General features: G+C 64.4%; 96 protein-coding genes, 1 tRNA gene, 2 other RNA genes and 5 pseudogenes (2 of these 104 cut by a window edge). 44 read left to right on the top strand and 60 right to left on the bottom strand.

Annotation, left to right across the window (positions count from 1 at the left end):
- On the bottom strand, nucleotides 1–100 hold the 5' end (the start) of the coding sequence (gene surE, locus ACCQ06_RS10120) for a 5'/3'-nucleotidase SurE (RefSeq protein ID WP_316692122.1). Its footprint begins 680 nt before the window's first position; only the first 100 of its 780 coding nucleotides appear in the window; the start codon lies at nucleotides 98–100; the stop codon falls past the left edge of the window.
- 100 nt (nucleotides 101–200) lie between these two features.
- Between surE and ACCQ06_RS10115 the strand changes: the two genes are divergently transcribed.
- The gene (locus ACCQ06_RS10115) at nucleotides 201–740 is read left to right on the top strand and encodes a Smr/MutS family protein (RefSeq protein ID WP_228324868.1); all 540 of its coding nucleotides are present in this window, start codon (nucleotides 201–203) and stop codon (nucleotides 738–740) included.
- Nucleotides 741–1,195: 455 nt separating this feature from the next.
- On the opposite strand, the gene truD is transcribed toward ACCQ06_RS10115, so the two are convergent.
- From truD to ACCQ06_RS10070, 9 genes are all read right to left on the bottom strand, one after another.
- On the bottom strand, nucleotides 1,196–2,299 hold the full coding sequence (gene truD / locus ACCQ06_RS10110; protein ID WP_316692121.1) for a tRNA pseudouridine(13) synthase TruD: 1,104 nt from the start codon (nucleotides 2,297–2,299) through the stop codon (nucleotides 1,196–1,198).
- Nucleotides 2,300–2,546: 247 nt separating this feature from the next.
- The gene (gene ispF / locus ACCQ06_RS10105; RefSeq protein ID WP_104616171.1) at nucleotides 2,547–3,038 is read right to left on the bottom strand and encodes a 2-C-methyl-D-erythritol 2,4-cyclodiphosphate synthase; all 492 of its coding nucleotides are present in this window, start codon (nucleotides 3,036–3,038) and stop codon (nucleotides 2,547–2,549) included.
- A gap of 17 nt (nucleotides 3,039–3,055) precedes the next feature.
- Entirely contained in the window at nucleotides 3,056–3,859 is an 804-nt protein-coding gene (gene ispD / locus ACCQ06_RS10100; protein WP_316692118.1) for a 2-C-methyl-D-erythritol 4-phosphate cytidylyltransferase, read from the bottom strand.
- Entirely contained in the window at nucleotides 3,856–4,221 is a 366-nt protein-coding gene (ftsB, locus tag ACCQ06_RS10095) for a cell division protein FtsB (protein ID WP_104616173.1), read from the bottom strand. The genes ispD and ftsB overlap by 4 nt, the downstream gene beginning before the upstream one ends.
- A 3-nt stretch (nucleotides 4,222–4,224) precedes the next feature.
- Nucleotides 4,225–5,517 (bottom strand): phosphopyruvate hydratase, encoded by a 1,293-nt coding sequence (gene eno / locus ACCQ06_RS10090; protein WP_228324870.1) that lies wholly within the window; start codon nucleotides 5,515–5,517, stop codon nucleotides 4,225–4,227.
- 132 nt (nucleotides 5,518–5,649) lie between these two features.
- Nucleotides 5,650–6,012 (bottom strand): hypothetical protein, encoded by a 363-nt coding sequence (locus ACCQ06_RS10085; protein ID WP_104616175.1) that lies wholly within the window; start codon nucleotides 6,010–6,012, stop codon nucleotides 5,650–5,652.
- A gap of 13 nt (nucleotides 6,013–6,025) precedes the next feature.
- The gene (gene kdsA, locus ACCQ06_RS10080; RefSeq protein ID WP_104616176.1) at nucleotides 6,026–6,856 is read right to left on the bottom strand and encodes a 3-deoxy-8-phosphooctulonate synthase; all 831 of its coding nucleotides are present in this window, start codon (nucleotides 6,854–6,856) and stop codon (nucleotides 6,026–6,028) included.
- 207 nt (nucleotides 6,857–7,063) lie between these two features.
- A complete protein-coding gene (gene pyrG / locus ACCQ06_RS10075; protein ID WP_228324872.1) occupies nucleotides 7,064–8,728 on the bottom strand; it encodes a CTP synthase in 1,665 nt (554 codons plus the stop codon).
- A gap of 174 nt (nucleotides 8,729–8,902) precedes the next feature.
- Nucleotides 8,903–9,145, bottom strand: a complete 243-nt coding sequence (locus ACCQ06_RS10070; protein ID WP_228324873.1) for a hypothetical protein — start codon at nucleotides 9,143–9,145, stop codon at nucleotides 8,903–8,905.
- Nucleotides 9,146–9,309: 164 nt separating this feature from the next.
- Between ACCQ06_RS10070 and parE the strand changes: the two genes are divergently transcribed.
- Nucleotides 9,310–11,199 (top strand): DNA topoisomerase IV subunit B, encoded by a 1,890-nt coding sequence (gene parE / locus ACCQ06_RS10065; RefSeq protein ID WP_104611369.1) that lies wholly within the window; start codon nucleotides 9,310–9,312, stop codon nucleotides 11,197–11,199.
- A gap of 290 nt (nucleotides 11,200–11,489) precedes the next feature.
- Here parE and ACCQ06_RS10060 read toward each other — a convergent pair whose 3' ends face one another.
- A complete protein-coding gene (locus ACCQ06_RS10060) occupies nucleotides 11,490–12,284 on the bottom strand; it encodes a CDP-diacylglycerol diphosphatase (protein ID WP_316692546.1) in 795 nt (264 codons plus the stop codon).
- A gap of 135 nt (nucleotides 12,285–12,419) precedes the next feature.
- On the opposite strand from ACCQ06_RS10060, the gene ACCQ06_RS10055 reads away from it, so the two are divergent.
- Nucleotides 12,420–13,922 carry a S10 family peptidase gene (locus tag ACCQ06_RS10055; RefSeq protein WP_316692112.1) on the top strand — a complete coding sequence of 501 codons (1,503 nt, stop codon included), beginning with the start codon at nucleotides 12,420–12,422 and terminating at the stop codon, nucleotides 13,920–13,922.
- Nucleotides 13,923–13,983: 61 nt separating this feature from the next.
- On the opposite strand, the gene ACCQ06_RS10050 is transcribed toward ACCQ06_RS10055, so the two are convergent.
- The 3 genes from ACCQ06_RS10050 to ACCQ06_RS10040 all read right to left on the bottom strand — a co-directional run bounded on the left by ACCQ06_RS10050 (nucleotide 13,984) and on the right by ACCQ06_RS10040 (nucleotide 16,617).
- Nucleotides 13,984–14,745 carry a YdcF family protein gene (locus ACCQ06_RS10050; protein WP_104616180.1) on the bottom strand — a complete coding sequence of 254 codons (762 nt, stop codon included), beginning with the start codon at nucleotides 14,743–14,745 and terminating at the stop codon, nucleotides 13,984–13,986.
- A 108-nt stretch (nucleotides 14,746–14,853) separates the two neighbouring features.
- Nucleotides 14,854–15,981: an inorganic phosphate transporter gene (locus ACCQ06_RS10045; protein WP_104616181.1), complete on the bottom strand. Its 1,128-nt coding sequence runs from the start codon at nucleotides 15,979–15,981 to the stop codon at nucleotides 14,854–14,856.
- 9 nt (nucleotides 15,982–15,990) lie between these two features.
- Complete coding sequence (locus tag ACCQ06_RS10040) at nucleotides 15,991–16,617, bottom strand: DUF47 domain-containing protein (protein WP_005992439.1); 627 nt, start codon at nucleotides 16,615–16,617, stop codon at nucleotides 15,991–15,993.
- Nucleotides 16,618–16,891: 274 nt separating this feature from the next.
- Here ACCQ06_RS10040 and ACCQ06_RS10035 point away from each other — a divergent pair, with 274 nt between their 5' ends.
- The gene (locus ACCQ06_RS10035; RefSeq protein WP_316692110.1) at nucleotides 16,892–18,232 is read left to right on the top strand and encodes a hemolysin family protein; all 1,341 of its coding nucleotides are present in this window, start codon (nucleotides 16,892–16,894) and stop codon (nucleotides 18,230–18,232) included.
- Nucleotides 18,216–18,887: an exopolysaccharide biosynthesis protein gene (locus ACCQ06_RS10030; RefSeq protein WP_316692108.1), complete on the top strand. Its 672-nt coding sequence runs from the start codon at nucleotides 18,216–18,218 to the stop codon at nucleotides 18,885–18,887. The genes ACCQ06_RS10035 and ACCQ06_RS10030 overlap by 17 nt, the downstream gene beginning before the upstream one ends.
- Before the next feature lie 439 nt (nucleotides 18,888–19,326).
- Here ACCQ06_RS10030 and ACCQ06_RS10025 read toward each other — a convergent pair whose 3' ends face one another.
- From ACCQ06_RS10025 to ACCQ06_RS10015, 3 genes are all read right to left on the bottom strand, one after another.
- Nucleotides 19,327–19,827: a pyridoxamine 5'-phosphate oxidase family protein gene (locus ACCQ06_RS10025; protein ID WP_010363632.1), complete on the bottom strand. Its 501-nt coding sequence runs from the start codon at nucleotides 19,825–19,827 to the stop codon at nucleotides 19,327–19,329.
- A 60-nt stretch (nucleotides 19,828–19,887) separates the two neighbouring features.
- Nucleotides 19,888–20,889 (bottom strand): LLM class flavin-dependent oxidoreductase, encoded by a 1,002-nt coding sequence (locus tag ACCQ06_RS10020; protein WP_316692106.1) that lies wholly within the window; start codon nucleotides 20,887–20,889, stop codon nucleotides 19,888–19,890.
- A 141-nt stretch (nucleotides 20,890–21,030) separates the two neighbouring features.
- A non-coding RNA gene (locus tag ACCQ06_RS10015) (sX9 sRNA) lies at nucleotides 21,031–21,107 on the bottom strand.
- A gap of 198 nt (nucleotides 21,108–21,305) precedes the next feature.
- On the opposite strand from ACCQ06_RS10015, the gene ACCQ06_RS10010 reads away from it, so the two are divergent.
- Nucleotides 21,306–22,709, top strand: a complete 1,404-nt coding sequence (locus ACCQ06_RS10010) for an MFS transporter (RefSeq protein ID WP_316692104.1) — start codon at nucleotides 21,306–21,308, stop codon at nucleotides 22,707–22,709.
- 45 nt (nucleotides 22,710–22,754) lie between these two features.
- On the opposite strand, the gene ACCQ06_RS10005 is transcribed toward ACCQ06_RS10010, so the two are convergent.
- Both ACCQ06_RS10005 and ACCQ06_RS10000 read right to left on the bottom strand, forming a co-directional pair.
- Nucleotides 22,755–24,482 (bottom strand): ATP-binding cassette domain-containing protein, encoded by a 1,728-nt coding sequence (locus ACCQ06_RS10005; RefSeq protein WP_316692103.1) that lies wholly within the window; start codon nucleotides 24,480–24,482, stop codon nucleotides 22,755–22,757.
- A 78-nt stretch (nucleotides 24,483–24,560) separates the two neighbouring features.
- A complete protein-coding gene (locus ACCQ06_RS10000; protein WP_316692102.1) occupies nucleotides 24,561–25,631 on the bottom strand; it encodes a phosphoenolpyruvate carboxykinase (ATP) in 1,071 nt (356 codons plus the stop codon).
- A gap of 156 nt (nucleotides 25,632–25,787) precedes the next feature.
- Between ACCQ06_RS10000 and ACCQ06_RS09995 the strand changes: the two are divergent.
- Together ACCQ06_RS09995 and ACCQ06_RS09990 are read left to right on the top strand one after the other, a co-directional pair.
- Nucleotides 25,788–27,342 (top strand): annotated as a pseudogene (locus tag ACCQ06_RS09995) (B12-binding domain-containing radical SAM protein).
- Nucleotides 27,343–27,503: 161 nt separating this feature from the next.
- Nucleotides 27,504–28,718, top strand: a complete 1,215-nt coding sequence (locus ACCQ06_RS09990) for a nucleotidyltransferase family protein (protein WP_316692100.1) — start codon at nucleotides 27,504–27,506, stop codon at nucleotides 28,716–28,718.
- Nucleotides 28,719–29,082: 364 nt separating this feature from the next.
- Here the strand turns inward: ACCQ06_RS09990 and ACCQ06_RS09985 are convergent, their stop codons facing one another.
- From ACCQ06_RS09985 to ACCQ06_RS09915, 15 genes are all read right to left on the bottom strand, one after another.
- A complete protein-coding gene (locus ACCQ06_RS09985; protein WP_316692098.1) occupies nucleotides 29,083–30,204 on the bottom strand; it encodes a glycosyltransferase family 4 protein in 1,122 nt (373 codons plus the stop codon).
- Nucleotides 30,201–31,331, bottom strand: a complete 1,131-nt coding sequence (locus ACCQ06_RS09980; RefSeq protein ID WP_316692096.1) for a glycosyltransferase family 4 protein — start codon at nucleotides 31,329–31,331, stop codon at nucleotides 30,201–30,203. Before ACCQ06_RS09980 ends, ACCQ06_RS09985 begins: the two co-directional genes overlap by 4 nt.
- Before the next feature lie 127 nt (nucleotides 31,332–31,458).
- Nucleotides 31,459–32,157: a class I SAM-dependent methyltransferase gene (locus ACCQ06_RS09975; RefSeq protein WP_316692094.1), complete on the bottom strand. Its 699-nt coding sequence runs from the start codon at nucleotides 32,155–32,157 to the stop codon at nucleotides 31,459–31,461.
- Complete coding sequence (locus ACCQ06_RS09970) at nucleotides 32,154–33,383, bottom strand: amidohydrolase family protein (RefSeq protein ID WP_228325407.1); 1,230 nt, start codon at nucleotides 33,381–33,383, stop codon at nucleotides 32,154–32,156. Before ACCQ06_RS09970 ends, ACCQ06_RS09975 begins: the two co-directional genes overlap by 4 nt.
- The gene (locus tag ACCQ06_RS09965; protein WP_316692092.1) at nucleotides 33,384–34,226 is read right to left on the bottom strand and encodes a class I SAM-dependent methyltransferase; all 843 of its coding nucleotides are present in this window, start codon (nucleotides 34,224–34,226) and stop codon (nucleotides 33,384–33,386) included.
- A 303-nt stretch (nucleotides 34,227–34,529) separates the two neighbouring features.
- Nucleotides 34,530–34,606, bottom strand: a non-coding RNA gene (locus ACCQ06_RS09960) — sX9 sRNA.
- Between the two features lie 54 nt (nucleotides 34,607–34,660).
- Entirely contained in the window at nucleotides 34,661–35,503 is an 843-nt protein-coding gene (locus ACCQ06_RS09955; RefSeq protein ID WP_104616191.1) for a Wzz/FepE/Etk N-terminal domain-containing protein, read from the bottom strand.
- A 39-nt stretch (nucleotides 35,504–35,542) separates the two neighbouring features.
- Entirely contained in the window at nucleotides 35,543–36,676 is a 1,134-nt protein-coding gene (locus ACCQ06_RS09950; RefSeq protein WP_316692090.1) for a hypothetical protein, read from the bottom strand.
- The gene (locus ACCQ06_RS09945) at nucleotides 36,673–37,623 is read right to left on the bottom strand and encodes a glycosyltransferase (RefSeq protein ID WP_316692089.1); all 951 of its coding nucleotides are present in this window, start codon (nucleotides 37,621–37,623) and stop codon (nucleotides 36,673–36,675) included. Before ACCQ06_RS09945 ends, ACCQ06_RS09950 begins: the two co-directional genes overlap by 4 nt.
- Complete coding sequence (locus ACCQ06_RS09940; protein WP_316692088.1) at nucleotides 37,620–38,873, bottom strand: O-antigen translocase; 1,254 nt, start codon at nucleotides 38,871–38,873, stop codon at nucleotides 37,620–37,622. Before ACCQ06_RS09940 ends, ACCQ06_RS09945 begins: the two co-directional genes overlap by 4 nt.
- Nucleotides 38,870–39,982: a DegT/DnrJ/EryC1/StrS family aminotransferase gene (locus tag ACCQ06_RS09935; RefSeq protein WP_316692545.1), complete on the bottom strand. Its 1,113-nt coding sequence runs from the start codon at nucleotides 39,980–39,982 to the stop codon at nucleotides 38,870–38,872. The genes ACCQ06_RS09940 and ACCQ06_RS09935 overlap by 4 nt, the downstream gene beginning before the upstream one ends.
- Complete coding sequence (locus ACCQ06_RS09930; protein ID WP_104616195.1) at nucleotides 39,982–40,914, bottom strand: GNAT family N-acetyltransferase; 933 nt, start codon at nucleotides 40,912–40,914, stop codon at nucleotides 39,982–39,984. The genes ACCQ06_RS09935 and ACCQ06_RS09930 overlap by 1 nt, the downstream gene beginning before the upstream one ends.
- Nucleotides 40,901–41,854, bottom strand: coding sequence for a glycoside hydrolase family protein (locus ACCQ06_RS09925; protein ID WP_104616196.1), 954 nt, complete (start codon nucleotides 41,852–41,854; stop codon nucleotides 40,901–40,903). The genes ACCQ06_RS09930 and ACCQ06_RS09925 overlap by 14 nt, the downstream gene beginning before the upstream one ends.
- A 4-nt stretch (nucleotides 41,855–41,858) precedes the next feature.
- On the bottom strand, nucleotides 41,859–42,530 hold the full coding sequence (locus ACCQ06_RS09920; protein ID WP_316692086.1) for an acetyltransferase: 672 nt from the start codon (nucleotides 42,528–42,530) through the stop codon (nucleotides 41,859–41,861).
- Nucleotides 42,527–42,964 carry a sugar 3,4-ketoisomerase gene (locus tag ACCQ06_RS09915; protein ID WP_104616198.1) on the bottom strand — a complete coding sequence of 146 codons (438 nt, stop codon included), beginning with the start codon at nucleotides 42,962–42,964 and terminating at the stop codon, nucleotides 42,527–42,529. Before ACCQ06_RS09915 ends, ACCQ06_RS09920 begins: the two co-directional genes overlap by 4 nt.
- Before the next feature lie 301 nt (nucleotides 42,965–43,265).
- On the opposite strand from ACCQ06_RS09915, the gene ACCQ06_RS09910 reads away from it, so the two are divergent.
- From ACCQ06_RS09910 to ACCQ06_RS09845, 14 genes are all read left to right on the top strand, one after another.
- Nucleotides 43,266–43,886, top strand: a complete 621-nt coding sequence (locus ACCQ06_RS09910) for a cytochrome b (protein ID WP_104616221.1) — start codon at nucleotides 43,266–43,268, stop codon at nucleotides 43,884–43,886.
- 71 nt (nucleotides 43,887–43,957) lie between these two features.
- The gene (locus ACCQ06_RS09905; RefSeq protein WP_228325414.1) at nucleotides 43,958–45,304 is read left to right on the top strand and encodes a cytochrome C; all 1,347 of its coding nucleotides are present in this window, start codon (nucleotides 43,958–43,960) and stop codon (nucleotides 45,302–45,304) included.
- Nucleotides 45,305–45,326: 22 nt separating this feature from the next.
- Nucleotides 45,327–45,716: a c-type cytochrome gene (locus ACCQ06_RS09900; RefSeq protein WP_104616200.1), complete on the top strand. Its 390-nt coding sequence runs from the start codon at nucleotides 45,327–45,329 to the stop codon at nucleotides 45,714–45,716.
- A 504-nt stretch (nucleotides 45,717–46,220) separates the two neighbouring features.
- The gene (locus ACCQ06_RS09895) at nucleotides 46,221–46,862 is read left to right on the top strand and encodes a hypothetical protein (RefSeq protein ID WP_228325415.1); all 642 of its coding nucleotides are present in this window, start codon (nucleotides 46,221–46,223) and stop codon (nucleotides 46,860–46,862) included.
- A gap of 51 nt (nucleotides 46,863–46,913) precedes the next feature.
- Nucleotides 46,914–47,507, top strand: a complete 594-nt coding sequence (locus ACCQ06_RS09890; protein WP_211287703.1) for a sigma-70 family RNA polymerase sigma factor — start codon at nucleotides 46,914–46,916, stop codon at nucleotides 47,505–47,507.
- Nucleotides 47,504–48,154, top strand: coding sequence for a zf-HC2 domain-containing protein (locus ACCQ06_RS09885; protein WP_170068650.1), 651 nt, complete (start codon nucleotides 47,504–47,506; stop codon nucleotides 48,152–48,154). The genes ACCQ06_RS09890 and ACCQ06_RS09885 overlap by 4 nt, the downstream gene beginning before the upstream one ends.
- Nucleotides 48,151–49,446, top strand: coding sequence for a S8 family serine peptidase (locus ACCQ06_RS09880; protein ID WP_104616204.1), 1,296 nt, complete (start codon nucleotides 48,151–48,153; stop codon nucleotides 49,444–49,446). Before ACCQ06_RS09885 ends, ACCQ06_RS09880 begins: the two co-directional genes overlap by 4 nt.
- Before the next feature lie 10 nt (nucleotides 49,447–49,456).
- The gene (locus ACCQ06_RS09875) at nucleotides 49,457–50,215 is read left to right on the top strand and encodes a heme ABC transporter permease (protein ID WP_228325416.1); all 759 of its coding nucleotides are present in this window, start codon (nucleotides 49,457–49,459) and stop codon (nucleotides 50,213–50,215) included.
- Nucleotides 50,212–50,418, top strand: a complete 207-nt coding sequence (gene ccmD / locus ACCQ06_RS09870; protein WP_115527573.1) for a heme exporter protein CcmD — start codon at nucleotides 50,212–50,214, stop codon at nucleotides 50,416–50,418. Before ACCQ06_RS09875 ends, ccmD begins: the two co-directional genes overlap by 4 nt.
- Entirely contained in the window at nucleotides 50,415–50,885 is a 471-nt protein-coding gene (ccmE, locus tag ACCQ06_RS09865) for a cytochrome c maturation protein CcmE (protein ID WP_316692078.1), read from the top strand. The genes ccmD and ccmE overlap by 4 nt, the downstream gene beginning before the upstream one ends.
- A 63-nt stretch (nucleotides 50,886–50,948) precedes the next feature.
- Entirely contained in the window at nucleotides 50,949–52,937 is a 1,989-nt protein-coding gene (locus ACCQ06_RS09860) for a heme lyase CcmF/NrfE family subunit (protein ID WP_316692076.1), read from the top strand.
- On the top strand, nucleotides 52,934–53,476 hold the full coding sequence (locus tag ACCQ06_RS09855) for a DsbE family thiol:disulfide interchange protein (protein WP_316692075.1): 543 nt from the start codon (nucleotides 52,934–52,936) through the stop codon (nucleotides 53,474–53,476). Before ACCQ06_RS09860 ends, ACCQ06_RS09855 begins: the two co-directional genes overlap by 4 nt.
- Nucleotides 53,476–53,958, top strand: coding sequence for a cytochrome c-type biogenesis protein (locus ACCQ06_RS09850; RefSeq protein WP_228325424.1), 483 nt, complete (start codon nucleotides 53,476–53,478; stop codon nucleotides 53,956–53,958). The genes ACCQ06_RS09855 and ACCQ06_RS09850 overlap by 1 nt, the downstream gene beginning before the upstream one ends.
- Nucleotides 53,958–54,659, top strand: coding sequence for a tetratricopeptide repeat protein (locus tag ACCQ06_RS09845; protein ID WP_104616211.1), 702 nt, complete (start codon nucleotides 53,958–53,960; stop codon nucleotides 54,657–54,659). The genes ACCQ06_RS09850 and ACCQ06_RS09845 overlap by 1 nt, the downstream gene beginning before the upstream one ends.
- A 220-nt stretch (nucleotides 54,660–54,879) precedes the next feature.
- Here the strand turns inward: ACCQ06_RS09845 and ACCQ06_RS09840 are convergent, their stop codons facing one another.
- Entirely contained in the window at nucleotides 54,880–56,952 is a 2,073-nt protein-coding gene (locus ACCQ06_RS09840; RefSeq protein WP_228325420.1) for a PAS domain-containing hybrid sensor histidine kinase/response regulator family protein, read from the bottom strand.
- Nucleotides 56,939–58,453, bottom strand: coding sequence for an ATPase domain-containing protein (locus ACCQ06_RS09835; RefSeq protein ID WP_104616212.1), 1,515 nt, complete (start codon nucleotides 58,451–58,453; stop codon nucleotides 56,939–56,941). Before ACCQ06_RS09835 ends, ACCQ06_RS09840 begins: the two co-directional genes overlap by 14 nt.
- 290 nt (nucleotides 58,454–58,743) lie before the next feature.
- Between ACCQ06_RS09835 and ACCQ06_RS09830 the strand changes: the two genes are divergently transcribed.
- A complete protein-coding gene (locus ACCQ06_RS09830; RefSeq protein ID WP_316692541.1) occupies nucleotides 58,744–59,088 on the top strand; it encodes a response regulator in 345 nt (114 codons plus the stop codon).
- Between the two features lie 162 nt (nucleotides 59,089–59,250).
- Here the strand turns inward: ACCQ06_RS09830 and ACCQ06_RS09825 are convergent, their stop codons facing one another.
- The 3 genes from ACCQ06_RS09825 to ACCQ06_RS09815 all read right to left on the bottom strand — a co-directional run bounded on the left by ACCQ06_RS09825 (nucleotide 59,251) and on the right by ACCQ06_RS09815 (nucleotide 64,996).
- Nucleotides 59,251–62,106, bottom strand: a complete 2,856-nt coding sequence (locus tag ACCQ06_RS09825; RefSeq protein ID WP_316692072.1) for a hybrid sensor histidine kinase/response regulator — start codon at nucleotides 62,104–62,106, stop codon at nucleotides 59,251–59,253.
- Nucleotides 62,107–62,793: 687 nt separating this feature from the next.
- Nucleotides 62,794–63,717, bottom strand: a complete 924-nt coding sequence (locus ACCQ06_RS09820; RefSeq protein ID WP_316687192.1) for an IS110 family RNA-guided transposase — start codon at nucleotides 63,715–63,717, stop codon at nucleotides 62,794–62,796.
- A gap of 505 nt (nucleotides 63,718–64,222) precedes the next feature.
- Complete coding sequence (locus ACCQ06_RS09815) at nucleotides 64,223–64,996, bottom strand: SDR family NAD(P)-dependent oxidoreductase (RefSeq protein ID WP_316692071.1); 774 nt, start codon at nucleotides 64,994–64,996, stop codon at nucleotides 64,223–64,225.
- Nucleotides 64,997–65,195: 199 nt separating this feature from the next.
- Between ACCQ06_RS09815 and gcvA the strand changes: the two are divergent.
- Nucleotides 65,196–66,125 (top strand): annotated as a pseudogene (gcvA, locus tag ACCQ06_RS09810) (transcriptional regulator GcvA).
- Nucleotides 66,126–66,552: 427 nt separating this feature from the next.
- Nucleotides 66,553–68,664, top strand: a complete 2,112-nt coding sequence (locus tag ACCQ06_RS09805) for a methyl-accepting chemotaxis protein (protein WP_228325578.1) — start codon at nucleotides 66,553–66,555, stop codon at nucleotides 68,662–68,664.
- Between the two features lie 332 nt (nucleotides 68,665–68,996).
- Here the strand turns inward: ACCQ06_RS09805 and ACCQ06_RS09800 are convergent, their stop codons facing one another.
- On the bottom strand, nucleotides 68,997–69,758 hold the full coding sequence (locus tag ACCQ06_RS09800) for a TetR/AcrR family transcriptional regulator (RefSeq protein ID WP_316692070.1): 762 nt from the start codon (nucleotides 69,756–69,758) through the stop codon (nucleotides 68,997–68,999).
- 27 nt (nucleotides 69,759–69,785) lie between these two features.
- Between ACCQ06_RS09800 and ACCQ06_RS09795 the strand changes: the two genes are divergently transcribed.
- Together ACCQ06_RS09795 and ACCQ06_RS09790 are read left to right on the top strand one after the other, a co-directional pair.
- Complete coding sequence (locus ACCQ06_RS09795) at nucleotides 69,786–70,571, top strand: SDR family NAD(P)-dependent oxidoreductase (protein WP_316692069.1); 786 nt, start codon at nucleotides 69,786–69,788, stop codon at nucleotides 70,569–70,571.
- 416 nt (nucleotides 70,572–70,987) lie between these two features.
- Nucleotides 70,988–71,353, top strand: coding sequence for a hypothetical protein (locus ACCQ06_RS09790; protein WP_316692068.1), 366 nt, complete (start codon nucleotides 70,988–70,990; stop codon nucleotides 71,351–71,353).
- A 458-nt stretch (nucleotides 71,354–71,811) separates the two neighbouring features.
- On the opposite strand, the gene ACCQ06_RS09785 is transcribed toward ACCQ06_RS09790, so the two are convergent.
- Nucleotides 71,812–72,914 (bottom strand): IS3 family transposase gene (locus ACCQ06_RS09785; protein ID WP_316688085.1). Its coding sequence is split into 2 segments (ribosomal slippage): nucleotides 71,812–72,656 and nucleotides 72,656–72,914, totalling 1,104 coding nucleotides; the frame shifts between segments, so codons are not numbered across the junction.
- A gap of 120 nt (nucleotides 72,915–73,034) precedes the next feature.
- Here ACCQ06_RS09785 and ACCQ06_RS09780 point away from each other — a divergent pair.
- Nucleotides 73,035–73,379 (top strand): hypothetical protein, encoded by a 345-nt coding sequence (locus tag ACCQ06_RS09780; RefSeq protein WP_316692067.1) that lies wholly within the window; start codon nucleotides 73,035–73,037, stop codon nucleotides 73,377–73,379.
- A pseudogene (locus ACCQ06_RS09775) lies at nucleotides 73,376–73,793 on the top strand (hypothetical protein). Before ACCQ06_RS09780 ends, ACCQ06_RS09775 begins: the two are co-directional and overlap by 4 nt.
- Before the next feature lie 210 nt (nucleotides 73,794–74,003).
- On the opposite strand, the gene xopAE reads toward ACCQ06_RS09775, so the two are convergent.
- Nucleotides 74,004–75,635: a type III secretion system effector XopAE gene (gene xopAE / locus ACCQ06_RS09770; protein WP_228325608.1), complete on the bottom strand. Its 1,632-nt coding sequence runs from the start codon at nucleotides 75,633–75,635 to the stop codon at nucleotides 74,004–74,006.
- 582 nt (nucleotides 75,636–76,217) lie between these two features.
- Between xopAE and ACCQ06_RS09765 the strand changes: the two genes are divergently transcribed.
- Complete coding sequence (locus ACCQ06_RS09765; protein WP_316692066.1) at nucleotides 76,218–76,496, top strand: hypothetical protein; 279 nt, start codon at nucleotides 76,218–76,220, stop codon at nucleotides 76,494–76,496.
- 1,034 nt (nucleotides 76,497–77,530) lie between these two features.
- On the opposite strand, the gene ACCQ06_RS09760 is transcribed toward ACCQ06_RS09765, so the two are convergent.
- From ACCQ06_RS09760 to ACCQ06_RS09740, 5 genes and pseudogenes are all read right to left on the bottom strand, one after another.
- A protein-coding gene (locus ACCQ06_RS09760; RefSeq protein ID WP_316686063.1) for an IS3 family transposase occupies nucleotides 77,531–78,639 on the bottom strand; the annotation gives its coding sequence in 2 pieces (ribosomal slippage) (nucleotides 77,531–78,378 and nucleotides 78,378–78,639; 1,110 coding nt in all).
- Between the two features lie 64 nt (nucleotides 78,640–78,703).
- A pseudogene (locus tag ACCQ06_RS09755) lies at nucleotides 78,704–78,871 on the bottom strand (integrase); the annotation flags it as partial.
- An 83-nt stretch (nucleotides 78,872–78,954) separates the two neighbouring features.
- Nucleotides 78,955–79,345, bottom strand: a pseudogene (locus ACCQ06_RS09750) (DUF6538 domain-containing protein); the annotation flags it as partial.
- 83 nt (nucleotides 79,346–79,428) lie between these two features.
- Nucleotides 79,429–79,518 (bottom strand) — tRNA-Ser (locus ACCQ06_RS09745).
- A gap of 284 nt (nucleotides 79,519–79,802) precedes the next feature.
- On the bottom strand, nucleotides 79,803–80,807 hold the full coding sequence (locus ACCQ06_RS09740; RefSeq protein WP_316692065.1) for a LysR family transcriptional regulator: 1,005 nt from the start codon (nucleotides 80,805–80,807) through the stop codon (nucleotides 79,803–79,805).
- A 115-nt stretch (nucleotides 80,808–80,922) separates the two neighbouring features.
- Here ACCQ06_RS09740 and ACCQ06_RS09735 point away from each other — a divergent pair, with 115 nt between their 5' ends.
- Nucleotides 80,923–81,501, top strand: a complete 579-nt coding sequence (locus tag ACCQ06_RS09735) for an FMN-dependent NADH-azoreductase (protein ID WP_316692064.1) — start codon at nucleotides 80,923–80,925, stop codon at nucleotides 81,499–81,501.
- Between the two features lie 447 nt (nucleotides 81,502–81,948).
- On the opposite strand, the gene serS is transcribed toward ACCQ06_RS09735, so the two are convergent.
- Entirely contained in the window at nucleotides 81,949–83,229 is a 1,281-nt protein-coding gene (serS, locus tag ACCQ06_RS09730; RefSeq protein ID WP_228323417.1) for a serine--tRNA ligase, read from the bottom strand.
- Nucleotides 83,230–83,340: 111 nt separating this feature from the next.
- On the opposite strand from serS, the gene ACCQ06_RS09725 reads away from it, so the two are divergent.
- Both ACCQ06_RS09725 and ACCQ06_RS09720 read left to right on the top strand, forming a co-directional pair.
- On the top strand, nucleotides 83,341–84,006 hold the full coding sequence (locus ACCQ06_RS09725; protein ID WP_316692063.1) for an energy transducer TonB: 666 nt from the start codon (nucleotides 83,341–83,343) through the stop codon (nucleotides 84,004–84,006).
- A gap of 250 nt (nucleotides 84,007–84,256) precedes the next feature.
- Nucleotides 84,257–84,835, top strand: coding sequence for an energy transducer TonB (locus ACCQ06_RS09720; protein ID WP_316692061.1), 579 nt, complete (start codon nucleotides 84,257–84,259; stop codon nucleotides 84,833–84,835).
- On the opposite strand, the gene aroA is transcribed toward ACCQ06_RS09720, so the two are convergent.
- The 3 genes from aroA to serC all read right to left on the bottom strand — a co-directional run bounded on the left by aroA (nucleotide 84,819) and on the right by serC (nucleotide 88,623).
- Nucleotides 84,819–86,135 carry a 3-phosphoshikimate 1-carboxyvinyltransferase gene (gene aroA / locus ACCQ06_RS09715; protein ID WP_316692060.1) on the bottom strand — a complete coding sequence of 439 codons (1,317 nt, stop codon included), beginning with the start codon at nucleotides 86,133–86,135 and terminating at the stop codon, nucleotides 84,819–84,821. The two genes, ACCQ06_RS09720 and aroA, sit on opposite strands and share 17 nt — an antisense overlap.
- Nucleotides 86,136–86,247: 112 nt before the next feature.
- Nucleotides 86,248–87,471: a prephenate dehydratase gene (pheA, locus tag ACCQ06_RS09710; protein ID WP_316692059.1), complete on the bottom strand. Its 1,224-nt coding sequence runs from the start codon at nucleotides 87,469–87,471 to the stop codon at nucleotides 86,248–86,250.
- A 66-nt stretch (nucleotides 87,472–87,537) separates the two neighbouring features.
- Nucleotides 87,538–88,623, bottom strand: a complete 1,086-nt coding sequence (serC, locus tag ACCQ06_RS09705) for a 3-phosphoserine/phosphohydroxythreonine transaminase (RefSeq protein WP_228323421.1) — start codon at nucleotides 88,621–88,623, stop codon at nucleotides 87,538–87,540.
- A 176-nt stretch (nucleotides 88,624–88,799) separates the two neighbouring features.
- On the opposite strand from serC, the gene msrP reads away from it, so the two are divergent.
- Entirely contained in the window at nucleotides 88,800–89,768 is a 969-nt protein-coding gene (gene msrP, locus ACCQ06_RS09700; protein WP_228323422.1) for a protein-methionine-sulfoxide reductase catalytic subunit MsrP, read from the top strand.
- A gap of 154 nt (nucleotides 89,769–89,922) precedes the next feature.
- Nucleotides 89,923–90,579 (top strand): protein-methionine-sulfoxide reductase heme-binding subunit MsrQ, encoded by a 657-nt coding sequence (gene msrQ / locus ACCQ06_RS09695; protein WP_228323423.1) that lies wholly within the window; start codon nucleotides 89,923–89,925, stop codon nucleotides 90,577–90,579.
- On the opposite strand, the gene ACCQ06_RS09690 is transcribed toward msrQ, so the two are convergent.
- Complete coding sequence (locus ACCQ06_RS09690; protein ID WP_104617209.1) at nucleotides 90,521–91,330, bottom strand: FHA domain-containing protein; 810 nt, start codon at nucleotides 91,328–91,330, stop codon at nucleotides 90,521–90,523. The genes msrQ and ACCQ06_RS09690 overlap by 59 nt on opposite strands.
- A 262-nt stretch (nucleotides 91,331–91,592) precedes the next feature.
- Between ACCQ06_RS09690 and ACCQ06_RS09685 the strand changes: the two genes are divergently transcribed.
- From ACCQ06_RS09685 to ACCQ06_RS09675, 3 genes are all read left to right on the top strand, one after another.
- On the top strand, nucleotides 91,593–91,868 hold the full coding sequence (locus ACCQ06_RS09685; RefSeq protein ID WP_055844595.1) for a polyhydroxyalkanoic acid system family protein: 276 nt from the start codon (nucleotides 91,593–91,595) through the stop codon (nucleotides 91,866–91,868).
- A 163-nt stretch (nucleotides 91,869–92,031) separates the two neighbouring features.
- Nucleotides 92,032–92,592, top strand: coding sequence for a phasin family protein (locus tag ACCQ06_RS09680; protein WP_228323424.1), 561 nt, complete (start codon nucleotides 92,032–92,034; stop codon nucleotides 92,590–92,592).
- 494 nt (nucleotides 92,593–93,086) lie between these two features.
- Entirely contained in the window at nucleotides 93,087–94,085 is a 999-nt protein-coding gene (locus tag ACCQ06_RS09675) for a restriction endonuclease (protein WP_104617195.1), read from the top strand.
- Between the two features lie 542 nt (nucleotides 94,086–94,627).
- Here ACCQ06_RS09675 and hutC read toward each other — a convergent pair.
- Both hutC and ACCQ06_RS09665 read right to left on the bottom strand, forming a co-directional pair.
- Nucleotides 94,628–95,365: a histidine utilization transcriptional repressor HutC gene (gene hutC / locus ACCQ06_RS09670; protein WP_170068721.1), complete on the bottom strand. Its 738-nt coding sequence runs from the start codon at nucleotides 95,363–95,365 to the stop codon at nucleotides 94,628–94,630.
- A 42-nt stretch (nucleotides 95,366–95,407) separates the two neighbouring features.
- The gene (locus ACCQ06_RS09665) at nucleotides 95,408–96,778 is read right to left on the bottom strand and encodes a formimidoylglutamate deiminase (RefSeq protein ID WP_316692056.1); all 1,371 of its coding nucleotides are present in this window, start codon (nucleotides 96,776–96,778) and stop codon (nucleotides 95,408–95,410) included.
- A gap of 60 nt (nucleotides 96,779–96,838) precedes the next feature.
- Here ACCQ06_RS09665 and hutI point away from each other — a divergent pair, with 60 nt between their 5' ends.
- The 6 genes from hutI to ACCQ06_RS09635 all read left to right on the top strand — a co-directional run bounded on the left by hutI (nucleotide 96,839) and on the right by ACCQ06_RS09635 (nucleotide 104,966).
- On the top strand, nucleotides 96,839–98,044 hold the full coding sequence (hutI, locus tag ACCQ06_RS09660) for an imidazolonepropionase (protein ID WP_316692054.1): 1,206 nt from the start codon (nucleotides 96,839–96,841) through the stop codon (nucleotides 98,042–98,044).
- A gap of 17 nt (nucleotides 98,045–98,061) precedes the next feature.
- Complete coding sequence (gene hutH / locus ACCQ06_RS09655; protein ID WP_316692052.1) at nucleotides 98,062–99,603, top strand: histidine ammonia-lyase; 1,542 nt, start codon at nucleotides 98,062–98,064, stop codon at nucleotides 99,601–99,603.
- A 172-nt stretch (nucleotides 99,604–99,775) separates the two neighbouring features.
- Nucleotides 99,776–100,633, top strand: coding sequence for an N-formylglutamate deformylase (gene hutG, locus ACCQ06_RS09650; protein ID WP_316692051.1), 858 nt, complete (start codon nucleotides 99,776–99,778; stop codon nucleotides 100,631–100,633).
- Nucleotides 100,634–100,649: 16 nt separating this feature from the next.
- A complete protein-coding gene (hutU, locus tag ACCQ06_RS09645; RefSeq protein WP_228323430.1) occupies nucleotides 100,650–102,317 on the top strand; it encodes a urocanate hydratase in 1,668 nt (555 codons plus the stop codon).
- Nucleotides 102,318–102,807: 490 nt separating this feature from the next.
- Complete coding sequence (locus ACCQ06_RS09640) at nucleotides 102,808–103,911, top strand: acyltransferase family protein (protein WP_228323431.1); 1,104 nt, start codon at nucleotides 102,808–102,810, stop codon at nucleotides 103,909–103,911.
- 314 nt (nucleotides 103,912–104,225) lie between these two features.
- On the top strand, nucleotides 104,226–104,966 hold the full coding sequence (locus tag ACCQ06_RS09635) for a hypothetical protein (protein ID WP_316692048.1): 741 nt from the start codon (nucleotides 104,226–104,228) through the stop codon (nucleotides 104,964–104,966).
- Nucleotides 104,967–105,139: 173 nt separating this feature from the next.
- Here the strand turns inward: ACCQ06_RS09635 and ACCQ06_RS09630 are convergent, their stop codons facing one another.
- The 6 genes from ACCQ06_RS09630 to ligA all read right to left on the bottom strand — a co-directional run.
- Nucleotides 105,140–107,611: a membrane-bound PQQ-dependent dehydrogenase, glucose/quinate/shikimate family gene (locus ACCQ06_RS09630; protein ID WP_316692046.1), complete on the bottom strand. Its 2,472-nt coding sequence runs from the start codon at nucleotides 107,609–107,611 to the stop codon at nucleotides 105,140–105,142.
- A 223-nt stretch (nucleotides 107,612–107,834) separates the two neighbouring features.
- Nucleotides 107,835–110,543: a DNA gyrase subunit A gene (gyrA, locus tag ACCQ06_RS09625; RefSeq protein ID WP_104617187.1), complete on the bottom strand. Its 2,709-nt coding sequence runs from the start codon at nucleotides 110,541–110,543 to the stop codon at nucleotides 107,835–107,837.
- A 210-nt stretch (nucleotides 110,544–110,753) separates the two neighbouring features.
- Complete coding sequence (mtnA, locus tag ACCQ06_RS09620; protein ID WP_316692044.1) at nucleotides 110,754–111,818, bottom strand: S-methyl-5-thioribose-1-phosphate isomerase; 1,065 nt, start codon at nucleotides 111,816–111,818, stop codon at nucleotides 110,754–110,756.
- Nucleotides 111,819–112,380: 562 nt separating this feature from the next.
- Nucleotides 112,381–113,064, bottom strand: coding sequence for a DUF3011 domain-containing protein (locus ACCQ06_RS09615; protein WP_316692042.1), 684 nt, complete (start codon nucleotides 113,062–113,064; stop codon nucleotides 112,381–112,383).
- A 442-nt stretch (nucleotides 113,065–113,506) separates the two neighbouring features.
- Entirely contained in the window at nucleotides 113,507–114,469 is a 963-nt protein-coding gene (gene epmA / locus ACCQ06_RS09610; protein WP_316692040.1) for an EF-P lysine aminoacylase EpmA, read from the bottom strand.
- Nucleotides 114,466–115,343, bottom strand: the 3' portion of a protein-coding gene (gene ligA, locus ACCQ06_RS09605; protein ID WP_316692038.1) for an NAD-dependent DNA ligase LigA. It continues 1,624 nt past the right edge of the window; only the last 878 of its 2,502 coding nucleotides appear in the window; the start codon falls outside the window, past its right edge — the gene reads right to left on this strand; it ends in the stop codon at nucleotides 114,466–114,468. The genes epmA and ligA overlap by 4 nt, the downstream gene beginning before the upstream one ends.

The following is a 115,343-nucleotide window of genomic DNA, read 5'->3' as shown; positions in this document are numbered from 1 at the left end:
CGACCACCATCACTTCATGACCGGCATGCCGCAGCGCCTCGGCCAGGATCTGGATGCCGGGGGCGTCGACACCGTCGTCGTTGCTAACCAGTACGCGCATGAGACTCCTCGGAAAACCCGGCCATGATACCGGATGCGTCCATGCGCTTGGATGCTTGATCTTCGCGTGTGTCTGAGGTTGGACCGGTTACGCTGTACCGATGTCACACCCTGAAGACGAAGACGACAGCGCGCTGTTCCGCGCGGCGATCGGCGCGGTCAAGCCAATCCGCGAAGTGGCGCCGCCGGCCAATGCCAAACCGCGCCCGAAACCCCGCGCGCGCATGGCCGAGCGCGACGAGGCGCAAGCGCACACCGAATTTTCCCGATTGCTACGCGACAGCGCACCGCTGGAAGCCGGCGACACGGCCAGCTATCGCCGCGAGAATCTTCCCACGCGTTTGTTTCAACGCCTCAAGCGCGGGCAGTTTTCGGTGCAGGACGAACTGGATCTGCATGGCGCCACTGCAGCGCAGGCCGAGACGTTGCTGCGGCAGTTCCTGCTGGATGCGCATGCGCACGAACATGGCTGCGTGCGCATCATCCATGGTAAAGGCCTGCAGTCGGACAAGGGCGCACCAGTGCTGAAGAACCTGATGGACCGCCTGCTACGACAGCGCAACGATGTGCTGGCATTTCATTCGGCGCCGCTGACGCAGGGCGGTACCGGTGCGTTACTGGTGTTGTTGGCGCGGCGATAGTGCGGGGATGCGTGGGTAGGTGCTGGTGTGTTTGCTGCCTGACAGGCCGCAGTCGTGTTGAGACGGGTTGTGGCCTATCCGCGTGCAGCCTGACGCTTGCGTTGCGAAACCCATATCCAGTTCCGAACGTTCGCTGCGCGGGAGAGGCTGCTTCGCTTGCAACCGTGCTTGCGTGCGATTGATCAGCGATCGGTCGTGGAGGTCGCGGCCGGGGCCGCTCCTACGAGAGCGGGACTCGCTGTTGTGCGTGCGTCAGCGGACGGCTTGCTTGATCCGCTCAGTCGTCTTCACTCCCGAGTATTCGCTGCGCCGGATAGGCGGCTTCGCTTGTAGCCGCGCTTGCGTGCGGCTGACAAGCGATCGGTCGTGGAGGTCGCGGCCGGGGCCGCTCCTACGAGACGGATGGCTGCGTGGGGTCTGGCATCTGCGACATAGGGCGCTCTGGTTGAGCAAGCTCAATCGTCGGAACGACTGGTTGCCGCTGCACGACCCGCATCGCTGACATCGCCCAGCTCCCACAGCACTGCAGTGGCGTAGCAGCCCGGTGGCAGCGCGAATTCCACCTGCAAGGTCTGCTCGTCCAGCCAGCGATAGTGCAGATCCTGTGGCCGCAGGCGCAGCGCACGGCGCTCCTGTTTCAACTCGGCAGCCTCCAGTCCCTGGCGCAACACCTCCGATTGCGGGTCCGCTAACGCGCCCTGCTCCACCGCGGCGGCCTGAGCGGTGGGACGCAGTTCGCCCACGCCCCACAGCGGACCGCTCGGATGGATGTCGAAGCGTGCCAGCCGCTCGGCCAACACCTCGCTCCACGGCTCGGGGCCGAATACGCTACGCGAGCCATCCAGCATCCACGCTTCGCCATCCAGCGCCGCATCCCAGCTGCCCTGCGACACACGTGCGCTCAGCACGCGATTGAACAGCGACGAGCGCGCCGCAGATAGCAGGATCGAGCGTTGATCGTTGCGCAGACGCCGCTTGGGTGCCGGTACCAGCGTGCCGTCGGCCTCCTGTAGGTAACCGAACATCGCCAACGCAGCTGACACGTTGCCGCCATCGCGCCCGAAGCGCTGTTCGCCAAACCAGTTGGGGATGCCGCGCGCGGCGATTGCCTGCAAGCGTTGCTCGATGGCGGCGCGCTCGCCCTGCACCTGACGCAGCGTCAGCACGAAGCGATTGCCCAGCAGCGCGCCGCGTTGCAGCTTGCGGTTATGCCATGTGCTGTGGACCACCTGCATCTGCGCATCGTCGAGCGTGGCAAGGTCCGGCGCGATGCGCTTGGGCAGGTGCACACTGAAACGTTGCGTGGTCACCGCATGGCGATCCTTCAGCCCTGCATAGCTGACGCCCATCTCCGCGATGCCCGCCCATTTCGCAAGGTATTTAGCGATGTAAGCCGTGTTCTGCCCACGCTTGCGGATGGTGAGCAACAGATGCTCGCCTTCGCCCGAGGGCTCGAACGACGGCAGCTCATCGACCTGAAAATCTTCCGGCGTGCTGCGCATTGCCGCGCTGAGGACCGCTGCGCCATGCGCGCGCGGAAGGGAGGAGGTCTCGCTCATGGTGTGGTTCGCCTTCGCGCCGACGCGTCGTGCGCTATTTGCCGAGCTCTCGGCGCGGAATGTCGTGATGCACGCCGGCGACCCGGCATGCAGAAGTGCAGTTTAGAGCAGCCAACACACCGCTACGCTCACCACCCGGCGGGCGCGACCGGCGCTGGACGCGGCATGTACCGCTCATGCAATCGCGGCTCTGAGCGCGCTGTGCAGGCCTATCTCAAGAGTGCTCGCTAAAGTGTATTCACCGCGCTTAGGGCGCGATCTTGCCCAGCAGCACTGCAGCCTGCGCGGCGATGCCTTCGCCACGACCGGTAAAGCCAAGCTTCTCGCTCGTCGTCGCCTTGACGCTGACCGCATCGAGCTCGATGCCGAGCAGCCCGGCGATGCGTTCGCGCATGGCCAGCGCATGCGGGCCAACCTTGGGCCGCTCGCAGATCACGGTGATGTCGGCATTGCCCACACGCCAGCCGCGCTCGCGCAACAACTGATCGCAATGCTGCAGAAACTGCGCGCTGTCGGCATCCTTCCAGCGTGCGTCGGATGGCGGAAAATGCTGGCCGATATCGCCCAGCGCCAAGGCGCCCAGCATCGCATCGCAGAGCGCGTGCAACACCACGTCGCCGTCGCTGTGCGCGAGTACGCCCTGGCTATGCGCAACACGCACGCCGCCGAGCATCACATGATCGCCATCGCCGAACGCATGTACGTCGTAGCCCTGGCCGATTCGGAAATTGAAGGACATGGAAAACCCGTGGTGACTTAAGAGGCGTCGCTGCCGTGGTCGGCAACGGCGGCAAGCCCGGTATCGCTGTGCGCGGCTGGCGCAATCTCTTCGAAGGGCGCAGCGGCAGGATCGGCATCGACCGCAACGCCGCGGCGGACAAGTTCGAACTCGAAGCGCGCCAGATCCGCCGGCGTGGTGACCTTGAAGTTGTCCTCGGCCCCCTCCACCAGCAACGGACGCAGCCCGAGCCGCTCCATCGCCATCGCCTCGTCGGTGACGTCGACGCCGGCAGCCGACGCGTCGGTAAGGCCACGAATCAGCTGATGCCGCCGAAACAGCTGCGGAGTCAGCGCACGCCATAGGCGCTCGCGTGGCTCGGTGCGATCGATACCGCCGTCGTCGCCGGCACGTTTGAGCGTGTCGCGCACCGGTGCGGCCAGAATCGCGCCGACCGGGTCGCCACGGCCGATTTCCAGCAACCGGTCCAGATCCGCCAATGCCAGATTCGGGCGCGCGGCATCGTGCACTAGCACGAAGTCGTCCGCACGCACGCTCTCGGGCAGGGCCAGCAAGCCGGCCAGCACCGAGGCTGCGCGGGTAGCACCGCCAACGCAGGTCAACACGGGTTTGGACTGCACTGCCGTCCAGCCCGGCCAGTCGGCATCGCCCGGTGCAATCGCCACCAGGATGCCGGCGACCGCCGGATGCGCAGCCAGGGCTGCCAAGGTATAGGCCATCAGCGGTTGGCCCGCTGCTGGCAGATATTGCTTGGGAAGCGCGCCACCAAACCGCGTGCCGCGCCCTGCGGCCGGCACGATCGCCCAGATCGAACCGGTCATGGATGCGGTTCCGTGGTGGGTGCAGGATCGGATGTGGCCGGCGCGGGTGCCGCTTCGGCGGTTGCGGCAGGCAGTGGCGGTGCATCCTCGACCACGCGATAGAACGTCTCGCCCGGTTTGATCATGCCCAGCTCGCTGCGTGCGCGTTCTTCGATTGCTTCCTCGCCGTCCTTCAAATCCTTCACCTCTGCTGCCAACGCCTGGTTGCGTTGGCGCAGACCTTCGTTGTCTTGTGTCTGATGCGCGACCTGGGCTTCCAGCATCATGACTTCACCGGAATTCCCAGGCCCGAACCAGAAGCGGTACTGCAGCCAAGCCAGCAGCACCGCCAGCACCAGCAGTAGCCAGCGCCAGTTGCGCACGGCTTATCGCTTGATCGAAACGAACGCGTCGCGGCCGGCGTAACGCGCGCCGGAACCCAACGCCTGCTCGATGCGCAGCAGTTGGTTGTACTTGGCCACACGGTCGCTGCGGCACAGCGAGCCGGTCTTGATCTGCGTGGCGGTGGTGGCCACGGCGATGTCGGCAATGGTGGTGTCTTCGGTTTCGCCGGAACGGTGCGAGACGATGGACGCGTAGTTGGCTGCATGCGCCATGGCGATCGCTTCCAGCGTTTCGGTCAGCGTGCCGATCTGGTTGACCTTGATCAGGATCGCGTTGGCGGTGCCCGAGTCGATGCCCTGCTTGAAGATCTTCGGGTTGGTGACGAACAGATCGTCGCCCACCAGCTGCACCTTCTTGCCGACGCGGTCGGTCAGCAGCTTCCAGCCGGCCCAATCGTCTTCGGCCAGGCCGTCTTCGATGCTGATGATCGGGTACTGCGCCACCCAGTCGGCCAGGAAGTCGACGAACTGCTCGCTGGTCAGGCGCTTGTTCTCACCGACCAGGTTGTACTTGCCGTTGTCGTAGAACTCACTGGAAGCCACGTCCAGGCCCAGCAGCACGTCTTCGCCGGCGGTGTAGCCAGCCTTGCCGATCGCTTCGAGAATGGTGTCCAGCGCTTCGACGTTGCTGCGGAAGTCCGGCGCAAAGCCGCCTTCATCGCCCACCGCCGTGCTCAGGCCGTGGCCCTTGAGCACCGCCTTGAGCGAATGGAAGATTTCGGTGCCGGCGCGCAGCGCTTCGGAGAACGAGCTGCAACCGACCGGCAGCACCATGAATTCCTGGAAGTCGACGTTGTTGTCGGCATGCGCGCCGCCGTTGATGATGTTCATCATCGGCACCGGCAATTGCACATCGGATTCGGTGATGGTGGACAGGTACTGCCACAGCGGCTGCTTGCGCGAGGCGGCAACCGCATGCGCGGCGGCCAGCGACACACCCAGCAGCGCGTTGGCGCCCAGGCGGCCCTTGTTCTCGGTGCCATCCAGGTCGATCAGGCGACGGTCCAGACCCTGCTGGTCGGCCGCGTCGAAATCCTTGAGCGTCTCGGCAATGGTGCCGTTGACGTTGTCCACCGCGTGGCGCACGCCCTTGCCCATGTAACGGGTCTTGTCGCCGTCGCGCAGCTCCACCGCTTCCTTGGTGCCGGTCGAGGCGCCCGAGGGCACGGCGGCGCGGCCGAACGAGCCGTCTGCCAGCGTGACTTCGGCCTCCAGCGTGGGATTGCCGCGGGAATCGAGGATTTCGCGGGCGAGGATCTTGGCGATAGTGGTCATAGGTCGATCGGTTACCAGTAAGGGGGAAGTACACCGGAAACAAGCTGCCGGATTATCGCTGCACGCCGGTCCATTGCCAAATCGCATGGGGCCGGATGCCTGCCAGACCGGCAAGCCGGCAAGACTGCGCGACTAGGCTTTCAGGGCCAGCAGCGATAAACAAAACAGCAGTAGCAAGAGCAGCAGCAGCGCCAGGCCCATGGCTGCAGCGCCCGGCTGGCGACGCTGCGAAAACGCGACCGGGCTGGCGACAAGACCGCCCAGCGTCACCAGCGCGCCAACCAACAGCGTGACAACCATCGGAATGCGCGTGGCCTGCATTGCATGGCTGCCGTCGCCCGGCATGCCGATGCTGGCGGTCACCAGGAAGGCCATCACGGCCAGACAGGCCCATGCCGCGAGCGACAACCCCAATGCCATCCAGCCCCACGGCCAATGGCGCCAGTGCCAGCGTTGGCGACGCGCTGCCACCAACGCCCAGGGGTCGGAACTCATGCGACGTCGGAACTCATGCGAAGCGCGCGAACCCGTGCTTCTTGGTCACCGCATCCAGTTCCATCAGCGTTTCGAGCAGTTCTTCCATGCGGTCCAGCGGCCAGGCATTGGGGCCATCGGAGAGCGCCTTGGACGGGTCCGGATGGGTTTCGGCGAACAGGCCGGAAATGCCCACCGCCACCGCAGCGCGCGCCAGCACCGGCACGAACTCGCGCTGGCCACCGGAGCTGCTGCCCTGCCCGCCCGGCAACTGCACCGAATGGGTGGCATCGAACACCACCGGGCAGCCGGTGTCGCGCATGACGCTCAGCGAGCGCATGTCGCTGACCAGATTGTTGTAGCCGAACGAGGCGCCACGCTCGCAGACCATGATCTGCTCGTTGCCGGTCGACTTGGCTTTTTCCACCACCGGTTTCATGTCCCACGGCGCCAGGAACTGGCCCTTCTTGATGTTGACCGGCTTGCCGGCGGCGCAGACGTTCTTGATGAAGTCGGTCTGGCGCACCAGAAACGCCGGGGTCTGCAACACGTCGACGACCGCAGCGACTTCGTTCATCGGGGTGTATTCGTGCACGTCGGTCAGCACCGGCACGCCGATCTGCTGTTTCACCGCGTCCAGCACCTTCAGGCCTTCTTCCAGGCCGGGGCCGCGGAAGCTGGTGCCCGAGGTGCGGTTGGCCTTGTCGAAGCTCGACTTGAAGATGAAGTTGACCCCGAGCTTGCCGGTGATCTCCTTGAGCTTGCCGGCGACGTCGAGCTGCAACTGCATCGACTCGATCACGCACGGGCCTGCAATCAGGAACAACGGCTGGTCGAGGCCGACTTCAAAGTCACACAGTTTCATCAGGTCACCTTATCTCGATTGAAGCCTCTCTCCCGTCGGGAGAGAGGCTGGGGTGCGGGTACGTTTGCGAAGCGCTTGCGAAGCCCGATGGTTTGCCCTGGCTGGCGCGTAGCGACGCGTTTGTCATAGCTGGCAACTTCCAGCGCGTTGCGGCGCCCCCTCATCTAGCGCTTGGCGCCACCTTCTCCCGACGGGAGAAGGCACTGCTCACGCACGCGCTTCCTTCAGCAGCTTGCCGCCGGCCTTCTTCTCGCGCGCAGCGCGCACGAAGCCGATGAACAACGGGTGGCCGTCGCGCGGGGTGGACAGGAACTCCGGATGCGCCTGGCAGGCCAGGAACCAGGGGTGTGCATCGCGCGACAGTTCGACCACTTCCACCAGCGTGTCGTCCATCGACTTGCCGGAGATCACCAGGCCGGCATCTTCCAGCTGGGTGCGGTAGCGGTTGTTGAACTCGTAGCGATGGCGATGACGCTCGGCCACCACGTCCTTGCCATACACCTCGCGCGCCAGCGTGCCCGGCTTGAGCCGTTGCTCCTGCAAGCCCAGCCGCATGGTGCCGCCCAGGTCGGATTTTTCGTCGCGCTTTTCGACTTCGCCGGTGGCGGTGCGCCATTCGGTGATCAGGCCGATCACCGGATGCGGCGACTGGCGATCGTTTTCGGTGCTGTTGGCCGCGTCCAGATTGGCCACGTGGCGCGCGTAGTCCACCACCGCGGCCTGCATGCCGTAGCAGATGCCGAAATACGGCACCTTGTGCTCACGCGCGAACTTGGACGTTTGCACCTTGCCTTCGAACCCGCGATCGCCGAAGCCGCCCGGCACCAGGATGCCGTCGATGTCCTGCAAGGCCGCCATATCGCTGCCTTCCAGATCCTGCGCTTCCAGCCACTTCAAGTTGACCTTGGTGCGCTGGCGCAGGCCGCCGTGACGCAACGCTTCGGCCACCGACTTGTAAGCGTCCTGGTGATCGACGTACTTGCCGACCACCGCGATGGTGACTTCATCGAGCGGATGCTTGACCGCATCCACCACCGCCGCCCATTCGGACAGATCGGCTGCGGCGACCTTGTCGCGCAGCTTGAACTGGTCGATGACCAACTCGTCCAGGCCCTGGCGCAGCAATTCCAGCGGCATGCCGTAGAGCACGTCGATGTCCGGGCAGCTGATCACCGCGCGCTCGGAGACGTTGGTGAACAAGGCGATCTTGCGGCGCTCCGAATCCGGCACCGCCTGCTCGGAGCGGCACAGCAGCACGTCCGGCTGGATGCCGATCGAGCGCAGTTCCTTGACCGAGTGCTGGGTCGGCTTGGTCTTCAACTCACCGGCCGCGGCGATGTACGGCACCAGGGTGAGGTGCATGAACATGGCTTTTTCCGCGCCGCGCTCGGTGCGGACCTGGCGAATGGCTTCCAGGAATGGCAGCGATTCGATATCGCCGACGGTGCCGCCGATCTCGATCAGCGCCACATCGAAGCCGGCCGTGGCCTCGTCGATGCAACGGCGGATTTCGTCGGTGATGTGCGGGATCACCTGCACGGTGGCGCCCAGGTAATCGCCGCGCCGCTCCTTGCGGATCACGTTCTCGTAGATCCGGCCGGTGGTGACCGAATTCTTGCGCGACAGCCGCGTGCGCACGTAGCGCTCGTAGTGGCCCAGGTCCAGGTCGGTTTCGGCACCGTCGTCGGTGACGTAGACCTCGCCATGCTGGAACGGGCTCATCGTGCCCGGGTCCACATTGATGTACGGGTCCAGCTTCATCATCGTGACCTTGAGGCCACGCGCTTCCAGAATGGAGGCAAGCGAAGCGGCGGCAATGCCCTTGCCTAGCGAGGACACTACGCCGCCGGTAACAAAAATCAGGGGGGTCATGGGGCTTGAAGCCTCCCGGAAAGCCATAGTTTAGCGGGTGACGGGCGAATGCCCAAGGGTTGTGTGACACGACCAGGTGGTCTCACCCGACAAATGCGCGCACCGGCGCGTAAATGCACAACGCCCCGGCCGAAGCCGGGGCGTCCGTGGAACACGTCACGCTGCGCAGATGCGTCAGCGTGCGGGCTTCTCTTCCTCTTCTTCCTCACGCGGAGCGCTGTCGGCCTTGGGCTTTTGCGCGGCAGCGGCGGCACGGCGCTCGGCCTTGCGCTCGGCGTCGGTCTTGGCCTTGGCATCGTCAGCCTTTTGCGCGCTGGCGCCCTGCCCGGTCTGCTGCGGAGCGGCCTGGGCCAGCGCAGGAAGTGCGACGACCGCGGCCGCACCGAGGGTGAGCATCAGGATGTGCTTGAACTTCATGGCGTCCTCTTTGGCATCGGTGACATCCTCAGGTGGGGACGTTTGGTTCCGAAACCAACGCCAGGGTAGCTAGCGGCACCCGGCCGCGCACTGAACGTGGGTCGCGTGCAAAAAAGCCGCCCAGCCGCCACACTTGCGCGTCGTTTCACGTGCCAGCGAGATGCATGAACACCCGTTATAACGCCGCCGATATTGAAGTGCTGTCGGGCCTGGACCCGGTCAAACGCCGTCCGGGCATGTATACCGACACCGCGCGCCCGAACCATCTGGCGCAGGAAGTGATCGACAACTCCGTCGATGAGGCGTTGGCCGGCCACGCCCGGCAGGTCGAAGTCACCTTGTACAAGGATGGCAGCTGCGAAGTGTCCGACGACGGCCGCGGCATGCCGGTGGACATGCACCCGGAAGAGAAGATTCCCGGTGTCGAGCTGATCCTGACCCGCCTGCACGCCGGCGGCAAGTTCAATAACCGCAACTACACCTTCTCTGGCGGCCTGCACGGCGTGGGCGTGAGCGTGGTCAATGCGCTCTCGACCAAGGTCGAGCTGTTCATCAAGCGCGAAGGCAGCGAGCACCGCATGGAGTTCCGCGACGGCATCGCCGCCTCCAAGCTGGAGGTCGTTGGCACCGTCGGCAAGAAGAACACCGGCACGCGGCTGCGTTTCTGGGCCGACCCGAAGTACTTCGACACGCCCAAGTTCAATGTACGTGCGCTGCGCCATCTGCTGCGCGCCAAGGCGGTGTTGTGCCCCGGCCTGACCGTCAAGCTGCACGACGAAGCGACCGGCGAGCAGGACAGCTGGTACTTCGAAAACGGCTTGCGCGATTATTTGAAGGGCGAGATGGCCGAGCACGAGATGCTGCCGGCCGACCTGTTCGCAGGCAGCCTGAAGAAAGACACCGAGATCGTCGACTGGGCCGCCGCCTGGGTACCCGAAGGCGAGCTGGTGCAGGAAAGCTACGTCAACCTGATCCCGACCGCGCAGCACGGCACCCACGTCAACGGCCTGCGTTCGGGCCTGACCGATGCGCTGCGCGAGTTCTGCGACTTCCGCAATTTGCTGCCGCGCGGCGTCAAGCTGGCACCGGAAGACGTGTGGGACCGGGTCACCTTTGTGCTTAGCCTGAAGATGACCGACCCGCAGTTCTCCGGGCAGACCAAGGAGCGGCTGTCCTCGCGCCAGGCGGCCGGCTTTATCGAAGGCGCCGCGCACGATGCCTTCAGCCTGTATCTCAATCAGAACGTGGACATCGGCGAGAAGATCGCGCAGATCGCCATCGACCGCGCTAGCGCGCGGTTGAAGACCGAAAAGCAGATTGTCCGCAAGAAGGTCACCCAGGGCCCCGCCCTGCCCGGCAAGCTGGCCGACTGCATCAGCCAGGACCTGTCGCGCACCGAACTGTTTCTGGTCGAAGGCGACTCGGCCGGCGGCTCGGCCAAGCAGGCGCGCGACAAGGATTTCCAGGCGATCCTGCCGCTGCGCGGCAAGATCCTCAACACCTGGGAAGTGGCATCGGGCAGCGTGCTGGCGTCCGAAGAAGTGCACAACCTGGCCATTGCGATCGGCTGCGACCCCGGCAAGGACGACATCACCGGGCTGCGCTACGGCAAGGTGGTGATCCTGGCCGATGCGGACTCCGACGGCCTGCATATCGCCACGTTGTTGACGGCGCTGTTCCTGCAGCATTTCCCCGCGCTGGTGGCCGCCGGACATGTGTTCGTGGCGATGCCGCCGCTGTTCCGCGTGGACGTGGGCAAGCAGGTGTTCTACGCGCTGGACGAAGAAGAAAAGACCACGCTGCTGGACAAGATCGCGCGCGAGAAAATGAAGGGCCAGATCAGCGTGACCCGCTTCAAGGGCCTGGGCGAGATGAACCCGCAGCAGCTGCGCGAATCCACCATTCATCCGGACACGCGCCGGCTGGTGCAGTTGACCATCGACGACGGCGAACAGACCCGCTCGTTGATGGACATGCTGCTGGCAAAAAAACGCGCGGGCGACCGCAAGCAGTGGTTGGAATCCAAGGGCGACCTGGCGTCGCTGGAAGTCTAAAGTTCTGCAAAAACGCCCTCTCTCAACACAAAGAGGGCAACGTACACGCGTACGCTTCTTGCCCGCGTGTGCGTGGTTAAGCGCCCTCTCTCAGCGTAGAGAGGGCGTAGTACACGCTACCGACGCGCGCGTGGCGCCAAGCGCCTTGCCGCATGCATGGTTGCGCAGGCAAAGCAGATACAGCGATGACCGTGTGCGGTACTGATTTCCGGCAGCGATCCATCTGTTTGAACTGCAATGCATCGCGTTGAAAGACCAGGGCGCGCTGACGAGCTGGTCTAACACCCACCTCAACGCACGCCCGGCAACACCTGCGTTGCACCGGTCACCAGACCACAGGCGTGGTCCTGCACTTCTTCGCCACTGGCGCGGTTACCGCTGCGCGCATCCTGCCGCGTCGCCAGCAGAACGAACCCCGGTCGCCCGTCCTGCAGTTGCGCGCCGGCGACCACCAGCGAGTAATCGCGCAAGCTGGCATCGGCGGCAAGCGCGTCTGCGAGCAGGCGAATCGGATCTTGCTCCAGCGCATCGCCTTCCAGCGTCCTGGCCAGATACATATGGCCCCGCAGTGGCTCGGCCAGGGCATGCCATTTCGGGCCGATCTTCATGCGCTGACGCTGCAGCGCTGCGTACACGTCCGGACGCAGGCAATCGATGTGGATATGCAGTTGCTCCTGCGAGCGCCCGTGCGGCGAGTTCAACGCAAGACTCACGTATTGCCTTGGCAGCGGACGTTGCAATGCCTGCGCCACGAAGCTGCGCGCATCCCAGGCGCTGGCGAAATAATTCGGCGCGTCGGCGCTTAGCAACGCGGGGTCTTCGATTCCACTGACCCGCACGCTGGGCACCAACAAATACTGGAAGCTGCCGTGACGGTCTTTCAACACCACCGCCTGGCGCGCCGGATCCGACCACACGGCGGCGCAGTCGGGTGACCGCGGCGCCTCTGCCAGGCAGCGGGTGGAGACGATGCGCCACAACGCATCCGGGTCGCTGGCATGGCGCATCGGTGCAGGTGGCGCTGCCGCGCAGCCTGCCAACAACAGCGCCACGGCACATGCATAGCGAACGGCGCCAGGCCTCATCTGCAGCTCGATCACCAGGGCGCGCCATGATAGCGACCCGGCATCGGTGAGCGCGACAGCCATGTCTTTTTGCACATCCACCGCGCGACGCCGCGGCCTAGCATCGGCGTTCTTCCGTTCCAATGCCGATTGCCCATGCCCTCCTTGTTCCATACCGGCCTGCTGGCCTGCCTGCTGTTCGGCGTCCCGGCATTCGCCGCCGCGCAGGACAGCAAGACCGATTCCAAGCCTGACGCCAAGGCCGATACCGCTGCGAGCAAACCCGCACCGCTGCCGGCCGATGTCAGCGTGCGCCAAAGTACGCGCCTTGCCGAGCGAACGCTGAGTTACACCGCCACCGTCGGCACGTTGCCGGTGCGCGATGCGCAGGGCAAGACCACCGGCGAGGTGGTATTCACCGCTTATACCGTGGACGGCAAGGACCGCCCGGTGACCTTTGCCTTGAACGGCGGGCCGGGCGCGGCGTCGGTCTATCTGAACATGGGTGCGATCGGGCCGAAGGTGGTCGCCTTCGGCGCCGAAGGCGACAGTGCATCTGCGCCGGCGACCTTGCGCGACAATCCGGGCACCTGGCTGGACTTCACCGACCTGGTGTTCATCGACCCGGTCGGCACCGGTTTCAGCCGCGCACTGATCGGCGATGACGAGGCCAAGAAGCAGTTCTACAACCCGCAGGCCGACGTCGAGTATCTCTCGCGTGTGATCTACGATTGGTTGCTGAAGAATCGCCGCCTGCAGACGCGCAAGTATCTGGTCGGCGAAAGTTATGGCGGTTTCCGCGGCCCGCGCATCACCCAGTATCTGCAGACCCGCCTTGGCGTGGCCATGAGCGGTGTGGTGCTGGTCTCGCCGTTTCTCAACCCGACCCTGGACGACAACAGCGACGTCTCGCCGCTGGCGTGGATGCTGACCCTGCCCTCGATCGCCGCTGCGCACCTGGAGCGCCAGGGCCAACTCAGCGACAGCGCGATGCGCCAGGTGATCGACTACACCCGCAGCGACTACGCGGTGGCGCTGATGAAAGGCCGCACCGACCCGCAGGCCAACGAGGCGATGCTGCAGCAGGTCACCCGCATGACAGGGCTGGATCCGGCCTATGTGCGCCGCTCCGGTGGACGCCTGGAAACGCAGGCATATCTGCGCGAAGTGTTTCGCGACAAGGGCGAGCTGGGTAGCCGCTACGACGCCAACGTGACCGCCTTCGACCCGTTCCCCAACGACCCCACGCAGCGCGCCAGCGACCCGCTGCTGGACAGCATCATCGCCCCGACCACCACCGCGATGGTGGACTTCGTCACCCGGATCGTCGGCTGGAAAGTCGATGCCCGCTATCAGGCGATCAATTACGAGGTCAATACGGCGTGGGACTGGGGCGATGAGCTGCGCAAGGGCGCGGTGACGCAGCTGCGTCAGTCGGTGGCGATCGACCCCAAGCTGCGGGTGCTGATCGCACATGGCTGGAACGATCTCTCCTGCCCGTTCATGGGCTCGGTGCTCACCGTGGATCAGATGCCGGCGATGGGCGACCCTAACCGCGTGCAGGTACACGAATATCCGGGCGGCCACATGTTCTACAACCGCGCCGATAGCCAGGCCGCGTTCCGTCGCGACGTCAAGGCGATGTACGAAACGCGCTGAGCGCATGCAGTACCGGGCGTGCGACTCACGCCCGGCGATGAATCAACCGCGTCGTGACGCGTTAGACCGCGCCGGGCGCGGTCGCTTTCACGTTCCAGCCCATCCACTGGTACAGCCGATACCGCGCGATGCCCAGGTATTCGTGCAAGGCGACATCGGCCAGGGTGAAGTTGTAGCTCTGCGGCAGGATCGACCAGGAGGCGGTCAGCCAGTCGGCGCGCACCGGGATGGCATCGATCCCGAAGTGCCGGAAGTACAGCTCGGCGCGGCGCAGATGCGTGGCCGAGGACACCAGAACGACGCGATCGGGCCGGTGCGCGCGCAGCAAGGGCTGACTGAACTGCGCGTTCTGCCAGGTGTTCATGCTGGACGGCTCCATGATCAGATCCGCTTGATCGATCCCCAGCCCGATCAACACGCGCTGATACACCACCGCCTCCGACAGGCCCAGGCCGCGGGCGTCGCCGCCACTGATCTCGATCTTGCAATCGCCGCCGCTGTGCCGGCATTGCCGGTACAGCCGCGCCGATTCGACGATGCGGCCGTAGGCGAACAGATTGGCCTCGGCCACCGCATCGCGGCCTTCCGGACGCACGGTGCCGGCGCCCAGCAGCACGATGACGTTGCGCGCGCCCCACGCATTGAAATCATTGACGCCGGTACGCTGCAGGTTCTGCAGCATCCACGATGGCAGCGGCCCGCAACCGACCGCGAACACCAGCGCCAGGCTGGCCCCGGCCAGCACGCGCGACAACTGCCGCGATCCGCGACGGTCGATCAACCAGGCCAAGCCGAACAACACGCACACCAGGGCAAGCATCATCGCGGAAGGTTCTCACTCAGCACGCGCAGGCAGACCCGGTCACGGCAGATCCCCAGCGCAATAACACCGCAGCGTGACAGCGGCGCGTGACCGCACCGCGACATCGGCTCAGGTCCAGCCAAACAGCTCGAACAGCGTCAGGATCAGATACGCCACACCGCCTGCAGCGGGGATGGTGAGAATCCACGCCCACACAATGCGCTCGATCACGCCAAGCCGCAGCGAGCGAGGGTTCTTGGCAAACCCCACACCCATGATCGCGGTGGAAATGCTGTGCGTGGTCGACACCGGCATGCCGAAATGCGCAGCCACGGTGAGCACGGTGGCCGAGCTGGTTTCGGCGGCAAAGCCGTGGATGGGATGCAGCTTGACCATCTTGTGGCCGAGCGTCTTGATGATCTTCCAGCCACCGGATGCGGTGCCGGCCGCCATCACCACCGCGCAGGTCAGCACGATCCACATCGGGATGCCGTCGCCGGCGGCCAGGCCGGTGCCCGGATGCAGGAACGCCAGCCAGCTCGGCAGGTTGTCCAGTGCACCGGCCGACTGCGCGCCGATCAGGGTCATGGCGATGATGCCCATGGTCTTCTGCGCATCGTTATGGCCATGGGCGTAGCCCATGTATGCAGCCGAGGCGATCTGCGCCTTGCCGAAGAACGCATTGACCCAGCGCGGCCGCGCCAGTCGCCCGATCGGGCCACCGAGCCGCGACATGCCGGCGATGATGGCCCACAGCAGCAGCATCACCACGATACCGAGCAGGAAGCCGGCGATCGGCGAGGTGATCATCGGCACGAACACCTTCCACAACAGCCCCTTGTTCTTGGCCCAGTTGCCGACGCTTTCCGACCAGATCAACGCGTCCCAATTGTTGTGCGCGGCGGCCAGACCGGCGCCGCACAGGCCGCCGATCAGCGCATGCGAGGACGACGACGGCAGGCCCTTCCACCAGGTGATCAGGTTCCAGATGATGCCGCCCAGCAGCGCGCACAAAATCACCTGCGGGGTGACCTCGACCACGTTGGTGTTGAGCAGTCCCGAGGCGATGGTCAACGCCACCGCAGTGCCGGTCAGGGCGCCGATCAGGTTCATGCCGGCGGCCAGCATCACCGCCCAGCCGGGCGACAACACCTTGGTGGCGACGACGGTGGCGATGGAATTGGCGGTGTCGTGGAAGCCGTTGATGAACTCGAACACCAACGCGGCCAGGATCACCACCAGAACAAGGGTAAGCACGCGGCGACCTCAGCTGTTCTTCAATACGATCTGGTACACCACCACCCCTGCCTCGCGGCAACGGTCGATGGCTTTTTCCAGGATCTCGAAGAACTCCTTGAGCAGGAACATCTGCAGCGTGTCCAGGCGGCCGGAATAGATGTCGCGGTACAGCTCGAGCATCAGGCGGTCGGCCTCGTTTTCCAGCGTGCGCAGCTTGTCGTTGAGCGCAGTCATGCGATCGATGTTCATCTGCGGCAGGTCGGTGACCATTTCCACCACTACCGCGGCGGCCTGCTCCAGCATCGCCGCGCGCGGAGCGAAGTCGATGTGTTCCAGGTGCTTGGTGGCCAACGAATAGCGGTCGGCGAATTTTTCGACCTGCTTGGGAATCTTGTACAGCGCCGAGCCCAGCGCTTCGATGTCTTCGCGCTCGATCGGGGTCATGAAGCTGTCGACCAGCGCCTGGCCGATCTTGTCGGAGGCGGCGCGTTCGCGCAGGCGGGCCAGCTTGAAGGCGTCCAGCGCCGGTTGCCGGTCGGACGTGCGCATCATGGCGTGCAACGCCTTGGTGCTGTCGTAGGCGGCCTGCGCCGCTTCGTTCAGAAGCGCATAGAACTGCTTGCCGGAGCCGAAGATGGTCTGCAACGAGAACATGGGTGGAGAACTTCCTGCCGTCGAGGGAGAGACGGGCGCCAAGGACGAATTATGACCGTTCCATGACCTGTCTGGGTATATCGGCGCCGCGTGCGGCCTTCACACCGGCATTTCCCGGCTCGAATCACCCTGCGATTTGCTAACATGCCCCCGCGCCTTCGGGCGCACCCTATGGAAGACGACCCTATATTTCCCCGTTGCCGCCCCGCCTTCGCGCGCGCCGGCCAACCTCGTGCTTGCCCGCCCTCCCCTTCACTGACCGGGGAAGACGCCCGTGGTTGAGTTTTTGATCGTCATCGCACTGATCGTGTTGAACGGCTTCTTCGCCATGTCGGAGATGTCGCTGATGACCTCGCGCAAGAGCCGCCTGAAGCAGATGGCCGGCTCCAGCAAGCGCGCCGCGCGGGCGCTGGCCTTGGCCGAGAGCCCGGAGAACTTCCTGTCCACGGTCCAGATCGGTATCACCTCGATCGGCATCCTGACCGGCCTGTTCGGGGGCGAAGCCATCGGCGAGGCGATCGGCGAGCGGCTGCAGCTGGCCTTCCCTGCGCTGTCGGCCACTTTCTCGTTGGTTGGCGACCCCAAACCGTATTCGGCAGTGATCGGCAGCACCCTGGCGGTGGCGCTGATCACCTTCCTGACACTGATCTTCGGCGAGCTGGTGCCCAAGCGGCTGGCGTTGCGCAATTCCGAGGACATCGCCGGTTTTGTCGCGGTGCCGATGACCTGGCTGGCCAAGATCGCCGCGCCCGGGGTGTGGGTGCTGGCGCGCTCCACGCGGTTGGTGCTGCGCATGCTGGGCATGGGCAAGGACGAATCGGCATCGATCACCGAAGAAGAGATCCGCATGCTGGTGGCCGAAAGCCACGAAGCCGGCGTGATCGACGCGCACGAGCGCGACATGATGAACCGGGTGATGCGCCTGGGCGACCGCACCGCCGACAGCCTGATGACGCCGCGCAACCGCATCGCCTGGCTGGATGCCAATGCCGAGCCGGAACGTAACCTGCAGATGATGCGCGAGCACGAGTTCTCGCGTTACCCGGTGTATCGCGGCAGCGACCAGGACATTGCCGGCGTGTTGGAAGTCAAATCGCTGGTCACGCGGCTGGGCGGGCATGGCGAGAACCTGTTCCAGGCACTGCGCGATACCTTGTTCGTGTCCGAGTCCACGCATGCGATGAAGCTGCTGGAGATCTTTCGCGAAGAACAGCAGTCGATGGCGTTGGTGGTGGACGAATACGGCGAGATCCGCGGGTTGGTGACCATCAGCGATCTGATGGGCGCGGTCGTCGGCCGCCTGCAGGCGGTGGAAAACACCGACGAAGACGCGCTGGTGATCACCCGTGCCGATGGCTCGCTGCTGATCGACGGCTCGCTGCCGGTGGAAGAATTGCGCGAAGTGCTGGGCGCCGAACTACCGGAAGCCGACGAAGGCGATTACCACACGCTGGCCGGGCTGTGCATTTACTACTTCGGACGCATTCCGCAGGCTGGCGAATTCTTCGATTGGGCCGGTTGGCGCATCGAGATCGTGGATCTGGATGGCGCACGTGTGGACAAGCTGCTGTTGAGCCGCATCGGCGACGAGGATAGCGATGACATCGTCGGATAACGGCGTCCCGCCATCCGACGACTCCGGCGGCGAGCAGATGCGCTACCGCAATGAAGGCATCCGCAGCTTGCTGGCGGCCTTCAGCGACGGCGATCCGGAGCATGTGCTGCGGGTGCGCGAAATCCTGGCCGACCTGCAGCAGAGCGCGTTCGGGGTGTTTTTGTTCCTGGCGATCCTGCCGTCGTTCATCCCGATCCCGGGCGTGGCCGGCGGCATCAGCGGGCCGCTGACGGTGCTGATCGGCGTGCAGATGATGTGCTGCCTGCGCAAGCCGTGGGTGCCGGCCTTCATCGGCGAGCGCGGGCCGCGGCGACGCACCAGTCAGCGCTTCGTGGCGAAACTGGCGCCGACGCTGCAGCGGCTGGACCGCGTGCTCAAGCCGCGTTTGCACGGCATGCTCGATCGGATACCGGCGCAGGTGTTCACCGGGTTGCTGCTGGTGCTGATCGGTATCTTGCTGACGCTGCCGATCCCGTTTACCAACTATCTGTTCGGCCTGATCCTGCTGCTGTTTGCGCTCGCATTGCTGGAGCGCGACGGCGCATTGATGCTGGTCGGCTGGGCCGCGGCGCTGGTGTCGATCGCGGTGTTCGGCATCACCTCGGATCAGTTGCTGGATCTGATTCGTGGGTGGTGGCCGGTGGCGTGGCGTTGAGTTCTACCGGCGCGTGCGCGCCGGATTGGGCTTGCTGGCGCTGACGGATCAGCTCTGACGCTGGAATGGGTGACACTTCTTCGCTGGCGAAGGCTGGTTGGGATGTTCGTTCAACGTCGACGTTGCTGGCGGACGTACCCTCACCCCCTCTCCCGCAGGAGAGGGGCTAAAGCGCTTGGCGTGCCATTGAGCGATCTTGGGTTGCCGTGGTGTCGCGTACGCACCATGCGGATAACGTTGCGTTGTAAGCGAAGCCTTGCGCCATATGGAACCCAGACGGCCCGTGCGGCGATTGGTTTTCGCCGCATTTAGAATGACGAATCGTCTAGAACGCCCGATCGGCGTGCTAAAGACAAGCCTTGGTCATTAGATCGGGACTTGTCGGTTACGTCAGGTCCTGGTGCTCAGATCAAGTCTTTGCGCTTACGTCAGGTCTTGCTTACTTCAGATCGACCACGCGGTTGTCCGAGAGGCTGGCGGTATCGTCGGTGACGGCGGTCATGACGAAATACAGCGCCTTGCCCAGCAGGCCGCTTGGGCCGTCCCAATACTCTGCCGACTCGGCACGCACGTGGATCAGACGCAGGTTGGGGTCGTCCTTGCCGCCAGGGAAAAACACCTTCATTGCCGGCGACCACAACGCGTCGATCTTGGCGCGGTCGTGCACCACGCGGGCGGTGCCGGCGACCGACACATAGGTATTCTTGGATGCCGAGGCGTAGGCCACATTGACGCGCGGGTCTGCGGCGATTTCCGCCACTTTCGGGCTGTCGGCGGCGGTGGCGAACCACAGGTCGCCGTCGAACTCGACCTCCTGCGTGCCCAGCGGGCGGCTAACCAACTTGCCGTCCGCCGAGACGGTCGTGAACATCGCAATGTCCACGCCGCGAATCAATTCCGCCAACTGCTTGATGCTCTCGCTACGTTCCTGAAATTGCATGCCTGTGTTCCCAATGGAGATGCACGCATCTGAGCGGATTGCCGCGCAAAGCAACGTGAATCACGCCGTGGTCACGTCCAGCTCGCGCACCGCTTCTGCCGCGATCTCGAACGAACGCAGGCGCGCGGCGTGGTCGTAGATGTTGGCGGTGAACAACAACTCATCCGGGCCGTGGCGATCGATAAAGGCGGCCACGCCCTGCGCGACCTGGTCGGCATCGCCGAGCACGGTGCATGCAAGGGCACGCTCGACGCCAACCCGCTCATGCGGCTGCCAGAAGCTGTCGATGTCATCGATGGGCGGCGGGATCTTGCCGGGCTTGCCGCGACGCAAATTGACGAAACTCTGCTGCTGGGTGGTGAACAACCGACGCGCCTGCGCTTGGGTCTCGGCAGCCACCACGTTCAGGGCGAGCATGACGTGCGGCTTGGACAACTGCGCGGACGGGCGGAATTCGCGGCGGTATATCGCCACCGCCTCGTCCATCGCATCGGGCGCGAAATGCGAGGCGAACGCGAACGACAACCCCATGGCGGCCGCCAGGCGCGCACTGAACAGACTGGACCCCAGCAGCCACACCGGTACGTCGAGCCCGGCACCGGGAACCGCCTGCACCAACTGCCCCGGCACCGCAGGGGCGAAGTAACGCAGCAACTCGGCCACGTCCTGCGGGAACTGGTCGGCGCTGTCGAAATAGCGGCGCAAGGCGCGCGCGGTGGGTTGGTCGGTTCCGGGCGCGCGGCCCAGGCCCAGATCGATGCGCTGCGGATACAGCGACGCCAGCGTGCCGAACTGTTCGGCCACCTGCAGCGGTGCGTGATTGGGCAGCATGATGCCGCCGGAACCGACGCGAATGGTCTTGGTGCCGCCGGCGACGTGGCCGATCAACACCGCCGTGGCGGCGCTGGCAATGCCCGGCATGTTGTGGTGCTCGGCCAACCAATACCGCTGATACCCCCAGCGCTCGGCGTGTTGCGCCAGATCGAGCATGTTGGCGAAGGCGTGGGTGGTGTCGCTGCCTTCGCAGACGGGCGCCAGGTCGAGCACGGAAATGGGCGTCATCGGACGGCTCCGGAACTAAGTGATGTGCAAGAGATGGGGCTGCCCGAGCGGCATTGCCAGCCGCTTGCCTGACGCTGACAGGATTACAGCATTCCAGCAGCCGAACACCGGGCGCCGACAAGGGCCTGCGTCATCGAGCGCGGCTGACAACCCAATGTGCGGAAAGTCGTCAGGTGGATGTGGACGGCTCACAAGGACCGAAGTGCACGGTGGTCCATGCCGCACCTGCCACCAGCCGCGCCCGCCTAACGGCAGCACAGTCGTTTTATCGACCGCTCTATGGACAGATGGCCGCGCCGCTGCAGCAGAGATGCATCGACCAAGGCGCGAACACGTTGCCGGTGCCACGAAGGGCCGGAGCTACCGGATCAGGCCGCTGGCTATGATGCGGGTTGACCTGGCAATGCGAGACAACGATGGCGATGAGCGCCTCAGCCACCCCTGACTCCAGTGCCGCACAGATTGCCGCGCGCATCGACCGACTGCCGGCCAGCGCGACGTTGTGGCGGTTGGTCGGCCTGCTGGCGCTGGGCGGGTTCTTCGAGTTGTACGACCTGTTCCAAACCGCCTACATCAGCCCGGGACTGATTGCCGACGGCATTTTTGCCAAGGGGGCCGATGGGGTGTTTGGCATGTCGGATCAGGCTGCGTTCGCTGCGGCCACGTTTCTTGGCCTGTTCGTCGGCGCCGCGCTGTTGAGTCCGTTCGCCGACCGCTTCGGCCGCCGCCTGGTGTTCACCTTCGCACTGGTCTGGTACACCGCCGCCACCGTGGCGATGGGCCTGCAGAGCACGGCCACCGGGGTCATCGTGCTGCGCTTCGTGGTGGGGATCGGGCTGGGCATCGAGCTGGTGACCATCGATACGTACCTGTCCGAGCTGGTGCCGCGGCACATGCGCAGCGCGGCGTTTGCGTTCGCCTTCTTCGTGCAGTTTCTGGCGGTCCCCACGGTGGCCCTGACCGCCTGGCTACTGGTGCCGCATGCGCCGCTGGGAGTGAGCGGCTGGCGCTGGGTGGTGTTGCTGAGCGGTGTGTTTGCCCTGGCGATCTGGTGGTTGCGCAGCCGCTTGCCGGAATCGGCGCGCTGGCTTGCCGCGCAAGGCCGCCATGCCGAAGCGGATGCGGTGCTGAATCAACTGGAAGCGCGCTGCGTGCGCGATATCGGCGCGCCATTGCCCGAGCCGCAGCTGGCTGCCGCAGTGCCTGCCGCTCAGGCGCGGGTATCGGCCTTGTGGCAGGCGCCGTATCGCGGGCGCATCGGCATGCTGGTGGTATTCCATATTTTTCAGGCCATCGGTTTCTTCGGCTTCGGCAATTGGTTACCGGCGCTGATTGCAGCGCAAGGCACCGGTGTCACCAAGAGCCTGGGCTATTCGTTTGCGATCTCGCTGGCCTACCCGCTTGCGCCCCTGCTGTTGCTGCGCTTTGCGCAGCGCTGGGAAAACAAGTGGCAGATCACCGCGTCGGCGCTGGGCGCGGTGTTGTTTGGCGTGCTGTTTTCGCTGCAGCATGACGCCATCGGCATGGTGCTGTGCGGGGCCATGATCGCGTTCTGCAATGCCTGGATGAGCTTTGCCTACCATGGCTATCAGGCCGAACTGTTCCCCACCGGATTGCGTGCGCGGGCAGTGGGGTTTTGCTACTCGTTCAGCCGTCTGTCGACGGCGGTGAGCAGCGTGTTGATCGGTTGGCTGCTTGCGCAGGTCGGCAGCCATGGCGTGCTGACCTTCATCGTGATAAGCATGTCGATCGTGGCGAGCGTGATCGCCGTATTCGGGCCGCGCACGCGCAATCGTGCGCTGGAAGAGATTGCCCGCTAGCGCGTGCGCAGTGATGTGACAGCTCGGAGATGCACGCGGCGCACGTCATGCCCCGTAGCGTGTCACCAAGGCCGCGCTCTTGCCCTGCGGCTGCAAAACCGCTGCCTGCCCAAGCGCGATGGTGCGATCGGCCACCGAGGCCAGGCTGGTGCGATGCGAGACCACCACCAGCACGGTGTGCGGCAGACGCTGTCGCAAAGTACACAGCAGCTGATGTTCGGCCTGCGCGTCGAGTGCACTGGTCGCCTCGTCCAGCACCGCCAGGGTCGGCGCGCGCAGCAACACTTGCGCCAACAGCAGGCGTTGCAACTCGCCGCCAGACAGGCGGCTTTCCGGGCCGTTGATCGCTGTCAGCAAGCCATGACCGTCGCGCTGCAGACGCGCGTGCAAACCGACATCGGCCAGCGCCTGCCACATGCGGGCCTCGGTGGCACCCGGCAACGCCCAGTCCAGGCAGTCGCGCACCGTGCGCTGCCAGGGCCGCACGCCCTGGCCGATGTAGGCGCTGTGCCGGATCAGTTGCCGATAAGCGGCAAAATCCAGCCGACGCCCGCCCATGTGCGCATCGAACGCTGCGGGCGGCGTCTGCCCGGAGAGCACATCCATCAAGCTGCTCTTGCCGACGCCGGAGGCCCCGACGATCAAGGCCATTTGGCCGGGCACCAGCAGCAGCGGGCCGATATCCAGCGCAGGCAACGGCGCCGCCAGCTCGATGCGCTCCACATGCAAGGCGGCCGGCAGCGGCTGCGCTGCGTCGACCGATGCCTGCAAGCGCGTTGCACCCAGATCCACATGGCGCCGCCACAACTGCAGCGCCGGCCAGGCAGAACGCAATTGCTGCACGCTCTGCCGCGTGGTGACCAGATACGGCAACAAACGGCCGAGCAGCAGACTGACGGTGATCAGCGCGGCGCGGTCGGCACCTTGCCACAGATTGGCCAGCACCAAAATACCGGCGATTGCGGCCACGGCGGTGAGTTCCAGGACCAACCGGCTGCTGGCCACCAGTTCCTGCTGCTGCGCGTAGCCCTGCCCCAACCGCGTCGAAATGCGTTCGTAATGCTGCATTTCGACCGCTTCGCGCTGGAACGAACGCACATGACGCAGGCGACGCGGGAAATCCTCGCTCAACCAGAACAGCTGCGTCATGTCGGCCACATAGTCGCGGCTGATGCGTGCCTGCGCATCGCTGCTGGACAGGCGCACACCCAACCAGGCCAGCAGCAACAGCAGCGGCGTTGCAAACAGCAGCGCAGGTGCAATCAACACGGCAATGCACACGCTCACCACTGCAGTGATGCCCGCCACCAACAACTGCAGCACGGCGCTGAAGCCTTGCGTGGCGATCTCGATGTTGTAGGTGAGTACGTTGGCGATCTCTGCCGAGCTGGCGCCAGCCAATGCCGGTAACGGCGCATCGATCAACGCGGCATGCACACGTCGACGCAGGCCAACTGCATAGCGGCTGGTCAGGCGTGCGGCCAGGCGCGCCCCGCACCAACGTAGCGCAGCGAACAACAGGCTCACCACCACAAACAGGCTCACCTGCAACGGCAGACCACCCGGCAATGCGAGTTGGTAGCCGGCCAACTGCACGCTGTGGCCGGGTTGCACCAGCGGTACCAGGCACACTGCGACGATGCTGCCAACGCATGCGGCGGCCAGCGACAGCACGACGTACAGCGCGACAGCCGGCAGGTCTGCGGGCACCAGCGTGTCGGTAAAGCTGCGCAGCGCCGCTTGCATCCGGACGCTATGTGCGGGCTTATGCATCAGCTGCGCCGCAGGCTTGATGGGCCATTCGGTCCGCGACACGCGCCACACCGCACGCGTGCGAGATAGGCAAGCCCGTCATCGCAACACCTGCAGCACGGCCTCCACCGAGGCATGCGGGTGCGGACCGCGGCGCAGGGTAAACATGCCCACGCGCTGCACCTGCGCAACAAACCGCTGCCAGCCGGGCTGACCGGCAGCGTACGGCTGGTCGCGCGCCAGGGATTGGGCAATCTGCGTGAGCGGCACCGGCACCAGGCTTGGTGCTGAGGCATCGGCAGGCTGGCTGGACAGCATCAATACCGCGCTTAGCTGCAATGGCGTGGACGCAAGCGTGGCATGGCCGTGGCGAATATCGACCTCGTACTTTTCCACGCCGCTGCGGCGACGAATGCTGGGCGCTGCAGTGATCCATGCGCGCGTGCGCGCATCGAGCAGGCCAAGCGATTCCGGCCTTAGATGCAGAAAGTTGGCCACACCGGTGGTCAGCAGACTCTCCGGCGCCACGAACACGCCATCTTCGGCAATGAACTCCAGGCCGTGCAGCAGACTGTGCAGCGCCAGGGTGGATTTGCCCGCGCCACTGGCGCCAAGCAATAGCACACAGCGACCGTGCCGGCCCACGCAGGCACCATGCAAGGGCACCAGCCCGATGCCACGTGCGGCAAGCAGGAACACCGCAAATTCGATGAGCTCATAACGCACGTGATAGGCATGCGCCAGCATGTCTTCGGACACCACCAGCATCGCGCGGCGCTCGGGCACCGAGAGCATCAGGTAGTTGCAGGCATCCATCATGCCGCAGACCAGCCCGCCAACCGCATGCGTGCGTACCGGCGGCGGTACATCGACGACAGCGCCCGGCGCGCGTTGCACCAGATCCAGCGTGAGATGGAACTGCGGTGCGGCAGGCAGGCAGTGCGCCGGCAGGCCGGCATAGGCGGCATCGACCAGCGCCAACAGCGCCTCGCTATCGCTATGAAAGTGGAAGAGCGCACCGAGGACCTGCCGCTGCACGCTGAAGCGCCGCGCACGCTGCTCGCCGAACGGGTCTGCCGCGCCCGTGTCCGGTGCGAGCGTACCCGGCGGAACCACGCATGCGTGCTCGCTCACCGGCATGTGTTGCGCCAACGCAGCCGACTGCGGCATGCCTGTCATCCATTGCATCGATCAACCCGTGTGTGCGCGTTGTATCGCGAAAGGTTGCATTGCCGCATGCGCTGAACTGGCGCATCACAGCGACGCTACTACGCAGCGCGATGGCGCAACCAAAGGCGCCTGCGTGCGCACCTACTGCCGAGCCGAATGCCGGTGTCTGCGCATGCTACCGCTGCGCGTCATCTGGCAACAGAACGAGAGCCTTGTGCAGATGCTAAAGATCCAGGTCAGTCATTCGTATTTCCTGCGTTACGACCCGAAACAATGGGAGCGCGGCAAGCCGTATCCGCCGTTGGCCACCTTACAGATTGCCGCGTTGCTGCGCGAGCGTGGGCATGCGCTGAGCCTGTTCGACGCCATGCTGGCCGACGACGTGGAGGACTATGCCGGCGCGCTGCATGAGGCACAGCCGGACCTGGTGGTGTTCTACGAAGACAACTTCAATTTTCTCACCAAGATGTGCCTGAGCCGGATGCGCGACGCGGCCTGCCGCATGATCGGGCAGGCGCGCGCCGCCGGGTGTCGGGTGTTGGTGGCGGGCTCGGATGCCTCCGACAACCCCGATGTATTTCTGGCCGCCGGCGCACATGCGGTCTTGATCGGCGAAGGCATCGCGCCGTTGATCGAACTGATCGAACGTGTGGAAGCCACCCCGCACCTCGATGACCAGGCCTGGCTGGCGGGCGTTGCGCGCATTGCCACCAGCGACCCGGTGGCCGCGCGCGCGCATCCCGGTGCGCAGCCACCGGATGCACGCCTGAGCGGGCTGCCTGCCTGGGACCTGGTCGACATGCCGCGCTATCGGCAGTTCTGGCAGCAACGGCATGGCTATTTCAGCTTGAACATGGCGGCCTCGCGTGGCTGCCCGTTCCGCTGCAACTGGTGCGCCAAGCCGATCTGGGGCAACCATTACAAACGTCGCGGCGCCGAAGACGTGGCCGCAGAGATGATCCATCTCAAACGCAACTTCCAGCCCGACCATCTGTGGATGGCCGACGATATCTTCGGCTTCCATATCGATTGGGTCGAGACATTTGCGCAGCACTTGAGCGAGGCCGACGGCGCCATCCCGTTCACCATCCAGACCCGCGCCGATCTGGCCAGCGATCGCATGGCCGCCGCGCTGTCGCGTGCTGGTTGTACGGAAGCTTGGATTGGCGCAGAAAGCGGCAGCCAGCGCATCCTCGACAAGATGACCAAGGGCACGCAGGTGGCCGAGGTGATCGCTGCACGCGAACGGCTGGGCGCACATGGCATTCGCGTAGGCTTCTTCATCCAGCTGGGGTATCTGGGCGAGGAGCTCGACGACATTCTGGCCACGCGCGCACTGGTGACACAGGCCAACCCGGACATCATCGGCGTCAGCGTGTCGTATCCCCTGCCCGGCACCAAGTTCTATGAAGAAGTGAAGAACCAGCTGGGCGGCAAGACGCATTGGCAGGACAGCGACGACCTGGCGATGATGTTCCATGGTGCCTACGACTCGGAGTTCTATCGCAGCGTGCGCAATCTGCTGCATACCCAGGTCGACCTGCAGCAGGCGCGCACGACGATGACGGCCGACGCCGTTTCGCAAGCGTCAGAGCAGCTGGAAGCGCGTTGGGCCGCATTGATCGCATCGGAACATCTCCACCGCACCGAGCCGCTCGCCACCCTGGCGGCGCGTCAGCCACGCCAACTGGAAACGGTGCTGGTGGGCTGATCAACCACGGCAGCAAGCAGCCGCGTGACCGCCTTGATGGGGCATGCGCGCGAGTCGCATTGCAGCACTGCCGCACTGGCATCACCGCCCGCCAGCCGCATCACCAGCATCCTCCATCGCCATCCTGTTCGCCAACCTGTTCGACTTTCCGGATCACCTGCATGCAGCCTTCGCTTCGCACCATCAGACATGGCCTGCACACTGCCACCGAGCAGCTGGCGCACGAGCTGGCGCAGCCTGGCGACAACGCGCCGCAGTGGGACCGGCTGCAGTGGCAGCTGGCCGCGGCGGCCGCGGCGGCGCATGGCGTGTCGCCGTTGCTGCAGCGGCGCTCGTTGTGGCAGAACGCCGAATGGACGGCCTTCCTGAGCGAGCAACGCCGCCATGTCGAAGACCGGCACCGGCGGATTGCGCTGCTGCTGACGCAGATCGATGCAGCCGCACGTAGCGCGGGCGTCGCGCTGGTGGGGCTGAAGGGCAGCGCCCTGCATCGGCTTGGCGTGTATCTGCCCGGCGATCGCCCGATGGCCGACATCGACCTGCTGGTGCAGCCAGAGGACGCGCCTACGGCGGCAGCGTTGTTGTGCGAACTTGGCTACGTGGCGTCGTTCGAACAATGGAAGCACCAGGTGTTCAAACCGCTGCACGGCGACGCCGTTGCCGGCTTGGGCGAGCACCGCGACGCGCCGATCAACATCGAGCTGCATACGCGCATCCAGGAACGCCTGCCGGTGCGCAGCGTGGACATCACCGCGTGGATCTGGCCGGAACGCCCACAGCCTGGGCTGAATCCGTACCCCTCCACCGGCGCCTTGATGTGCCACCTGCTGCTGCACGCGGCCGGCGGTATCTGTCACCGCAGCATCCGGTTGATGCATCTGCACGATCTGGCGTTGCTGGCAACGCGCATGGGCTCACGCGACTGGCAGGAGCTGTGGGAAGACCCGGCCATCTCGCCCTGGTGGGCCTTGCCGCCGCTGTTGTTGCTGCAGCGCTATTACCGCGCGGTGGTGCCAGCGACGGTGATGGCGCGCCTGCATGCGCAGTGTCCGCGGCTACTGCGTATCCGTGCCGCCCGGCAAACGTTGACCACGGCCTCGTGCTCGAACCTGTGGTTGTCGGCACTGCCCGGTATCGAGTGGTCGGGATCGTTGCGTGAGGCGCGGCAGTATCTGCACCAACGCGTGGTGCCGTCGGCAGAGAGCCGCAAGGAGCGTGCCGACATGTTGCAGACCCAGTTGTGGCTGCAAGACCAACCGTGGGTGCGCCAGACCCAGGCCCGCCGCCTGATGACCCGGCTGACCCGGCCGGTCCCGCGCACCGACATGCTGTATGTGGTGCGTGCCGCGCTCGATGGGTATCTGCAGCCTGCATAAGGCTGCGTTGCTGTCCTGTGGCATGCCGTGCTGGCATCTGATGGCTGCGTTGGCGCGGAACATGCGCCGACACCGGCCTTGCATGCTGCGTTGGTCGTCGCGGTCAAGATGACTGAGGAATGCAGCAATCAGTGGATTGCTTCGTGATTAGCCACGCTACATTGCCTCTGGACTACAGAGTGCGTACTGGCTGCGCACGATGTGTCGTTGAATCGCGCCCTCGAGCGCGATCAAAACAACGTGGCGAGCAGTCGCCAGGTGGATATGGCCGGCGCGCTCAGCTCCGCCGGGTCCGCGTGCCATATGCCGAACCGAGTACCAGCTTTTTCAGCCTGGCAGTTGCGCAATAGGTTTTGCGGTCGCTCTAGTTTGTCGAGCCCAGCGGCCTGCGCTCGCATAACTGACGGTAGATCTGTTCGAACAGACGCGTGGTCATGGCCGCGTCTTCGCGCACCGCGCGGCACTGCGCTGCCCATGCCAGACGCAGGCGCAGTTCGTCATCGCCGAGCACTTGCCGAATGGCTTCGGCCATGCCCGCCCAATCGCCTGGCGGCACCGCCAGCGCAGCGATCGGCGCCCATTCCACTAAATGCCCGACAGCCGTGCCGACGGTCGGAACACCGGCCACGGCCGCTTCCAGCAGCACCATCGGCCCTGCTTCGTGCAGGGACGACATCACCAGCAGGTCGGCGGCCAGCATGATCGGGCGCAATTCGCGCTGGGTCTTGAAGCCGAGAAAGCGTACCTGCTGCTGCAGATCCAGCTGCTGTACCAGGTGCTGCATGGCACCGTCCAGCGTGTCGACACCGACCATGTCCAGCGTAAAGGCGACGCCGGCCCGCTTGAGTGCGACCATCGCGCGCAGCAAGGTGCTCTGGTCCTTGACCGGATTGAGGCTGGCCACGTGCAGCAAACGTGCAACTACGCCTTCGCGCGGGCGCGGTGGTACTGGCTGCCAGGCCCGCAGATCCACCCCTAACGGCACGCGCTGCGCGCCGATACCGAGCGCTTGCAACGAATCAATGATCGGCGCGCTGGCAGCGGTCACACGATCGGCCAGGCGCAGGATGACCGCTTCGCGCAGGCGCCCGCGCCACCGCCGCCGGCCGCCGTAGCCGATGGCATGTAGCGCCACCAGTTCACCGCCGGCGATATGCACCACGCTGGGACGTCGCAGCAGCTTGGCTGCACTCACCGCAATCAGGCTGCAATAGCCGGAAAAGATCGCCTGGATCACCGCGAACGGGGCGCGCCGATGTTCTTCGACAATGGCGCCGATGGCACGCAGCCGCGTACGTCGCGCGCCGATGTTGTGCACCTTGGCGCCGCGCAGCATCCAGGTATCGGGCAAGGGTTCCTGATGCAGCACGAACACGTGCACCTCGTGGCTGCGTGCCAGCCATTCGATCAAGGTCAGGAATACCGGAATCACGCGAACGTCGCCGCTGCGATCCACCCCGCCCGGCACCACCAGCGCCAACTTCATCGCGGGCGCGCTCGCATTGGCTTCAGCAGGCTTGCATACGCCTGCGCCCAGCGCTGCCCCACTGCCGCGAACGACAGCCGCGTATCAAAATGCGCCCGCACCTGCGCACGGCTGGGCCGCTGCCGCGCAACGCGCAACAACAATTCCGACAATGCGCTGGCATCGCCCACCGGCCATAGCTCGCCGACCGCGCCGTCATCGCTGAGTGCGCGGAAGGCCGGAATGTCGGTCAACAACGGCAGCGCGCCGCAAGCATAGGCTTCCAGTGCCGCATAGCCGCAGCTCTCCGCGTGGCTGGCGGACACGAAGACGTCGCTCGCCTGCAACAGTGCCTGCACGCGCGCATGCTCGACCTTGCCCAACAACTGCACACACCGCGCCAGACGCGCATCGTCGCGCATCCGCTGCTGCACCCGTTCCAGCAAGGGGGCCTGATCGAACACGCACCACAGCCGCAAACCGGGCAAGAGGCCGGCTGCCATGGCAACCGCATCGAGCACGCACAGCGGGTCCTTGGCTGCGCTCAAATGGCCAATCCACAGCACGCACGGGTCGCCATGCAGTTGCGTCTGCTCGCGTGCCAGCAGGCAATCACCTGCCAAGAAGCGGCTGCTGGATTCGGGAATCGCAAACAGCTGCGTACGGCTGCGAAACAGGCGCGCGCGCACAAACGGCTGTGCCATCTCCAGCGAGGTAAACGCGATGCCGGCAGCGGCGCCATAGCGAGCCCGCCACACTGCCCTGTTCCACCAATGTGGCGGGCGATTGGCATGCTCCTGCAGCAGGATCGGCATGTGCGGCAGCAGGCGCGCAAGCCTGCGCGCATCGCCAGCAAATTCCAGGCCATGCACGTGGATGACATCGGCGCCGATGTCGCGCAACAGCGCCGACAACGTGGCCGCGCGCGCAGCGCTTCCGCGTGGACCAAGCGCGACGAAGCGATAATCGACGCCCTGCCGTGCGATCTGCGTGTTCAATGCAGAAGCCTGGATCACCGAAACGCGCACACCTGCGCTGGCCACCGCCTCGGCAATGTCGGCAAGCGAAGGCCAGTGCGCGAAGACCTGCTCAGCGCTCAAACCGACAGGCGTTGGCAGCAGATTGAGCTGTGCAACATGCAGGGTCACGGCGCGATTGCCGATGGCTTGGCAGGGTGTGCATGGGCGGCGCAATCACGCTGAACGCAAGACGACGCCAGGTCATGCCGATTGCCTGCGCCGCATGGATTGCGGGGGCAACGTGTCAGCGCGATGCTCACGCCAGACGCCGCAGCCGCAGCACCAGCGCCACCGGCACCTGCAGCGCCGTCTGGTCGAAATGCGCGCCGGCAGGAATATCGGCCGGGTCCAGCATCGGCTCGGCCACCGCTTCGATCGCAAAGCCCAATGCCGTGCATGCGCAATGCCAATGGCTGTACAGATGCTGGGTATGGCGCACCGCATAGTGCCGGCCATCGGCCTTGAAGTCGCGGCGCCAGCCCAATGCATGGCCAATCGGATGCACGTCGCTGCACAACACGATGCCGCCGATGCGGGTGACGCGATGCAATTCTTCCAGCGCCGGCAACAGCCGTTGCAGGTGCCCGACCACCAGGCCGCACACGCTGAGGTCGGCAACCGCATCGGCAAGCGGCAGCTGGTCCAGGCTGCCCTGCTGCAACTGCACCCGCGCAGCTGGCCAATGCTGCGACAGTTCGGTTTGGGCGCGCGCGAGCATCTGCGGCGACAGATCGACACCAGTGACATGGCGTGCGCCACGGCGTAACGCATGCAGCATGTAGCGGCCGCTACCGCAGCCGGCATCCACCACATGCTGGTTCTGCAAGGTGGCGGGCATCAAGCCAAGCATTGCGCGCTCTTCGGCCTGCATCACCGGGTTATGCGCGTGCGGCGGATACGCCTGGGCCCACAACGCATACGCCGCGTCAGGCTCGAGCACCGGAACCGCGCTCACGACGCGACGCCCATCGCTGCCATTGCGCTCGACGCTTGCTGCAGGTCCTGCACACGTTGCAAGCCGGGTTCGAGCGCCAGCACGGCCGGGTCCGCCAAGCTGGCGTCCAGCAACTTGGGGCATCCATCCAGCACCACCGGAACGGTCCGGATGCCGGCGGCGTCGAACCACGGTGCAAAGTCCGGATCGGCGATGCGTGGTTTGCCATCGCGGATCACCGCGCGCAAGTCGCTGCGTTCGCAGCCGATCACGCTGCTGGCGGGTTCGCCGCCGCGGTCGCGCACGATCACCAGATCCGCAGCAGCGCCCGGCGCGATGCGCCCGCGCGTAGCCATGCGCAAAATGCGTGCGGATTGGTCGGTGGCCAGACCCAATAGCAAGTCCGGCGCCAGCCCGCTGCTGGCAGCAATACGCAGTTCTTCGAGCAGATCGCGTGCGCCACTGACGCGTGAGTCACTGCCCAGCGCAAGCCGCCCGGCCATGCACAACCGCCATGGATCGAGCGTGCGCCCGAGCAGCGCCAGATTGCTCGACGGGCACCACACCACCGCCGCGCCACGCGCGATCACCCGCTCGATATCCTGCTCGCCCATGCCAACGCCGTGAATCAGCACCGTGTTGGACGCCAGGCAACCGAGCCGATCCAGATCATCGAGTTCAGCCCGCGCCACCGCGTCGGTGCCTTCGGCCAGATGGATCATCCACGGGTGCGCCGCCGACGTTGCCGCAAAGCTGCCCTGCACCGGCGGGCCGTAGCCGGTCCACCCCAATGCATAACTCCAGCCGAATTCGTGGAGCACGCCGACCGGAAAATCGGCCTCATCCAGCGTGGCGTGCCATGGGTCGTGCTGCGCCACGCAGGTCACGCCGGCGAGCAGATTCTTCAGCCCGCCATGGCGCAAACGCACCGCCTTGGGCACGCGCAATGCGGCAGCCACGGACGGATGTTGAAAGTGCGCCTGAAACGCCTCGATCCATGCATAACTGTTGGCGAATGGCGCGCCCTGCGGCAGCGGCGGCACGCAGTTCACCTGCAAGTGCTCGTGCGCGTTGATCAGGCCCGGCGCCAGCACATGCCCCTGCAGATCCAGACGCAAGGTGCCGGTGCCCAGCGTGCCGCCGAAGCGGCCCGCGCGCAGGTTCACCGCTGCGCGCGACGGGCCCGCGAGCGTGATCGATCGCGCGCCCTGCAGACAGACATCGGCCATGGACATCGGCATCTCCACTCAGCGCTTGCGCATTACGATCAGGAAGTGATCGCCCATGTCGCGCAATAGCGGCAATCCGCCGAAACGGTCGTCCAGCCGGCCAAGGCGCTCGGAGACGCGCGGATGGCGCTCGCAAAAATCGACCAGATACGGGGGCGGCAGGAACAGGCTGAGGGCACGGTAGCTGTCCAGCACGAAGTGCTTTTCGAACGCGCGATAGAACTCGCGCGGCAGGTGGTACCAGGTCCAGATGGTGTGGCCGTTCATGCCCACCGCGGTTGCGCCCTTGGCCGCACGCACCGCGGCGCGCTTGAAGCGCCCGCGCAAGGTGTAATGGCCGATTTCCCACGGGCAGATGCGCCCGATCACCGAAAACACCAGGCAACCATCGGCGCGCAGCAGTCGCGCGCATTCGGCGGCCACCGCCGGCAGATCCGGCGCGCAATTGAGCGGGCCGAAATTGGAGTACATGCCGTCGAAGGTGCCTTCCAGCTGATCAAGCTGCTGGATGCCGACATGTGCGGCTGCCAGGCGTTCTTCCAGCCCCTGCGTGACGGCGCGATGGCGGGTGCGCTCGATCATGGCCGGCGACCAGTCGGTGGCCAGCACGCTGTAGCCGCGACGCGCGAACTCGCCCGCATCCAGGCCGGTGCCGCAGCCCAGATCCACTAATCGCGAGCCGACCGGCAACTCTGCGGCCACTGTGTCCCACAACGTGGTACGCATACGCTGGATCAGCGCATTGTTGCCGCGTGGGCCATCGTAATCGGGGGCGACGCTGTCGAACGCGCGTTGCGTTTCCAGCAACTGCTCCGGCGCGACTGTTCCGCCGCGCGCGGCATGCTCACTGACCACTGACATGCATCGCCTCCCCCACCCGTCCTGCTGATTTCACGACACTCTCCAGACGCGGCACCGCCAACGCGGTATCGCTTGATAGACCCGTGAGTGCCAGCACCAGCCGGTTTGGTTGCAGTCGGGCCGCGCGCGCGGAGTGCCAGGAATGATTGGCTGCAGATTCGGCGGCGACAAAACGCCGCCGGCAGCGCTGCGCGTGTCAATCACGACGTGCCGCGCGTGCGCGTGCCAACGGCGCAGTCAAGGGTCGGCCTTTCACTTCTGACGCAAGCACAGTGAACAGCGACGCCCTGCTGATCATGGAGCGGCTAACAGAACCTAGCGCGCAGTCGTCAGGTGGATGTGCACGGCGCAGTCAACGCCGGAGCGGCCGCGTTGCACATGCCGCGCAGCGCCAGCGCCCGCATGGCGTTGCGCGCAGTCGCGTTTGTCAGCTCTCACGCAATGGCACGAGCGCCTTCAACCCGACGGCGACGCCAGGCATTGCGCAGCACCGCCACCAGCACGCCCAACCCCGCGCCACCGAGCAGACCGACCGCCCAGATCATCAGCGCATTGGGAAATGCCCGCTGCTCGGGCACATACAAAGGCCACGCCAACGAGGTTTGATAGGTGTAACGCGCGGTCAGCCGCGCGATCAGATCGTCGCGCTCGCTCTTGATCGCACGGATGGCGGTGGTGTTGTCGGTCAGCAACACCCCGGCCAGCACCTGCGCAGGGCTTGCTACAGAGCCGGATTGCAGTTGCGTTTGCAGCTGCTCGCGAGTGAGCGTAGCAACGCGCAGATCCTCGTCCAGCCCCTGTAGGCGCGTACGTGCAAGCGCGAGCGCGGCGGTATTGGTGTCGCCATGCAGGCTCTGCAATGCGGTGACGGTGGCCATCGCCAGGCTGCGCGCCTGCTGCGCGGATTCGGCGCGAATGGTCACACCGATGAGATTGGCGTACGGGTCCGGATCCGGCTTCAGGCTGCCGCGATACAGCTGCGCGGCACGGCTTTTGAGCGGCACCCCGGCCTGGTGCAGCACCGCGTCCTGAAACAGCCGCGTCTTCATGCGATCGATCACCCGCTGGAACGGCTCGACCTTTGGGTCGCGACCGGCAGGCGTGGGTCCGATTTCGCCCACCTGGATCCAGGCGGTGGCTTCCCACTGCGGCGTCGCCACCCGCAGGAAGGCGAACGTCATGCCGAGCACCAGCACCCCCGCAGCCAGCGCCCAGCGCCACTCGCGCCGCAGGATGCGCCACAGGTCGATCAGGTAGATTTCGTCGTGTTGATTCATGGTACGCAGGCTCTGAAACGTGACAGTGGGTTGCCGCGCTTACGCGACAGACGGGTGTGCTGCATGGCGGCTGGGCAACAACACGGTGCAGGCGTGCAGCACCAGGCAGAGCGCAATGAAGCCGAGGTTGGTCCAGGTGAATGCCTGAGGCGCGAATGGCGACATCAGGCAGGCGTAGGCGATGCGCAGGAAGATCAGCACATGAAAAATCGAGAGCGAGCCATTGAGCCGGCGCACGCTCCACACCAGGCCGGCATACAGCGCCAATAGCGCCAGCAACGCCCCCGGCGCGCCCCAGGCCATCAGGAACGGAAAGAACTCGGTGCCCACATTGATGTTGGGCGCATCCAGCGGAATGCTGGTGCCGGCGGTGGCGATCGACCCGCTGAACGGCACCAGCTGGTTGACCAGAAAACTGGCGTTTTCGTACCCCTTGGCGAGGATGGCGCCAAAGTTGTAAGGCCCGGCGCTGATGTACAGCAGCAGCCATTGCACGCCTTGCGGCATGGCACGGTAGAACGCGCTGAATGGCAGTGCCACGGTTGCCAGCGAGCCGGAACGCAAGGCACCGAGTACCGAAAACACGCCGCCACCCGCAAGCGCCAGCACCCCGATCGTTTTCCACGGCAACGGGCGCGCTGGATCACGCCGCAGCAACATCACCAGCACGAACGAGAACAGGCCGGCAAAGATACGATTGCGGTCGATCACCACAATCGGGAACACAAACCCAAACGTCACCATCGCCGCGCGCAGACCGCGATGGCGCACGCACAGCAACGCGATCGGCGGCAGGATCCAGCACATGTTGGAGAGATGCCGCACGTGCGAGCGCAGCGGGCTCAAGGTGGCGTACGACGATGGATCGCTGAACAACGGAATCGGAAACACCACCACGTCGACAATGCAGAACACCGTGACCACCGCTGCCAGCGTCATCGCCACAAACGCATCGCGGGTGCCGGCGTAGCGATAGTGGCGAAACGCTTCCACCGCGGGCAAGCGGGTGCGCAGCGCAGCATCGAGGGCGAAGGTCGCCGCCGCAGCGATCGCCAGCAACACGATGCCGTCGAGGTAGCCGTCCGGCAGCGTATAGGTCAGCAGCGTCAACGCGCAGCTGAGCAGCATCGGCAAGGCCAGGTAGGTCGCAGGCCGTCGCAGCAACATGCTCACGCCGGCTCCGTCGCATTGCGCGCGGGCTTGGGCCGCCATGCGGCCGGCAGCGACAACCACGCATAGGCCAGCAGGTGAGCGATCACCGCATGAGGCCGGCGCTGCAGGAACGCCACCTTGGCGGCGATGTAGCGCGACTGCGCGTGCAGCAGCGTGCGATCGGGTTCATCGAACAACGCCGCGCAGCGCAATGCCACCTGTCGCGACTCGCTCAGATTGGCGATGCGTGCCGGCACGTTCGTCGTCTTGCTGAGGTTATTGCCGTGCAACCGATACGCACAGACCTGCATATCGATGAACCCCAGCGCGTTGCGCGCAGCCAGGCGCAGGAAAAAATCCCAGTCTTCGATACGTAGCGCTTCGTCCCAGCCACTGCGCGCATCGAAGGCGCCGCGCCGCAACAAGGCGACGGCACCACTGACGGCCCATTGGCGGATCACCGCGCGGCGGATGCCTTGCTCGGAGCGATACAGAGCGACATCCACCCCATGCAGATCGCGCATCGCACTGTCATGCAGCTGTTTTCCATGCTGATCGACCACGCAGGCATCGCCGATCACCGCAAGCTTCTGCGGATGCGCGCGTAGATAGCGCACCTGCGCATCCAGCCCGCCGGGCAATAGATAATCGTCGCTGGCCCCCAGGCGAAGAAACTCGCCGTTCGCGCGCAAGGCCAGCTCGTTGAGCGTGGCCGCAACGCCGCGATTGGCCCGCTGCACGAACTGCACCGGTAGCCGATGCCCGTGGGTAGCGATCCACTGCGCGATTTTCTCGCCGGTGGCATCGCTGGAGCCATCGTCGATGATGACGATTTCCTTGCTCGGGTACGGGTCCTCCAGCACGCTGTCCAGGCAACGCTGGACGAAGCGCTCATGGTTGAACGCGGGGATCAGCACCGACACCAACGGCCAGCGCGCGCGCCCTGCCGGTTGCGTAAGATCGTTCATGCCAACTGCACCAGATAGCGCCGCACCACCACGATATTGAACAGCAGATACAGCACGTAGTTGGCGACAAAGGCGTACATCGCACCGATCAGCCCGAAGTGCCCGGTAAACAGGTACACCAACCCCAGATAGCTGGCGGCAAACACGCACTCGGACACCACGAACAGGCGCGTCATGGCCTTGGCCAACATCACATACGACAACACGAAGGCGGCGATCTTGACCACATCGCCCACCAGCTGCGGGCCGTACAACGCTCTGGCCGCAGCAAACTGCGGGTCGAACAATAGCCAGGTCACCCAATCGCGGCACACATACACACCCAACGCCATCGCGATCACCGCCGGCATCACGTAACGATACGCAGCGCGCAGCTCGCGCCCCAATGCGGCACGCGCATCCAACGAGGCCAGCTTGGGCAGGTAATACACATTGATGGCGGTGGTGAAAAACAGCAGATAGGCATCCGACACCCGGCTCACCGCCTGCCAGTAGCCCACCTGCTCCCACCCGAACCGGGCAACCAGATGGTCGCGCACCAGAATGATTACCAGCTGCGGCACCAAGGTGGAGGTGAGCGTCATCACCGAGAAGGCCGCCAACCGACGCGTCATGACGGCATCGAAGCGCGGGCGCAACATCTCGCGCCGAAAATACGGGCTGCGCCGCAGCGCCGGCACCCCCGCCAACAGCCACACCACCTGCCCCAGCACCAGTGCGAGCAATGCCCCCTGCAGCTGCGCCATGCTGGACAGCCATGCCACCAGCGCAACGCTGATTAATGCGCCGCTCACCTGCACGATGGCCAGGCGGCGCACATCCATGAAACCGTTGATCACTGCAAGAATGTAATTGACCAGCGCGATGCCCAACTGCGCGACTGCCAGCACGCAAATCAGCGGTTGATAGCTGGCATCGCCCAACAGCCGCTCGGCAAGCAACCCGCTGAACGCCACCGCCAGCACCGCCAGCACGCAGGACGCACAGAACGCGTACCACAACGCCGCGCTGAGCAAGCGCGCCTGCGCCGGCGGGTCGTCGCGGTACTCGGCGACGTATTTGACGATACCGGCGCTGATGCCACCACCCGCCAACACCGCTAGCACCGCCATCACATTGAGAAACTGGCCGAGTCGCCCAACGCCCTGCGGCCCCGCGTAGACGGCGACCAACTTGACCACCACCAGCGCAGCGAGCAACTTCGCCAGCGTCGCGACGCCGGTGTAGGCGCTGCTGCGCACCAGATTCATGCGCCGGCGCCGAACGACTGGCAGGCGGCGATCACGCGTTCCACCGACGCTGCATCCAGCGCGGGGCCCATCGGCAGACTCAGCACTTCGGCGTGCAGGCGTTCGCTCACCGGCAAACAGGCATCACCGAGCGTTGCGTAGGCCGGCTGCCGATGCGGCGGCACCGGGTAATGAATCTGGGCGTGGATGCCATGCCGCAACAGATGCGCCTGCAAGGCATCGCGCTGCGGGCTGCGCACCACGAACAGATGCCAGACATGCTGTTCGTCTGAGACCACTGTCGGCAAGACGATCAAGGGGTTGTCGATGCCTTGCAGGTAACGCCGCGCCACCGCGCGCCGCAATGCGATCTCTTCATCCAGATAACCCAGCTTGACGCGTAACAAGGCGGCCTGCAGCTCGTCCAGGCGCGAGTTCACGCCCTGATAAAGATGCTGGTACTTCACCTCCGAGCCGTAGTTGCGCAGCGCGCGGATACGCTCGGCCAATCGCGTATCGGAAGTCACGACTGCGCCGCCATCGCCCAGCGCACCAAGATTTTTCGTGGGAAAGAAACTGAACGCGGCGGCATCGCCGAAAGCACCTGCGCGCTTGCCCTGCACGGTTGCACCATGCGCTTGCGCTGCATCTTCGATCAGCAGTAACCCGTAGCGATGCGCCAGCGTCTGCAGCGCCGCCATGTCGGCAAGCTGACCGTACAGATGCACCGCCATGATGGCGCGGGTGCGTGGCCCGATCGCCTTTTCCACACTGGCCGTGTCCATATTGAAGGTGACCGGGTCCGGCTCCACCGGCACCAGCACCAGATGGTTCTGGCTGATCGCCAGAAATGTGGCGATGAAGGTATTGGCCGGCACGATGATCTCATCGCCCTCGCGCAGCACGCCCAGTTCGCGGTAACCGCGCAAGATCAGCGACAACGCGTCCAGCCCATTGCCCACGCCGACCGCATGCGCCGCACCGCAGTAACCGGCGAACTCTTCCTCGAATGCAGCCAGTTCCTGGCCGAGCACATACCAGCCGGCATCGATCACCCGCGCGGCGGCGGCCTTGAGTTCATCCGCGTAACGTGCGTTGACCGCACGCAAATCCAGGAACGGCACATCCATTACAAGGTCCATCGATAGAAATCCTGCACAACCGCACGTGCGCCGAAGCGCTCCTTTTGTTCGACCAAACCCTCGTTGAGCACCTGCCCGCCGTGTTCGGTGGAAATGCCGAAACTGAAGTAGTCGCGCGCCGCATACACCTGGGTGATCAACTCGGCCAGCAGCAGGCTCAGCGCATCCAGCTGGCGCCCGCGTTCGGACACCGCCAGATACTGGGTATGCACGCTGCGGCCAAAGTCGTACACCAGCGCGGCGGCCAGCAGCTGCCCATCAGCGCACGCCTCGTGCAGCACGATGTGATGTGGAAACCGGCTCTGCAGCAGCTGCAGTTCGTCCAGCCGATGGGTGGGCGCCACGCCATGCCGCTGCAACACCTCGCCAAGCAAGGCATGGAATGCATCAAGCGTGGTGCCGGTCTGGATGTGCACGCCGGCCTTGCGCGCCTTGGCGATCGAGCGCCGCCGCTCGGCGCTGAAGGCAAACGGCTGACGCAAGGCAATCACCGACGACAGATCGCGTCGATACAGCTGTGCGCCAACCCGATGCAGCGCATACAGCTCTTCTTCGGCCGGATACGCATGAAACACATGCGGCACCGGCTTGTAGACGATCTCGCGCATGCCGGCTGCGCGGTAATGCGCGGCGATCTGCTCGAACACCTGCAAGGTGCCGCTGGCGCGCATGGCCGTCGACGACAGCAGGCCGGCGTAGGTGAGACCGGCATGGCTGCTGACGCAATCGCCTTGCACGCTGGCAGGAAACACCGCGAGCACCTCGCCGCCGCGTTCCACCAGCAACGAGGCATCCACGAAACGGTCGGCGTGATAGTCCATGTAGCCGCGCCGATGCAACAGATTGCCGTTGCGCGAGCACGCCACCAACGCATCCCAGGCCAGCGCGTCGCTGGCGACGTAAGGCCTAACCGAATACATGACAGCCCTGCAGCTCCACCGGCAAGGCCGCGTCGGCCAGGCCGAAGCCGGCCTGGCCCATCGCGTTGCCGTTGTAGAACATCAACACCCGCTCGCCCTGCTGGATCAATGCGGGGTAGCACAGCGTCTGCGCATCCCAACCCTCGCTGGACAACTGCAGGCCCAGCGCAGCATCCTCGCGCTCCCAGTGCACGCCATCGCGGCTGAACGCGATGCCGGGGAAGTAGCCGCCACGGGTGTCGCCGCGGGTGAAGTACATCAGATAGCGCTCGTCCAGCCGGTACACCCGCGGGCGTCCGATGCGGTATTCGTCATCGCGCGGAAGCAGACACACGCTGTCGGCCACCGGAATGCAGCGCAGGTCGTCGGTCTCCACATAGCGGATGTGGTAACGCGGATACGGCTGACCGCCGATGGTCTCCCAATCGTCGCCCACCGCGTACCACAGCCGCCAGCGCCCATCTTCGTAGCGTGCCGAATGCACCGCTGCAATGGTGCTACGGCCCGGGGCGCGGTCCAGCAGCGGCGTTTCCTGACGACGCTGAAACGTCTCGCCGCCATCGCGCGAGATCGCCAGGCCAGTGAATGCCAGAAACTTCGCCTTGGCCACCAGCTGGAAGCCCACATAGAACATGTACAAGCCGTCGGGGCCGGCGACCACGTCGCCCAGGATCATGCCGTTATCGTCGAAGCAGCCATCGCGCCCGATGTCCAGCACCGGCACCTTGCTCACACCAACGATCTGCGTCGGCGCATCGGCGCGCACATCCACATAGCCGATCCGGCTCACGCCCTGGCTGTCGCGAAAACCGGCATACACGCGCAACACCTGCGCGGACAGCCGGTACGGCGTCGGCGTCAGCGCCGCATGCTGCATCCAGCCGCCCACGCCATCGCGCGCGACATCGAAGACCAACCCACGCTTGGTCCAGGTAAACATGGCCTCAGAGCTCCACGTCGAAGCTGGACCTTCCGGCCACCGCGCGCGCCGGCGAACCGACGTACACACGCCCGGCCTCGGTATGCCGCGTCACCAGTGCACCGGCACCGATGATGTTGTCCGCGGCAACACGCACCTTGTCGCTCAAGGTGGCGTTGACGCCGACGAAGCTGCCGCTGCCGATCTCGCAATAACCGGAAATCACCGCGTGCGAGGCGATGAACACGTGGTCCTGCACCACGGTGCGGTGCCCGATATGGTTGCCGCTCCACAGGATGCAGTTGTTGCCGATGCTGGTAAACGGCTGGACGACATTGCCTTCGAAGATGAAACTGTTGTCACCGATCTGCGCATTGCGCCAGACAAACGCACGCGAGCTCACATACGTGGCGCAGCGGTAACCACGGCGCACCACGTCTTCGTAGAAGCGCATACGCAAGCGGTTCAATTGGGTTGCCGGAATCGCAACGAACACCGCGAACCGATCGGGCGGATAACGCTGCTCAAGTTCCTCGTAAGCCACCACCGGCAACTCGGCCAGGGTGGGCCGCAGCAGGAAATCGCGCTCCACGCTGAAGGCGACCACGTCGTAGTCGCTGTCGTACTGGAAGTATTCGCAGGCGATCTGCGCAAACTCGCCCGCACCGACGATCACCAAGGGTTTGCGCAGGCTCATGCTTCCAACCTGCATGCATCCAGGCGATGTTCCCCACGCACTTCGCCCAGAAATTCGTCGTAATCCAGGATGTAATCGCCCGGGTCGTAGAACTGGTCGGCCAGCACCATCAGCACGCAGTCTGGGCTGAAATGGTGCAGATCGCGCCAGACCATGCGGCCCAGCAGCAGGCCTTGCGAGGGATCGTTCAAGGTCACTTCGGTCGGGCCATCGCCCTTGCCTTCATCCAGCAGGATCGTCACCGAGCCATGCAGGGCCACCGCAAGCTGATTGAGCCGGCGGTGCGCGTGCTGGCCACGGTGTACGCCGCTACGGGTGCCGAACAGGTAGTACACGCGGCGTATTTCGAACGGGACATTGCGCTCCTGCTCCAACGAAATGAGCAGGCCGCGATCGTCGCCGTGGGTATGCAACTGGATGGGTTCGAAGGCCATGGTTCCGGGGCGTAACCGCTGACTGCACGTAGTGCGACATGCCTGAGTGCGTCGGGATGCGCGAAAGGTTGCGCCGGGTCACGGCACCGCGAAGCCAGGTGCGCATATGCGCAATCGCGCATCGAAATGTGCTCCGGCACGATAAAAATTCGTTGTGGCGATGCAACCTTTCACCGGCGGCACTGCACATATTGGTGCACGTTCACCTGGCCGCAGTTCCGGCCGGCGTGGGGAGCCAGGCCTGGCAGCGCAACACGCACTGCCGGAACCAACGACCACCACCGGTGAGGACACCAACCAGATGCATCCATCCCCCCAGGCGCCCGACACGGCAGCCACCGGCAGCGCCACAACGCTGCCATCCTCGACACAGGCCGCGCCAGCGGCACGCGTCACGCCCTTGCCCAAAGCGATGCGGGTGCTGCACTGGCTCACCGTGCTGTGCCTGGTGATGGCCGCGAGTTTGATTCTGTTGCGCGCCGAGCTCGATGGGCGCGCATTGCGTCAATGGCTGCTGGAAGGCCACCGCCACTTCGGCCTGATGGTGTTGCTGCTGTTCGTGTTGCGCGTCGGCCTGCGGCTACGGCTGCGCAAACTGCCGCCCGGCCCGCCCGCATCGTTGATCACGCGCCTGGCCGCAGGCGGCACCCATCTGGCGATGTACGGGCTGATGCTTGCGTTGCCCTTGATCGGTTGGTCGCTGAGCAACGCGTTCGGCAAGACGGTCTATCTGTTCGGACTGGCGCTGCCGAATCTCATCGAGGCAGACCCCGATCTGGGCGACACCCTGGGCGTATGGCATTTGAATGCCGCCTGGGCGCTGCTGGCCTTGGTGATCCTGCATATCGGCGCCGCGCTGTGGCACCACCTGGTGCTGCGCGATGGCCTGCTGTACCGCGTGTTGCCAGGCAAGCGCGCATGAGTCGCCGCACCTGCCTCGCCCTGGCCCGCTCTCTCTCCGTTGAACCCCGCACCGTCGAACAAGGACTTTCCATGCCTATTTCCCAGCCTGCTTCGCGCCGCGCCCACGCATCGCGCACCGCCTCCCTGACGTCCTTGTTGTGCGTGTCCGGCCCCTTGCTGCTGCTGGCCAGTACGCAAGCGCAGGCGATTCCCGCGTTCGCCCGCCAGACCGGTTCTTCGTGCGCGGATTGCCATATCGGTGCCTACGGTCCGTCGCTTACGCCCTACGGCATGCGCTTCAAGCTGGGCGGCTTCACCGATACCAATGGCGAAGGCACCAAGATTCCGGTGTCCGGCCAGCTCACCTGGGCGCGCAGCAATCCCAGCCGCGGCGACAGCACCGCACGCCTGACCCAGGCCGATCTGTATCTGGCCGGCCGCGTCAACGACAACATCGGTGGCTACTCCAAGATCCGCTCCAACAACAGCGGCAACGCCACCTTCGATACGCGCCTGGACGATGTGGATCTGCGCTTTGTCAGCAAGCCGTTCCAGATGGCCGGCAAGGACACCATGATCGGCGTCAGCGTCAACAACAATCCGGGCATCTCCGACCCGATCCATGTGTTGCCCAATGCCTCCACCCTGACGCCGGCCTCCAACGGCGGCGCATCCACCATGCTCAGCTCTTCGTCGCTGTCCAACCGCGTCATCGGCGCCAGCGTGTACGGGCTGTACGACCGCAACTGGTACGGCGAAGTCGGCAGCTACAGCGCGTTGTCGCCGTCTGCGCAGGATCGCCTCGGCTGGCCGATCAACGGCGACCCGGGCAAGCTCAGCGACACCAGCTATGCGCGGCTTGCCTATATGAAGGACATGAAGCGGCAGTTCTTCTCGGTCGGCCTGACGGCGCTCAACACGCGCCGCCAGCGTCCGCGCAACGGGCCCAGCGACGACCTCACCGACTTCGGCTACGACCTGACCTATCAGTTCCTGGGCACCCGCGAGCACGTGATGTCGCTGGCCTACGTCAACATCTACGAGCGCCGCAAGTACGGCAGCCCGCTGATGTCGGCCGACCCGACCATGCCCGCGCTGGAACGCGGCAACGTGCGCGATCAGACCATCAGCATGAACTACGCGTTCAAGCAGACCTACGGCGTACTGGCCGCGCACATGATCAACACCGGCTCGTTCGATGCCGCGCGTTACTCGCCAGTGGGCATTCCGGACACCACCAGCAACCTGATCCTTCTGTACTGGACCCCGTTCGGCAAGGAAGGCACCTACACCACGATCGCCAACCTGCGCCTGTCGGCCGGCTGGTTCCGGTTCGACAAGTTCAACGGCAGCACGTCCAACGTGTTCCGCGGCCCGCCGATCACCAACCCGCGCGATCTGGACAGCTTCACCATGTCGGTCAATCTGACGTTCTGATTCCCCACGCGTAAGGACCCCAATGAAGTCATTCCACACCACCCTGTTATGCGCGCCGCTGGCCGGCTTGCTGCTGGCCGGCGCACTGCTGCCCGGCTCGGCACGCGCCGCCGATGGCAAGAGCGTGTTCATCAGCGAATGCGCCGAGTGCCACAGCGCCACGCAAGGCAAGAACAAGAAAGGCCCGTCCCTGTTCGGCATCGTCAACCGTCCCGCCGGAAGCGTGGCGGACTTCAGCGGCTACTCGGCCGATCTCAAGCCGGGCAAGGGCACCTGGGATACCGCCAGCCTCAAGGACTTCCTCAAAAAGAATTCCAAGGCCACGTTTCCGAATACGAAGATGAAGTACGAAGGGCTCGAAGACGACAAGGAACTCGACGCGCTGATCGCTTATCTCAGCACCCTGCGTTGACGACAGGCCGGCCCGCTCCGGTAGCACCGGACGGGCCAGCAGGCAGGGGGCGAGCGGGCCCGGTGCGGGCCCGACGGACGTGCCGGCTTGCGGTATCGCTCGCACGGGCCTGAACGAAACGCATGCCATTGTGAAAAACGCTTCAAGCCCGGTACAGCCCGCCGGCCGCAGTGTCCGCGGCCTGCATCCGGGTCACCGCTGCACCTGCAAAGGTGCACGGACCCGCGTTGCCTGACACGAGCCCTTCGCGTATACGGACGGAACCGCCACACACAGGGCGGTCTCGCCCAGCGTGATGGGTCACTATCGCGCACCGCATCGGTTCATGCCCCGCCCTTGTTGAACGCTTCGTCCGCCCAGCAGCCACCTTCCCGACCGCGACGCCATGCCGTCTGCGACGGGCAGTCATGGCCGGCGTGCGGCGTTGCAAGACAGCATCGCCGCCGCCTGGAGATACCTCGCGCGTTGCTGCTCGCGCTGGTCGTGAGCCCCTGCGGGCCCGCAATGGCAGACAACGTCGGCGGCGCAGTGGCGGTGGCGTCCACCCTGATCGACCGCGGCATCTCCATCGCCCCCAACCGCGTCACCTTGCAGGCGGCCGGCTATTGGCTGCCCGCGCCCGGCTGGTCGATGTCGGCCTCCGCGGCGCTGCAGTCGCCTTCTTTCAGCAAACCGGTGGCGCTCACGTTGCAGGGCGCGCGTGGCTGGATGCTGGGCGATCGCTGGCAGATGCAGGCCAGCCTGCTGTATTACGCCTATCCGGCCGACCGCCAGTCGCGCACTTTCGACCGCCAGGAAGCCAGCCTGGCCTGGTCCTACCGCGACACGCTCACTTTCTCGCTGTCCACCTTCAATTTCCCGCGCGCGCAACGCTCGCCCTGGAACAAGGTGGTCGACGTCACCGCCAACGTGCCGCTGACCGGGGATTTCAGCCTGTCGGCCGGCGCCGGCATCTCGGACTTTCCGGCGATGACCTACGGCGCTGCCAGTTCCGGCCGCTATCGGTATGGGCAACTGGGCCTGAAGTGGAGCCGCGCGGCATGGGCAGTGAAGCTGGACCGGGTGCTGACCAGCAGCAATACCCCGCGCGCGCAGAACGGCCCCGGTGCACTGCAGTGGGTGGGCATGGTCTCCCGCAGTTTCTGATCCAAACGCAACCTTTTCTCCGTCTGGGGGCACCCAAGGGTGTCTTACGCCATGTCTGCTTCGATGAATGACTCCGATACCCTTGGCGACGCCACCGACCGCATGCTGTTGCGCCGCATGGCTGCGGGCGATCGCGACGCCCTGGCGAGCATGTACCACAGCTACCACGGCCGCCTGTGCCGATTCTTGTCGCGCCTGACGCGCCGCCCGGACATCATCGAAGAAGCCATCAACGACTGCTTCTGGATCGCCTGGCAAAAGGCTGGCGACTTCCGCGGCGACTCGCAGGTGTCGACCTGGATCATGGGCATCGCCTACCGCTGCGGGCTCAAATGCCTGCGCCAGCACGACGGCGAAGCCATCGACGACACCGCCGTGGTGGAAGACCACGCCCCCAGCACCGACGACAACGACGACCGCGAGCTGCGCGACTGGCTGGACAAAGGCATGGAACGGCTGTCGCCGGATCAGCGCCTGGTGATCGAACTGGTCTACGGCGTCGGCCACAAGCTGGAAGAAGTCGCCGAAATCATGCAGTGCCCGGTGGGCACGATCAAAGCCCGGCTGTTTCATGCGCGGGTCAAATTACGCAATGTGCTGCCCGGCCTGGCCGGCAACACGCCTTATACGGAGACCCTGCAATGAAGACGTTTTTCATCGCGCCTGGCAAGGAATGCTCGCACGCCTGGGAACTGATGCCGGCCGTCCTGCTGGACAGCGCCACCGAAGAAGAAAACGCCTGGCTGATCGCGCACGTGGCCAAATGCACCTCGTGCAGCGCCGAGTTCGCTCAGCAAAATCGCCTGCGACAGGCGCTGGCGCTGCCGTGCGCAGTCAAGCTGGACGCCAACGCCGGCCTGCAACGCCTGCTCGGCCGCCTGGATGCGCCCGAGGTCCGCACTGCACCGGCGCCTGCCGCACGACGCTCCGGTAGCTGGACCGTGCGTGCGCTGGCCGCCGCTGCGCTGGTGCAGGCCATCGGCCTGGGTGTCATGGGCGTCAAGCTCGCCTCGCCGGCACCGTCGCACGACTACCGCACGCTCAGCAGCGCCACCGCGCTGCCGGTGCCGCAAGGCGCCATCCGCGTGGTGCCGGACGCCAGCATGACCGTGGCAGACTGGGACCGCCTGCTGCATGCACAGCAACTGCAGGTGATCGGTGGGCCCAACGACATGGGCGCTTATACCGTGGTGCCTGCCGCGCCGCAGCCGCCGGCCCAGCCGCAGCGGACCGTGCAGCAGCTGCGCGCCAATCCAGGCATCCGGCTGGCCGAGATCGTCTCCGCACCATGAGCCGTTTTCTCGCCATCGGCATGCTCCTCGCGCTGACCGGACTGGGCCTGCATGGCAACGCGCAGGCGCAGGACGCCGGCGCCGTGCCTGCGCCTGCCGATGCGCACACGCCCGACAGCAGCCGCGACATCCTGCTGGCGGTGGCCAACCCGCTCAGCGCACCGCCGGCCCGCGCCGGCTCCAGCCTGATCGGCTACGCCTCCAGCTATTACGGCGCCGGCCAGAAGGCCGCCGTGCGCATGGAAGCCATCAAGCAGCGTTACAAGCTGCGCGAAGTGTCCGGCTGGCCGATCACCTCGCTGGGCCTGTATTGCGCGGTGCTACAGCCGCCACCGGGCGTATCGCGCGATGAGCTGGTTACCGCGCTGGCCGACGACGAAGGCGTGGAGCTGGTGCAGCCGGTGCAGGATTTCTCGGTGTTTTCGGCCGATGCGGCGGAAAAAACCACGCCGTTGTCCGGCTACAATGACCCGTACGTGGACATGCAACGCGGCTTCATCGATACCGATGCCGCCAGCGCGCAGGCCATCACCCAGGGCCGCGGTGTGGTGGTGGCGGTGGTCGATACCGGCGTGGACACCAACCACCCCGATCTGAAATCGCGCATCCGCGACGTGCACGACCTGGTCGACGACAAACCGGGCATGACCAGCAGCGATTCGCACGGCACCGAAGTGGCCGGGATCATTGCCGCCGGCAGCAACAACCATCAAGGCATCGTCGGCATGGCGCCCAAGGCCATGTTGAGCGTCTACAAGGCGTGCTGGTATGCGCCCACGGTGGGCGCCACCGCACGCTGCAACACCTTCACCCTGGCCAAGGCGCTGGCGGCGATCAACAACAGCTCCGCGCGCGTGGTCAACCTGAGTCTGGGCGGCCCGGCCGACCCGCTGCTGAGCAAGATGCTTACCCATCTGGTGCAGCAGGGCCGCATCGTGGTCGCGGCAATGCCGCCGAACGGGCGGCTGGACGGCTTTCCCAACGATGTGCCCGGCGTGCTGGTGGTTCGCAGCAGCAGCGCCAGCGCGGCCATGCCCGGCGTGCTGAGCGCACCCGGCAAGGACATCCTGACCACCCAGCCGAACGGGCGCTACGACTTCACTTCCGGCTCGTCGATGGCCACCGCGCATGTCAGCGGCATGGCCGCGCTGCTGTTGTCGCTGTCGCCGTCGATGGACGCCACTGCGCTACGCGACCTGTTGCAGCGCACCAGCAAGGTCTCCGACGGCCAGCTGCAGGTCAATGCCGGCGCCGCCGTCGATGCGCTGTCGCCTTCCAAACATTCCAACTGACGACACCGGCATGGCCAAGTGGATTCCCTTGTGGCTGCATAAACTCAGCTCGCCGCCGACGTTCTACCGCTTCGCCGGACGCGTGCGTCCGTGGGCGCTGGGCCTGGCCTTGCTGCTCGGCGCGTTGGCCGCTTACGGCGGACTGGTGCTGGCGCCGCCGGATTATCAGCAGCACGATGCCTACCGCATCATCTTCATCCACGTGCCCAGCGCCTGGATGAGTCTTTTCATCTACGCAGCGATGGGCGTGTCGGCGTTTATCGCGCTGGTGTGGCGGATCAAGCTGGCCGAAGTGGTGACCATGGCATCGGCACCAATCGGTGCAGCCTTCACTTTCATCACCTTGTGCACCGGCTCGCTGTGGGGCAAGCCGATGTGGGGCACCTGGTGGACCTGGGACGCGCGGCTGACCTCGGAGTTGCTGCTGCTGTTTCTGTATCTGGGCGTGCTGGGCCTGTACCACGCGGTGGAAGACCGTCGTCAGGCGATGCGTGCCGCCGGCCTGCTTGCGCTGGTCGGCCTGGTGAATCTGCCCATCGTGCATTACTCGGTGGTGTGGTGGAACACGCTGCATCAAGGCTCCACCGTGCGCCTGCTCGGCCCCTCAAAGATGGGCGCGGACATGCTGTGGCCGTTGCTGACGATGATGCTGGCCACCAAGTGCTACTACGTCGCCAGCCTGTTCGGCCGCGTGCGTGTGGAGCTGCTGGCGCTGGAAAGCGGCAAGGACTGGGCACGCCGCATCGTATTGACGGAGCGCACCGCATGAATACGTTTTTGGCGATGGGCGGCTACGGCCAATACGTGTGGACGTCGTATGCGTTGTTCGTGCTGGTGCTGCTGGCCGACCTGGCAGCGCCGTGGTTGCGACGCCGACGCCTGCCGCGCGAACTGCGTGGCCAGTTGCAGCGGCAAACCCCGCGTCGTGCGCGCGATCAACCGGCGCCAACGCTGGAGCGCGATGCGCCATGAATGCCACGCGCAAACAACGTCTGTGGCTGGTGCTTGGCGTCATCGCCGCCGCCGCGCTCGCGGTGACGCTGATCGTGCTGGCGCTGCAGCGGAACATGAGCTACCTGTTCACCCCCAGCCAGGTGCACGCCGGCGACGCGGCCAGCTATCAACAGTTTCGTCTCGGCGGCATGGTCAAGGCCGGCTCGATCCAGCGCGCCAGCGACTCGCTGAAAGTCAGCTTCACCGTCATCGATAAACATGCGGCCACCCAGGTCGAATACACCGGCATCCTGCCGGACCTGTTCCGCGACAACCAATCGGTGATCGCCAACGGGCGCATGCAGGGCGAACGCTTTGTCGCCAACGAAGTGCTGGCCAAGCACGACGAAACCTACATGCCGAAAGAACTCAAGGACGCGATGGCCGAAGGCCATGTCGGCAAGCCCATCCCCGCCACCGCCGTGCCGCTGGCCGCGCCGCGTTGAGGCGGCGTTGGCTGCGCGCCGCTCACTCGCCAATCTCTTTTTGCCGCACGCTGCGACCCACTCATGACGCCTGAACTCGGCCAGATCGCACTGATCCTGGCGCTGCTGCTGTCGCTTGCCCAGGGCGTGTTGCCGCTGATCGGTGCCTGGCGTGGCAATACCGCCTTGATGGGCGTCGCGCGGCCGGCAGCGGTGGGCCAGGCCGTGTTCGTGTGGATGGCGTTCGGCCTGCTCGCCTGGTCGCTGCTGTCGCTGAATTTTTCGGTCGGCTATGTCGCGGCCAACGCCAACATCGCCCTGCCCTGGTACTACCGCTTTGCCGCGGTGTGGGGCGCGCACGAAGGCTCGTTGCTGCTGTGGATCGCCATCCTTGCGACATGGACGGTGTTGCTGGCCGCCTTCAGCCGGCATCTGCCGCAGCATTTCGCCGCCCGCGTGCTGGCGGTGCTGGGCCTGGTATCGGTGGGCTTTCTGGCCTTCATCCTGCTGACCTCCAATCCGTTCGGGCGGCTGTCGCCGATTCCGCTGGACGGCAACGAGCTCAATCCGGTGTTGCAGGACCCGGGCATGACCTTCCACCCGCCGGTGCTGTACACCGGCTATGTCGGTTTCTCGGTGGCCTTCGCGTTTGCGGTGGCGGCGCTGCTGGGCGGCGAACTGGAACAGGCCTGGGTGCGCTGGGCGCGGCCGTGGACCAATGTGGCCTGGGCCTGCCTCACCGCCGGCATCGTGGCAGGTAGCTGGTGGGCCTATGCAGAACTGGGCTGGGGCGGCTGGTGGTTCTGGGACCCGGTGGAAAACGCCAGTTTCATGCCGTGGCTGGTGGGCACCGCGTTGATCCACACCCAGGCGGTCACCGAAAAACGCGGCAGCCTGCGTGCGTGGACCATCCTGCTGTCGATCCTGGCGTTCTCGCTGTCGCTGCTGGGCACGTTCCTGGTGCGCTCGGGCGTGCTGACCTCGGTGCATGCGTTCGCCGCCGACCCGCGCCGCGGGCTGTACATCCTGATCTTCCTGGTGACGGTGGTGGGCGGCTCGTTGCTGCTCTACGCCTTGCGCGCACCGAAGATCGCCAGCGGCAAACCGTTTGCCGCCGCCTCGCGCGAGACCGCGATTCTGATCGGCAATCTGTTGCTCACCGTCGCCGCAGCGATGGTGTTGCTGGGCACCCTGTTCCCGTTGATTGCCGACGCCTTCGGCCTGGGCAAGGTGTCGGTGGGGCCGCCATATTTCGGCCTGTTGTTCCCGTTGCTGATGTTGCCGGTGGTGCTGTTGCTGCCGTTCGGCCCCTACCTGCGTTGGGGCCAGGCCGACGCCGCACCGTTGAAGGCGCTGGGCGCGCGCGCCGGCATCGCCGCAATCGCCTGTGCGCTGGTCGGCAGCCTGTTTGCCGATGGCCAGGCCAAGGCGATTGCCGGCGTTGGCGTGGCGGCCTGGGTGGCCACCGGCACCGCGCTGTACGTCTACAAACGGTGGCGCGAGATGCCGCGCGGGCGGCGCTTTCCGGCAGAGATGGCCGGCATGTTGATCGCGCATGCCGGCGTGGCGGTGTTCGTCGCCGGCGTGCTGATCTCCGACAGCCTGTCGGTCGAACGCGACGTGCGGCTGTCGCCCGGGCAGAGCGCGGAGATTGCAGGCTACGCGTTCCGCTTCGACGGCGTGCAGCTGGTCGACGGGCCGAACTGGAAGGCCGAACAAGGCAGCGTGCAAGTCAGCCGCGATGGCAAGGTCATTGCGCAATTGCATCCGCAAAAACGCCTGTACAGCAGCGAACGCATCCAGACCGAATCGGCGATCGATCCCGGCATCACCCGCGATCTGTATGTCGCGCTTGGCGAGCCGCTGGACGACCAGCACATCGAACACGATTGGACCTTGCGGCTGTACTACAAGCCCTTCATCCGCTGGATCTGGGCCGGCGGCCTGTTGATGATGCTGGGCGGCTTCGTCAGCGCCTGCGCACGACGCTTCCGCGCGCCGGTCTCCGCAGGCAAGGCGGCTGCATCGCCGGCATACCAAGCGCCCATCATCGCACAGGAGTCGCACCCGTGAAGCGCATGCTGCCCTTGCTGGGGTTCTTGTTGGTCGCCGCCCTGTTCGGCTTCGGCATCTACTGGACCATGCAGCACGACCCGCGTGATGTGCCCTCCCCATTGATCGGCAAACCGGCGCCGGCCTTCTCGCTGCCGCGGCTGGATGCGCCCGACCAGCATGTCACCCGTGAGCAGCTGCTGGGCAAGCCGTATGTGCTCAACGTGTTCGGCAGCTGGTGCGCCGAATGCGTGCACGAGCATCCGGTGCTGATGGCGCAGGCCAGCCGGCTCGGTGTGCCCTTGATCGGCTACAACTACAAGGACGCGCCGGCCGATGCGACTGCCTGGCTGGCACGCTTGGGCAATCCTTACGCAGTGGTCATCGCCGATGAAGCCGGCCAGACCGCCATCGATTTCGGCGTCTACGGCGCACCGGAAAGCTTCCTGATCGATGCGCAGGGTACGATTCGCTACAAGCACATCGGCGTGCTCACCCCCGATGTCATCAACGATGAGCTGCTGCCCGCCATCGCAGCACTGCCCAAGGGCGCACCGTGATGCTGGGGTATGGCGTCTTTCAGGCGCATCGGCGTGACCAGGCGCGCAAGCTGCGCCTGTTGCTGGTGCTGCTGTTGGGAATAGTGCTCGCGCCCTGCGTGCAGGCGCAGGCGGTGGACCCGTTGCCGTTCAAGACCCGCAGCGAAGAAGCGCGGTATCAACAACTGACCGCGCAACTGCGTTGCCTGGTGTGCCAGAACGAGAACCTGGCCGATTCCAATGCCACCCTGGCGCGCGATCTGCGTCATCAGGTGTTCGCGCAGCTGCAGGCCGGCAAGAGCGATGCGCAGATCAAGCAGTACATGGTCGACCGCTATTCGGATTTTGTGTTGTACGACCCGCCGGTCAAACGCGGCACCTGGCTGTTGTGGTTCGGGCCGCTGCTGATGTTGGGCGCGGGCGCTGTAGTGGTGATTCACACCGTGCGTAAACGTGCGCGCGTTGGCCCAGCGGTGGCACCGCAGGCAGAGGAAGACTGGTGATGACGGGTTTTTATTTTTTGAGCGCTGCGCTGGTGGTGGTTGCGCTACTGCTGTTACTGCTGCCGCTGCTGCGCACACCTACGCGCAATGGCAATGCACGTTACACGCTGCCGATTCTGCTGGTGCTGGGCCTGCCCGTCGCCACCGCCGGTCTGTATCGGCTGGTCGGCGCGCCCGATGCGATCGCACATCCGGCCTACGTGACGGCGCCCCAGACGGCGCCCATCGCAACGGCTGCTGCAGCCGATGCGGCACCACCGCAACCCAGCGCTGCCGAACAGGCGCAACTGGCAGCGCTCACCTCGTGGATGGAACAGGCCAAAGCGCATGAGCAGAACAACCGCTCCGCCGAGGCGCGCGATGCCTACGCGCAGGCACTGAAGATCGCGCCCGACACCAGCGCGGCCATCGTCGGCTGGATCGCTGCCGACATGGCGACGCACAGCGATTTCGCCATCGATGCGACCTCGCGGACGCGGTTGCAGCAGCTGATCGCGCGCGAGCCGGACAATCAGCGTGGGCTGTGGCTACTGGGCATCAGCGATTTCCAGCAGCACGACTACGCCGCAGCCACCACCCATTGGCGGCATCTGCATGGCTTGCTGGAAACCGGCTCGCCGATGCAGAACGCGGTGGCGGACAAGATTGCCGTGGCCGAATCGATGGCGAGCGCTCGGCAATCCGGGCGTGCTGCACGCTGAAAACAGCAGCGCAAAAGCGTGCAGACGGCGGCGTCAGCCCACTAGGCGCATTGCCAGCAGTCATGGTGCGCAGCGGCGGTCGGTAGACGCAGAGCAACAGGCTGACGCGGAGCGCGCGAGGTTGCCTGCGCAGTCCGCAATGGTGTCTGGATGAAAGCCGTCGAGGTGGCGGCCAAGAAGCTTTGAGCGCGCGATGCGGCAGATCCCGCATCTGCATCGCTCAGGACGACGGCCCCAACACCTCGTGCAACTTCCCGCTGAACTCGCCCAGCGTAAAGGGCTTGGCGATCATGCTCATGCCCTCGGCAAGAAATTCGCCACGGTCGCGTGCGGTCTCCGCGTAGCCGGTCATGAAGATCACCGGCAGATCGCGGCGCGACTGTCGCGCAATCTCGGCCAACTGGCGTCCGTTGAGCCCGGGCAACCCGACATCGGTGACCAGCAGATCGATCCGTCGCTGCGAGGCCAGAATCGGCAGCGCGGCATCGGCATCGGCCACCACTTCGGCCTGGTAGCCCAGCTCGCCAAGCAGCTCGGTCACCAGCAGACGCACCTGTTCGTCGTCTTCCACCACCAGCACCTGCTGCCCCTGTCCGGCTACCACCGCGCCGATCTGTGGCCCGACCGCAACGCTCTGCGCTTCCGCACCGGCAGGCAGGTACAAGCTCACCGTGGTGCCAACGCCCACTTCCGACTCCACCCAGACCTGCCCGTTGGACTGCTGCATGAAGCCATAGATCATCGACATGCCCAGGCCGGTGCCCTGCCCGATCGGCTTGGTGGTGTAAAACGGCTCGAACACGCGCTCTAGCACATCGGCCGGCATGCCGCTGCCGGTATCGGCGACCGACACCACGACGTAATCGCCCGGCGCCAGCATGATCCCGCGACCGAGTTCGAGCCGGTGTTCGTCGACATGCAGATGCCGGGTCGAAATGCGCAACTGACCGCCGTCCGGCATGGCGTCGCGGGCGTTGATGGCCAAGTTGATCAACGCGCTTTCCAGCTGGTTTTCGTCCACATACGCCTGCGGTAGCGCATCGCAAAGATCGGCTTCCATGCGTACCGACTCGCCCAGCGTGCGCGCCAGCAATTCCTGCAGCGACACCACCAGATCGTTCAACTGCAGATGCCGGGCCTGCAGCGATTGCCTGCGCGAAAACGCCAGCAGGCGCTGGGTCAGTGCGGCCGCACGCAAGGCCGAGGCCGATGCCACATCCAGGAACCGCCCAAGTCCCTCGGTGCGCCCCTGGTCGATGCGCAGACGCGCCAGATCCAAGGCCGACAGGATGCCGGTCAGCATGTTGTTGAAGTCGTGCGCAATGCCGCCGGTCAACTGGCCCACGGCTTCCATCTTTTGCGCTTGACGCAGCGCGGCCTCACTGGATTCGCGCGCCAACATCTGCTGCTGCAGCTCGGCGGTGCGTTCGGCCACCTTGGCCTCCAGCAGGTTGGCCTGCTCCTGGATCGATTCCATCGCCAGCGCACGTGCGGTGATGTCGGTCGCAAACACGTGGAAGCCATCCACCTTGCCATCTGCATCCAAGCGCGGCATGTAGCGGATCTCCGCATCGCGGCGGCGCCCATCGGCATGCGGCCAGCTCGCTTCCACCGTCAGCGCCTGGCCGGCCAGTGCGGCTTCGATCCAGGCGCGTCGCTCGGCCACCACCGCAGGCCCCACCACATCGACCAGCGGCTTTCCGATCACGTCCTGCGGCGGAATACCGATCCAGTCTTCGTAGGAGCGGTTGGCGAAGCGGTAGATCAGGTTCTTGTCGATGAAAGCGATCAATACCGGCAAGGCATCGGTGACGCGGCGCAGCTCGGCTTCGCTCAATGCCAGCGCGGCACGGCCTTCGGCCAGCTCTGCCATCTGGTCGCGGATCACGAACTGTTTTTGTCGCGACCGCAATGCGTTGAAAATCGCGCTCAACAGCGACGACGAACTGAGCGGCCGCTCCAGCTCGATGACATTGGTCATCTCGGCAGGCAGGCTCACCCGGCGACCGTGCTGGCTGCCACGTGGGGCGCGCAGCAGCACGAACGGAATATCCGACCACGCCGCCTGGCCTTGCAGGATTTGCTGCAACTGCTGCAGATTGCCGCCCAAGGCTTCTTCGGTGAGCACCACCACACCGGAACTGTCGAGCAGATCGCCAGCCAACGCTTCCAACGCGCTGTAGACCCGGTGCGTTAGCCCACGCCCACCGACGGTGGTCGCGATACTCTCCGCATCGCGGCCGAACGGCGCGATGATGTGGACGACCGAGCCATCCGCTTCACGGTTTGTCAAGTGCACGGTCCAGCAACGGCGTGCCGTCTCCGACAAACTGCGGGGTGCCAGTCAACACACCATGGAACCTGTCCAACGGCTCGCTCAGGTGCAGACCGCTGCTGGTGATGCGCATCTCGCGTATCGAATCTTCATGCGCGCCGCTGCGGTTCTTGATGACCGACAAGGCCTTGCGGATCCGCCCCTGCGCTTCGAAGAAGCGAAACAAAATGACGGTATCGGCCATGTAGGAAATGTTGAGATTGCCGGTGGACATCGTCCCCACCAGACCATGCTGCGGGTTGATCAGGAACGTGGTCACGCCGCTCTGGTTGAGATAAGACAGCAACTCGTGCATCTGCAGCATCAGCTGCTTTTCCTGCGGCATCGACGACAGGTAGCCGTTGAGGCTGTCGATCACCAGAATGCGGCAGTTGCGCGCTTCCACGCTTTCGCGCACCGCCCAGGCGAACTCACCGGGCGTCAGTTCCGCCGGGTCCATCTGGTGCAGTTCCAACATGCCGGACGCCAGATGCTTGCGCAGATCCATGCCCAGGTTTTCCGCGCGTGTCAGCAAGGTGCCGGTGCGTTCGTCGAACTGCAATACGCAGCAGTGCTCGCCACGCTCGCAGGCGGCACTGACATATTGCAGGGCGACATTGGTCTTGCCCGAGCCGGCCGGACCGGTCAGCAAGGTGCTGGTGCCGCGCAGCGGGCCGCCATGCAACAGCGCATCGATACGCTCGACACCGCTGGACACCGCATCGCCGACAAACGAGACGTGATGATCGGAGGCGATCAGGCGCGGGTAGATCCGCATTCCGCCGGTGACAATGGTGATGTCGTGGTAGCCGGCAGTGAAGTTGACCCCGCGCAATTTCTGCACCTGCATGCGCCGGCGCGCCGCACCGAAATCCAGCGTCATGCGCTCCAGCGAAATCACGCCATGACACAGGCTGTGCAGATGCGCATCGCGCTGGCCGTTTTCGTCGGTGAGGTCATCGACCAGAAACACGGTGATGTTGCGCGGCGCGAAAAACTGCTTCAGCGCCAGCACCTGGCGCCGGTAACGCAACGAGTCCTGCGCCAACAGACGCAGTTCGGACAACGAGTCAAACACCACGCGCGTGGGCTTGACCCGATCGACCTCGGCCTGGATCAGCTTGATCGTGCCATCCAGTTCCATTTCCCAGGGATGCAGAATGGACTGCTGGCGCCCGTCGCCGAGAAAGGCTTCGGCCGAGGCAAGCTCGAAGATGTGCAGCGCTTGCAGCGACCACCCATGCGAGCCGGCGACTTCGTTGAGCTCGTCGATGGTTTCCGACAAGGTGACATACAGGCAGCTTTCGCCCTTGGCTGCGCCATCGAGCAGGAACTGCAGCGCCAACGTGGTCTTGCCGGAGCCGGGCTGGCCTTCGAGCAGGTACAGCCGGTTGGCGGGCAGCCCTCCGCGGAGGATGGTGTCAAGCCCCGTCGTGCCGGTGGTGATGCGGTTTGCGATCAGCGGCTTCACGTTTTCCATGCCGTTTAAGTTAACACGCGCGCGTGATCGTCAGCTTCCAACGACTGAATTGATCAGCTTGCCCGGCTTGACGCGCAGCGCTTGCGGCCTACCTCTGGCCGTGATCTGCGTTGCGGTTTTTGCTGCACGCCGTGTTGCAGATCGGCACTCTGCCGCGCCCCATGCTGCTCGATGTGACAACTCCGACACATTCGTCACGGGCGCACGCATAGCCTTGACAGTGAAGCAGGTCGCGTTGTTGCGATCGCTTGAGGATCGCGGTGAACGACGCATCATGTAACGCACGCATTCTGTTGGTGGAAGACGACGACGCCATTCGCGCGATGACCGCGGATATCCTCTGCGAAGAGGGCTACCAGGTTGTCGTGTCTGCCGATGCCGAACAGGCGATGGAGCAGCTCGTCACGGCCTGTCCGTTCGACCTGCTGTTGTCGGACATCTGCCTTCCCGGCATGAACGGACGCGACCTGGCCGACAACGCACGCCGGTTATATCCCGCACTGCCGATCATTTTCATGACCGGCTATGCAGGCGTCAGCGCCAAGCGCGCCGACTTTCTGGATACCGGCATGCGCCTGCTGACCAAGCCATTTTCATTGCGCGACTTGCTGGGCATTGTGCAAACGGCGTTATAACCGGGCGCAACCGCGGCAATCTCACACGCTGCAAGTGCAGCTCACAGAGCGCGCTGGACAAGTGGTGGCAAGGGCTGCGCTACATGCTCGATCAGGACGTGAGCCGCCCGACGCAGAACACTCGACTCCGCTGCTGGCGTGACTTACCGCATTGCCGTCGCATCATGGGGACCGCCGCTCCAGCAACTGCCGCACGCGCAGCTTCAGCTCGGCCGCCAGGAACGGCTTGGTCAACACCTCCATCCCGTCGTCCAGCTGCCCCGCGCCGACGGCTGCAGTTGCCGCATAGCCGGTCACGAACAACACCGGCAACGTCGGCCGATACTGCCGGCCCGCATCGGCCACCTGGCGCCCGTTCAAACCACCGGTCAGGCCGACATCGGTCACCAGCAGATCGATTGGCTCTGACGAGCGCAAGCGCTCCACCGCAGCGCTGCCTTCGGCCGCTTCGATGACGCGGTAACCGGCCTCGGTGAGCACTTCGGAGATCAGGATACGGATGGCGGTTTCATCCTCCACCAGCAACACAGTGCAGCTCTGCGCTGCAGCGCGCTGCGGCTGTTCCGGCGTGGCCGCTGCAGCGTCCTGTGCATGTGCGCCGGTGAACCGCGGCAGGTACAGCGCCATGGTGGTGCCCACGCCCACTTCCGAATCGATGCGCACGTGCCCACCGGACTGCCGGGTAAACCCGTAGATCATCGACAGGCCCAGACCGGTGCCCTGCCCGATCGGTTTAGTGGTGAAAAACGGCTCGAATACTTTGGAGATGACCTCGTCGGTCATGCCGGTGCCGGTATCCTGCACGCTCAGGCAGACGTAGTCGCCAGGCGGCAGATCCAGCGGTTGGGCCGCGGCCGAATCCAGCGAGCGGTTGTGCAGGCTAATGGTGAGTTCACCGCCATCGGGCATGGCATCGCGCGCATTGAGGCACAGATTGAGCAGCGCATTCTCCAGCTGCGGTGCGTCCACCAGCACCTTCCACGGCTGCGGCGCCGGCGTCACCTGCAAGGTGATCGATGGACCCAAAGTGCGCGAGATGATCTCACGCATGCCGTGCACCAGCGTGTCCACGTCCAACGCACTGGGGGCAAGCGTCTGCCGGCGCGAAAATGCCAGCAGGCGTTGCGTCAACGCAGCGGCGCGCGCGGCGCTGGTTTGCGCCATTTCCACATAGCGCTCCAACCGGTCGTACTTGCCTTGCTCGACGCGTGCCTGCAGCAACTCCAGCCCCACCGTGATGGAGGTCAACAGATTGTTGAAGTCGTGCGCCAGGCCGCCGGTGAGCTGGCCGACGGCTTCCATCTTTTGACTCTGGCGCAGTTTTTCTTCGGCCAGCAGCAACGCTGCGCTGCGCTCGCGCACGCGTTCTTCCAGGGTCTCGGTCAGCAAGCGCAATTGCTCTTCGGCCGCGCGTCTGTCGCTGGCATCCGTCGCGGTACCGAACCATTCCTCAATCCCGCCCTGCGCATCCAGCAACGGCACTGCGCGCAGCAACGTCCAGCGCACCTGCTGTCTGTCCAGCACGCGCAGCTCAAGCTCCAGCGCAGCCTTATCACCGATCGCAGCATGGATGGCCGCAAGCAACGGCGCACGATCGTCCGGATGAATCCATTCCTGCTGCCAGCGCGGATTGGCCGGACGACCATCGTCCAACAAGCCATCGCCGGCATGCAGGCGCAACGCGCCCCAGTTGGCAGTGGCAGAAAAGATCGCTTGCGACGACGCGCGCACCAAGGCGTCCAGCCGACGCTCGCTTTTGATCAATGCCAGGCTGGCCAGGCGCTCGGCAGTGCGGTCGCGCAGCACTTTGACAAAGCCGATCGCCACCCCGCTTTCTTCGCGCAGCACCATCAGCGACCCATTGGCCCAGAACCGCTCGCCGGATTTGCGCATATGCCAGCGCTCGTCCATGCCGCTGCCGCTCTCCAGCGCTGCGGCGGCTTCGATGAGGAGCTGTCGATTCGCCACATCTTCCGGGGTAAATGTGCGCTCGAGCGATTGTCCGAGCATCTCGGCCTCGGTCCAGCCCAGAATGCGGCGCGCACCTTCGTTCCAGGAAGTCACCCGGCCGCGCATGTCGGTCGCGATGATCGCGTAGTCCATGACGCTATCGAGGATCTGCCGGTTGCGCACCTCCGCCTCGCGCACGGCGCGCTCCAGGCTGATGCGATCGGTGATATCCAACCCTTGCACGAAGATGCCGGAGACCGTGCCGTCGGCGCCGGCAATCGGCTGATACACCAGGTCCAGCAGATGCCGCTCGGTCGGCCCGCCCGGTATTGCCTGGACGTCGTACACCAGCGCATTGGCCGTATAGGCGCGCCCGGAACGATACACCTCATCCAGATGGCGCAGATGCCCTTGCTCGAGCGCATCCGGCAACGCTTCGGCGAGCGGCCGCCCGATCACGTCGCGGTGGCCGATCAAGCGCGAGTAACACGGGTTGGCGAACTCCACGCGGTGCTGCGGCCCACTCAAAAACGCCATGAACATCGGCGCCTGCTCGAACAGGCGGATCAAGCGCTCGTGCTCGTCGGCAAGCCGTGTCTGCGCCAACTTGCGTGCAGTCACCTCGTTGGTCACGCAGAACGCGCCACCGATGCTGCCATCGTCCAGATAGATCGGCGAAAACGAAAACGTCCACCAGGTGTCTTCCGGCACACCGTAGCGATTCATGGCGATCGGCATTTCTTCAAAACGCGACGCACTGCCGGCAAACGCCGCCTCGATCGGCGCACGTACCGCCTCCCAGGCATCGGCCCACAGCTCGCGCAGCGGCGCACCCAGCGCGTGCGGCTGACGCGGCCCCAGGATCGGCGCATACGCATCGTTGTAGAAAAACGTCAGCGCCTGGCCCCACACCACGTACATGCTTTCCGGCGACGTGAGCATCAGACTGACCGCATTGCGCAACGGCGACGGCCACTGCGCGCTCGGCCCCAACGGCGTCGCCGCCCAGTCGTATGCGCGCACCGCCTGCGCCATGGCGCTGTCGCCATGCGGAAATGCAGTAGTCATGCCGCGCGTATCCGCACGCTCACGCCATGCCGCAGATCGCCTGCACGACACCACCGCATCGCTTCACTGCCTGCGCCCCGATGACTGTTCACCCATCCGTGCATCTGTGCCAAACCATTAGAAAAGAGCCCAAGACCGCGCGGGGTATCGCCAACAGGCACGATCGACCACCCACACCACCGTCATCATCCAACCTGCAACAGGCGACGTCCATCCAGCCGTTGGTGCTGCCGCAGCGCCACGGTACTGCGCCGCGTGTGAGGACATGTGTTAGCCAACAGCGACGTGGCGCGCAACGGCCGGCTGGTCAGCTTGTTGGGCGTGTTAGACGTGCAGATCGCTTACGTGGCGCTATCAAGTGCGCAATTCATCTTTACCGAGCCATGGCTCGACCGGCCCGTGGCTCGCGACTTTTTTCGGCGTCTTCAAGAACCCAAGCGCACGGTTGTCTTGGGCGTGACTGGCTGCTCTGTATGCGTTAGTGGCGAGCCGCAGATCTGCGCGCCGGCTGCACGGCCCTTGCCCGCCTATCTCCGCGGGACACGCCGCAAGTACGTCCATGTAGCAACTGTGTTGGTCAGGACCTCAATCCGCGACCTTTGATCAGTTTCCTTCGGGCGTGTTCATCGGTAGGTGCCGGCCGCTGGCTAGCACGCTTTTGCGTTTACTCACGGCCGCCGAGCGCGCTCAGGTGGGCTGCAGAGCGGCTCTTTGATCGCGCACGCGCGCATTGAGGATGACCAGCATCTTGCGCATCACCGCCACGAGGGCGACCTTGCCTTCCTTGCCGCGTGTGCGCAGCGATCTGTAAAAATCGCGCAGACCTGGCTCGTGCCGAGCCGAGGACATCGCCGCCATATACAGCGCCTGCCGGATATCGGCTCGGCCTCCGCCGATCCCCCGTTTACCACGCATCGCGCCGCTGTCACGCGAGAGCGGGGCAACGCCAACCAATCGGGAGATTTGCTTTCCGCTGAGCGTCCCAAGCTCCGGTAACCGGGACACCAGCACGGCCAGCAGCACCGGACCGACCCCTTTGAGCGTCTTCAACGCGGCCAGGTGCGGTTGCTCGATGAGCAGCGTCTTCAGCTGCCCGGCGATCAGGTTGTCTAGCCGCGCCACGCTGCGCACAAGCTGGTTCACGTTGCCCTGCAGGATCTTTCGTAGCGCTTTTTCCGCAACCTGCAGCAACTGCTGCCTTGCTGCTTTCAGCAGTTCGACCAGTTGCCGACGGGCACGTACATGCTCGCCCAGATCGCGCTGCCAGGGTTCCAGTGGAACATACCGATGGAGTTCCATCTTCTCGGCCATGCAGGCCAACATGGCCGCGTCCAGCCGGTCAGTCTTGGCCAGTCCCAAACCGTTGGCCAGGTTGCGTGCCCGTTGTGCATTGACGCGCGCTACCGGCAGTGCGGCGTGATGCAAGGCATCCAGCGCTGCCAGCTCGTAGCCCCCGGTCGCCTCCAGCACCACCTGCCGCACCGACAGCGTCTTCAGCCAATCGACACGCTTCCGATGACCGCCTGCAGTGTTGGTGAACTGACGGGTTTGGCCTCGAAAAACGGCAACGTCCAGAAAGTGTTTGCACACATCGATCCCGATTCCGCTCATGGGAAATCTCCGCTAGGCTAAAAATGTCGAGAGCTCCCTCGCTTGCCCAGTCTTATCGTTTCGAGTGTCAGCTCGGGCAACTGTTCGGGCGAATCAAGGGAGAATCCGGCGTGGGTACCAAACTACATGGCGATCGCTGAGATCCAGGCTCTGACGGCAGCCCACGCCGGCTCTCGACACCTAAACTGCCAGATTCCGAACAGATAAGGCTCGGTGGCGGCATCCATGCCGCATAAGGTCCCGCGACGGTAAGCGGGCAATGGCCCGTCGAGATGATCGGTGGGCGCGGTTTTCAAGCCAGCCGCTTACAAACCCATGTGGTGCGGTGGACTGGCCACGCGGCATACCGACGTTCTCAGCTCAACGCGCACACGGAACACCGCTGTCACGCGGTTGGCGCCATCGAACAAGGCACCGGACCCACTGTGCAAGGATTGGCAGGACGCCACGCATGGACGCGATGCAGCAGCATGCGGGCGCCGCCGATTGCAACGCGTTGTCGAGTTCAGTTGCGCCCAGCCATCACACCGCCATCGACGTCCCACACGGCACCGGTGACCCAAGCGGCCTTGTCCGACAGCAGGAACGCGATCACCTCGGCCACGTCCTGCGCAGTGCCGACACGGCCGATGGGGTGGAACCCATTGAAGCCTTGCAGTGCTGCATGCACGTCCGCTTTCGGAATGAATCCCTCGTAGATCGGCGTGTCCACCACCGCCGGGGAGACGGCGTTGACGCGGATGCCCTTCGGCGCCAGTTCCATCGCCAGATGCTGGGTCAACGCATGCAGACCGGCCTTGGCCATCGAATAGGCCGATGACGGCGTGGCCGCAATCGCCTGCTTGCCCCACATCGAGCCGATATTGACGATCGCACCGCTGCGGCCGTGCGCGACCAGATTGGCGGCGACCTTCTGCGTGATGAAGAAAAACGCCTTGTTGAGCGCCATGTAGCGGTCGTAGTCGTCCTGCTGGTGCTCCAGAAACGGCTTGGGGAAAAACACGCCCGCTGCATTGACCAGCAGATCGATCTGCTGATGCGACTGATTAATCGCCGCCAGCAACTCGGCAATGCCTTGCTGGCTAGTCAGATCGGCATTCAATGCCTCCACCGATCCGAGTGCGGCCAGCGCCTGGCGGGCTGCTTCGGTCTTCTCGGCGCGCTGGCCAACGATCACCGCATGCCCGCCACCAAGCAGGATGTGCCGGGCCACTGCATACCCCATGCCGCTGGTGCCACCGACAACCAATAGCTTCTTACCGTTGAATTGCGTATCCATGATCAAACCTCGACGTGCCTGCCGTCAGGCAGGTCAGAAAGACAGCCGGCGAACCTGTCGCCGGAATGAGCCAACACCACCCATCTGCATCGCCAACGAAGACGCGGCGGGCAGGCCGTGGGGTGGCGGCCATTGTTCGGCTGGGGCGGCATGGCCACAAACCAGTTAATGTGTCCCGACCTGAAAGAAAATCTTTATCGTGAAAAAGCCGCCTGTCCACCTCAATGCACTGCGGGCCTTCGAGGCCAGCGCACGCCATCAGAGTTTTTCGGCGGCTGCGGCCGAGCTGCATGTCACACCGGCGGCAGTCGGCCAGCTGGTGCGAACGCTGGAAGACTGGGTAGGCACCCCCTTGTTTCATCGCAGCCAGGCTGGTCGCGCCCGTTTGCTGCCCACGCCCGCCGCCGAGCAGGCGTTGCCCGATGTGCGTGCTGGGCTGGATCGCCTGACCCTTGGGCTGGAACGGCTGAAGGAACAGTCCGGCGGCACCATGCTGACCATGACCGTCAGCCCGGCCTTTGCAGCCAAGTGGCTGCTCCCGCGCATCGATCGCTTCCAGACCGCGCACCCCGACATCGACATCCGGCTTGAGACCAGCCTCAAACCCGTGGATTTCCTGACGCAACGGATCGACATCGGCGTGCGCTATGGCGGCGGACAGTGACCGGGCCTGGTGGCCCTCAAGCTGATGGACGAGGAGGTCTATCCGGTCTGCTCGCCAGCGCTGATCGGCCGGCTACACGCACCGGCGCATCTGACAGGCGAGACGCTGATCCACGACCTTTCGATGGAGACGCATCCCAACTTCCCGTCATGGAGCGCGTGGCTCGATAAGGCAGGCGTCGTCGGCGTCGATGCGATCCGGGGCTTGAAGATCAACAATGCAGCCGCCGTGCTGCAGGCCGCAATCGAAGGACACGGCATCGCGCTGGCGCGCAGCGTGATGGCGCATGACGACATCGCCACCGGCCGGCTGATCCGCTTGTTTCCGCAGATGCAGTTCCCCTCGCCCCTGGCCTATTACCTCGTCAACCGCCAAGAGAGCGCACATCTGCCGCGGATTGCCGCTTTCCGGCAATGGATCTGCGAAGAAGCCAGCGCAAACAGCGCGCTCGCGGCGACGCGCTAGAGCAGCTACGACCGCGCGGCCGTCTCGGTGCGTGGCGACCAATGCGCACCACATCGCTGCAGTGAAGCATCAAAGCGCGCATATCAAATATGCAAGCGACGCATGCGACAGCCCGTTGCGCAATCAATCGCGGCATCGCTGACCACACCGCCTCGGCGCTACGCAGCAACCCCATCGCTATCTTGCAGCTGCAACTCCGACCTCGCCTGTTTGAACGCCCGCATGCGCCGCTGCAGCGCAATCCAACCGCGCCTGAATATCGAAGGCGCGCTGCGCACAGTTTCAATGGTTGAGGCCGCTAACGAACGAGGCGAGACACGATCGGGGCAACAACGCAGCCCTGTCGACCTCTCGCTCATGCCCCCGCATCCCTGCCCATCCTGGGATTCCCCCGCGCTCCGTTTCTCCGGATCACCGATCTCCCCCTATGCACACCCTCTCCGATCTCCGCATTGGTCAACGCCTGTCCCTCGGCTTTCTCGCGATCATCGTCCTGATGGTGATCCTCACTGTTGTGGGCATCCAGCGCGTACGCAGCATCGACCGGCAATTGACTGCGATCAATGAAGTCAACAGCGTCAAGCAACGGTATGCGATCAACTTCCGCGGCAGCGTGCATGACCGCGCAATCGCCTTGCGCGATGTCGTGCTGATGGACGCGCCGGCCGACCGCCACGCTGCGGAGGAATTGATCGATAAACTCGCCGCCGACTATGCCCGCTCCGCGCAGCCGCTCGACACCATGATCGCCACCTCGAGCGACGCGCGCGAAAAAACGATTCTGCAGCAGATCAAATCCATCGAGCAGCGCACCCTGCCCTCGATTGCACAGGTGCGCGCGCTCCGCGACGCATCGGACCGCTCGCATGCCGAGCAACGCCTGCTGCAGGACGCGCGCCCGGCCTTCATCGATTGGCTGGCCAGCATCAATGCCTTCATCGATCTGCAAGAACAGAAAAACCGCCAAGCCGCCAAGCAGGCCGTCGCCACCGCACGTGGCTTTGCCATGCTGATGGTGATCTCCACCGTGATTGCGCTACTGCTGGGTGCAACGATTGCCTTGCTGCTCACGCGCAGCGTCGTGCTGCCCTTGCGTCTGTCGCTGCAACTGGCCGAACGCATCAGCGCAGGCGATCTCGGTACACCCGACACCAACGCAGGCAAGGACGAATCCGGCCAGCTCCTGCGCGCCATGCAGCAGATGCAACGCCGCCTGCGCGATGTCATCTCCGCGCAGCGCACCATGGCAGCGCGTCACGACGCCGGCCAGATCAGCTATCGCACCGACGCACAGCAGTTTCCTGGCGAATACGCGCACATGGTGCAGGACACCAACGCGCTGGTGCACGCACACGTACAGACCCAGTTGCGCATGACCGAGGTCATGGGACGCTATGCAATCGGCGACCTCGCCCCGGAAATCGAACACTACCCCGGCGAAAAAGCCGCCATTACCACCACCATGCAGCAGGTCAAGCAGAACCTGCGCGCCATCAACGCACAGATCCACGCACTGACCCAGGCCGCCTGCGCGGGCGACTTCGCGCTGCGGGGCCAATCGGAAAAGTTCGAGCACGACTTCCGCCTGATGGTGGAAAACCTCAACACCATGATGGCCACCGCCGACAGCAACCTGGCCAAGTTCTCGCAGCTGCTACGCGCCATCGCCGGCGGCGACCTGACCGTGCGCATGTCGGGCAACTTCCACGGCGTGTTCGCCGCCATGCGCGACGATGCCAACAGTACCGTGCATCGCCTCACCGACATCGTCAGCCAGATCCAAACAACCTCCAACAGTATTGGTTTTGCCGCCGAAGACATCGCCAGCGGCAATCAGGAACTGGCACGCCGCAGCGAACAACAGGCTGCCAATCTCGAAGAAACCGCAGCCTCGATGGAAGAGCTGACCTCCACCGTCAAGCAGAACGCCGAGCACGCCGGCCGCGCCAACCAGCTCGCACGCGGTGCCGCCACTATCGCCTCGGAAGGACGCGATGTGGTCGGCCAGGTGATCGACACCATGTCCGGTATCGAAGCCTCGTCCAGGCGCATCGCCGACATCATCTCGGTCATCGACGGCATCGCCTTCCAGACCAATATTCTTGCGCTCAATGCTGCCGTCGAAGCCGCACGCGCAGGCGAGCAAGGCCGCGGCTTTGCCGTCGTCGCCTCGGAGGTACGTACCCTCTCGCACCGCTCATCCGATGCCGCCAAGGAAATCAAGCGCCTGATCGACGACTCGGTACAGCGCGTAGCCGATGGCTCGGCCTTGGTGCACAAGGCCGGCACCACCATGGGCGAAGTCGTCACCAGCGTGCAGCACGTCACCGACATCATGGGCCACATCTCCGCCGCCTCGCAGGAACAGGCCGGCGGCATCGAACAGGTCAATCACACCATCGCCCAGATGGACGAAACCACCCAGCAGAACGTGCGCCTGGTCGAAGCCGCCAGCACCGCCGCGCGTGCGCTGGAAGACCACTCCGCGCAGCTGATCCGCGCTGTGGAGGTGTTCAAGGTCAAGGCTGCGGTGATGTAAGCGCCTGAGCGATCGTGTTGCTGACAAACCACGGGTAGCAACACGATCCTGGAGCGCGTCGCACGTCCACCGGCGCCTGAATGTCATGTGCGTTCAACAGCGCAACAAATGTCTCACACCGTTTGGTGGAATGACCGATTGTCCGGACCATTTCGGTTGCATCCCCCGCACACCGTGGAGCAAGTGCATCGGCGCTGGCGACCGCTGTCTTGTCGCGTATTGCAGCGACGGACCTTGATGGTGGCACGACAGCACTACCGTCTCCTGTGCCCACACACGGTGACGCGCACAGGTCAAGTCACAGCACCGCGCAGCGCTATCTTGAGCAGCATTTACCCGCTCGCTATGCCGCGCATCAACGCCAGCAATGCGTGTTCCAGATCGTCTTCGAAGCTGTAGCGCAGATTTTTAAACTCATGCAACGCGATGACCTGCGCTGCGACACCAACAGGATTACTCAGTGGCCATAGCCCGATGATCAGCGGCAGCGCATGCTTGATCACCTGTTCAAATGCCGGCGTCGTCAGCGCGGGGCAAAGGCTATGAAAGGCCGCAGCAGCCTGCTGCCGGATCGTCAACAACTTGCCCTTGAACTCGACCATGCGCTCGGACGACACGTTGCGCTCAAGAATCGAGGGCATGATGCTGATCAACCGGCATAGCAATGGCCGGGCGCAGAGCGTGGAGGCAAACGCGCGGGCGATGTGTTCGATCGTCGACCCGTTTTTCCCGGTGCGCGCAAGCGCCGCGCCAAGTTCATGCTGCCAAGCCGCAAATTCCTCGACCAACACGTCCATCAACACCGCCTCGCTGCTTTCGAAGTAGCGGTACACGTTGGACTTGGTCATCTGCGCGTGCCGCGCCAATTCGTTGATGCCCAGATCCAGCGCAGCCGGACTATCGGTCAGCATCGCGCGGGCAGTCGCCAGCAGGTGTCGGCGGCGCTCTTCTTTCTGCTGGGGCGAGCGTGCACGGGCGTAGGACGTGAAGGAATTCATAACAGATCGTCGATTTCGCTTGATAAAGGACCATCGGTCTTCTAAATTACAGACCACCAGTCTCCAATCTTGCCTGAAAGCCAGGTTGTCGGCCACCTCCGCCCTTCTGCACAAGGCACGACCATGCATAGCGATCGCAACACCTGGGTTCTCATTACCGGCGCATCCAGTGGATTTGGCGAAGAGTTCGCCAGGCAATACGCCGCCAAAGGCCATCCACTGATCCTCGTCGCACGTCGGCTGGACCGGCTGGACGCGTTGGCGAATACGTTGCGGCAAGAGTTCGGCGTCGACGTCATCGTCGAGCGAGTCGACCTCTCCAATATCGATGCCGTCACCGCCTTGCACCGCAATCTTCACGAACGCGGCATCGCAGTGGAGATCTTGATCAATAATGCGGGGCATGGCCTGCAAGGCGCCTTCCTCGATACCCCGATACACAGCGCGCTGGACATGGTGCAGCTGGATATCACAAGCCTGACCGTCATGACCCACCTGTTCGGCGCGGACATGCGCAAGCGCGGCCATGGAAAGATCCTGCTTGTCGCCAGCCTGTTGTCGCATTTCGGCGTTGTGAATATGGCTATCTACGGCGCGGCAAAAGCCTATGTCTTGCGCCTGGGCGATGCACTGCACCGCGAGTTCAAACGCGACGGTGTCACCGTCACCTCGCTCTGCCCCGGCATGTCGGACACCGGCTTTGCGCAGGCGGCAAATCAAAAAATTACGCTAGGCCTGAAGCTGCTGATGATGAAGCCGGCCCCGGTCGTCCGTGCGGGAATACGCGCACTCGATCGCGGCCGCATCAGTGTCGTTCCCGGCATCTCTAACAAGGCCACAACAGTCATGATCTGGGCCACCCCGCGCTGGCTGCACCAAGCGATTCTCGGATATTTCATGAATGGTTGAGCGCTCGACCAAGGCAGTCCATCGAGCCTAACCAGATCGTCGACGTTAAGGCGACACCGCCTGCAGCGCATCGGCGGCTGTAGCGTCATTCGCCGCATTATCGGCGAGTGACTGGCAGAGAGAGTGGGATCGGATCACCTCCGACCTAAGCCCTTCTCACCGTTGCAGAAAGCCTGCTTGGCAGGTTTCCTTTCAGTGTTTCCTCGATCATATCCGCCCAACACCATGCATTGCCAGCGAGGCGATGCAGGGCAGTGCTCTGTTAGTCAGGCTACCTGCCGATAGCTCCAAGGCAATACCTACCATCAAATTCCAGCGATTCAACTCGTTGAATTTGTGAGGTAAATCGCCAAGCGAGCTCTTGCGCACGAAGCGCCAACTGCTTGTATGTGTGCTTACCCAACACAGGAGCACCCATGCATCACCAAACGCAGATCCAGGTCGCCAGTCGCCTGCTCGGCCACCTCCTTCAGCAGCGCACCACGCGCCTTCCCCCTCACGAAGTAGAGGACATTCAATACGCGCTCGATTTGGCGGCAGAGCTGCTGAGGCTCGGCGGACCAGGGCCAGCCAGTCAAACCCAGGCGTCAGCGATGGCACCGCCTCAACCCATCCTCGTCAAACGAGCGGCCGTTGATCGCAGCGTTGTGCCGACCATGCCCGCTTCAATCGAGGAGTGGCGTGAAGCGCGAAAGAAAAACAAGGACGCGCCTCCCCGCCCCAAGGAGTCCACTGGAATCGAGCACATAGATCTGCGCCCTCGTCCTCGGTCCCGGCACTGAGGGCCAAGAGAAAAAAGCCCCGCATCAGCGGGGCTTTGACATTCATCAGGGCCGCGGGCGCCGGCTTCTTGGTCGCGGCGCTGGCATCGGCATCGAAGAGGGCTTAGGCGAGGCAGGAGCGACCTTGACCGACTCAACAAACCGGCTAGCAATTTCGAGCTCAGGATTCGCAAGAACCTCCCCACTCCACTGCTCCAGTTGAGCCGCACGGGTCTCTATCTCGTTCTCGTCGTCGTTCCACTGCTGCTCTGACATGGCTGCCTGGGCTGCCGCCAGTTCGTCTGCGCGCTTTTCGAGAACAGCCAAGCGTCGCCCCCGCCGCTTTTCCCATTCTTCAGAGGACCATTCGCCATTGGGACGGGGATGGTCGCCACTGAACTGTTCCCACGCCTGCTCGGCCAAGTGGAAGAGACGCTGGGCACGCCCCGACGTCCCCCCGCCCTGAGTAGCGATCGGGTTTAGAGTCCGGGGTTGATGATATCGGTGTTTGCCAGATGTTGGGCATAAGCGGACGGCGTCATGCCGCCAATTGCTTTCTTGGGTCGGTCCTCGTTGTATTCGCGTCGCCAGCGTTCGATCTCGGTGCGCGCATGCAGCAGTGTTGGGAACCAGTGTTCGTTGAGGCATTCGTCGCGTAGCCGGCCGTTGAAGGATTCGACGTAGGCGTTCTGGTTCGGTTTGCCTGGCTGGATGAGCCGCAACTGCACGCCACGGGCATGCGCCCAGACGGCCATGGCCTTACCGCAAAACTCCTTGCCGTTGTCGGTGCGGATCACCTGCGGCAGGCCGCGACTCTCTGCCAGCCGGTCCAGCACACGCGTCACACCATGGCCCGAGATTGAACGCTCCACCTCGATGGTCACTGCTTCGTGTGTCGCGTCGTCCACGATCACCAGACACTTGATCGCCCGGCCTTCGGCGGTGCGGTCGAAGACGAAGTCCATCGACCACACTTGATTGGCCTGGGATGGCCGCAATAACGGCTGACGCTCGCCCACCGGTACTTTTTTCCGCTTGCGGCGACGGACTTGTAGCTGCTGCTCGCGATACAACCGCTCCACGCGCTTGTAGTTCACCAGGCGTCCTTCCTGTCGCAGCTTGAGATAGATCATCCCCGCACCGTAGCGGCGATGGCGATGCGCCAACGCAAGAATGCGCTCGCGCAGTTCGCCGTTGCGGTCTTGGCGTGGGCAATAGCGCAGCGCGCTGGCGCTCATGCCGATCGCCGCCAAGGCACGACGCTCGCTGGCACCACGCCCGATCCACTCGCACACCAGCGCACGACGCGCCGGTGCGCTCACCACTTTTTTCGCAACGCATCCTTGATCAGGTCGTTCTCGAACAACTGCTCGGCCAGCAACTTCTTCAGTCGCGTGTTCTCGGCCTCAAGGTCCTTGAGCCGCTTGGCATCGGGCACGCTCATCCCGCCGAACTTGCTGCGCCACAGGTAATAGGAGGCCTCGCTGAAGCCATGCCGCCGGCAAAGGTCCTTGATGGCCACGCCCGCTTCAGCCTCGCGCAGGAAGCCAATGATCTGCTCTTCGGAAAAACGCTTCTTCACATCCAATCTCCTCGGGATAGGGAATTGGACTCCAAACTGAGGTGCTACTCAAAATTGGGGGGACGTCGGACCCACGAAAAGCACTCATGCTCAACGCATTTCGGGCTCAGTAGCTGAGGCATGTATATCAACGAAATGCCGCCTAGCTGTGGGACACTCGAGGCATCTTTGGACTGGCACCGAGCCATGGGAAATGAACGACTGAAAGCGGCCCTGGACCCTTGGATGCGCGTGGAAACGTGGCATACCTTTCACCCGCTTGACGAGCAGCGCTTTCATCTAGCACTGGCTGCCGCCTTCGAGGTGGTTGGCCTGCCCGCTGAAGCCTTGGAGTTTGAGACCGCGATGCTGGCGCTCGCGCGCAAGCACCACGGTGAAGTGATGCTCCATCACATTGACGCGATCGAGGCCTATGCGCAGCTCGCCGAGAACATCAGCTTCTATCTTCACAACACAAGAGCATGACTGCCGCCATGAAGCGTTTCCGCCACTTGCGCAGCCTGGTGCTTGCAATGCTTTTGGTCGTCTCACTTGTCGGGTGCGCAGCGACTGGCCCCGTCACTAGCCTGCCCATCGAAGCCCCGTGCGTCTGGGCGAGATTGCGGCGGTCGACGGGCCCAAGGTGCGCCCCGATCACGTCATTGAGGACAGCCGTTGCCCGCGGCCGACGTTCAATGCGTCGTGGCAGGCCGGTTGATCGTCAGGACGACCGTGATGGGCGGCGGCTGGTCTAAGCAGGTCGATCTAACGCTGGGTATCCCGGTGTCTGTCGCCGATGGTATGTTGACGCTGGTGGACGCCACACCAGTGCTCATCAGCGGGCACACCGCCATGTCATCGACCGCACGTTTCAGCTTCAAGTTTCAGGGCGGCCGCTAGCCAACGTGATCTGCTCTAAATTGATTGGGTGTGCGTCTTTCCGAACAATGGTTAGCTATCGACTTTCGCTGGATGACTCTGCCGGAAGTAACGCTTCTCTGAGCACGATAGCAAGTCAGCTAACCCACGCATCAGCTCTGCTTCCTACGCCCCAACCAAAGCACATCATTGCAAATGACGCCACAGCCGTCGGCACAGCAAGCCGGGGCTCTAACGGATGCGCCATTCTTTTAACAGCGCACGTGCCCGCAGTCCGATGAAGCTGTTCGCGTTGGCCTGCGCCTGTTCGGACTCCCGCTTGGCTTCTGCTTCCCCGATGACACCCTCCTGCGCTTCGTCGAAGTGAGCCATGGCCCAAGTGGTGGCGGCTTCTTGCGCAGCCTTTCCCTCCACATCGTGCATGGAAATGTAGGCCCGCAGCGGCGGCCACATCTGCGGACGTCCCGTGAGTTCGTTCATGCTATGGAGCAGCCTGTTCCTCGACAGACCTAGATCAGGATTTCGTATCGCCTCCTGCAGCATGCTCAGTGCCGCCTCCCGGTTTCGCGTGTGCATGAGCTTGTGCTTCAGCATTTCCGAAAAAGCGGTTTTAACATCACCCCGCACGGGCGGCCCGCCACCGCCTACCTGGGTCATGCCATCCATGTTCAGGGTCTTGACGGTGTGCTCGCTCAAAAACTCGCCGAAGCTGCTTCGGAATTCGGGAGACGTGATGGCCTCGGCCACCACTTGGTCCAGCAGGCGCATGTCGGCCGGCGTGATGGGACTGTGGAAGATCATGGCGTTTTGTGCCAGACCCTGCATCCACTTATCAAAACGCTCTCCCAGGTCGGCATCGATGCCCCTCAACATACGCGTGAACTCGGGCCCGCGGTTCCACGATGCCCCGGCCTGCTCTACCGCAGGCATCGCCGGTGGTCGCGTTCTGCCAGCGAGCGGCTGCGCCGCGTGCTGCACCGGCTGCGGGTTGCGGATTTGGGCCAATTGGCGGCGCAAATGATCCGGCACCTTGATTTCGCAGTTGGCGGGAAGCCGCGCAAGGGATGGCTGGAGGGTTTGCAGACCCGTGCCGCGAAGGTCCAGGAGTTGCAGCTGGGAAAGTTCCCCCACGCTGTCGGGCAGATGCCGGAGTGCGGAGCAGTCTTTCAGCGACAGTTTCCTCAGGTTGCTCATTTGACCGATGTCCTCGGGCAATTGCGCCAGCCGGCCGTTGGAGGACAGGTTGAGTTCTTCCAACCGGTGCAGCCGGGTGAAGCTGCCTGGCAGTTGCTCCAGCTTGGAGTTCGATACCACTTCCAGTGACGTGAGTCCCTGCATGTTGCCGATGTTTTCAGGCAACTCCCGGAAATGCGACGAGTACGACACGCTCAATTGGGTCAACTGGCTCAATTGGATGATGCTGGCCGGCAAGCGCTCATAGCGTCCGCCACCCAGCGTGAGGCTGCGCAGGCTTTGCATGCGCCCTAAGTCGCTCGGCAACTCCTCCAACGGTATCGCCGTCAACTGAAGGGTCTCCAGGTTGGGCAAGCTCGTCAAAGACGTTGGCAGCCTTTTCAAACCTGGGGTGGCGGCCACCTGCAGGTGGCGAAGCTGGCGGAGCTGCCCCAGGCTGTCTGGCAGCGACTGAAGCCCGGTATTGATCAGCAACAGTTCCTGCAGTGCTTCAAGTCGGCCGATTGCATCAGGTAGCGTCGTAGCAGGAAGGCCGTAGTTGAGTGCGAGCCTGGTGCTTTGGCGGGCGGCTGCACGGCGGATTGCGTCTGCCACGCCTTGCAGAACCTCCCGCGACATATCCCTCTCGCCGTTGTGCAGGTTGTAGCCGCTAGGGACCCGCTCTGCCATCGGCAGGCTGCGTGCGAGCCAATCTTCGATGTCGTGCTCTATGCTGCGCGGTGATGCAGAAGACGCGCCAGCTAGCGAAACTGGTTGCATCGACGAACGCAGAGGTGAGCGTAGAAAACGCCCTGGACTTCTAGGCGGCAATGCGTCGGTCGCTGACGTGTTTTCCCGACGTCGCGGCCGCGCACGCAGAGGGCTGAGCAAGCCATCCACCGCGCCGGACGGTTCGCGTGGCGTCGTGTCTTCGGCAGGCCTGCGCTCGGTGGTGTCAGTTCGCGGACGAGAGCGAAGTAAGCGGTTCACATTGAACATAGAGATCTACCTGACGGATTCGGCGGGACTGCATAGGCCCCTCGAACGCCAGGATACTTTCCTGTGATGCCCATCGCTGCGCGGAAGCGAAGAGGTTGCGTCCCCATGCGAAATCAGGCGCCTGTCTGCAAACGCCCCGGTCCTGCACACTCATGCACCCTGCGCGCCCAATCAGGAGATATCCGCCCTAATCGGCCTTTAGAGTAATAAGAGGTCGACCTGAGAACGAGCTTGCCCAGGCATAATGCGCAAACTGAGCAAAAGAAGTTGTGCGTGCCGATCTACATGGTGAGTTTCGAGTGCAAGAGTAGCGACAAGGACTACACAGGGTTCTTCTCAAAGATCAAAGAAATTGGCCATCCTTGGTCTAACGATGTGGGTTCGACTTGGCTCATCGGCCATCTGGGAAACGCCAGCACCATACGCGATGCATTGAAGCTACACCTTGATAAGGAAGATCGCCTTCTGGTGGCCAAGCTGGCAAAGAAGGACGCCGCGTGGTCAGGCTTTTCAACGATGAGTTCCGAGTGGCTGATGCGACACCTGAGCTAGACAGCAACCTCGGCGATTCAAACTGGGCCAGGAAAATACCTACAGTCAAGCGCACATTTCGCCGACAGTGTCTCAAGCCCTTTCTCTCCATGATGGCGTCTTGCCAAGGGCTGGCCCTGGCAGTTGTTTGTCTGACGATGTGTCATGCAACCAGAGGCGCATAGCACCATCAAGAAGGATCACTATTGAGCGTTACCGCAACTCGGCACGTGGGCGATTACCTGCTCACAGCACACATCACCCCGTCTGACGGGAAGTTTCTACCAGAGCTACTAATTTCCAGGCCCGGCGGCATCACGCTTCACCGCTACCCAGTCCCCAGTGTTGCTTTCCCTGATCGAAGCGCTGCGTATGACTACGCCAAGCACTGGATGGCTGCGTGTTATGTGTCGAGCACAGGCTCAGTAAGCGCGGCCTAACAACCGCCTGACCTCAGCCCTCGCCGTCCGCGTCTGTTAGCCCATGCCAAGACAAGATTTCCTAGGCCCGGCGGCCGACGAACTGCGCGTCCTCGCTCGTCGCTGCCTTGCTCTCGATGGCGGCGGCCATGACTATAAAGGCTCTCCAAAAGTGGCGGCGGTCAGGACTCGACGCGCGCAACGCTGGCACCGCTGCGTCTAGTTGATTGAGGTGGATGCGCAACTCGGCTCGGTCCATGAACTCAAGTATCGGCAGCGCTGTCGCATCGGTTGAAACACATGGCTGCGCCCCTCTGAAGGCGAAAGCTGAAGTAGGTGACAGCTTTGCACACCGCCTTGCCCTGGCTAAATCCGGATAAAGCTATGCCGCTGGCATGTGCGGACTCGATCTCCACTACGAAGGCTATTTGTGCCGGCAAGACGCTGCTCAAGCGTCCCGCGAGGTGAGCAACCATCGGTCCCGCGTCCGGCAAAGTCAGACTGCGCCGCAGGCGTTCCGTAGCCTATAGGTCTCACACCCCTTGGACTGTCAGGAAGCTCTGAGGCGGGCGTCCCTGTCGCCCTGCGAAATTGAAACCCGGCTTAGCCAAGGCCGAGCTGTCGACTCCCCGCAATTCAGTGCCAGCCAAAACTAGAGGTCTGCGGTTGATGTTGATCACGGAACTCGGCGGGCGTTAGCCCGCCCAGGCTGTCGTGCGGTATCTGTTGGTTGTAGTCGGCCAGCCAGTGTTCGGTCTGTTCGCGGACCTCGCTCAGCGTGCGGAAGAGATGCATATCCAGCACGCCGCGCCGGTAGCTGCCGTTGAAGCGTTCGATGAAACCGTTTTGCATCGGCCGTCCCGGCTCGATGAAATCCAATGCGATGCCTTTGCACTCGGCCCACTCGGCCAAGGCTAATGCGACAAACTCCGGGCCATTGTCCAAGCGAAGCTTAGCGGGATAGCCGCGCCAGGCTGCGATGCGTTCCAACGTGCGGATGACGCGGGCCGCTGGAAGATTCAAGTCCACTTCGATCGCCAAGGCTTCCCGACTGAAGTCGTCAATGACATTGAACGTGCGGAAACGCCGACCATCCCACAGCGCATCGGACATGAAGTCGATTGACCATCCAGCATTGGGTCGCTCTCCGCATGCCAGCGGTTGTGGATGACGCGTCGGGACCCGACGCCTGCTGCGACGACGCTGATTAAGCTTCATCAGGCAATACACGCGCCAGACCCTCTTGTGATTCCACACATGTCCGCGACGACGGATGATCTGAAAAAGTTTTCCAAAACCACGCTCGGGAAAACGCTCGGCCAATTCGGACAACAGTGCAATGACCTCCTCGTCGCGATCAGGACGACGCCGATAGCGCGCCGTCGAGCGAGCCACGCCAACGACCGCACAGGCCCGGCGCTCGCTCCAGCCATGTTGCTCGACGAGCCAGGCAAGAAGCGGGCGTTTATGCGCCGGGTCTACAGCTTTTTTGCGATGACATCCTTGAGTGCATGGTTTTCCATCGCAAGCTCGGCGTACATGCGTTTGAGCTTGCTGTGCTCGGTCTCCAGGTCGCGAAGGCGCTGCACATCAGCTACCTCCATGCCACCGTACTTGGACTTCCAGACGTAGTACGTCGCGTCGGAAATACCCAGCTCGCGGCACACATCCTTGACCTGGCGGCCGCCCTCAACCTGCTTCAGCGTGGCGACAATCTGGCTTTCTGTGAACTTGCTCTTGCGCATCGTTGGTCTCCTCGGTGGCTAGTGTGCCCGGAGACCTGTAGTTATGGATGGATCAAGTTTACGGGGAGTCGACAATGGCATGAACCTTCATCGTCGGCCCCAGGAACGCCACCAACGCCTCGATAGCCGTCTTCTTAATCGTGTAGGTCTTGGGCAGCGAGGAAGGCTTGAGCGTCGCCAGGAACGCGTCCCGGGCCTTGCCGAGCGTCATCGTCTCAATGGCGGGCGCTGCCGTCGCTGCGATTGATCCGCGAGGTGCCGGCATCGGAATGGATTGAGCCAAGACTGGCGAAGGACGCGACCGTGCATTCTCGGCATCCATCGCTTCCAGCTCCATCATTAGGCGATAGAGCTTCAGATCCTTTGGACTGTCAATTTGCCACTGCTCAGTCACTGCCCCATCCGGTTGGCGCGTGCGGTTGAGCGTTAGTTCCTGGAGGTTCTCGGCGCTCGTCAGTCGAGCAATGAGCAGGTCGGCATCAGACTTGCTGAGCTTGGCCACGCGTTGATCCTTCAACTGTGCGAAGAGTCGAGCATAGCCCGCCCCAGGCACCACCGCACGCACATGCGCCTGCGCCAAGTCCTTCGTTTGCAGGGTGCGTTTGATAAGCCGGCAGCCCATCACGGTTTGCAAATCGACGGGCACACGTTGGACGAACGACCAGCGGCCGGTGGACGACCGGCTCAAATGATGAGGGATGCGCATGCGAGTGTTTCCTCTGCATGCTTCCTGCCTCCAATCAAACCACCTAAAAAATTAATGATTTAAATCAATGATTTAAGGGTGACTGGCGGAGAGAGTGGGATTCGAACCCACGGAAGGTTTGACCCTTCGCCGGTTTTCAAGACCGGTGCCTTAAACCGCTCGGCCATCTCTCCGATGCTGCTGCGCGTGATCGCCGAAAGTATCGGTTGTCACGTCGGCGATCCGCATTGCGCGGGTGGCGCCCGACAGGGCCGCACGGTCATCGAGTGCGATTCTGCCAATCCCGGGATCGCTCCCGGGCGCGCATTCTCGCATGCCCGGGCGTGCTTTGCTAAGCGGCATCGCTAGCCTTACGCGCCCGGCTTGCCGGGGGCGCGTCAACCAGTGAGCTACCGCTACGCAGCGAAAGGTACCGACTCGCCAGTGAGGAGCACCGACGCAATCAGCGGTGCGTCGCTCAGCCCGCTTCAGCCACCAGACGCGGTGCGCTGGCAGTGCCTGCTGCACGCTTGAGCTTTTCGGCCAGTTCGGCGCAATTGCCGCCGCAGTCCAGGCGCGAGCGTTCGATTTCCTGCGGCAGGTGTTCGGCCAGGAAGTCGATGAACACCCGCACCGCCGGCAGCAGGCCGCGACGCGAGGCGAACACGGCATGGCAGATGCCCTGTGGCAACGACCAGTGCGGCAGCACCACTTCCAGTTCGCCACTGCGCACCGCTTCGGCGCAGACGGTTTCCGGCAGCATGGTGATGCCGAAGCCGTCGCGCGCCATCGATTGCAGCAGCGGGAAATCGAAACCGGCCAGCCGCGGCTGCAGGTCCACGCGGCGCATTTCGCCGTTGGGGCCGTGCAGTTCCCAGCGCTGATGCGCTTCGTCTTCGCTGGTGCTCATCGTGGTGTGGTTGGCCAGCTCGCTCGGGTCTTTCGGGCGGCCGGCGCGGTCCAGATACTTAGGGCTGGCGACCAGCAATTCCTGCACCTGGCCGAAGCTGCGCATCACCAGGCTGCCGTCGTCGTCCAGGCGCGAACGCACGCGTAGCGCGATGTCGTAACCCTCGTTGATGACGTCGACGCGGCGGTTGCTGATGTTGAGCTGCAGCCGCACCTTGGGGTACTTGGCCAGAAATTCGGGTAGCAGCTTGGGCAATTGAATTTGCGCGAGCGAGACAGGAACGCTCACACGTACAAGACCGCGAGGCTCCGCACTGAGACGATCCACCACCTCGCGCGCGGCCTGGGCCTCGGCGAGCATGGTCTGGGCGTGTCGGTGCACGCTGGTACCGACGTCAGTGACGGCGAAGCGCCGCGTAGAGCGTTGCAGCAAGCGCACGCCCAGGTCGGTTTCGAGTTGGCTGATACGGCGGCTCAGGCGCGACTTGGGAATCCCCAGCGCACGCTCGGCAGCAGCGAAGCCGCCGTGGTCCACCACCATCGCAAAGTAGTACAGGTCATTCAGGTCGTGCATGGCTCAGGTATCCATGGATAGAACGATAAGTGATATTTAACCACCTTTATCCCAACAGAGCAACGACCTAATCTGCGCCCCTCCGCGGCGTTGCCGCTTGCCATAGGTCTTCGCCATGAAGCTGCTCCATCTCGATTCCAGCGCCCTGGGCGCCAACTCCATCAGCCGCGAACTCAGTGCCGCCGCCGTCGCCCAGCAGCGCCTGCTGCACCCGCAGCTGCAGGTGACCTATCGCGACCTGGACCAGGAGCCGCTTCCGCACCTGACCGGGCGCTCGCTGGCGCAGGCCGACGCAACCGAAGCGGCGGCGGCCGAACAGGCGATGCAGCAATTTCTGGACGCCGACGTCATCGTGATCGGCGCGCCGATGTACAACTTCGCGATCCCCTCCACGCTCAAGGCGTGGATCGACCGCATTGCGGTTGCCGGGCGCACCTTCCGCTACACCGCTAACGGGCCGGAAGGACTGGCCGGCGGCAAGCGCATCATCATCGCCAGCGCGCGCGGCGGCATCTATGCCGACCCGACCAACGATTTTCAGGAGCCGTATCTGCGCCAGTTGTTCGGCTTTCTGGGCATCGACGACATCACCTTCGTGCGCGCCGAAGGCGTGGCGTATTCGCCAGAGCATCGCAGCAATGCGCTGGCGCAGGCGCTGGCCGAGTTGCAGCAGCCGGCGGAAGCGGCAGCCTGAGCGCGCAGGCTTTGTGCGGCTGAGATTAGGGAGTCGGGATTGGGGATTGGTAACAGCCGATTTCCGATAAACCGTGGAGTTCTACGTGACATCGCTTCCAGCACGGCACGCCGCGCAGGGTGTCGTCCTGCTACTGCGCGGTGATGGCAGGCGTTGTTGCACACCACGGCCGCGTCATGCCCCCCGCACGCGGCGCGCCTTGTGCGCAATAGCCGGTGTGGACTGCTGGTGGGGACAGTGAGGCCTGCACAAAAGAACGGGACCAGCGATGATCCCGTTCTTTTGTGCGTTTTTTAGTGTCTGTGGCGGCAACGTCACGCGCTACCCGCACGGCGTGATCAAAGACCAGACTCCGCCTGCGAGCACAGCACTGGCGTCCAGAACCATGCGACACGGACGTATGTTCTTCAGCCGACGCCGACCGCGACAAGCCCGATGCAGCCGCTTTCAGCCGATGCGTTCCAGCCCGCCCATGTACGGGCGTAGCACCTGCGGCACGTCGATCGAGCCATCGGCGTTCTGGTAGTTCTCCATCACCGCGATCATCGCGCGGCCCACCGCAGTGCCGGAGCCGTTGAGCGTGTGCATCAGCTCCGGCTTGCCGCTGGCCGGGTTGCGCCAGCGCGCCTGCATGCGCCGGGCCTGGAAATCGCCGCAATTGGAGCAGGACGAAATCTCGCGGTAGGTGTCCTGCGACGGCAGCCACACTTCCAGGTCGTAGGTCTTGATCGCAGCAAAACCCATGTCGCCGGTACACAGCAGCACCTTGCGGTACGGCAGCCCGAGTTGTTCCAGCACCACCTCAGCGCAGCGCGTCATGCGCTGATGCTCGGCATCGCTATCTTCCGGCGCGCAGGCGGTGACCAGCTCCACTTTTTCGAACTGGTGCTGGCGGATCATGCCGCGTGTATCGCGCCCGCCGCTGCCGGCTTCGGCACGGAAGCACATCGAATGGGCGGTCATGCGCAGCGGCAGCCGCTCGGCATCGACGATGTCGTCGCGCACGATATTGGTGAGCGGCACTTCGGAGGTGGGGATCAGATAGCGGCGCGATTCGCCCACTTCGGTCTGGAACAGATCGTCTTCGAACTTCGGCAACTGCCCGGTGCCGCGCATCGACTCGGCATTGACCAGCAGCGGCACATTGGTTTCTTCGTAGCCGTGCGCGCCCACATGCAGATCGAGCATGAACTGCGCCAGCGCACGATGCAGGCGCGCGATCGGCCCGCGTAGCACGGTGAAACGTGCGCCCGACAACTTGGCGGCGGTTTCGCCATCCAGCCAGCCGTGTGGCGCGCCGAGTTCCACATGGTCCTTGACCGCGAAATCGAAACTGCGCGGCGTGCCCCAGCGCGACTGCTCGACATTCTCGCTCTCGTCCTTGCCCAGCGGCACATCGTCGGCCGGCAGATTGGGCAGGCCCAGCGCAATGATTTCCAGCTTGGCGCGGATCGCATCCAGCGCTTCTTCCGAGGCCTTGAGCTCATCGCCGAAGCCGGCCACCTCGGCCATCAGCGCGGCCACATCTTCGCCCTTGGCCTTGGCCTGCCCGATCGCCTTGGACTTGGAATTGCGCATGCTCTGCAATTCCTGCGTGCGCACCTGGATCCGCTTGCGCTCGCTCTCCAGCGACTCCAGTTCCGCAGTGTCCAGGGAGAAACTGCGCGTGCTGCGCAGGCGCTCGGCAAGGTCGGCGGGATGTTGGCGAAGCAGGGCCGGATCTAGCATCGGAAGTCTGTGTGTCGGTAGGGAGCACCAGATTATCGCCTGTTCCGCCACCTGCTGCGATCGATTCACCGGGGCTATGCCAGAATTACCGCGATCCTTCAGGTGAGCCCTATGCCCGCGCCCCGCCCTGCATCCGATCGTCAGATCGTCCTGCGTCTGCCCCGCCACACTCTGAAAATTGCCGGTATCGCCTTCGGTGCCGGCCTGCTGCTGTTCCTGCTGGTGTGGGCCACCGGCCGCAAGGACGATTTTTACAAGGCCTCTCCGACACAGCCGACGGCTGGCGCGCCGGCCGCCGACGACACCATTCAACCGCTGCCGGCGCCGCTGCCTGCCCAGGACGGCGCCAGCGACATGCCGCAGGCCAAGCCGCCCGAAGAAACGCCAACCCTGGTGGAGACCGCACCAGCGGCCCCACCCGCGCCGGCGCCGTTGCCGGAAAACGCCGCGCCCGCTGCACCCGGTACTGCAGCGCCCTCCAACGCGCCGGTGGCAGGCGGCAACCGCCCGGTGCCCATGCAAGGCCAGATGCCACCGCCGCGTTATCCATCGGCAGCGCTGCGACGTGGCGATGCCGGCGACGTGGTCGTGCGCGTGGATGTCGATGCCACCGGCAATCCGGGCGGCGTGACCCTGGTCCAGCGCAGCGGCTCGCGCGATCTGGACCGCGCCGCGATGGAAGCGGTACGCCATTGGCGTTTTCACCCGGCCCAACAAAACGGCCAGCCGGTGGCCGGCAGCCTGGATATTCCCTTCGAGTTCAAGCCCGCGCAGTAAGCGCAGCCAAGCCGGGCGCCGGACCAGCAGACGCCACACACCGTGGCGAACACATGCAATTGGTTGTTTTGCAAGGGATTGGGTGGCGCTGTCTGGACGACGAGCGGCAGTGCCGTAGCGCCGTCAAAACATCACCAAACTGAACGACTGCGGCCCAGTAACAGCAGCTCGGGCGTTCGCCTTAGCTGCGCCTCAGGCAGCGCCGACCAGACTGGTTGCGTCATCCCAAAGATGCGCCCGGAGGCCGGCCATGTCCTTCATCTCCAATCCCTCTTCACACCACACGCCGTCGCTGTCGCGCTCCGCCCCTGCGGCGTCCGGGCGGGGACAGAACACGCAGGATGACAGCGCCTCGCCATGGCTTTGGGCAACGCTGCTGCCCTTGTTGGTGGTGATCCCGGCCTGGTGGTGGGCCAGGCACAGCGACGAGTCGCTCGCCACCGACACCCGCCCCGCGCCAGCTGCGAGCCGGCAGATTCTGCCCAGCGCGGATGGCCCGCGCGCGATGACCATGATTGCGCATCAGCCGGTACGCGCGGCGATCAGCAGCGTGGATGCCAAGCCATTACCGGGCAATACGATGCCCAGCTACCCGGCCGAGGTGGAACGTGCCGGGATTCAGGGCAGCCGCACCGCACGTCTGCAGCTGGACATGCAAGGTCAGGTTCGTGCGGTGACCATCGTCGACCGCAGCGGTAGCAACGACCCGCGTCTGGACGCAGCGGTGACCGAGAGCCTGCGCCAGTGGCGCTTCGAACCGGCCACGCGCGACGGCCATGCGGTGGTCAGCAGCGTGCAGGTGCCGGTCGAGTTCAGCCCAGAGCGCTGAGCCCAAAACCAGCGCCCTGCGCCAGAGTGTCGAAGCCCGGGAACGACGTGGCGACGTTGGCGATGTCGTTCACCTGCACGGTGCCGGTCGAACGTTGAGCAGCAATGGCAAACGCCATCGCAATACGATGATCTCCGTGGCTTTCGATCACGCCACTGCCAATCGTACCGCCGTGAATCGTGGCGCCATCCGGGGTTTCATCGACCTGCACGCCGAGCGCGCGCAGGCCGGTGGCCATGGCGGCCAGGCGATCCGATTCCTTGACCCGCAATTCGGCCGCGCCGGTAACGACGGTCTTGCCGTTTGCAGCCGCAGCGGCGACGAACAAGGCCGGGAACTCGTCGATCATGTCCGGCACCAGCGCTTCGGGGATCTGCGCACCGTGTAACGGCGCATAGCGCACGCGTAGATCGGCCACCGGTTCGCCGCCGTGTTCGGCATGGTTTTCTTCGCTGATGTCCGCGCCCATCAAGCGCAGCGCAGCCAGCAGCCCGGTGCGACGCGGGTTCAAGCCCACTGCGCGCAGCACGACTTCCGAATCGGGAATGATGCTGGCAGCCACGATGAAAAATGCTGCCGACGAAAAGTCCGCAGGCACTGCAATGTCGGTCGCACGCAAGCGCTGGCCGCCACGCAGGCGCGCGGTGCCCGGCGAGAACGCGATCTCCACACCGAACGCAGACAACATGCGTTCGGTGTAATCGCGCGTGGGGTGCGGCTCGGTCACCGAGGTCTCGCCTTGCGCGTACAGACCCGCCAGCAGCACCGCCGACTTGACCTGCGCACTAGCGACCGGCGACACAAACTCGATGCCGTGCAGTGCCTGACCGCCGTGCACATGCAAGGGCGGCGTGCCGTCGTCCTGGGTCTGGATCTTTGCGCCCATCTGCGCCAACGGGCCGGTCACGCGCCGCATCGGCCGCTTGGACAAGGACGCATCGCCGACCAGCACGCTATCGAAACGCTGCGCGGCCAACAGGCCGGCGAGCAGACGCATGCCGGTGCCGGCGTTGCCGCAATCCAACGCCTCGGTGGGTGGCTGCAAGCCATCCACGCCGACGCCATGCACAATGCGCTGCGATGCAGACGGCGTGTCGATCCGCACGCCCAGCGTGGCGAAAATGGCTGCGGTGGAGCGCGTGTCTTCGCCTTCAAGAAACCCGTCGATCTGCGAAATGCCATCGGCCAGCGCGGCAAACATCACCGCACGATGCGACACCGACTTGTCGCCGGGAATGGTCAACGTACCGCGCAATGCGCTGCCCTGCTGCGCGATCCAGTGTTGCGTGCTGCTGCTCATGCGAATGATCCGATTGCTGCGCCGCCGCCATGCAGGCGATGCGCTTGGTAAGAGATGGCAGCGCCGTCATCGCCAGAGCGGCGGCGCGCCAGTTGGGCGGGTGATCGAGCGCTTAGGGAATCGCGACAGGATACGAGCCCAGCACCTTGATCTGTGCCGAATGCGCTTCCAGTTCGGCCAATGCCTGCTTCATCGCCTCGTCTTCCACATGGCCGACCAGGTCGATGAAAAACCCGTACTCCCACTTGGCCTGGTGCGAGGGCCGCGACTCGATACGGTTCATGCTGATGCCGTGCCGTGCGAACGGGCTGAGCACATCGAACAGCGCGCCCGGCTTGTCGTGGATGAACACCAGCACCGAGGTGCGGTCGTGGCCGGACGACGGGAAGATCTGCCGGCCAATCACCAAAAAACGCGTGGTGTTGTCGTCGTCGTCTTCGATCGACTTCATGATGACTTTCTTCAAGCCATACACATGCGCCGCACTCTCGCCGCCGATGGCTGCAGCATCTTCGGCATTGCGTGCGCGCCGCGCGCCTTCGGCATTGCTGGACACCGCAATCTTTTCCACCTTGGGCAGGTGCGAGCGCAGCCAGCCGGCAGTCTGTGCGAAGGATTGCGAATGCGCATAGATGCGCTCGATATCTTCCAGCCGGCCGTTGCGCGACAGCAGATACTGATGCACGCGCAGCTCGACTTCGCCGCAGATTTTCAGGTTGGAGGTCAGGAACATATCCAGCGTGACCTGGATGGTGCCCTGCCCCGAATTCTCCACCGGCACCACACCGAAATCGGCGTTGCCGGCTTCCACTTCCTGGAACACTTCTTCAATGGTCCCCATCGGCAGGCCAACCGCCGAGCGACCGAAATGTTTGAGCACGGCCTGCTGGCTGAAAGTGCCCTCCGGACCGAGGTAACCGATCTTCAACGGCTCCTGCTGGGCCAGGCAGGCCGACATGATTTCGCGATACACGTGCACCAGCACTTCATCGCTGAGCGGGCCTTCGTTGCGGTCCACCACCATGCGCAGCACCTGCGCTTCACGCTCGGGGCGATAGTAATCCACCGCTGCGGCGAGCTTGCCCTTGGCCTTGCCGACCTGATGGGCAAAGTTGGCGCGCTCGGCGATCAAGGCCTGGATGTTGCGGTCGATCTCGTCGATCTTGGCGCGCACATCGGCCAGCACCGGTGCGGCGGCGGCAGGCTTGCCGATGGCCTTGCCCGGCGTGGTTGCGGGCTTGGCCACCTGTTTGGCCGACGATGTGTCCGCAGACGTGCTCGCTGTTTTGGTCTTGCTGCTCTTGGCAGCAGTGGGTTTAGTGGACTTGGGAGCCATCGCTGGGCATTCCTTGAGAAACGGCGCAAGCGCCTGCGCGGCCTGCGCCGCGGTCGAAGATGGGACTCAGCCGTGACGCTGCTGAAAGTCGTGCATGAAGGCGACCAGCGCTTGCGCGCCAGCCACCGGCATGGCGTTGTAAAGCGAGGCGCGGATGCCGCCGACGGCTTTATGGCCCTTCAGTGCCAACAGGCCGGCGGCCTTGGATTCGCTGACGAACAATGCGTCCAGCTGCTCGTTCGGCAGAAAGAACGGAATATTCATACGCGAGCGCACGGCCGGCTTGATCAGGTTGCGGTAGAAGCCGCCCGAACCATCGATGACGCCGTACACCAACGCGGCTTTCTCGGCGTTGCGACGCGCGAACTCTTCCACCCCGCCCTGTTCGAGCATCCACTTCACGGTGAGCCCGAGCAGGTACCAGTTCCAGGTCGGCGGGGTGTTGAGCATCGAATCGCGCGCGGCATGCGAGGCATAGTTGAAGATGTCCGCACGCGGTTGACCGGCGCGCTCCAGCAGATCGCGACGCACGATCAGCACCGAAATGCCGACCGGGCCCAGATTCTTTTGCGCACCGGCGTAGATCAACCCATAGCGCGAAATGTCCAGCGGCTCGGACGCAATCGACGAGCTGAAATCGGCGAACAGCGGCAAGGTGCCGACATCCGGCGTGTCACGAAATTCGACGCCGTGAATGGTCTCGTTGGCGGTGATGTGCACGTAGGCCGAGTGCGGCGACAAGGTCCAGCTGGCCACCGGCGTGATGTCGATAAACCCATCTGCCTGTGCGTCTGCGGCAATGCGCGCATCCACGTACGGCGCCGCCTGCTTGATTGCGGTCTTGCCCCAGTGCCCGGTGATCACATAATCGGCAGCCTGCCCGGGCGCGGCAAAATTCAGCGGCAACAGCGCCTGGATGGTGGTGGCGCCACCGGCGGTAAACAGCACCGCGTAGTCGTCGGGAATCGACAACAAACTGCGCAGATCGGCTTCGGCCGCGGCCGCGACGGCCATGAAATCGGCGCTGCGGTGGCTGATTTCCACGATCGAGGCGCCAACGCCATTCCACTCGACCATCTCCGCCTGCGCCTGCCGCAGGACCGATTCCGGCAATGTTGCAGGGCCGGCACTGAAATTGAACGCGCGTGTCATGGCACACCTTGTCGAGCTAGCCTTCTAGTATGCCGCAGCGCATCGGGCTTGGCAGCGGGCAAAAAAGTTGCAGCTGCATCCTTTTGACTGAGCATCACGTAACGTGGTGACAGCCACGGGACGAACTTTCACCCCGGTGGGCTACTCTCACGCTGCAGCCACTGCCGGAGCCTGCCATGTCGTTTCGCGATGCTTTCAAACTGCCGTCCAGCGAGATCACCGATGAGTCCGTCTACCGCGACCGGCGCCGGCTGCTGCAGCTGTTTGCGCTGACCCCGGCACTGGGCATTGCCGGGTGCGCCGAGGCCGACCCGCCGCCACCGCCCAAGACGGTGGTGACGCCGGCGCAGGCGCGTAGCGGCTTCCGCACCACCGAAGAATTGACCAAGCTGGAAGACGTCACCAGCTACAACAATTTCTATGAGTTCGGCACCGACAAGACCGATCCGTCGAAGGCCGCCAAAACGCTCAAGCTGTCGCCGTGGTCGGTGAAGGTGAGCGGCGAATGCGAAAAGCCCGGCAGCCTGTCGCTGGACGAATTGCTCAAGGGCATCACGCCGGAAGAGCGCATCTACCGGCTGCGCTGCGTGGAAGGTTGGTCGATGGTGATCCCGTGGACCGGCGTGCCGCTGGGCGAGGTGCTCAAGCGTTTCACGCCGACCTCCAAGGCCAAGTACGTCTCCTTCACCACCCTGGCCGACCCGCAGCAGATGCCGGGCGTGCGCTACCGCTCGATCGACTGGCCTTACCGCGAAGGCTTGCGCATCGATGAAGCGATGCATCCGCTGGCCTTGCTGGCCACCGGCCTGTACGGCAAACCGCTGCCACAGCAGAACGGCGCGCCATTGCGTCTGGTGGTGCCGTGGAAGTACGGCTTCAAGAGCATCAAGTCGATCGTGGAAATTCGCTTCGTCGAAAAGATGCCCGAGACCGCCTGGCACGATCTGCAGCCGTCGGAATACGGCTTCTTTTCCAACGTCAACCCGGCGGTGGACCATCCGCGCTGGAGCCAGAAGACCGAGCGCCGCATCGCCGGTACCGCCAGCAAGCTGTTTGCCGAACGTATCGCGACCAAGCCGTTCAACGGCTATGCCGATCAGGTGGCATCGCTGTATGCGGGTATGGACCTGAAGAAGTGGTTCTAGTGCGGCAACCGTCAGCGTGACATCCATCGCGTAGGAGCGCACCCGGGCGCGATGGGCATTATCAGGAAAGCCCATCGCGCCCCGGTGCGCTCCTACGTTTCATGCCAGCGCGCGCTTCATGCCCGCGCGGCATCGCTTCCCTCTTCGAGATCGCATGGCCAAGACCTCTGCTTCCCTGATTGCCGCCAAGGTGGCGGTGCATGCCGCCGCACTGACGCCGATCGCCTTGCTGGCCTGGCAGTTCTGGCAGGTGTGGCAGACCGGCAGCGATGCGCTGGGCGCCGACCCGGTGGCCGAGATCGAGCATCGCACCGGGTTGTGGGCGCTGCGCTTTCTGTTGATTACGCTGGCGATCACGCCGCTACGCCAGCTCACCGGCCAGGCCGTGCTGATCCGCTTCCGCCGCATGCTGGGGCTATACGCCTTTTTCTACGCCAGCGTGCACCTGACGGTGTACCTGAGCCTGGACCTGCGCGGCTTCTGGACGCAGATCTTCGAAGAGATTCTCAAGCGCCCCTACATCACCGTGGGCTTTGCGGCGTGGCTGCTGTTGCTGCCGCTGGCGATCACCTCGACCCAGGGCTGGATGCGTCGACTCAAACGCAACTGGGGCCGCCTGCATCAGTTGATCTATCCGATCGGTGTGCTGGCCGTGCTGCACTTCTGGTGGCTGGTGAAGTCCGATATCCGCGAGCCGGCGCTGTATGCCGGCATCCTCGCAGCCCTGCTGGGCTGGCGGGTCTGGAAAAAACTCAGCGCGCGCCGAACCACAGCAACGCGCTCAGCGCCGCCGCCAGCAACACCGCGCTGAGCAGCAGCCACGGCCAACGCGCCACCTTCATCGGCGCGCGCGCCGGCTCGCTGATGGCACGCGGTGGCAGCGGCGGTTCGGAATCGGGGATGTCCCAGGTGGTGCCGTGATGGATGCGCGGCACTTCCACCACGAAGCGGTGGCGGGCATCGAACACGACTTGGTCGCCGGCTTGCAGCCAGCCATCGCGCACCTGCACGCCGTTGATCCAGCTGCCCTCTTCCGACCCCAGATCGCGGATCAGCACGCGGTCGCCGTGACGCTCCAGGCGAGCGTGTTGCGCGGCAAAGGCAGGGTCGTCGATGACGATGTCCGACGCCGGGTCGCTGCCGACCAGGCGCGAGCGGTCGAGGGTAAAGCTGCGCCCGTGGTGACGGCCGCCCAGCCCGCGTAACAGCAGACAGACTTCGCTCAGGCCGGCATCGTCTTGTGGCGCATCGTTGGCCGGTGCGGTTGAAGGCGCACTGCGCAACAGCATCTCCACGCCATCGGCGTAGATCGCATCGCCGGGGCGCAGCAATGCCATACGGCGCACGGGGCGCCCATTGACGTGGATGCCGCGGATGCCGTTGGCCACCTGCAGCCAAAGACCACGTTGGTCCAGGCAGAACTGCGCCAACAGCAGCGCCCCCTGGGCGTCAGCCACCACACGCACGCTGCCGGAGGCATGACGGACGATCCGGTGGACGCCGGGCTTGAGGGAATGATCCGGCTGCTGCCGGTGAGTGAAATGAACTTGCAGGTCGCGCACCCGCCGCAGACTAGCAGGTTTGCTCACGCCCGCGGCCAACAACCTCGCGCTCTTGAGTGAATGCCGGCAGCGCGCGCAGTCGATGCCGTGCGTGTTCACAGCCTGTGTGCGCGGTCGAAATACAGGCCGCGTCTCCTGCCGCGCATCGCCGCGTGGTCGCTCTGCTCGCCGCAATGCGGCCTCGCTGCCCACGGCTGCACTTGGAGCCGGACGCGCGCATGCGCACAATGCGCGACTCCTTATCGTCTTACCCAGGCAGCTCATGTCCAGCATCGATATCCGCCACGACCATTCCCTGCCGCCGGCACAGGCCCGCGCGGCGATCGACGAGGCGGCGCGCAAGTTGACCGATCGCTACGGTGTCGCCTCGCACTGGGAAGGCGATACCTTGCGCATCTCCCGCGCCGGCGTGGATGGCGCGATCGCGCTGTTGCCGCAGCAGGTACATGTCACAGCCGAGCTTGGCTTCCTGCTGTCGGCCGTGCAGCCGATGGTGGAATCGGAAATCCGTCGCCTGCTCTCCGAAAAGCTCGCCTGAGCAGACGCGGTTGCTGCAGCTGCTTCAGCGCCAAGTCACCCGCCCCGCACGCGATGGGCGGATGCTTGGGGCCAGGCCGGGTCGGGCGCCGCTTCACCTGCCCGATGCAGGGCCGGCACTAGGGTGAACGCAACGTCACTTTGGCAATCGACAGGAGCATCGCATGACGACCGGATACGATCAGAACGGTAACCGCGACACCACCGCGTCGGGCTTCCAGGCCCAGGCAGAGCAGATTTCGCGGCGGCTTGGCGAGTCGGCGCAGACCGTGTGGCTAGCCGGACTCGGCGCACTGGGCCGCGTGCAGAGCGAAGGCGGCAAGTTGTTCGACTCGCTGGTGCGCGAAGGCGCTGCCTACGAGCGCACCGGGCAGCGCAAGGCCGCCGACAGCGTGGACGAGCTGCGCGAGGAAGTGGAGACCCAGTTCGAGCAGGCGCGCGATACTGCCGTGCGCGGCTGGGACAAGCTGGGCAAGGCGTTCGACGACCGGGTCAAAGGCGTGCTGCGCACGCTCAATATCCCCGAGCAGGACGAACTGGAAAACCTGCGTCGCGAGGTCGAATCGCTGAAGGCACAGGTGCGGGCCAACACCGCCGCCACCAAGCGGGCCAACCGCACCGCCAATCAGGCCGCGCAGGCCGCCAGCAGCGACACGGGCGGTGCGGGCTCGTCGACAGGCAATACGTCTGGGACCGGCAGTCCCGCTGCGTTCGACGGGGAATAAGCCCCACTGCCGCAGGTGGTAGCGAAATCCGATGCGTCGCAGCGGCGGATATCTCCCGTTAGCAATCGGGTCTGCACGTGGGTTGCCCGTGCAGACCTTCAGAAGCGGATCATCTGTGGGCCATGAGTACCACTGAGACGTCCTTCAGGCGGACGTTGACGGGCCCTAAAAGCAGGCTGCCCCAATTGCACACGATGGTGCGCGAGCAGTGTCAGTTCGGCGACGTTAGACACGCTTGCACGCTCTTGATTGATCAATCACCCCATCCAGTCCAATGTTGCAAAGCAACATTATTTTTCAGACAATCGGGACGGGCCCGCCAGTCCTGTAACACGAAGTCCGTTTGCTCCCCTCCCCTCACGGCTTCGGACTGGCGGGTCTTTCGTTGTCTGGGTCACGGCTCGCGACATCACCGCCTGAGATCCATTGACGAAACCTGCGCGAAGGATTCTTCTAGGCGTACCGATTCGTTATACGCGCCATACCTTCGCTTGATGCTTATGCCTTCCTGGATCTTGGCGCTCCTGGCTGCACTGCTGCTCTGGCTGGCGGTGTCTGTCTATTTCTGGTTGGTGCGACGCCGCGCCAACGAAACCGATGCGGGCATCCGCGCCCTGGCGGCCATGCACTGGCGCGATTTTTCCGCCGTGGTACTTCGGGTGCTGCAGGACCAACGCGGCTGGCAACCGCTTCAGCTGCCGCAGGACGGCCTGCCCACCGCGGACTTCATGATGCAGACCGATCACGGCACCCGCCTGGTGGCCTGCAAGCATGGCCGCGGCTATCGCATCGGCGTGGCGGCAGTCAATGAGCTGGGCGCAATGGCGCGGCTGGCCGGTGCCGGCGGCGGCGTGATGGTGACCGAGGGCCGCATGGAGCGCGAAGGCCTGGCCGCTGCAGAAAAGCAGTCCATCGAAGTCCTGGATGGCACGCGGCTATGGCCGCTGCTCAAGCCGTATCTGCCAGGCGATGTGGAAACCGACGTGGTCAACATGGCGCGGCGACGGGCGATCCGCCACAGCATCATCGCCGGTGCCGCATTGGCCACGCTGGCGCTGGTCGCGGTGCTGGCGCTGCGCCCGCCCGCCCCGGCGCAGACCGTGACCGCTGCGCGTACACCGGCTGTTGCGGCACCGCGCACACCATCGTTGGCCACCTCGCCAGGGAACGCGTCGCAGGCTGCGCCCGCTGCGGCGTCGACCACGGCAGCCACACCACCGCCGGCAACTGCGGCAGAGCCGGATGAGGCGACGCTGCAAGGCTATCGTCACGCAGTGTCCAAAACCCTGGCGCAGACGCCGGGCCTGGTGCGCGGCATCTGGATCACCCAGGCAACGCTGGCGGTGGATCGCACTGTGGAAGACAGCGTGGCCTGGCCCTTGATCTGCCAGGAGCTGGAGCGCTACCCCTATCTGCGCACGGTGCGCGTGCAGCTCAATCCCCGCCCGGGTGTGGACGAGCCGGTGCGCTGGCGGCAATGCACCACGATCTGATGGGGTTTGACTGATGGGGTTTGACTGATGGGGTGTGACTGATGGTGGGCGACGACGCGCGGATTGCCTCGCGCCATTGAACACGGCGGTTTGCTGTGGGCTCGACTGGTCGAGACGGCAATCGTGTTCACGATCAGCTGGAAACTCGTGCAGTCGTAAACACGATCAGCGACAAGCACAAGATGCCGTGACGCAGATGGGCCGGCTGATGACCTGCAGCCTTTGAAGGCGCGATGCTTTATTCGCCCGATCCCGCCGAGACAGCATTCGTACGCGCGAAGCGGCAAGGCGGCGATGGCCTGATGCAGATGGGCCAGCCGACTGCCTGCAGCCATCGAAGTCGCGGTCTTCTCTAAGCACGATGTTGCGATACACCGCGTTGCCGGCCGACGACGCGCGGTATTTCGCATTCGATTTGCGGCGTGAATGCAGCCGCTGACCAGATGCGAGCGACCATGCCTGCTACACGTCGCTATCGATCACGCCGCTATCAACAACAGCACCGTTACCGACGTCCAACCCAAACGTTCCAACACCGGCCCTCAACGCATCCCGGGCGCAAACCGCGCGACCAGATCGTAGGAGCCGCCCAGAAACAGTTGGCGCACATAGGTCACCGGTTGATCGCCGCGCCAGGTGTGGCGGTCGATCACCAGGCACGCCGCACCTTCGTTGACCTGCAGGCACTTGGCTTGCGCTGCGTCGACGCTGACCGCACTGATGCGGTGCTCGGCGCGCGTCCACGGCACGTTGCGCAACAGCCAGCTCCCGGGCGCCACGTCGGTGAACGTCTGCGCCAACGCGTCGGGTACGGTGGTTACATCGATCACGCGCTGTTCCAGCGCAAACGGGCTACCGTCGGCCAGATGCACGCTATCGAGCGCCAACAGCTTGCCGGTGCTGCCCAACGTGCGCTCCTGCGGCACGCGCTGGCGCACGTTGCGCAACCGGCGCGATAACAGCGAAAACGTGTAGAGGTGGCCGCGCGTGGTCATTTCCACTTCGATATCCGGGATCGAAAGCGCCACCTGCTCCAGATGCGGATGCGGCCGGGCCACGAACGAGCCGGTGCGGCGGCGGCGCTCGATCATGCCGGCATCGGCGAGCAGGCCGAGCACTTTGTTGACGGTCATGCGCGAGCAACCGTACTGCGTCATCAACTCGTGTTCGGGCGGGATGCGATGGCCGGGCGGCCAGTCGCCGCTATGAATGCGTTGCTCCAGATCCTGCCGGATACGGTGATGCAAGGTGCCGGGTGCGGCGATGGGGGGGGCGGTCAAAGCTGCAGTCTCCGGTCAGACCTGCATTGTGCGCGCATCGGCTCAGTTGCCCAGCATTGTTCGCAACACGTGGGCAAAACGCGTGGCGATGCGCGCACGATCGACATGCCGCCCATCGTGCACCACCTGCCGCCCGCCGCGCCAGACGTGACGCACCGTAGTGGCGCGTGCGGCGAACAGCCAGCTGTCCAGCAACGCGTCGTCGCTGCGTGCGAGCAAGGACGGATGGCTGGCGTCCAGTTCCACCAGATCGGCTGCAGCACCGACCCGGATCCCGTGCTGCGCGACACCCAGCGCCTGCGCTGCACCCTCGCCCGCCCGCTCGTACAACCAGCGCCCGCTCGAAACGTCGGCAGGCGCCAGCACGTTGCGCGCCTGCAGGCGCAGCCGTTGGCCGTATTCGAGCAGGCGCAGTTCTTCGGCCGCATCGATCAGCACGTTCGAATCCGAGCCCACGCCAAAGCGCCCCCCGGCTGCGGCAAATGGCTGCATCGGGAACAGCCCGTCGCCCAGATTGGCCTCGGTGATCGGGCACAGCCCGACCACCGCGCCACTGTCGGCGATCGCCTGCAGCTCCGCAGCGTCCACATGCGTGGCGTGCACCAGGCACCAACGCGCCGCTACCGGTGCGTTGGCCAGCAACCATTGCACCGGACGCTGGCCCGACCAGGCCAGGCAGGCGTCGACTTCGCGCTGCTGCTCGGCGATATGGATGTGGATCGGGCCATCGGTGAGCGGCACCAACGCCGCCAGTTGCTGCGGCGTGACCGCGCGCAAACTGTGCGGCGCCAGCCCGAGCACGGCATCCGGCAATGTCTTGAGACTGTGCCTGCAGTCCTCGAGCAGGCGCGCAAACCCATCGATGTCGTGGATCAGGCGCTTTTGCGCGGCGCTCGGTGCGGCCCCGCCGAAATCCGAGTGCGCGTAGAACACCGGCAGCAAGCTCAGCCCGATCCCGGTACTGGCGGCGGCGGCGGCGATGCGGTCGGACATCTCACCAGCATGCGCGTAAGGGGCACCGCTGACGGTGTGGTGCAGATAATGGAATTCGCCAACGCGGGTGAAGCCGCTCTCCAGCATTTCCACATACGCCTGCTCGGCGATTGCCTGCAGGCTGTCCGGGTCCAGCCGGTCGACGAAGCGGTACATCAGCTCGCGCCAGCTCCAGAAGCTGTCGCCGCTGCGTCCACCCACTTCGGTCAGGCCGGCCATGCCGCGCTGAAACGCATGGCTGTGCAGGTTGCCCAGGCCAGGCACCAGCACCTCGGCGCGCGTATCGGTGGCGGCGGCGGCCGCATCGGTCTGCACGGTGGCGATACGCCCCTGCTCGAGCGTGATCCGCACACCGCCCGCCCAGCCACTCGGCAACAGCGCCCGCGCTGCCCACAACGCTTGTACCGGTTGATCTGCCACTGGACACCCTCGATTGACGACTCTATTGTATATACATATCAGACACCACGAGCCTGCGCCATGCATTGCGACGTTCTCTGGCACAACGCGCAGCTGATGACCCTGGACGCCGGCGATGGTGGCCTGGGCATCGTGGACGATGGCGTGATCGCCTGTCGGGACGGCCGCATCGTGTATGCCGGCGCTGCGGCGCAGGCGCCCGCGCTTGAAGCCGATAGCACTCACGATTGCCAGCGGCGCTGGATCAGCCCGGGCCTGATCGATTGCCACACCCATCTGGTGTATGCGGGTAATCGCGCCAACGAATTCGAACAACGCCTGCGCGGCGCCAGCTATGCGCAGATCGCCGCGGCCGGTGGCGGCATCATGGCCACCGTGCGCGCCACCCGCGCCGCAGACGATGCCGCGTTGCTCGCCGCCAGCCTGCCGCGTCTGGATGCCATGCTTGCCGAGGGTGTGACCACGCTGGAAATCAAATCCGGCTACGGGCTCACGCTGAAGGACGAGACCAAGCAACTGCGCGTGGCGCAGCAGCTCGCAACGCTGCGGCGGGTCGAAGTCGTGCCGACCTTTCTCGGCGCGCACGCGGTCCCGCCGGGGAGCGATGCGCAGCAGTACATCGATGCGGTCTGCACGCAGATGATTCCGGCAATTGCATCGCAGGGGCTTGCCGAAGCGGTCGACGTGTTCTGCGAGCACCTGGCGTTCTCGCCCGCACAGGCCGAACAGGTGTTTATCGCCGCGCAGGCGCAGGGCTTGCGCGTCAAGATCCATGCCGAGCAATTGAGCAACCAGCACGGCGCAGCACTGGCCGCGCGCTACGGCGCGTTGTCGGCCGACCACATCGAGTATCTGGACCAGGCCGGCGTCGATGCGATGGCCGCTGCCAGCACCGTGGCGGTGTTGCTGCCCGGCGCGTTCTATTTCACCCGCGATACCCAGCTGCCGCCGATCGCTGCGCTGCGGGCGGCCGGTGTGCCGCTGGCGCTGGCTACCGATTGCAATCCGGGTACTTCACCGCTGACCAGCCCGTTGCTGGCGATGAACATGGCGGCCACGTTGTTCCGGATGACGGTGGACGAATGCATCGCCGGTTTCACCCGCGAAGCGGCGCGTGCGCTGGGCCGCAGTGCGCGACTTGGCCGGCTGCGCGCCGGCATGGACTGCGACCTGGCGATCTGGGACATCGACGCGCCGGCCGACCTGGTCTATCGCATGGGCTTCAACCCTCTTCATGCCCGCATCTGGCGCGGGCATTCGACCTGATTGTTCGTGGAGTTGTCATGAGTGCTTCTGTTGTGTTGCAACCCGGCCAGGTAACGCTGGCGCAGTGGCGTGCGCTGTATCGCGGCGCCGATGTGGCGCTGGACGCTGCGTGTGCGGCCGCGGTGCTGCGCAGCGCGCAGACGGTGGAGGCGATCGTCGCGCGCGGAGAGCCGGTCTATGGGGTCAACACCGGCTTCGGCAAGCTGGCCAGCGTGCGCATCGAGCGCGAAGACCTGCAGACCCTGCAGCGCAATATCGTGTTGTCGCATGCGGCCGGCGTCGGCGAGCCCACGCCGGTGCCGGTGGTGCGGCTGATGATGGCGCTCAAGCTCACCAGCCTTGCCCAGGGCGCTTCCGGCGTGCAACCGGGCACGCTGGCGTTGCTGGAAGCGATGCTGCGTGCGGGCATCACGCCGGTGGTGCCGTGCCAGGGATCGGTCGGCGCCTCCGGCGATCTGGCACCGCTGTCGCATCTGGCCGCGGTGATGATCGGCGTTGGCGAAGCCTTCGTCGGCGACAAGCGCCTGCCAGCCGCGGACGCGCTCGCGCAGGCGCAGTTGCAGCCACGCGTGCTCGGCGCAAAGGAAGGCTTGGCGCTGCTCAATGGCACGCAATTTTCCACTGCCTGCGCGCTGGCCGGCTTGTTCGAGATCGAAACCGTATTGCAGGCCGCCCTGGTGACCGGCGCGCTGTCGGTGGAAGCGGCAAAAGGCTCGGATACGCCGTTCGACCCGCGCATCCATGCCTTACGCGGGCAACCGGGGCAGATCGCCACTGCAACTGCCTTACGCGCCTTGATGGCCAACTCGGCGATTCGCGAATCGCATCGCCTCGGCGATGTGCGCATACAGGATCCGTATTGCCTGCGTTGCCAACCGCAGGTGATGGGCGCGGCGCTGGACATCATGCGGCAGGCCGCGCGCACGCTGGACATCGAAGCCAATGGCGTCACCGATAATCCGTTGGTCTTCAGCGATACCGGCGAGGCCTTGTCTGGCGGCAATTTCCACGCCCAGCCGGTGGCGTTCGCTGCCGACATGCTGGCGATGGCGGTATGCGAAATCGGCTCGATCAGCGAACGTCGTACCGCGATGCTGGTCGACCCGGCGTTGTCTGGTCTGCCGGCGTTTCTCACCCCGCGCCCGGGCCTGAATTCCGGTTTCATGATTCCGCAGGTCACCGCGGCGGCGTTGGTGTCGGAAAACAAGCAGCGCGCGTATCCGGCCAGCGTCGATTCGATCCCGACCTCGGCCAATCAGGAAGATCATGTGTCGATGGCGGCGCATGGCGCGCGACGTCTGCTGGCCATGGCAGAAAATGCCGCGCACGTCATCGGCATCGAGTTGTTGGCAGCGGTGCAAGGCTGCGATTTCCATGCACCGCTGCGCTCCAGCACTGCGCTGGAAGCGGCACGCGCGCTGTTGCGTGCGCAGGTACCCATGCTGCAGGACGATCGCTATTTCCACCCAGACATGCTGGCAGCCAGTGCGCTGGTACGCTCGGGCGCCTTGGCCAACGCAGTGGCGATCGCGCTGCCGGGTGTGGAGCAGGACGCATGATGCGGCGGGTTGCACATGACTTGCGCAGCGCCATGGCGCCGCGCGGTGCATGGGCTGGTAGCGCGGCATATGCACGCGAGACGGCTGCGTCGTGCACCCAGCAGCACAATGATCTTTATGCGTATCGCTGGCATAGCTTGCTCGCTGCTACGCGCGCGAAAGGAGCGCAGCGATGAACACCCTGCCCGATTGGTTGGAAGTACATCGCGGCGACGCGCCGTTGCTTGTCAGCTTTCCGCACACTGGCACCGAGCTACCCGACACGGTGGCCGACCAGTTCATGTCGCCGTGGCTGGCACGCCGCGACGCCGATTGGTGGGTGCACCAGGTATACGACTTCGCACAGGCGATGGGTGCCACGACGGTGCGCACCGCCATCTCGCGCTCGGTCATCGACGTCAACCGCGACCCGAGCGGCGCATCGCTGTATCCGGGCCAGAACACCACCGGCCTGTGTCCGCTGACCACCTTCGACAATCAGCCGCTGTATGCCGATGGGCAGGCGCCGGATCAGGCGCAGATCGATCTGCGTCGCACGCACTGGTTCGACCCGTATCACGCGGCACTCGCCGAGGAGATCGCGCGCCTGCGTCAGCAACACGCAACCATCGTGGTGTACGACGCGCACTCGATCCGCTCTTTTATTCCACACTTGTTCGACGGCGAGTTGCCGCAGTTCAACATCGGCAGCAACGACGATCGCAGCTGCGATCCGGCCCTGGCCGACGCGGTGGAACAGCTGTGCCGCAGCAGCGGCTCCAGCACCGTGCGCAACGGGCGCTTCAAGGGCGGCTGGATCACCCGCCACTACGCGCAACCCGAGCAGGGCGTGCACACCCTGCAGATGGAACTGGCCTGCCGCGGCTACATGCGCGAGCCGGACACCATCACCCCCGACAACTGGCCTACGCCGTGGCAGCCGGTGCACGCCGCCGCGTTGCGTGCAGTGCTGCGGCATGTGCTGCTGGCCTGCCTGCAGTTCGCCACTGCGCCCTTATCCGACACCGCGCCGCACGCGGCCAACCGTTGATTGCAAGGAACCCGGCATGACCCGTCACGATGCAACCCGCGTCATCCGCGCCGCCACCGGCACCACGCTCACCGCCAAGAGCTGGCTCACCGAAGCGCCGCTGCGCATGTTGATGAATAACCTGGACCCGGATGTAGCCGAGCGCCCGCAGGAACTGGTGGTGTATGGCGGCATCGGCCGCGCCGCGCGCGACTGGGAATCCTTCGATGCGATCGTGGCCGCACTCACCCGCCTGGACGACGACCAAACCTTGCTGGTGCAATCGGGCAAGCCGGTCGGCGTGTTCCGCACCCATGTCGACGCACCGCGCGTGCTGATCGCCAACTCCAACCTGGTGCCGCGCTGGGCCACCTGGGACCACTTCAACGAACTCGATAAAAAGGGTCTGGCGATGTATGGCCAGATGACCGCCGGCAGCTGGATCTACATCGGCGCGCAAGGCATCGTGCAAGGCACCTACGAAACCTTCGTGGAGATGGGCCGCCAGCATTACGGCGGCAGCCTGGCCGGCAAGTGGCTGTTCACCGGCGGCCTTGGCGGCATGGGTGGCGCGCAGCCGCTGGCCGCGGTGATGGCCGGCGCCTCGTGCCTGGCGGTGGAGTGCCGCCGTTCCAGCATCGACATGCGCCTGCGCACCGGCTATCTGGACACCTGGACCGACTCGCTGGACGAAGCGCTACGCCTGATCGAGGAATCCTGCACGGCGAAGAAGCCGATGTCGGTCGGCCTGCTCGGCAATGTCGCCGACGTGCTGGACGAACTGCTGCTACGCGGGATCAAGCCTGACCTGCTGACCGACCAAACCTCCGCGCACGACCCGGTCAACGGCTATTTGCCGCAAGGCTGGAGCGTGGAAGAGTGGGACGCAAAACGCGTCAGCGCGCCCAAGGAAGTGGACGCCGCCGCACGCGAGGCGATGGCCAACCATATCCGCGCCATGCTCACCTTCCACGCGCTCGGCGTGCCCACCGTGGACTACGGCAATAACCTGCGCCAGATGGCGCTTGAGCAAGGCGTGTCCGACGCGTTCGACTTCCCCGGCTTCGTGCCCGCCTACATCCGCCCGCTGTTCTGTCGCGGCATCGGCCCGTTCCGCTGGGTGGCGCTCAGCGGCGACCCGGAAGACATCGCCAAGACCGATGCCAAGGTCAAGGAATTGATTCCCGACGATGCGCATCTGCATCGCTGGCTGGACATGGCCGCCGAAAAAATTGCCTTCCAGGGCCTGCCCGCGCGCATCTGCTGGGTCGGCCTGGGCGACCGTCACCGGCTTGGCCTGGCCTTCAACGCGATGGTGCGCAGCGGTGAATTGAAAGCCCCGGTGGTGATCGGCCGCGACCATCTGGATTCGGGCAGCGTCGCCTCGCCGAACCGCGAGACCGAAGCGATGGCCGACGGCTCCGATGCGGTGTCCGACTGGCCGTTGCTCAATGCCCTGCTCAATACCGCCAGCGGCGCGACCTGGGTCTCGCTGCACCACGGCGGCGGCGTCGGCATGGGCTTCTCGCAACACGCCGGCATGGTCATCGTCTGCGATGGCAGCGAAGCGGCCGACAAGCGCATCGAACACGTACTCTGGAACGACCCCGCCACCGGCGTGATGCGCCACGCCGATGCCGGGTATGCGATCGCAACCGAGTGTGCGCGCGAGAAAGGATTGGATTTGCCGGCGATTCTGATCTGAAGTTGCGCGATAAAACGAATGCCGCGTGCTGATTGGACGAATGCACGTGTAAGCGACCGAATGCGCCTGCCACCACACGGTGGCAGCAGCGCTTGAGCCTGCATGCTGCATGCGCACCGCCGCTGCTGTCTCCAATGCGCCATAGCCTGCCAAGCTGGCAACGTTCGGCAATCTTCGCGCCTCTGGGCGATAAAGCTTGCATGTCGTGGATGCAGCGCACTGGCTCACACGAGGCGATTATGCATTTGCTGATCAACCGCCAATCTCGGCCTGCGTCGCCGTTGTTCAGCTCGATACACATGGTGACCTCTGTCACGATTGCTACAGCGGTGAAATGAAGCGATGACGCGCAATGCGCCGATCGACTAGGCTTGCAGCTGGTCAGATGCTGGGGGGTGCTCTGACCGTGGCAACTTCGCACCACATAGCAACATCGCGCCAGTTCAGGCGCGCGGTTTTTTCGCATGGATCACACTGAGAGCCCCCACTCATGCAGCAGGAACAGCGCATCGATTCGTTGACCGGTATTCGCGGCCTTGCCGCCTTGCTGGTGGTCTACGCACATCTGGCTGAAGAAAAATTCTTCACCGACACCCACCTTTATCCCGGTGAGATGGGCGTCATGGTGTTCTTCACCTTGAGCGGATTTTTGATGGCGTTTCTTTACGGCGAAAAAGAAGCCAACTACGGCTCGGTGGCCCGTTATGCGATTTCAAGGTTCTCGCGCATTGCGCCAGCCTATCTCACAGTTGTGCTGGCTTCGTACCTGATCTACAACCTGATCGACCCGCAGTTTGTGTATGCCATCAGCCACAGCAACCTGCTCCGTCACCTGTTGTTTTCAGGCAATGTCTCCGCGCTATGGAGCATTCCGCCGGAAGTTCAGTTCTACGTGATCTTCGTCGGCATCTGGTTCTCGTTGCGTGCTTTCCACAACAAGAACAATGTTGCATTAATGGTGGCGGTGCTCGGCACCATCATGGTGCTTATCGCCTACCGAGAGGAACTGCCCGGTACGTTTGTCGGATCGAAAATTCATTATTTTCTGGCGGGCGTGGTGTTTGGACTGATACGCAGCCGCGTGAATGCCAGTGGCAACATGACCACGCTGGCGATCCTGCAGGCAGCGGTCATCGGACTGATATCGCTGGTGATCCTCGGTGTGATCGATGTGGATCTTGGCTCCAAACGCGAGCTCTATCTCACGCTTGAGACGGCGGGCTTCTCCGGCATCTTTGTCTTCCTGTTCTCCTTCGATACCGGCCTCAGCAAGCGTCTGCTCGGCAACCGCTTCATGATGCTCAGCGGCGAATGCAGCTTTTCGATGTATCTGCTGAACATTCCGATGATCTATGCCGCGCTGGCGGTGATGGATGGCATGCCACCGAGGCCGGTCCTGGCGGTACCCATCATTGCGATCACGATCGCTGCGGCGTGGGCCATGTATCGACTGGTCGAAATGCCCGGGAACACCCTGCTGCGCCGGCTGGGCAATCGCCTGCTGCTACGCCCCGCGTCGGCGCCGGTGCTACCGCCCAATCCTCCCACGACACTGGCAACACAGGCGTCGCCTGGTACGCCTACGCAGCCCTGACACTTGCCCACTGTTTGCCGCCCTACGACGTACGCCTCCTGACCGGAGGCGTTTACGTTTAGAGCGGCTGGCAAACGACGGGGTGCCCAGATGGCGGGCACAGCCAGTGCGCGGAAGTGGCATAGCTCGCCCGTCTACTGCGGTTGCGCTGCGCCCTCCACATCTGCCTGACAGCCGCCCGCCAGGTGGTAGCGCTGACAACCAACGCGGCCAGATGGTGGCTATTGGGTCACTGAGCCGGTTGTCTGTCCACGATTGCCCTCAAGAACATCGTTGCCAAGCCGACAAGGTATGCAACGTTTCGAGGAATCCTCATGGGCATCCTGATCTACCTGGTGCCTGCTTTCGCACTCTGGGCGCTTATCGCCACGGGGCTGGCGTTCGTGCGTGGGCGCCAGCTCGCTGCCGAGTACGGGCAGCACGCCAGTACCCAGGACAGTCTTGCGCGCTATCAGGCGGCGCTGTCGCAGCTCAAGGCACGCGCTGCGGCCACCACGCTGGAGCTGGAATCGTTGCAGCGCAGTTACACCGTGCTCAAGCAGTCGCTGGAGCAGCATGAACAAAACGCCGTAGAACAGCAGCGCCCAGAGGTCCCCGAGCAAGTGATTCCGATGGTCATGGTGCAGCGTCTGGATATCGCCAACGAGATCGGCACGCTGTTTGCCCATGTCGCGCGCGTCGCACGCAGCCTGCGTCGCTACAGCGCCTATAGCCGCGGTCACAATGCGCCCGAGCCCAGCACGGCGCGCTACGATCTGCATTGGCTGGCCGACTGCCTGCACAGCTTCGATCAGGTTGGCCACGCGCTGGTGCGCGGCAATATCGCGGCATTGATCACCGCCTGCCAGGATCTGCTGTCGATGTACGAGCACTATCTGAAGGATGGCTCCGGCTACAACAGCCGCGACACCTTCCAGCGCTTGAGCAGCGATGTGCCGCTGTCGGAGGCCACCGACGCGATTCGCTCGATCATCGTCAAGGCGACGCTGGCGCAGGATGTGCAGGACGCGGTGCAGGACGATGAGGCGGCCGTGGCGGTGGCAGCGGAGCAATGATTCGGGAATCAGGAATCGGGAATCGGGAATCGGGAATCGGGAATCGCAAAAGCGTGTGATCGGGGAACTGCTGGGTCAACTCGCCTGCATGCATTCAAAGCATTGAAACTGCGCTTCGCTAGCACATAAAAAAACGCGCCGTTATCGGCGCGTTTTTGTTTCCACTTCCAGCACTAATGCTGCGGTAATGCGTAGGCGATCAACGCATCGCCGGCCGGGGTTTCCATGAAGTGGTGGCCGCCGGCCATGATCACCAGGTACTCGCGGCCGCCGTAGGAATACACCATCGGGTTGGCTTGCCCGCCGGCTGGCAACTTGGCGTGCCAGAGTTCCTTGCCGGTGGCCAGGTCGATGGCGCGGATCAGGTCGTCGGTGGCTGCCGCAATGAAGATCAAACCACCGGCCGTCACCACAGAACCACCGTTGTTCGGTGTGCCGATCTCGATCGGCAGGCCGGAGCGGATGCCGAACGGGCCATTGCCGCGTGCACTGCCGAACGGCCGGTCCCACAGCGTCTTGCCGCTGGCCAGGTCGATGGCGCGGATGCCGCCATACGGCGGTTCCTTGCACAACAGCTTGGTAAACGGCAGCCGCCAGCCGGCATTGACGTTGATCGCATACGGCGTGCCGGCCTGCGGGTCGCCCGCGCCTTCTGCGCCGCCTGCATCGCCGCGGACCTGGTCGCGCGGCGCCCAGCCCAGCTTGTCGGCCTTGGCACGCGGTACCAGCAGGTTGTAGTTCGGCATGTCGTTGTAATTGGCCACGATCACCCCGTGCTGCGGATCCACCGCCACGCTGCCCCAATCCGAGCCGCCGTTGTAACCGGGATACTCGATCGAATGCCGATCGGCTTCCGGTGGCGTGTAGATGCCCTTGTAGCTGGCCTTGCGGAACTGGAGACGACACACCAATTGGTCGATCGGGGCCATGCCCCACATATCGCGCTCGGTCAGATCCGGCTTGCGCAACGTGTGATACAGCGAAAACGGCTGGGTCTTGGCGCGCATCTGCGGCTCCACGCCACCGCCGGGCACCGCACGTTCTTCCACGCCAACCAGCGGCTTGCCGGTGCGCCGATCCAGCACATACAACTCGCCCTGCTTGCTCGGCAGCAACACTGCCGGCACATTGACGCCGTCCTTGGGGAAGTCGATCAGGCTCGGCTGCGAACCCAGGTCGTAATCCCACGCGTCGATATGCGTGGTCTGGAAATTCCACACCGGCTTGCCGGTGGTGCCGTCCAGCGCCACCAGCGAGGTGGCGTAGCGATTCTCCTGTGGCGTGCGCGAGCTGCTCCAGTAATCGGCAGTGGAATTGCCCATCGGCAGGTACACATACCCTAATTGCTCGTCCGCAGCGGCGGTGGTCCACATATTGGGCGTGCCAGGCGTCCAATTCTGGCCCGGCGGCGGTGCGCCATCCCAGTCCGGATGCGTCATGTCCCAGGCCCAGCGCAATTTACCGGTCACCGCATCGAAGCCTTCGATCACACCGGACGGCTCGTAACGCTTCTGCCCATCCAGCACCTGATGCCCGGTGACGACCACCCCGCGCACGATCGCCGGCGGCGAATTGATCGACACATAGCCAGGCGGCGTGTCGCCCATGCCGGCCGTGATATCGACCTGCCCATTGCTGCCGAAGTCCGGGCACAGCTCACCGCTGCGTGCGTCCAGCGCAATCAGGCGCCCATCCAGCGTGCCTTCGATCACCCGCGTGCGGCACAGCGCCGAGCCATTGGATGCCACTTCGGCAGCGCCGGCGTTGGCTGCCGCCGGCACCTCGTAATACGACACGCCACGACACGCGGCGGTATACGGAATCGCCTCGTCCTTGACCTTGGGGTCGTAGCGCCAACGCTGCTTGCCGCTGGACGCATCCAGCGCAATCACCTGGTTGCGCGCAGTGCACAGGTACAGGCTGTCGCCCACCTTCAACGGTGTGGTTTCCGCGCCCCAGCGCTTGCTCGGCAGATCGCCGGTATGAAAAACCCAGGCCTGCTGCAGCTGTGCGACGTTGTCGCGGTTGATCTGTTGCAGCGGCGAATAGCGCTGACCTGCCTGGCTACGCCCGTACGCCGCCCAATCGCCATCTGCGGGCGCGTTGGCCGGTTGCGCATCGGTCGTTGCAGATGCTGCCGGTGCACTGCGATTGACCAGACCACCGGCCGTCCCGGCGGCATGCGCCAGCGCGCCATCGGCCTCGGTGACGCCGTGCGGAATGAACGCCAGCACGAACGCGACCACAAACACTGCGGCCAATATGCCTGCCACGCTGCGCGACACCGCGCGCGATACCGGTCGTTGCAACTTGGGCAACAGCAGCGCGAGCACGAACGCCAGGCCCACGATCAGGCCCAGGCGCGGCACCCAACGCCAGTAATCGCTGCCCGACTCCCACCACGTCCACAGCAGCGAGCCGGCCACCACGGCTGCAAACCACCCCGCACCCGCGTTGCGGCCACGGAACAGCAACACGCCAGCGATCAGCATCGCCGCACCGGCTGGTGCGTAATACCAGGAGCCATCCAGCGCGGCCAACCACACGCCACCGGCCAGCAACACCGCACCCAGCACGGCAATCACGCCTCCCAATATCGCAAGCGCCCAATGGCCGCGACCGGAAGGACGATCCACATTCGTCATCAGTTGTTCCTCTTCGACTCAGCGACGACGCAACGCCGCCGCACCGCCAATCACCTTCGACCTGCGCCGGTGAAAGCACCGCGTTTTTCGCAGTGGGGGCGCTTAAACACTGCGTTGCACATGTCATCGCCTGCAATAAAACGAGCGCGCAATAAACAAAATGCAATAAAAAACGCCGGCATTGCCGGCGTTTTCGTTCAACTGCAGCGATGACGCTAGCCGATCATTCTTCAGTTGCCGGCGGCAGCGCGATGGACTCGGCGGTTGCGCTCGCCTCTTCCACTACGTCGTCCACTTCATCCAGCGATGCGTCCAGGCGTTCGACCGCCTGCAACTTCTCGCCCTTGGACAGACGGATCAATGTCACACCCTGCGTGTTGCGACCCACGCGCGAAATTTCCGAACCGCGTGTGCGCACCAGGGTGCCGCCATCGGAGATCAGCAGCACTTCGTCGGTGGCGCCCAGCAGTACCGCACGCACCAGCTTGCCGTTGCGCTCGCTGGTCTGGATACCGATCACGCCCTGCGTGCCGCGTCCCTTGCGTGGGTATTCGGACAGCGGAGTGCGCTTGCCGTAGCCCTTCTCGGTGGCGGTGAGGATGTAGGCCATATCGTCGCTCTCGGCGACGTCGATCACCGCCGCATCGGCGCCGTCTGCGCTATCGACGACGTCGTCGGCACCTTCTTCATCGGACTCTGTCTCGATCCCACCCGCCGGGTCGGACACGATCAGGCTGACCACTTCCTCGCCCTTGGGCATGCGGATACCACGCACGCCGGTGGCGGTACGGCCCATCGAACGCACGGTGGACTCGCCAAAGCGCACGGTCTTGCCGTTGGAGGCGAACAACAATACGTCGCGATCGCCATCGGTCAGCGCAACGCCGACCAGCGCGTCGCCATCGTCCAGATTGATCGCGATCTTGCCGCGCGCCAGACGGAAGGCGAATTCGCTGAGCGGGGTCTTCTTGACGGTACCGTTGCGGGTGGCGAAGAACACATAGCGGTTGTCGGCGTATTCGCGCACCGGCAACACCGCCTGCACCCGCTCGCCGGATTCCAGCGGAATCCAGTTGATGATCGGGCGGCCACGCGCATTGGAGCCGGCTTCCGGCAACTGATGCACCGGCAGCCAGAACACCTTGCCGCTGCTGGTGAAGGTCAGCAACGTGTCGTGCGTGTTGACCAGCCACAGCTGATCGATGAAATCTTCTTCCTTGGTCGCTGCGGCAGAACGGCCACGCCCGCCACGCCGCTGCGCGCGATACGCGCTCACCGGCTGACGCTTGGCATAACCGGCGTGCGACAAGGTCACCACAACGTCTTCCGGCGCGATCAGATCGAGAATATCCAGATCTTCTTCGCTGTGACGGATCTCGGTGCGGCGCTCGTCGCCGTACTCTTCGCGGATGTTGATCAGCTCGTCGCGGATCACCTGCAGCAGCACATCGGGGTTTTCCAGGATGCGGATCAGGCCCTGGATGACCTCGAGCAACTGCTTGTACTCGTCGGTCAGCTTTTCCTGTTCCAACCCGGTCAGGCGATGCAGACGCATTTCCAAAATCTGCGAGGCCTGCACTTCGCTGAGTTGATAGAAGCCGTTGGCCAGGCCCACGCCCGGCGCCAGATCTTCCGGCTTGGACGCTTCGGCACCGGCGGCACCCAGCAGCGCACCGACCAGACCGGGTTCCCAGGTCTTGGCGAGCATGCGCTCGCGCGCTTCCTGCGGGTTGGCCGAGGTCTTGATCAACTCGATCATTTCATCGATGTTGGCCAACGCAACGGTCAGGCCTTCCAGTACATGCGCACGCGCACGCGCCTTGCGCAGTTCGTAGATGGTGCGGCGGGTGACCACTTCGCGGCGGTGGCGGATGAACGCCTGCAGCATCTGCTTGAGGTTCATCAACTGCGGGCGGCCGTCGATCAGCGCCACCATGTTGATGCCGAACACCGACTCCATCTGGGTCTGCTGGTACAGGTTGTTGAGCACAACCTCGGCCGACTCGCCGCGCTTGATTTCGATGTAGATGCGCATGCCGTCCTTGTCGGACTCATCGCGCAGCTCGCTGATGCCTTCGAGCTTCTTTTCCTTGACCAGCTCGGCGATCTTTTCGATCAACCGCGCCTTGTTGACCTGGTACGGGATCTCGGTGACGACAATCGCCTCGCGGCCATTGTCGGCCACTTCCACATCGGCCTTGGCGCGGATGCGCACGCGGCCACGGCCGGTGCGGTAGCCCGCGGCAATGCCGGCGGTGCCGTTGATGATGCCGGCAGTGGGGAAATCCGGGCCCGGGATGTACTCCATCAAGCCTTCGACATCCAGCTCGGGCGTATCGATCAACGCAATGCAGGCGTTGATCGCCTCGGTCAGATTGTGCGGCGGGATGTTGGTGGCCATGCCGACCGCGATACCGGCCGAACCGTTGACCAGCAGGCTCGGGAACCGGGTCGGCATGACCGTCGGTTCCAGTTCCTTTTCATCGTAATTGGGCTGGAAATCGACGGTTTCCTTGTCGATATCGGCCATCAGCTCATGCGCCAGCCGCGACATGCGCGACTCGGTGTAACGCATCGCCGCGGCGGAGTCGCCGTCGACCGAACCGAAGTTACCCTGGCCGTCCACCATCATGTAGCGCAGCGAGAACGGTTGCGCCATGCGCACCAACGTGTCGTACACCGACTGGTCGCCATGCGGATGGTATTTACCGATGACGTCGCCGACGATACGTGCCGACTTGAAATAGGCCTTGTTGCTGTGAGCGCCCAGCTCGTGCATCGCGAACAACACGCGGCGGTGCACAGGCTTGAGGCCATCACGGGCATCGGGGAGTGCGCGGCCAACGATCACGCTCATGGCGTAATCGAGATAGCTCTTGCGCATCTCGTCTTCCAGGTTGACCTGGATGATTTCCTTGGCGGTTTCTGCCATTCGGGTTCCGTAAGTGAGGTGGCGGGCGAGCCGGAAAGCCGCGTTGGGAGCGCCTTAGTCACAGGCTGCCGACCCCACGCTCCCGCCGATCGATTCAAGCCCCGGATTGTACCACGAAGGCGCTTCCCGATACCGTCGCTTTACGGCCAGAAACAAGCACTTGCAGGGATTTTGACGGGGCGTTGGCGGCAATCTTGCTGCCGGTCCGGCTCAGGCCCCGAAGGCGGCCTGCATTCGCGCCGGATCGGGCTGCTCGATCACCCCCCGTTCGGTGACGATGGCATCGATCAGCGCGCCCGGAGTAACGTCGAACACCGGGTTCCAGGCATGGATGCCCTCGGCCACCGTCCGCACCCCGCCCACGCCGAACAGCTCGCCTGGATCGCGCTGCTCGATCTCGATCTGATCGCCATCGCTGGTGGCCATGTCCACCGTCGACGACGGCGCCACCACCATGAACCTGACCCCGTGGTGGCGTGCGGCAATGGCCAGCTGGTAGGTGCCGATCTTGTTGGCGGTGTCGCCGTTGGCGCAGATACGGTCCGCACCGACGATCACCCATTGCACCAGGCCGGATTTCATCAGATGCGCCGCGGCCGAATCGGCGATCAGGGTGGCATCGATGCCATCCTGTTGCAGCTCCCACACGGTCAGGCGCGCGCCCTGCAGCCACGGCCGGGTTTCGCCGGCGAACACCTTGGCGATGCGTTGCTGCGCCATGCCGGCGCGGATCACGCCCAGCGCGGTACCGAAGCCGGCGGTGGCCAGCGAGCCGGTGTTGCAGTGAGTGAGCACGCTGCTGCCCGGGGCGATCAGCCCGGCACCCAGCGCGCCCATGTGGCGATTGGCAGCCAGATCCTCATCGGCGATGGCCTGTGCCTCGCGTGCGATCACCTCGCGCCAGTCGGCGCCGGCCGCGGCCAGCACACGGCGCATGCGCATCAACGCCCAGGCAAGATTGACCGCGGTCGGACGCGCCGCATTGAGCCGCAACAGCGCCGGTTCGAGTTTCTGCAGGGCCGCACTGCCATCGTCGGCAGCGATGTCGCGCGCAGCCAACACCACGCCCCAGCCGGCCGCGATACCGATCGCCGGCGCACCACGCACGGCTAGCGAATGGATGGCCTCGGCTACCGCATCGCTGCTCTCGCAGCGCACATGCTCCACCACGAAAGGCAGCTTGCGTTGGTCGAGCAGTTCCAGGGCATCGCCGGTCCACAGCAGGGGGCGGATGTGGTCGTAGCGGGCGTAATCAATATGGGCGCTGTCGTTCATCGCCCTATTGTAAGGCGCGCGCGTAGCCCAGTCAGTGACCGGCGATGCTCAGCCCGTCGTCCTAGCGCGGCAGTGCATCAAGCGCAAAAGCCTGGTTGGTCGAGGGTACGGTGCCCTCGCCGCTCACGGGACACGCCGCAGGTACGTCCCTGTAGGCTCGGTGGCGGCATCCATGCCGCCACGCGGTCCCGCAAGCGGCGAGGACACCGCACCGGACGGTTTGCTGATTGCGTTGGAAAGTTGCCGGTTGCTTTGCTGAAGCCTGCCCGTCGATCGCAATGCGCTGCGAAGCTGATCAAACGCGGCGTTATCCAAACAACACACCATGCCTTGTTTGCAACCGTGCACACCGACCATCTCCACTGGTCCTTGCCCGCTCACCGTCGCGGGACCTTACGCGGCATGGATGCCGCGTAAGAGCCTACAAGGACGTACTTGCGGCGTGTCCCGCGAGGGTGGGCGGGCAAGGGCCCTGCAGCCAAACCGCACATCAGCCGCCCTCTGCAGCGAAATCCAAGATTATTCACCCAGCAATAGACCACGCAGCAGGTTCGTCAGCCGCTCAGTCGACGATGAATTCGGCGCGGCAACCGTCGTTGACCCATACCCCATCGCGGCTCCAGCCCCAGGTCTGGCCTTCCACGCACGGCGTTCTGGAGATCTGCCGGCCCAGGCGCACCTTGCGCTCCACCGATACCCCACAGGTGCGGCGGGTGCTCTTCTTCGACTCGCAGGTCACCATGCGCGGCACCGCAACGAAACCGGACCCATCTTCGGCACCGACTTCGAACTCGCCGTCGCAACCGCGCGACACCCAGATTTCGTTGCGGCGCGTTCCCCAGGTGCGGCCTTCCTTGCATGGCCACATCGAGCGCTGACGCAGCAGGCGTACCGGCGCGCCGCGCAGCACTACAGGGCATGCCACCTTGCCGCCATTGGAGTCGCAGCGCACCACGCGCCGCATCAATGCAGCCGCCGGCGCGGTGGTGGCGAACTCGGCACGACAGCCCTGCTCTACCCATACCCCATCGCGGTCCACATCCCACTCGCTGCCGCGGATACAGCTGGTTTCGGAGAGCTGGCGTACCAGTTGTACGCCGCTGGCGACATCCATCGCGCAATGCACGCGGGCCAGGTCCTTGGATTCGCAACGCACCACGCCGGAGGCTCGCTCGGCGGCACGCGCATCGACGAGCATCAGCAGCGGCAGGCACCACAAACCGCATAAGCTGATCAGCCACTTCATGCCAACAATCCTCACCCGAAACGATCGACGTCGCGCCCCCGTGGACGTGAAGATGAGAGCATCATCGATGTGAAGATAGCAATACGGCGGCGATGACAACGCCATGGCAGCGCCATGCGATCGTCCTCGTTGCACTGGCGGGTGCAGGCGGTATGGGCTGCATTGAATGGGTGGCGCGAGATGGGCGTGCACGTTCATCGGCGCAGGTTCACTGCGACCTAGCGCGACGCGGGAATCGCACTCCCGCATGGGGTCAAGAGCGGCCAAGAAAACCTGACGAGTAGTCGTCAGCAGGCATGGGAAATGCGCTCAGAATCGGGGTGACGCGCGGCACGGGCGGTACGCACCGCATCGCGCACCGGCTGCATCCGCTTGGCGATGAGAGCAGCAGATTCATTGGCTACTCTTGGTGCCTGCTGCACCGCCATTCCCTGCCAACACCTCAGGCACGTGCGAAGTCGAAGGCCAGTACGTCGGCAATCTGCGTAGTGCCGCGCAAGGCCATCAACAGCCGATCCACCCCCACCGCCACGCCTGCGCAATCGGGCAGCTGCGACAGCACCGTCAGCAGTTGCTCATCCAGCGGCAGCTGCGGCAAGCCGCGCGCCGCACGCACCGCGTTGTCGCGGGTGAAGCGCGCGCGTTGCTCCGGGGCATCGTTCAATTCGTGGTAGCCGTTGGCCACCTCATAGCCGCCCAGATACAGCTCGAAGCGCTCGGCCACCGGCGGGCTGTCGTGACGGATGCGCGCCAGCGCGCATTGGCTGGCTGGCCAGTCGTGCACCACGGTCAGCGTCTGGCTGGCAAAGCCGGGCTGGATGCGATGGGTCATCAGCAGGTCCAGCCAATCGTCGCGCGTCAGTCCCTGCGGATCGATGGCAACGTCATGCAGCGCTGCACGCAGCGTGTCGACCGGGTCCAGCAACGGGTCGATGCCCAGGCGTTGCATGAACAGCTCGCGATACGTGAGCACCTGCACGCTCGCCTCGCGCTGCACCAGGGCAAGCGCGCGCTGCACCAGTGCGACGGTTTCCTGCGCCAACTTACGGTCGTCCCAACCCACCCGATACCACTCGAGCATGCTGAATTCCGGATTGTGCCGGCCGCCGGCTTCGCCGTTGCGGAACACGCGCCCCAGTTCGTAACAATCGCCCAGGCCGGCGGCGAGCAGGCGTTTGAGCGGATATTCCGGCGAGGTGCGCAGCCAGCGCAGCGGCGTACCAGCATCCACATGTCCGCTGAAGCGGGTGCTGAAACTTTCGATATTCGGCTCGGTGTTGCCGGCCTGCGACAGCACCGGAGTTTCCACTTCCAGCACGCTGCGCTCGGCAAAAAAGGCGCGAATGGCGGCATTGAGCTGAGCGCGCAAACGCAGCCCGGCCAGATCGAGTTGCGCTGCCGTCATGGCTGTTGGCCGTGCTCGCCCAGGAAGGCCAGCAGCCGCGCTTCGTCCCAGATGTCCACACCCAGCGATTGCGCCTTGTCGAGCTTGGAGCCGGCCTCCTCGCCGGCCACCAGGAACGCGGTTTTCTTGGAGACGCTGCCGGCCACCTTGGCGCCTAATGCTTCGAGCCGCTGTTTGGCGGCATCGCGCGTCAAGGCGGCCAAGGTGCCGGTGATCACGACCGTCTGGCCGTCCAAGGGGCCGGCCTGCACGGCCTCGGCGTCGGGCAGGCGCGCCAGCACTGTTTCCATCGCCTGTTGTGCCGATGTGGCGAGTGCCGCATTTTCCGGGCGATCCAGCCATTGCAGCAGCGCGGCGACCACTGGTGCGGGCACGCCGGCCTGCAATAACGCGTCGCTGCCGACAGTGCGCAGCGCATCGAACGACGGCACCGCCGCCGCCAGTTGCTGCGCGCGCACCGGCGTCACCTTGGGAATGTCCATGTCTTCCAGCACGCTGGCAAAACTCAAGGCATCGCGCAGCTTGGGCGATGGCGGATGTGCATCGCCGATGCGCACGCCACGTTGCAGCAAATCGTCGATGGCCTGCTGGTTGCCCGGCTGATCGAGGAAGTGCCCGAGCGAACGCGCCACTTCGCCACCGATATCGGGCACGCGCTTGAACAGTGGCCACGGCAGATGGCGAATCAGCTCCAGATCGCCGAACCACGCCGCCAAGGCCTTGGCCGTACTCTCGCCCACATGCTCGATGCCCAGTGCGAACAGAAAGCGCTCCAGCGTGGTGTCGCGGGATGTTTCGATCGCCTCGATCAGGTTCTCGGCCCATTTGGTGGCGATCTTGCGACGGTTCCAATCGAAGCTCGGCAGCCCTGCAC

This window comes from Xanthomonas sp. NCPPB 4467, assembly GCF_041475665.2.
GTDB classification, from domain to species: domain Bacteria; phylum Pseudomonadota; class Gammaproteobacteria; order Xanthomonadales; family Xanthomonadaceae; genus Xanthomonas; species Xanthomonas dyei.
Note: the sequence above shows the minus strand (reverse complement) of the source record. Positions and strands in the feature narration are given on the sequence as shown.

Coding starts and splice junctions, on each gene's coding strand:
- ACCQ06_RS10115 (WP_228324868.1), top strand. CDS start 201: ATGTCACACCCTGAAGACGAAGACGACAGCGCGCTGTTCCGCGCGGCG.
- truD (WP_316692121.1), bottom strand. CDS start 2,299: ATGAGCGAGACCTCCTCCCTTCCGCGCGCGCATGGCGCAGCGGTCCTC.
- ispF (WP_104616171.1), bottom strand. CDS start 3,038: ATGTCCTTCAATTTCCGAATCGGCCAGGGCTACGACGTACATGCGTTC.
- ispD (WP_316692118.1), bottom strand. CDS start 3,859: ATGACCGGTTCGATCTGGGCGATCGTGCCGGCCGCAGGGCGCGGCACG.
- eno (WP_228324870.1), bottom strand. CDS start 5,517: ATGACCACTATCGCCAAGATCCTCGCCCGCGAAATCCTCGATTCCCGC.
- ACCQ06_RS10085 (WP_104616175.1), bottom strand. CDS start 6,012: ATGAGTTCCGACCCCTGGGCGTTGGTGGCAGCGCGTCGCCAACGCTGG.
- kdsA (WP_104616176.1), bottom strand. CDS start 6,856: ATGAAACTGTGTGACTTTGAAGTCGGCCTCGACCAGCCGTTGTTCCTG.
- pyrG (WP_228324872.1), bottom strand. CDS start 8,728: ATGACCCCCCTGATTTTTGTTACCGGCGGCGTAGTGTCCTCGCTAGGC.
- ACCQ06_RS10070 (WP_228324873.1), bottom strand. CDS start 9,145: ATGAAGTTCAAGCACATCCTGATGCTCACCCTCGGTGCGGCCGCGGTC.
- parE (WP_104611369.1), top strand. CDS start 9,310: ATGAACACCCGTTATAACGCCGCCGATATTGAAGTGCTGTCGGGCCTG.
- ACCQ06_RS10060 (WP_316692546.1), bottom strand. CDS start 12,284: ATGAGGCCTGGCGCCGTTCGCTATGCATGTGCCGTGGCGCTGTTGTTG.
- ACCQ06_RS10055 (WP_316692112.1), top strand. CDS start 12,420: ATGCCCTCCTTGTTCCATACCGGCCTGCTGGCCTGCCTGCTGTTCGGC.
- ACCQ06_RS10050 (WP_104616180.1), bottom strand. CDS start 14,745: ATGATGCTTGCCCTGGTGTGCGTGTTGTTCGGCTTGGCCTGGTTGATC.
- ACCQ06_RS10040 (WP_005992439.1), bottom strand. CDS start 16,617: ATGTTCTCGTTGCAGACCATCTTCGGCTCCGGCAAGCAGTTCTATGCG.
- ACCQ06_RS10030 (WP_316692108.1), top strand. CDS start 18,216: ATGACATCGTCGGATAACGGCGTCCCGCCATCCGACGACTCCGGCGGC.
- ACCQ06_RS10025 (WP_010363632.1), bottom strand. CDS start 19,827: ATGCAATTTCAGGAACGTAGCGAGAGCATCAAGCAGTTGGCGGAATTG.
- ACCQ06_RS10020 (WP_316692106.1), bottom strand. CDS start 20,889: ATGACGCCCATTTCCGTGCTCGACCTGGCGCCCGTCTGCGAAGGCAGC.
- ACCQ06_RS10010 (WP_316692104.1), top strand. CDS start 21,306: ATGGCGATGAGCGCCTCAGCCACCCCTGACTCCAGTGCCGCACAGATT.
- ACCQ06_RS10005 (WP_316692103.1), bottom strand. CDS start 24,482: ATGCATAAGCCCGCACATAGCGTCCGGATGCAAGCGGCGCTGCGCAGC.
- ACCQ06_RS10000 (WP_316692102.1), bottom strand. CDS start 25,631: ATGCCGCAGTCGGCTGCGTTGGCGCAACACATGCCGGTGAGCGAGCAC.
- ACCQ06_RS09990 (WP_316692100.1), top strand. CDS start 27,504: ATGCAGCCTTCGCTTCGCACCATCAGACATGGCCTGCACACTGCCACC.
- ACCQ06_RS09985 (WP_316692098.1), bottom strand. CDS start 30,204: ATGAAGTTGGCGCTGGTGGTGCCGGGCGGGGTGGATCGCAGCGGCGAC.
- ACCQ06_RS09965 (WP_316692092.1), bottom strand. CDS start 34,226: ATGTCAGTGGTCAGTGAGCATGCCGCGCGCGGCGGAACAGTCGCGCCG.
- ACCQ06_RS09955 (WP_104616191.1), bottom strand. CDS start 35,503: ATGAATCAACACGACGAAATCTACCTGATCGACCTGTGGCGCATCCTG.
- ACCQ06_RS09945 (WP_316692089.1), bottom strand. CDS start 37,623: ATGAACGATCTTACGCAACCGGCAGGGCGCGCGCGCTGGCCGTTGGTG.
- ACCQ06_RS09940 (WP_316692088.1), bottom strand. CDS start 38,873: ATGAATCTGGTGCGCAGCAGCGCCTACACCGGCGTCGCGACGCTGGCG.
- ACCQ06_RS09935 (WP_316692545.1), bottom strand. CDS start 39,982: ATGGATGTGCCGTTCCTGGATTTGCGTGCGGTCAACGCACGTTACGCG.
- ACCQ06_RS09930 (WP_104616195.1), bottom strand. CDS start 40,914: ATGTATTCGGTTAGGCCTTACGTCGCCAGCGACGCGCTGGCCTGGGAT.
- ACCQ06_RS09925 (WP_104616196.1), bottom strand. CDS start 41,854: ATGTTTACCTGGACCAAGCGTGGGTTGGTCTTCGATGTCGCGCGCGAT.
- ACCQ06_RS09920 (WP_316692086.1), bottom strand. CDS start 42,530: ATGAGCCTGCGCAAACCCTTGGTGATCGTCGGTGCGGGCGAGTTTGCG.
- ACCQ06_RS09915 (WP_104616198.1), bottom strand. CDS start 42,964: ATGGCCTTCGAACCCATCCAGTTGCATACCCACGGCGACGATCGCGGC.
- ACCQ06_RS09910 (WP_104616221.1), top strand. CDS start 43,266: ATGCATCCATCCCCCCAGGCGCCCGACACGGCAGCCACCGGCAGCGCC.
- ACCQ06_RS09905 (WP_228325414.1), top strand. CDS start 43,958: ATGCCTATTTCCCAGCCTGCTTCGCGCCGCGCCCACGCATCGCGCACC.
- ACCQ06_RS09900 (WP_104616200.1), top strand. CDS start 45,327: ATGAAGTCATTCCACACCACCCTGTTATGCGCGCCGCTGGCCGGCTTG.
- ACCQ06_RS09895 (WP_228325415.1), top strand. CDS start 46,221: ATGGCAGACAACGTCGGCGGCGCAGTGGCGGTGGCGTCCACCCTGATC.
- ACCQ06_RS09890 (WP_211287703.1), top strand. CDS start 46,914: ATGTCTGCTTCGATGAATGACTCCGATACCCTTGGCGACGCCACCGAC.
- ACCQ06_RS09885 (WP_170068650.1), top strand. CDS start 47,504: ATGAAGACGTTTTTCATCGCGCCTGGCAAGGAATGCTCGCACGCCTGG.
- ACCQ06_RS09880 (WP_104616204.1), top strand. CDS start 48,151: ATGAGCCGTTTTCTCGCCATCGGCATGCTCCTCGCGCTGACCGGACTG.
- ACCQ06_RS09875 (WP_228325416.1), top strand. CDS start 49,457: ATGGCCAAGTGGATTCCCTTGTGGCTGCATAAACTCAGCTCGCCGCCG.
- ccmD (WP_115527573.1), top strand. CDS start 50,212: ATGAATACGTTTTTGGCGATGGGCGGCTACGGCCAATACGTGTGGACG.
- ccmE (WP_316692078.1), top strand. CDS start 50,415: ATGAATGCCACGCGCAAACAACGTCTGTGGCTGGTGCTTGGCGTCATC.
- ACCQ06_RS09860 (WP_316692076.1), top strand. CDS start 50,949: ATGACGCCTGAACTCGGCCAGATCGCACTGATCCTGGCGCTGCTGCTG.
- ACCQ06_RS09850 (WP_228325424.1), top strand. CDS start 53,476: ATGCTGGGGTATGGCGTCTTTCAGGCGCATCGGCGTGACCAGGCGCGC.
- ACCQ06_RS09845 (WP_104616211.1), top strand. CDS start 53,958: ATGACGGGTTTTTATTTTTTGAGCGCTGCGCTGGTGGTGGTTGCGCTA.
- ACCQ06_RS09835 (WP_104616212.1), bottom strand. CDS start 58,453: ATGGAAAACGTGAAGCCGCTGATCGCAAACCGCATCACCACCGGCACG.
- ACCQ06_RS09825 (WP_316692072.1), bottom strand. CDS start 62,106: ATGACTACTGCATTTCCGCATGGCGACAGCGCCATGGCGCAGGCGGTG.
- ACCQ06_RS09820 (WP_316687192.1), bottom strand. CDS start 63,717: ATGAGCGGAATCGGGATCGATGTGTGCAAACACTTTCTGGACGTTGCC.
- ACCQ06_RS09815 (WP_316692071.1), bottom strand. CDS start 64,996: ATGGATACGCAATTCAACGGTAAGAAGCTATTGGTTGTCGGTGGCACC.
- ACCQ06_RS09805 (WP_228325578.1), top strand. CDS start 66,553: ATGCACACCCTCTCCGATCTCCGCATTGGTCAACGCCTGTCCCTCGGC.
- ACCQ06_RS09795 (WP_316692069.1), top strand. CDS start 69,786: ATGCATAGCGATCGCAACACCTGGGTTCTCATTACCGGCGCATCCAGT.
- ACCQ06_RS09790 (WP_316692068.1), top strand. CDS start 70,988: ATGCATCACCAAACGCAGATCCAGGTCGCCAGTCGCCTGCTCGGCCAC.
- ACCQ06_RS09780 (WP_316692067.1), top strand. CDS start 73,035: ATGTATATCAACGAAATGCCGCCTAGCTGTGGGACACTCGAGGCATCT.
- xopAE (WP_228325608.1), bottom strand. CDS start 75,635: ATGGCAGAGCGGGTCCCTAGCGGCTACAACCTGCACAACGGCGAGAGG.
- ACCQ06_RS09740 (WP_316692065.1), bottom strand. CDS start 80,807: ATGCACGACCTGAATGACCTGTACTACTTTGCGATGGTGGTGGACCAC.
- ACCQ06_RS09735 (WP_316692064.1), top strand. CDS start 80,923: ATGAAGCTGCTCCATCTCGATTCCAGCGCCCTGGGCGCCAACTCCATC.
- serS (WP_228323417.1), bottom strand. CDS start 83,229: ATGCTAGATCCGGCCCTGCTTCGCCAACATCCCGCCGACCTTGCCGAG.
- ACCQ06_RS09725 (WP_316692063.1), top strand. CDS start 83,341: ATGCCCGCGCCCCGCCCTGCATCCGATCGTCAGATCGTCCTGCGTCTG.
- ACCQ06_RS09720 (WP_316692061.1), top strand. CDS start 84,257: ATGTCCTTCATCTCCAATCCCTCTTCACACCACACGCCGTCGCTGTCG.
- aroA (WP_316692060.1), bottom strand. CDS start 86,135: ATGAGCAGCAGCACGCAACACTGGATCGCGCAGCAGGGCAGCGCATTG.
- pheA (WP_316692059.1), bottom strand. CDS start 87,471: ATGGCTCCCAAGTCCACTAAACCCACTGCTGCCAAGAGCAGCAAGACC.
- serC (WP_228323421.1), bottom strand. CDS start 88,623: ATGACACGCGCGTTCAATTTCAGTGCCGGCCCTGCAACATTGCCGGAA.
- msrP (WP_228323422.1), top strand. CDS start 88,800: ATGTCGTTTCGCGATGCTTTCAAACTGCCGTCCAGCGAGATCACCGAT.
- msrQ (WP_228323423.1), top strand. CDS start 89,923: ATGGCCAAGACCTCTGCTTCCCTGATTGCCGCCAAGGTGGCGGTGCAT.
- ACCQ06_RS09685 (WP_055844595.1), top strand. CDS start 91,593: ATGTCCAGCATCGATATCCGCCACGACCATTCCCTGCCGCCGGCACAG.
- ACCQ06_RS09680 (WP_228323424.1), top strand. CDS start 92,032: ATGACGACCGGATACGATCAGAACGGTAACCGCGACACCACCGCGTCG.
- ACCQ06_RS09675 (WP_104617195.1), top strand. CDS start 93,087: ATGCTTATGCCTTCCTGGATCTTGGCGCTCCTGGCTGCACTGCTGCTC.
- hutI (WP_316692054.1), top strand. CDS start 96,839: ATGCATTGCGACGTTCTCTGGCACAACGCGCAGCTGATGACCCTGGAC.
- hutH (WP_316692052.1), top strand. CDS start 98,062: ATGAGTGCTTCTGTTGTGTTGCAACCCGGCCAGGTAACGCTGGCGCAG.
- hutG (WP_316692051.1), top strand. CDS start 99,776: ATGAACACCCTGCCCGATTGGTTGGAAGTACATCGCGGCGACGCGCCG.
- hutU (WP_228323430.1), top strand. CDS start 100,650: ATGACCCGTCACGATGCAACCCGCGTCATCCGCGCCGCCACCGGCACC.
- ACCQ06_RS09640 (WP_228323431.1), top strand. CDS start 102,808: ATGCAGCAGGAACAGCGCATCGATTCGTTGACCGGTATTCGCGGCCTT.
- ACCQ06_RS09635 (WP_316692048.1), top strand. CDS start 104,226: ATGGGCATCCTGATCTACCTGGTGCCTGCTTTCGCACTCTGGGCGCTT.
- ACCQ06_RS09630 (WP_316692046.1), bottom strand. CDS start 107,611: ATGACGAATGTGGATCGTCCTTCCGGTCGCGGCCATTGGGCGCTTGCG.
- gyrA (WP_104617187.1), bottom strand. CDS start 110,543: ATGGCAGAAACCGCCAAGGAAATCATCCAGGTCAACCTGGAAGACGAG.
- mtnA (WP_316692044.1), bottom strand. CDS start 111,818: ATGAACGACAGCGCCCATATTGATTACGCCCGCTACGACCACATCCGC.
- ACCQ06_RS09615 (WP_316692042.1), bottom strand. CDS start 113,064: ATGAAGTGGCTGATCAGCTTATGCGGTTTGTGGTGCCTGCCGCTGCTG.
- epmA (WP_316692040.1), bottom strand. CDS start 114,469: ATGACGGCAGCGCAACTCGATCTGGCCGGGCTGCGTTTGCGCGCTCAG.